This window comes from Pseudomonas sp. D1HM (assembly GCF_019266105.1).
GTDB lineage: Bacteria > Pseudomonadota > Gammaproteobacteria > Pseudomonadales > Pseudomonadaceae > Aquipseudomonas > Aquipseudomonas taetrolens.
On sequence record NZ_LRMN01000004.1, the window covers coordinates 1 to 115343 of the forward strand.

The window sequence follows — 115343 nt, forward strand, 5'->3', positions numbered from 1 at the left end:
CTGGCGGGCATGCGGGCGGCACTGGATGCGTTGAACGACAGCACTGCCCGTGAGGGCGATGCGGTGGCCTCGGATTTTCAGTTTCACCTGCAGATCGCGCTGTCGACCGGTAACCGCTACTTCACGGACATCATGACCCACCTGGGCACCAGCATCATTCCGCGTACCCGGCTCAATTCGGCGCGCCTGGCCCACGATGACCAACAGCAATACATGACGCGCCTGAACCGCGAGCATGAAGAAATCTACGAAGCCATTGCCCGCCAGGACGCCGACGCTGCGCGCGCGGCCATGCGCCTGCACCTGACCAACAGCCGTGAACGTCTGCGCCATGCCCATGAAGAGGCGCAAGCGCAACGGGGTTGAAGTCTCGCGGTAAGGGAACGGTTCAGGGGCCGAACCGAAAGAAGGCACCTGTTTGGGCATTTGCTGGCTAAACTGCGGCTAGCCCATATTGCGGCGCTTTTTTGACATGGACGGCCTATGAACGAGACAAGTCTTCAACGTAAAACCCTGCTCTTGTTGCTGGCCTTGGTCACCATTGCATTTATCTGGATCATGCTGCCGTTTTACGGTGCGATTTTCTGGGCTGTGGCGTTGGGCATTCTGTTCGCGCCCTTGCAGCGCAAATTCCTGCTCAAGTTCAGAGGCCGCCGAAACCTGGCGACGTTCGCGACGCTGGGCGTATGCACGGTGATTGCAATCTTGCCGGTGATCATCACCACGGGACTGCTCGTGCAAGAGGTGGCCACACTTTATAAAGATGTGGAGAGCGGCAAGATCAACGTCGCCAGTTACGTCATGAAATTCAAGGATATCCTGCCACCCACCGTCCAGGATTGGCTTGACCGTCTGGGGCTGGGCAACATTGCAGGCTTGAGCGAGAAGGTTTCCAAGGGCGCGCTGGAAGGCAGCCAGTTTTTTGCCACGCAGGTGTTCAGCTTCGGCCAGAGCACCTTTGAGCTGGTGGTGAGCTTTTTCATCATGCTCTACCTGTTGTATTTCTTTATTCGCGATGGCCAGCAGTTGGTGCGCACCGTCCGTAATGCAGTCCCGCTGGCTGAGCAACAAAAACGCTTGTTGCAGCTCAAATTGCGGCGTGTGGTGAGGGCCTCGGTCAAGGGTAACCTGGCGGTGGCCATCACCCAGGGGACGCTGGGGGGCCTGATCTTCTGGTACCTCGGCATTCAAAGCACGCTGTTCTGGGCGGTGCTGATGATGTTCCTGTCGTTGTTGCCGGCCGTTGGCGCAGGCATTGTCTGGGGGCCGGTGGCGGTCTACTTCCTGATCTCGGGCATGGTCTGGGAAGGCGTGGTGCTGGTGCTGTACGGCGTGTTCGTGATCGGCATGGTGGATAACGTGCTGCGTCCGATCATGGTCGGCAAAGACACCCAGATGCCGGACTTTCTGATTTTGATCTCAACCCTGGGCGGCATGGCGATCTTTGGCCTCAACGGCTTTGTGATCGGGCCGTTGATTGCTGCGCTGTTCCTGGCCAGTTGGGGCCTGTTCGGCGGCACCCGTCGCCGAGTGCGTCTGCCTGCCGATATCAACACCGGGCATTAACGAAAACTGTACGACACCCCGACGTAGGCGCCCATGCCTTCGCCCGGGGTGGAGCGTGCTGCGTCCAGGCCTTTGTCGTCGTAGCCTGGAGTGACCGTGGCGGCGTAGCGTTCGCCCGTCAGGTTGCGCAGGTCAAGCCAGGTTTGCCAGTCCTGCTTGGGTGAGGCGTAGCCTAGGGTTGCACCCAACAGCCTGTACGACGAAGCGTAATACGAGTTGGCGTAATCCACCGCCATGCGTGAGGCCACTTGGGTGTTAAGGCCCGCATAGAAGCCTTGAGGATGGTCGTAACGAACTTCTGCCTGGTAGTAATGCTGAGGAATGCCCGGCAGGCGGTTGTCACCGAAGCGTTCATCATCGCGGTAGCGGAAGTCGCTGAAGGTGTAGGCCTGGCGCAGCGACACCTTGCCTGCGGCCTGACCTTCCCAGAGCAGGCTGCTCAACCCGGCTTCGACCCCTTGGTGCACCGTAGGGCTGGCGTTGGCTTCGCCGACAATGGCCACTTGATCCGCGGTGGCAGCCTGGGTTTCGACACTGAGCAATTCATGGCGGATTGCCGAGTAGTACCAGGCCAGGTCCCATTGCCCGATCCAGGATTCGCCCCGGGTGCCCAGCTCGAGGGTGGTTGCGGTTTGATTGTGCAACGCCACGGGTGTGCTTTGCTGGCCGGTGGCCGGACCGCTGCCCACCGGGAAGCGCGTCGGCGACCCCCAGATCATCGACCACGGGTGCGGCGGCTCGACCGAGCGGCTGAGGTTGCCGAACACCTGCAGGTTCGGGTTGAATTCATAGCGCAGGCCAACACGGGGCGCGTAATCCCAATCGTGCTGGCTGACCTTGCCACCGCTGTCCGGGTAGCTCACGTCACTTTCGCGGCGGGTGTAGATCAACGCCATGCCGGTGGTCAGCCAGAGGTCGGGGATCAGTTCCAGGTCATTGCTGGCCTGCAACACCGTATCCGAACCCTGATAGCTGAAATCGCGGATTTTGCTGCCCGGTGCATAGCCTGCGGTGTTACCCCGAGGCAGACGTACGTATTCCGATGCGCCGCTGTTGGGCAGGTGCTTGGTCGAGCGCATGCCCAGCGTGGTTTTGCTTTCCAGGCCGAACAGGGTGTCGCGCCGCTTGTAGTTGAGGGTGCCGCTGACATCGGTGTAGGCGACTTTTAACCGGTTTGGGCCTTCGTGCAGGTCCATCGGGTAGTCGTGATACACCAGCCCGACTTCGAGCTGCGAGTCATCGTCCAGGTACATCGTGGTTTTGTTGCCCAGCCAGGTACTGCCGGGTTGAGGGCGGGTGTAGTCGCCCGTCACGTACACCGGGTTGGCTGAACGCGGGTGGTGTTTGATCTGGTCTTTGGTAACCCGGCCCGCCAGTTGGTTGTCGGTTTCGCGGTAGCGCATATAAAAACGGGTTTCCAGCTGGGGGCTGAAGCGATAACCGACGTTGGCTGCGAAGCCTTTGCTGCTGCCGCGTGTGTGATCCTGATAGCCATCGGTGTCCGAATCCGTCAGTGCCACGTAATAGTCGAGATCGCCCAGCACCTGCCCGGAGCTGATCTGGCGCTTCTGGTAACCGTAACTGCCGGCTTCGTATCGCACTTGCAACGCCGGGGCGTCGTACCCGGTGTGGGTTACGTAATTGATCGAACCGCCGAGGGCCAGCGATCCGCGCTCAAAACCATTGGCACCTCGCAGCACCTCGGCGCGGCTCAGCCACAGGGGCTCGAACAGCTCGTAGGGCGTTCCGCCGGGACCGGTCAGCGGCAAACCGTCGAACAGCACATACAGCCCGGAGCCATGTGCGCTGGGTGCCCGGTTAAGGCCCGAGCCGCGCACTGAAACCTTGGCCCCGTCGTTGCCCGCCGACTGCGCGTAAATCCCCGGCTGGTAGGCCAGCACATCGGTGTTGCTGGCAGCCCGCCCGTTTTCGACCCGGTTCAGGTCAATCAGGTTACTGGCCCCCGGCACCTCATCCAGCGCGGCGCGGGCCATGTCCAGCTCACTGCTCTGCTCAGTGCGCACCTGAACCTCCCCCAACTCCAACGGGCCGGCATAGGCCGGGGCAGTGCAGACAAAAGCCAAAGGCAACAGCGAAGAAAGGGCGGGGCGCATTAACGTCAGTTCCGGGTCGAGAGGCAGGCGGCGCGCCAGCCTATACAAGCCCGGAATGCGCTGCAACTGCCGCAGAGCCCGGCCATGGGCACGGTGCGCTGAAACAGTTGCAGCAAGACATGGTAGAAGAGCGGGTTACTTGTAGGTAACGGTGAATTGGGCGTTAGCGCGGGCGGCACCGTTGATGATTTGCGGGCCTACCTGAAAATAACGTGCTGCCAGGGGGATGGTGACGTTCGTGGCCCCACCCGTATCGCCAATTTTCATATCCTGATTAAAGGTGATAGGAATACCGGTGTTTTTGTCCAGCACCTGAATCCCTACGCCGGAGTTGGCTCGGCTCAGCGCCAGCACATCGGGCTGGGTATCGGTGGTGCCATCCAGGCGCAGGTTGATTTGCATGTTTTTCGAATCGCAGCCGGAGAGTTGGAGATCAAAAAGTGTCTCTTTCGGGTAGGGCATGCCCGGGCCAGGAAATTTCCGCTGGTCAACGGTGCCAAGGTCAACTGGCGCGGGCACAGCGACTGAACAGGACTGGCTTTTGATCGACCCGGGCCTTAAATAAATGCTTTTAAATACACCGATATTGCCGCCGCTGGGGTCTGGATTTGCCGCAGTGAGTTGACCGATCGTATTAAGAGGCCCATCGTTGATCACCCCGGCCGTTCTGACAATTTCGAATTTAATTTTACCCCACTCCATGGCTATCAGATCTAATGAGGTGCTTCCGCGGGTTCGACTTCTAGGAAATGCACCTGTCGAGAAGTCAGGCGTCAGCAGTATGCGTAAGCCAACACCTGGGCCACTATTCGGGTTGGTAGGTCTGAGGGAATAAAGTGTTTCGCCGTTGAACGTAAACGGGAAGTGAGAGCTGTTCCACCTAAGTGATGCAGGGACGGTTCCTGCACACGTTGCGACCTTTTGGTTGACCTCCATCACCGTTGATTCAAAGGTATAGAGCACGGTGCCCGGCGGCGTATCTCGCGCCACTACAAGGTCAGGAAGTTGCTCATACATGTCAGCACCATCTCCGTACCATCCACCCACGCAGAAGGCCAATGCATTTCCCGAATAGATGCCAAAGGCGGCGCATAACAGGGGAATCAAAAGTTGTTTATTCATGTTCATGGTTGTTCCAATCAATAAGGTCTTCGGTCCGTGCTTCAGGCGTTTGAGCCAGAAACCAAGCGTCACTGAATCTGCGGCAGGCATTGCCCTTCAACTACTTCCGAGTGCCTCAGATCCCTGGCCGGCGGAGCCAATGCATAGGTGATGCGGCATTGGCTGTCGGCGGCTTCGCCCCACTTGACCAGCAGGATGCCGCTGTCGGCGACGCCACGGACGAAGGCTTTACTGCCCTGACCGACTACCCCGATGGCCTGGCCGGCTTCGTCGAAGACCTGAGCGGCGAACGGCAGCGATTGGCCGTCCGGTTGCCGTGCCTTGAACACCACGGCACGGCCGCTCACGGTTTCGTAGTGCAGCAGGCTGACGGCCCCCAGTGTCGGCGCAACGCTTTGCGTGGTTTCCAGGAGCTCGACATTGTGCGAAGTGCCCTTGGGGTCGATGCCGACGCTGTTGTTCTGAAAGGGCGTCAGGTAAGGCACGACACCGTAGCCATTGCCGTCGAGCGTTACACCGGACGCATTGGTGATGCCCGCGCCTTCGGCATCCGGTGCATGCACCAGGCCCACGGTGTCGCCGAGGTTCTGCGCCAGGGTGACGCCACCGCCGTGCAGGACGATGCCGCCGTCGGCACCGAACGAAAGCTGGCTGCTGTCGCCGTACTGGCTGTAGCCCGTGCGCAAGGTGGCCTTGCTGCCTCGGTAACCGCCATTCAGGTTGTAATTGCTGCTGGCACGGCCATCGGCATTGCTGTGGGACGCCGAGGCGCCGTAAGTGATGTTGTGCTGTTGGCCCAGGCTGCCACTGATCCCGGTATTGAGGTTGCTGCCTTGGGTGTCGCCTGTGCTGCGTGAGTAGCTGGTGGTCATGTGCGGGGCATTCGACGTGCGTCCCAGCGGCATGCTCAGGGTCAGCATGAGGCGGTTGTCGATGCGGTCGCTGTTGTAGCCGGGACCGAAGAAAATATTGTCGCTTTGTTGCTGACGTTCCTGCTCAAGGCTCAAGGGCTCTGACTGGATGCGTGAGCGTTGCAGCGAAAGGTTCCAGTTGAGGTCTTTCCAGCGCGAGCCGTAGCCCACGGTCAGCGACGTCTGGCGCCCGAGGTTGCTGGCGTAGTAATCCACCGAACTGCCGAACAGGGTCAATGTGCCGTCACCGACCTTTTGATGGATGTTCAGGTCGAGGCGACTTTTTTGTCGGGCCAACTGGCCGTTGGTCTGGTCGACGCCCGTGCGATCACGCAGGTTCATGGCGTCGTTCAGCGTCAGGTAGTTTCGGGTGGAAAAGCGATAGGCCCCCAGCGCAAAGTTGGTGCCGGTTTCCGGGATGTTCTTGTTGTAGGCCATGCCGAAGCTCTGGCCTTGCAGGGTGCCCTGGCCCGGCAAACGCGTGCTGGAGTGGGTCGCGTCCAGCGAGATGGCCCCGATGGGCGTGGCAAATGCGGTTCCCAGTTTGGTCTGGGTGTAGCCGCTGCTCAGGGTAGTGCCGCCATACAGGCTGAGCGAATTGCTCAGGCCGTGCTGAAGGGTCGCCTGCAAAACCGTCGGCTGGCTGGCGGCGGTGCTGTATTGCTGCAACTGGCCCACGGCCAGGGCGTACTTGGTGGTGTCGGCGCGTAGCAATTCCGGCACCGCGGCATACGGCACGACATAGGTATTCCGGCGGTCGCCGGCTTCGGTCACGGTCACCGTCAGGTCACCGCCGTACCCGGTGGGGTACAGGTCATCAATCATGAACGGCCCGGGCGCCACCGTGGTTTCATAAATCTTGTAGCCGTTCTGGGTGATGCTCACCGTGGCGTTGCCTTCGGCGATCCCGCGAACCACCGGCGCATACCCTTGCTGCGATTGCGGCAGCATGCGGTCATCCGAAGCCAGGCTGACACCGCGCAAGCGCACGCTGTCGAGAATACTGCCGCTGCTGAAGCTGTCGCCGATGGTCAGCTGCGATTTCCAGGCGGCAATGCTGCGTTGCATGTAGCTGGCGGTGTTCTGGTAGGACGAACGGCCTTGCAACGAACTCCAGCCCTGGGCGCCCTGGTGCCGAAAACGCCAGTCGCCCAGGTTGAAGCCGCCGACCAGGCCCAGATAGCCCTGGCGGCCGCCGTCGCCCCGGGTGGCGGTCGAACTGCTGAAGTTATACGCCAGCAGCCCGGCATCGATGCCGCTGTCCCACTCTTTAGGGTCGACATACCCGCGGGCCGACAGGTTCATGAAAATCTGCGGCACGCTCAACGCCAGCCGTTGTTCACCGGCATCGTATACGGCACTGGCCCCCGGGATCCAGGTGCCCAGATCGCCGCACAACTGGCCGTCAGGGATCGGCGTACCGTCCGCGGTGTCAGCCCCCGGAGTGCCGCGCGCCACCTTGTCCGGATCAACCCCGAGCTCGGCCAGCATGCTGCGGCTGAAGCACACGCTGGCACTGTCCTGGCCATCGACTGCACTGAACCGGACGTCGCGCCGGGCCATGCGGTTTTCATTGACCATGATGTCCAGTCGGTAGGTGCCCGGCAAAATCACGTTGCCCTGGTTGAAGCGCGAATAATCGACATCCGCTCGGCTGCGACCGGCAAACATGCCGACGTCGAACGTCATGGCCGCCACATCGGGTGTGGCCGGTGCGGCGCTGACCCCGGGGCTTGCCAGGGCACCTGAAATCAGGCTGGCGATCATCAGGCTTAGCAGGTTCGGCTGCAGTCGCAGCACGGCAGCGTTGTGGCTGCGGTGCTGTGAGTAACGGATGGCTCTTGAGCGGATCATGGTTAGGCGTTCTTCAAAAAATACAACGGACGAAAGACAGCACCGACGCCTGCGGACAGACGACTTTCCAGTGGCTGGAGACGGAATCAGTGGGTGGCAGGTTGCAGAGGCGCTTGCACCTGTACGGAGGTGCCATAGTCATTGAGGAACGAAAACGCGACATGGGCGCCGGCTGGCAGGTTGCCAACGGTGTCCTTCAGCGGGTAACGCTCGCGGCCGCCGGGAGCGACCATGGTGTAGTGCGCGCTTTTGTTGCGTTTGGCATCCGGCGTGGCGCCCAACGCCAGGGCAACTTCCTGAAACGACACGTGATAAGCCGACGGGTTATGGACTTCCAGTTCGCTGCCCTTGGCGGTCTTGTGCAATGACCAGCGCAACTGTGATCCGGCGTCCTGTGGGGTGCCGGCCAGGCCTTGCGGGCGGAAAAACACCTTGCTGCGGATACGGAAGCTGAAGCGCAACTGGTCTTCGCTGCTGGCCACAACCGGCGGGACTTCCAGCACGTTGAGCCAGAACACGGACTCTTTGTCGGTCGGCAGTGGCTCCTGGGTGTAGGACAGACGCAAGGCCTGGCTTTTGCCACCTTCAATGCGGAATACGGGCGGAGTGATGGTGAAGGGCACATCACTTTGTTCCGGCGTCAGTTTTTCATTGCCAGCGTCGAGCCACACCTGCACCAGGCGCGGAAGTTTCTTGTCTTCATTGCTCAACTGAACGGTGATTTCGCGCTCTTGAGCCGGGTAGACCTGGCGTGAACCGCTGATGACGATCCCGGCCTGAGCCGGTGAGATGGATAACCACGTGGTGAGACACAAAGTGGCCACGGCGAAACAACGTGGCAGAACACGGGATGAATAGTGCATGTCAATTAAATCCAATTAGGCGGTAAGCCTCCACTCAGCCCCGGTGCAACACCGGAGCTGAGTGCCATAACTTCAATCGCCGCAACACGGCAATGCAAGTTCAGTGGGGGGCCAGCGATCAGTTGGTTTCAACAAGCACGCCAACCGAGGCTATGACCGGGCCGGCGACAACGGTGTCGGTCTTGGCTTTGTAGCGAGCGCGCAGCGGGATCTTGGCCGTGTTGTTGGTGATTGGCACGGCCCGAGTTTTGTAGGTGGCGTCAGCCAGGTTGATAGGGTCGGCGAAAGAATCCAGCAATTCCAGGGTGACGCTAGCGCCAGTTGTGGGGTCGGTATTCACCAGGGTGCCATCCGGGTCGATAGTGTTCGGATCTTGCTCAAACGAAAGTTGCACATTGGTACCGGTGCAATCGGCTCCTGACAGTTCAATGTTAAAACCGTATGAAGGCCCGGTTGAACCCGAACCACTCAGGTTATCTTTGGCGATAGCAGGCACGTTGATTGCCTGGGTGCCGCCGGTACCGACTTCACAGGTGGCGTTTTTGATTTCGCCGGTGAAGTTGATGACGCCATCTGCGGCGAAGGCGGAAGAGCTGATCATGCCGGCGGCGGCAGCGGCCAGGGTCATGGCGATAATCGATTTGTTTTTCACGGTCTTTAGTTCCTGATAGTGCGGTTGAGTAAAGTGAGGTGCGCACGATATAGATCACGTGAAGATGTAACGAGACGAAACCGCTTAAGGATTTGTAGGAAATATTCCCGAGCACTTAGTGCTGCTTTTAAATGAGTGTGTGTGGCGCAAGAGGGTGATAAAAGTTTGATGGGGTTTATTGTGGTGGGGGCGTTAAAACACTGTTTTTCAGGTGATGAAGTTGTTGTTGAACACGATGCGGCGGGCACAAAAAAAGGCGGCAATAGAGTCTCCGGGCAACAGGCGACTCTATTGCTAAGTGGGGGGGTAGAGGGGGAAGAGTGGGAGCGCTTAGATCAGTTCGTTACGTTTGGCCAGGTCGGCCAGGTGTACCAGTGAACTGACATTGAGCTTCTCGATCAGGCGCGCCTTGTAGGTGCTGATGGTTTTATTGCTCAGCAGCATTTCCTCGCCAATCTGCTTGTTGCTCATGCCTTTGGCGAGCTGTTGAAAAATGCTCAGTTCACGTTCGGAAAGCCGCTGGATCAACTCCAGCTCCGATGTCCAGCCATCGGATCGCCGCACAGAGTCAGCGGTGAGCAGCGGGAAGAAGGTATGGCCTGACATCACGGCATTGATGGCCCTGACCAGCTCATTGAGCCCGTGGGTTTTCGAGACATAAGCCACGGCCCCGGCCTTCATGCAGCGCATCGAATAAAAGGTGGGCGAGAGGGACGTCAACACGATGACCTTGACCGTTGGTCCCAGGTCGTAAAGGCGATTAAGAACTTCCAGGCCATCCAGCTTGGGCATCGAGATATCGAGCAGAACAAGATCCGGTTTATGTTCGCGAGCCAGTTGTACCGCATCCGAGCCATTATCGGCTTCTGCGACGACGTTGAAGTGCTGATCCTTGAGGATCATGTTAACGGTCGAGCGAATAAACGGATGGTCATCCACAATCAGGGCAGTGCGCATTTGAACCTCTGAATAAAGAGCGGGGAAATAATGACGGCTTATGGGAATCCATAGGCTCACTCCAGCCTCGCAAACGTCCTTATTTATAGTTTCAGAGATCATCTTCAATAACTGGAGTAGCACGACGGTTAAACGCCCTCATGTTATTTGGGTAAAGTGATAACGCCGAGGGCTGTCAATAAAACGCAAGGCGAACGGATATAAAGCACGACGTATCGAAGTGCGATTAAATATAAAGTAGTTTGAGGGGGGTAATGATTGAGTACGTTCGGTTGTCAGCCCGTGCATCAGGCCCGATTTCCGAGCCCCGGGGGCACACATGGTGTGCCCCCTGAAAAAGTGCCCTGTAAAGAAAGATGAAGAGATGACTCAGGGCGGGAAAGCGATTAATTGCTTACCTGTTGCATGCGGCACAGGATAGGGATCACGTGAACAGGTGGCGAGATGAAATCGCTCAAGATTTTGTAGGGTAATTCTTACGATTTAACCTGTGGTGTGGGCCGACGCCTCTGCAATCAGCCCGGCAGGCCCGCAAGGGGTCATGCAAGGGGCTAAAAAAAACCCCGTGAAGGCCAGGCCTTCACGGGGTTTAGGGGTGTGCAGTCAACGCTTAGCCAGCAAGGCCCAGGGTTGCGTGTTGCACCAGTTCCAGCATCGGCTGAGGGTAAACACCCAGGAAGAACGCCAGTACCGCGATGGCCAGCAGCATCACGCCGCCGGTCTTTTGCTCCCAGTTCAGCGGAGCATCGTGGCGATGCAGTTTTGGCTCGACCAGGTACAGGGTCACCATCACGCGCAGGTAGTAGAACACGCCAATGGCGCTGCCCAGGATCAGCGAACCGACCAGCCACCATTGGTGAGCCTCAACGCCGGTGGCAATGATGTAGAACTTGCCGATAAAGCCTGCAGTGAGCGGGATACCGGCCAGCGACAGCATCATCACGGTCAGTACAGCGGTCAGGTACGGACGACGCCAGAACAGGCCGCGGTACTCGTACAGGGCATCTGCGTCGCGGCCTTTGTACGGCGAAGACATCAGGGTGATCACGCCGAACGCACCGAGGCTGGTGAGCACGTAAGTGATCAGGTACACGCCGATCGCTTCCATCGCCATGCCTTTGCTCGCCACAAGGGCGATCAGCAGGTAGCCGAAGTGGGCGATGGACGAGTAACCCAGCAGACGCTTGAGGTTGTTCTGGGTCAGGGCCAGCAGGTTACCGAACAGGATCGAGGCAATCGCGATCACGGTCAGTACATCGCTCATCACGCCAGTAGTCGCCGACGGGGTGATCTGGAACAAACGCACCATCACGGCAAACACGGCCACTTTGGACGCGGTGGCGAGGAATGCAGCGACCGGAGCCGGGGCCCCTTCGTACACGTCCGGGGTCCAGAGGTGGAAAGGTACCAGCGACAGTTTGAACGCCAGACCCACCAGCATCATGCCCAGGCCCAGCTGGGCCAGCGGCGCAGGGACGCCAGTGGCTGCCAGGGCGTGACCGATACCGCTGAAGCTCAGGCTGCCGGCTTCGGCGTACAGCAAGGCCATACCGAACAACAGGAACGCAGAACCGGCGGCCGACAGCACCATGTACTTGATGCCGGCTTCCAGCGAACGCTTGTTGAAGAAGGCATAGGCCACCAGGCCGTAGACCGGCACCGAGAGCAGCTCCAGGCCGATAAACAAGCCGGCCAGGTGTTGCGCGCTGACCAGCACGATACCGCCGGTCGCAGCCAGCAGGATCAGCAGGTAAAGCTCTTCGCGGTTGCCCGGGTAGCCCGTGCCGCCATCGCCCAGATAGGCGTGGGCGAGGGTAACGCAAGCCAGGGTCGAGGCCAGGATCACCCCGATGTACAGGTAGGCGAAGTTGTCCATCATCAACAGCGGTGTGACAGCCAGTGGAGCAACTTTCAACGCCGGGAAAATCGACAACAGTGCCAGGTTAAGACCGGCCACCGAAAGCAGGAAGGTCTGTGAGTGGTTGCGGCGCCACGCGATTGCCAGCATCACCACAACAACGGTGAGGCTGGTAATCAGCAGTGGAGCAAGCGCGATAAAGTGTTGGATCGTAAATTCCATAGCGCTCTTACCGGGCCGAAGCGAGTTGAGTGAAGGCGGTGCCGAGCCATTGCTGCACGCCATGCATGGTCGCAGCGGAGGTATCGAGGAACGGTTGCGGATAGACGCCGATGAGCACCAGCAATACCGCCAGACCGAGCACCATGATCAGTTCACGTGCATCCATGCCGGCCAGGACAGCGTCCGACTTGGAAGGGCCGAAATAGGCGCGGTGAATCATGATCAGCGAATAGACCGAGCCGAATACCAGGCCGGTGGTGGCAATTGCCGTGATCCACGGGAAGCTGGCGAACGAGCCGATCAGGATCAGGAACTCGCCGACGAAGTTACCGGTCCCCGGCAAGCCCAGCGATGCGGCTGCAAAGAACAGGCTGATGGCCGGCAGGTAAGCGATCTTCGACCACAGGCCGCCCATCTCGCGCATGTCGCGGGTATGCAGACGCTCGTACAGCTGACCGCTGAGGATAAACAGCGCAGCAGCCGAAACACCGTGGGCCAGCATCTGGATCACGGCACCTTGCAGCGCCAGCTGGCTACCGGAGTAGATACCGATCAGTACGAAGCCCATGTGCGAAACGCTGGAGAACGCGATCAGGCGCTTGATGTCGGTTTGCGCGAAGGCCAGGAATGCACCGTAGAAAATCCCGATCAGACCCAGGGTCATGGCAATCGGCGCAAACTCGGCCGAAGCATTCGGGAACAGCGGCAAGGCGAAACGCAGCAGACCATACGCAGCGGTCTTCAACAGGATACCGGCCAGGTCGACGGAACCGGCGGTTGGCGCCTGTGCGTGGGCATCCGGCAACCAGGAGTGGAACGGCACCACCGGCAGCTTCACCGCAAACGCAATGAAGAAGCCGAGCATCAGGATGTACTCAGTGGTGAGCGACATCTTGGTTTTCAGCAACTCGGCGTAGCTGAAAGTCAGCACGCCGGTCTGGTTGAAGTTGACCAGCACCAGGCCCAGGATCGCCACCAGCATGATCAGGCCGGAAGCCTGAGTGAAGATGAAGAACTTGGTCGCAGCGTAGATGCGGGTTTTCTTGCCGTCCGAAGAACTGTGACCCCAGAGCGCGATGAGGAAGTACATCGGCACCAGCATCATTTCCCAGAAGAAGAAGAACATGAACAGGTCGATGGCGAGGAACACGCCCACCACACCGCCCAGGATCCACATCAGGTTCAGGTGGAAGAAGCCCACGTGACGCTGGATTTCTTTCCACGAACACAGTACCGAGAGCACACCGAGCAAACCGGTGAGCAGGATCATCAGCAGCGACAGGCCGTCCAGCGCCAGGTGCACGCTGATACCGAAGCGTGCGATCCAGGTGTGCTGGAACTCCAGCGCCCAGGCCGAATCGGCGCCCGGCGCAGGTGCCAGTGTGTAATTCCCCTGGGACCACAGCCAAAGGCCGAGGGCAAGCTCGAGGGACATGGTCAGCAACGCAATCCAGCGTGGCAGGGTAGGGCCGAAGCGCTCACCCAGCCAGCACAGCAGGCCGCCGATAAAGGGGATCAGGATTAGCCAAGGCAGAATCATGACGGGCTCAATTCCTTTCGCAAAGTCGAAGGTTCATATCAGACCGCTACCAGTACGATGGCGCCCATGACCAGTACAGCACCGGCGGCCATGGAAGCAGCGTACCAACGCAGTTGACCGGTTTCGCTGCGGCTCAGGGCGTTATGCCCGGCCTTGGCCATCTGCGGGATCAAACCAATGGTCTGGTCCAGCGGATCTTTGCGCAGCAAGCGGCAGATCAACAGGTACGGTTTGACGAACAGTTTGTCGTACAGCCAGTCGAAGCCCCACGCGGCGAACCACCAGGCCGAGAGGAAGCGACCCACGCCGCTGTTGGCAACAGCCGTCACAAAGCGGCGTTTGCCCAGATACAGCAGGGCTGCCAGCAGGATACCGGCCAGGGCAATGGCGCCCGAGGCGATTTCCAGGCTGTGTTTGGCTTCGCCGCCGGCATGACCCACGCTTTGTGGCAACACGCCCGCCAGCGGTGGGGTGATCATGGCGCCGATAAAGGTCGACAGCACGATCAGCACGCTCAGCGGCAGCCAGTAGGTCACACCGTGACCTGCATGGGCTTCGGTCTTGGCTTCACCGTGGAAGGTGATGAAGATCAGGCGGAAGGTGTACAGCGAGGTCATGAACGCACCCACCAGGCCGGCATACAACAGCTCGTTGTTACCGCTGGCGAACGCTTCCCAGAGGATTTCATCCTTGGAGTAGAAACCGGCGGTCAGCAGCGGCAGGGCAGCCAGTGCCGCGCCACCCACGATGAAGCTGGCGTAGGCCAGTGGCAGTTTTTTCCACAGGCCGCCCATCTTGAAGATGTTCTGCTCGTGGTGGCAGGCAACGATCACCGCACCGGAAGCAAGGAACAACAGGGCCTTGAAGAAGGCGTGGGTCATCAGGTGGAAGATCGCACCGTCCCATGCCCCGACGCCCAGTGCCAGGAACATGTAGCCGATCTGGCTCATGGTCGAGTAAGCGAGGATTCGCTTGATGTCGGTTTGCACCAGCGCAGCAAAACCGGCCAGCACCAGGGTCACACCGCCGACGATGCCGACCAGGTGCAGCACATCCGGCGCCAGGGCGAACAGGCCGTGGGTACGGGCAATCAGGTACACACCGGCAGTTACCATGGTCGCGGCGTGGATCAGTGCCGAAACCGGGGTAGGACCGGCCATGGCATCCGCCAGCCAGGTTTGCAGCGGCAGTTGTGCCGATTTACCGACAGCACCGCCCAGCAGCATCAAGGTGGCCAGCACAATCCAGAAATCACCGGCCTGGAACTTCTGAGGTGCCAGAACCAGCAGCTCCTGAATGTTCAGCGTGCCCAACTGCTGGAACAGGATGAACAGGCCGATGGCCATGAACACGTCGCCGACCCGGGTCACGATGAAGGCTTTGAGTGCCGCGTTACCGTTGTTGCGGTTGCTGTAGTAGAAACCGATCAACAGGTAGGAGCACAGGCCCACGCCTTCCCAGCCGAAGTACACGAACAACAGGTTATCGGCCAGGATCAGGAACAGCATGCTGGCGATAAACAGGTTGGTGTAGGCAAAGAAACGCGAGTAGCCGTCTTCGCCGCGCATGTACCAGGAGGCAAACACGTGGATCAGGAAGCCCACGCCGACCACCACGCCGAGCATGGTCACCGACAGGCCGTCGAGGTAGAGGGCGAAGTTGGGCTGGAAGCCCTCCACCGACATCCACTGCCACAGCACTTGCGTGTAGTGACCGCCTTCAGGCGGTGCGACGTTGAATTGCCAGATCACATACGCGGCAACGATGGCCGACAGGCCAATGGAGCCGACGCCGATCAGGGCCGAGAGGTTTTCGCTGAAGCGTCCACGGGAGAACGACAGCAGCAAAAAGCCGATCAGGGGGAATACGAAAGTCAGAAAGAGAAGGTTCATCCGCGCATCTCACTGGCAGCATCGATATCAAGCGTGTGGAAGCGGCGATACAGCTGCAGCAGGATTGCCAGGCCAATACTGGCCTCGGCAGCTGCCAGGGTGATCACCAGGATGAACATGACTTGTCCATCCGGCTGCGCCCAGCGTGCACCGGCCACGATGAATGCCAGTGCAGAGGCGTTCATCATGATTTCCAGACTCATCAACACGAAGAGAATATTGCGACGGACCATCAGGCCAACCAGACCGAGGCAGAACAGGATGCCCGCTACCGCGAGGCCATGTTCGAGAGGTATTCCTGGCATGTTATTGCTCCTTCGCCTCAGTACGGCCCAAGTGGAACGCCGTCACGGCTGCAGCAAGCAACAGCATCGAGGCGAGTTCGACCACCAGCAGATACGGGCCGAACAGGCTGATGCCCACGGCTTTTGCATCGATGGTGGTTTGACCGATTGCAGCACCGCTCGGTTGAACGAACAGCACGTACAGCAGTTCGGCCAGCAGCAGGGCGGACAGAATAGTCGGTCCGACCCAGATACCGGGCTTGAGCCAATGGCGTTCTTGCGTCACCGAGGCCGGGCCCTGGTTGAGCATCATCACCACAAACACGAACAGCACCATGATGGCGCCGGCGTAGGCGATGACTTCGAGTACACCGGCAAACGGCGCGCCCAGGCTAAAGAACGTCATCGCCACGGCAATCAGCGAAATAATCAGGTAGAGCAGGGCGTGCACAGGGTTGGTGTTGGTGATCACGCGTAGCGTGGACACAACAGCGACACCCGATGCGAAATAGAAAGCGAATTCCATCGTTCTTCCTTAAGGCAGCAAGCTCTTCACGTTGATCGGCTCGGCTTCGTTCTGGGCAGCGCCTTTCGGCTTGCCTTCAACGGCCATACCTGCAACACGATAGAAGTTGTAATCAGGGTTCTTACCGGGGCCGGAGATCAGCAGATCTTCTTTCTCGTACACCAGATCCTGACGTTTGAACTCGGCCATTTCGAAATCCGGGGTCAACTGGATCGCGGTGGTCGGGCAGGCTTCCTCACACAGGCCGCAAAAAATGCAGCGTGAGAAGTTGATGCGGAAAAACTCCGGGTACCAGCGGCCATCTTCGGTTTCGGCTTTTTGCAGCGAGATGCAGCCCACCGGGCACGCCACGGCGCACAGGTTGCAGGCTACACAGCGCTCTTCGCCGTCCGGGTCGCGGGTCAGGACAATACGGCCCCGGTAGCGCGGTGGCAGATACACCGGTTCTTCCGGGTATTGCAGCGTGTCACGCTTGCGGAAGGCATGGCCAAACACCATCACCAGGCTGCGAAGCTGGGTGTAGGTGCCATGCACGATGTCAAACAGATACTTGAACATGGGTTTCTATCCTCACTGAACCGCGCCGGCGGGCGTGTTCAACAACACGACTGCGGCGGTCACCAGCAAATTGATCAGGGTCAGCGGCAGGCAGAACTTCCAGCTGAAGTCCATCACTTGGTCATACCGTGGGCGCGGAATCGAAGCGCGCAGCAGGATGAAAATCATGATGAAAAACGCGGTCTTCAGGGCGAACCAGATAAACGGGATCTGCGGCAGGATGCCGAAAGGCCCGTGCCAGCCACCGAAGAACAAAGTCACCAGCAGTGCCGAGATCAACACGATCCCGATGTACTCACCAACGAAGAACATGCCCCATTTCATGCCGGCATATTCAATGTGGTAACCATCGGCCAGTTCCTGTTCTGCTTCCGGCTGGTCGAAAGGGTGACGGTGAGTCACGGCCACGCCAGCAATGAAGAAGGTCAGGAAACCGAAGATCTGCGGAATAATGAACCACAGGTTTTGTGCCTGGTATTCAACGATGTCGCGCATGTTGAACGAGCCAACCTGCACCACGATGCCCATCAGCGCCAGGCCCATGAACACTTCGTACGACACGGTCTGGGCCGAGGCACGCAAGGCGCCCAGCAGGGCGAACTTGTTATTGCTCGACCAGCCGGCGAACAGCACCGCATAGACCGACAGGCCGGCCATGGCGAAGAAGAACAGGATACCGACGTTCAGATCCGCCACACCCCAGGTCGGGGTGATCGGGATAATGGCAAAGGCGATCAGCAATGCACTCATGGCCACAACCGGCGCCAGGGTGAAGATCGCCTTGTCGGCAAACGGCGGCGTCCAGTCTTCCTTGAAGAACATCTTGATCATGTCGGCTGCGATCTGGAACGCGCCGAACGGGCCTACGCGGTTCGGACCGTAACGGTCCTGCCACAGGGCCAGCAGGCGACGTTCAACCCAGCTCAGCAGCGCGCCGCACACCACCACGGCGAGCAGGATTACCACGGCTTTGACCACCGAGATAATCACGTCGATCACTTCAGGCGTAAACCAGGTCATTGGGCTGCCTCCTGCAAACCGTCAACGGTAAGGCCAAAGATCGCAGGCGGAATGCCGGCAAGCCCTGCAGGCAATGCCACCAGACCCGCACCCAGCTCTTCATTGATGCGCAGCGGCAGACGCAGGGTCACGCCGGCAACGTTCAGGCTCAGCAGGGCGCCATCGTTGACGCCCAGGCGGTCGGCTTCGGACTTGGCCAGTGCGATATAAGCGGCCGGAATGCGTTCTTGAACCGGTGCGGCTTTCGAAGAGTTCTCTTCACTGCCGAGCAGGTGATAGAACGGCACCACTTGCCAGGTGCCACGCGCCGGGTTGAAAGCACCCGGAATGCTGGCGAACCAGGTCAGCGAATCGCCTGTGCTTTCGATCAGGCGTGTGCCCGGGTCGCCAGCGCGGATGTGACCACCGACTTCGTCCTGGAACTTGTTCCACGCTTGTGGCGAGTTCCAGCCCGGCGACCAGGCGAACGGTACTTGCTGGCGTGGTTCAACGGAGCCCGAGTAACCTTCCATCGAAAACGCGAACGCGGTGTCCGGGTCTTGCGGGGTACGCGGCTCGTGCACGCTGATATCGGCGCGCATCGCGGTACGGCCACTGTAACGCAGCGGTTCGCGAGCCAGTTTCATGCCCTTGATGCGGAACGCAGCAGATGGAGCAGCATCGACGATGCGGGCCAGGTCCGGTGTGCTTGCAGCAGTGGCTTGGGTGACGTGGTCGAGCAGGGTCCAGTCAACCGGCTTGTTCAGCAGGGTGCTGCGCAGGGCGTGCAACCAGCGCCAGCCTTCGTGGACCAGAATGCTGGCGTCCAGGTAAGTCGGGTCGAACACCTGGAAGAAGCGCTGGGCGCGGCCTTCCTGACTGATCAGGGTACCGTCGCCTTCAGCGAAGCTGGCCGCCGGCAGTACCAGATCGGCACGGTCGGTGGTGGCCGTCTTCTGATGGTCGGCCACGATCACCACTTTTGCGGCGTCCAGCGCGGCATTGACCTTGACGGCATCAACGCGGGTGAACAGATCGTTTTCGAGCACCACGATGGCGTCGGCTTTACCGTCGATCACGGCTTGCAGCGCAGCGTCTACCGATTCGCCGCCGAGCATGGCCAGGCCAAGGCTGTTGGCTTCCGGCACGACCAGACTGATGGAACCGGCTTTTTCGCGCAGGTGCAGGGCCTTGGCGATGTTGCCTGCGGCTTCGATCAGGGCCTTGGAGCCCAGGGAAGTACCGGCAATGATCAACGGACGCTTGGCTGCAAGCAGGGCGTCAGCGATACGCTGGGCCAGCGCCAGGGCTTCAGCGTCCAGACCGGCAACGGCAGGGGCGCTGGCGTCGAGGGCGTGGGCCACGGCGAAACCGATGCGCGCCAGGTCGTCGGGAGCGGCGTGGACACATTCTTCAGCCACGTCGTCGAGCTTGGTTTCAGCCAGGCTTGCGATGAACAGCGGGTTCAGCGCGTGCTGACCGATGTTTTTCACCGCAGCGTCGAGCCACGGCTGAACGCGCATGGCGTCGGCCATGTCTTCAGCCTTGCCCTTGACCGATTGACGCAGTGACAGCGCCATACGGGCGGCGGTCTGGGTCAGGTCTTCGCCGAGGACGAAAATGGCATCGTGATCTTCGATCTCGCGCATGTTCGGCACAGGCAGCGGGCTGTCTTTAAGCACTTGCAGCACCAGACGGATGCGCTCCAGCTCACCGGCCTCGATGCCCGAGTAGAAGTGCTCGGCACCCACCAGTTCGCGCAACGCGTAGTTGCTTTCGAGGCTGGCACGTGGCGAACCGATACCGACGATGTTGCGCCCGCGCAGCAGGTCAGCGGCCTTGTCCAGTGCAGCGTCGAGGCTCAGCTGGGTGCCGTCGGCCAGCAGCGGCTGACGTGGACGATCGGTGCGGTTGACGTAGCCATAGCCGAAACGGCCACGGTCACACAGGAAGTACTGGTTGACCGAACCGTTGAAGCGGTTTTCGATGCGGCGCAGCTCGCCATAACGTTCGCCCGGGCTGATGTTGCAGCCGCTGGAGCAACCGTGGCAGATGCTTGGCGCAAACTGCATGTCCCACTTGCGGTTGTAGCGCTCGGAGTGGGTTTTGTCGGTAAACACACCGGTCGGGCAGACTTCGGTGAGGTTGCCCGAGAACTCGCTTTCGAGCACGCCGTCTTCAACGCGACCGAAGTACACGTTGTCGTGGGCACCGAATACACCGAGGTCAGTACCGCCGGCGTAGTCTTTATAGAAACGCACGCAGCGATAGCAGGCAATGCAGCGGTTCATTTCGTGGGAAATGAACGGGCCGAGTTCCTGGTTCTGGTGGGTGCGCTTGGTGAAGCGATAACGGCGCTCGTTGTGGCCGGTCATCACCGTCATGTCTTGCAGGTGGCAATGACCACCTTCCTCGCACACGGGGCAGTCGTGCGGGTGGTTGGTCATCAGCCATTCAACGACGCTGGCGCGGAATACTTTCGCTTCTTCGTCGTCGATGGAAATCCAGCTACCGTCGGTGGCCGGAGTCATGCATGACATGACGATACGACCACGCTTGTCGTTCTCGTCGGTGTACTGCTTGACGGCGCATTGGCGGCAAGCGCCAACACTGCCCAGGGCTGGGTGCCAGCAGAAATACGGGATATCGAGGCCTAGCGACAGACATGCCTGTAACAGGTTGTCTGCCCCATCGACTTCGAGATCTTTGCCGTCTACGTGGATAGTGGCCATGGTTCAAAGGTCTTCGTTGGCCCGGTGTCAGCGGGCGTGGCTAATGGAATCTTGTTATGCGTTCGAAGCAACTCAGCCTTACGGCGTTATCGAACGATCAGAGGGCGGCACGGACCGCCCTCCGTCAAAGTGTTACGCGCCGATTACAATCGGGCGTGCCAGGGGAGGAACGCCAGGTTTCGCTTGCGCAATACCGGCTTCGAACTCTGGACGGAAATACTTGATCGCGCTGCCCAATGGCTCCACGGCACCCGGTGCGTGAGCACAGAACGTCTTGCCAGGGCCGAGGAAACCGACCAGACCCAGCAGGGTCTCGATATCGCCGGGCTGACCTTCGCCATGCTCGATTGCCATCAACAGCTTGACGCTCCAGGGCAGACCATCACGGCATGGGGTGCAGAAGCCGCACGATTCGCGAGCGAAGAACTGCTCCATGTTGCGCAGCAGCGAGACCATGTTGACGCTGTCGTCCACGGCCATCGCCAGGCCGGTACCCATACGGGTGCCGACTTTGGCGATACCGCCGGCGTACATTTGCGCGTCCAGGTGCTCGGGCAGCAGGAAGCCGGTACCGGCACCGCCTGGTTGCCAGCACTTGAGCTTGAAGCCGTCGCGCATGCCGCCAGCGTAGTCCTCGAACAGCTCGCGAGCGGTTACGCCGAACGGCAGTTCCCACAGGCCAGGGTTCTTCACTTTGCCGGAGAAGCCCATCAGCTTGGTGCCGTGGTCTTCGCTGCCTTCGCGAGCGAGGGATTTGTACCAGTCAACGCCGTTACCGATGATGGCCGGCACGTTGCACAGGGTTTCGACGTTGTTCACGCAGGTCGGCTTGCCCCACACGCCCACGGCTGCCGGGAACGGCGGCTTGGAACGCGGGTTGGCGCGACGGCCTTCGAGGGAGTTGATCAGTGCGGTTTCTTCACCGCAGATGTAACGCCCGGCACCGGTGTGAACGAACAGCTCGAAGTCGAAGCCGCTGCCCAGAATGTTCTTGCCCAGCAGACCGGCTGCCTTGGCTTCTTCCACTGCGCGACGCAGGTGCACGGCAGCGGTGGTGTATTCGCCACGCAGGAAGATATAGCCACGGTAGGTTTTCAGCGCACGGGCGCTGATCAGCATGCCTTCGATCAGCAGATGGGGCAGTTGCTCCATCAGCATGCGGTCTTTCCAGGTGTTGGGCTCCATTTCATCGGCGTTACACAGCAGGTAACGGATGTTCATGGATTCGTCTTTAGGCATCAGCCCCCACTTCACGCCCGTGGGAAAGCCTGCACCGCCTCGACCTTTAAGGCCGGCGTCCTTGACGGTCTGGACGATATCGTCCTGCGCCATATCGGCAAATGCCTTGCGCGCCGCCGCGTAACCGTCCTTGGCCTGGTACTCGTCGAGCCATACCGGCTCGCCGTCGTCACGCAGACGCCAGGTCAGGGGATGGGTCTCTGCCGAACGCTTGATCAGGTTGGCAGGACCGAAAGAAGTCAGGCTCATGGGTAGCCCTCCAACAACGTGGCGACGCCAGCAGGCTGCACGTCACCGAATGTGTCGTCGTCGATCATCAACGCCGGCGCCTTGTCGCAATTGCCCAGGCAGCACACCGGCAGCAGCGTGAAGCGGCCGTCTGCAGTGGTCTGACCCAGGCCGATGCCCAGCTTGGTCTGGATTTCGCTGACCACGGATTCGTGGCCACCGATGTAGCAGACCATGCTGTCGCACACGCGAATGATGTGACGGCCAACCGGCTGACGGAAGATCTGGCTGTAGAACGTGGCCACACCTTCAACGTCGCTGGCCGGGATGCCGAGCAGTTCGCCGATGGCGTATACCGCACCGTCCGGCACCCAGCCGCGTTCCTTCTGAACGATCTTCAGGGCTTCGATAGACGCCGCGCGCGGGTCTTCGTAGTGATGCATCTCGTGCTCGATGGCCGAGCGCTCGGTTTCGCTCAGGGCGAAACGGTCTGTCTGGATAAGCGTGCTGTTCATGCTTAGCGGTCCACGTCGGCCATAACGAAATCGATACTACCCAGGTACGCAATCAAGTCCGCGACCATTTCACCTTTGATCACCGAAGGGATCTGCTGCAGGTGCGGGAAGCTTGGAGTACGAATCCGGGTGCGGTAGCTCATGGTGCCGCCATCGCTCGTCAGGTAATAACTGTTGATGCCCTTGGTCGCTTCGATCATCTGGAAGGATTCGTTGGCCGGCATGACCGGGCCCCACGAAACTTGCAGGAAGTGCGTGATCAAGGTCTCGATGTGCTGCAACGTGCGCTCTTTTGGCGGCGGCGTGGTCAGCGGGTGATCCGCCTTGTACGGCCCGGCCGGCATGTTGCGCATGCACTGCTCGATGATTTTCAGGCTCTGGCGCATTTCTTCGACACGCACGATGCAACGATCGTAGGCGTCACCGTTGGCTGCCAGCGGGACTTCGAATTCGAAGTTCTCGTAGCCCGAGTACGGACGCGCCTTGCGCAGGTCGAAATCGCAACCGGTCGAACGCAGGCCGGCACCGGTGACGCCCCATTCCAGGGCCTCTTTGGTGTTGTAGGCGGCAACGCCGATGGTACGGCCACGCAGGATGCTGTTGTCCAGAGCGGCTTTCTGGTATTCGTCCAGACGCTTGGGCATCCAGTCGATGAATTCCTTGACCAGACGCTCCCAGCCGTTCGGCAGGTCGTGGGCAACGCCACCGATGCGGTACCAGGCCGGGTGCAGGCGGAAGCCGGTGATGGCTTCGATCACTTTGTAGGCACGCTGACGGTCGGTGAAGGTGAAGAACACCGGGGTCATGGCGCCCACGTCCTGGATATAGGTACCCAGGAACAGCAGGTGGCTGGTGATACGGAAGAACTCGGCCATCATGATGCGGATGGTGTCGACCCGATCCGGAACCTTGATGCCGGCCAGCTTCTCGACCGACAGCACGTACGGCAGGTTGTTCATCACGCCGCCGAGGTAGTCGATACGGTCGGTGTACGGGATGAAGCTGTGCCAGGACTGGCGCTCGGCCATTTTTTCGGCACCACGGTGGTGGTAGCCGACGTCTGGCACGCAGTCGACGATTTCTTCACCGTCCAGCTGCAGGATGATACGGAAGGCACCGTGAGCCGAAGGGTGGTTCGGGCCCAGGTTGAGGAACATGTAGTCCTCGTTTTCGCCGGAACGCTTCATGCCCCAGTCTTCCGGGCGGAAACGTGCGGCTTCTTCTTCCAGCTGCACCTTGGCCAGGGTCAGGCTGTACGGGTCGAACTCGGTGGCACGGGCCGGGAAGTCCTTGCGCAGCGGGTGACCTTCCCAGGTCGGCGGCATCATGATGCGCGACAGGTGCGGGTGACCTTTGAAGTCGATACCGAACATGTCCCAGACTTCACGCTCGTACCAGTTGGCGTTCGGCCAGATACCGGTCACGGTCGGTACGCTGAGGTCGCTCTCGGACAAGGCGACCTTGATCATTACGTCACTATTACGTTCAAGCGACATCAGGTGGTAGAAGACGGTGAAGTCTGCACCCGATGGCAGGCCCTGACGCTTGGTACGCAGACGTTCGTCCACACCATGCAAGTCATAGAGCATGACGTAAGGTTTTGGCAGGTTGCGCAGGAAAGTCAGTACTTCGACCAGTTTTGCGCGGGCAACCCAAAGCACCGGCATGCCGGTGCGCGTGGCCTGTGCGGTGAACGCATCAGGGCCAAAACGAGTGTTCAGTTCGACAACCACATCGTGGTCGTCAGCCTTATAAGGCGGGATGTACAGAGCGGAGCCTGTAGTCATGGTTTTTTATCGCTTTCGGTCAACGTAAAGAATGAAGCCAGGGTTTCGTTCTATGTAAGAAGCGGTCTGGATCAGACTTCGTCGGGGCTGCGCAGGTTAGTGACCTGAATACGCTGTTCACGGCGCTGTTCCTTTTGCGACGGCATCTCGGCGCGGTAAACGCCTTGTTCGCCGACAACCCAGGAAAGTGGGCGACGCTCCTGGCCAATCGACTCTTGCAAGAGCATCAAGCCTTGCAGGAAAGCCTCAGGGCGGGGTGGGCAGCCTGGCACGTAAACGTCCACGGGCAGGAACTTGTCGACCCCTTGAACCACGGAGTAGATGTCGTACATGCCGCCGGAGTTGGCGCAAGAACCCATGGAGATAACCCATTTAGGTTCGAGCATTTGCTCATAGAGGCGCTGGATGATGGGCGCCATCTTGATGAAGCAGGTACCGGCAATAACCATGAAATCCGCCTGGCGCGGCGATGCCCGGATAACTTCGGCGCCGAAGCGCGCGATGTCGTGGGGCGCCGTGAAGGCGGTGGTCATTTCCACGTAGCAGCACGACAAGCCGAAGTTGTACGGCCACAGGGAGTTTTTACGCCCCCAGTTGACCGTGCCGTTCAGCACGTCTTCAAGCTTGCCCATGAAGATGTTTTTGTGGACTTGATCTTCTAACGGATCGGCAACGGTTTCCCGTGTGCCGATCGGATACTGCTCGTTAGGAGCGTCCGGGTCGATCCTGGTAAGTTCGTATTGCATCGCCAAAGCCTCATTGTTTCAGCTTGGCCTGCCGCTTGCGACGAGCTTCCGGTGCCCAATCAAGAGCACCCACCCGAAATAGGTAGACAAGGCCTGCCAACAGAATTGCTATGAAAACGAGAGCTTCGACGAATCCGGTCCAGCCGCTTTCGCGTACAGACACAGACCAGGCAAAGAGAAAAAGGGCTTCGATATCGAAGATCACGAACAGCATCGCGACCAGATAGAATTTGGCTGAGAGCCGTAAGCGGGCGCCACCTGTAGGTAGCATGCCGGACTCGAACGGTTCGTTTTTGCTGCGACCCCAGGCTTTTGACCCAAGGAGGCTGGAGACGCCAAGCATGAAGGCGCAAAGGCCGACAACGCCGAGAAGGAAAATGGCAAAGCCCCAGTTATGGGCTATGAGTCCTGTCGCTTCGGGCATGCTGGTAATCCTTAACAGAGAGCAACGGTCTCTGAGCTTGAAAAGGTAATAAAGCAGTGACGATATGTCGCAGATCAATTGATGGGCGCGATTTTATGGCTAAACACCCAGCAAGTAAATTTTCTAAGATGAATTAATTCAATCCTTTAGTGGTATAGCCTTCCGTAAAGTCTGTGTAAGCCGTGCGGCACGGGCATTACAGCAAATTTCGATGATTGTGTTTTGTTGTCGGGATAATCAACAACAGCAACTCTAAATGATAATTGATATCGTTTAGGTGCTTGCCGGAAGTACCGATTACCGCTCAACCCACCCAAGTTGGCTTATATATGTATGGTTGGCAAGTTTGGAACTTGCCTTTCTAACCGGGTCTGAATGTTGGGGTATGGATCTGGGTCAAGGTTTTGCTGATCTGGTGTGATCGCTTCGTTCCTGTGGCAGCGGCGACGGGAAGCGGTCAGTCATCTTCTGGATAAAAAACGCCCCGAACCAGTCGGGGCGTAATGTTCAAGGCGTTGCGCTTGTTCTGTACATGTCAGGCAACGGCCATGGTTCTACTGTCAGTGGAACTGTTCTTCTTCGGTGGAGCCGGTCAGGGCGGTAACCGATGACGAGCCACCCTGGATCACGGTGGTCATGTCGTCGAAGTAGCCTGTGCCCACTTCCTGCTGGTGCGCCACAAAGGTGTAGCCTTTAGCAGCGTCAGCAAATTCCTGTTCTTGCAGTTTCACGTAGGCGGTCATGTCGTTGCGGGCGTAATCGTGCGCCAGGTTGAACATGCTGTGCCACATGTTGTGAATGCCGGCCAGGGTGATGAACTGGTGCTTGTAGCCCATGGCTGACAGTTCGCGCTGGAACTTGGCGATGGTCGCGTCGTCCAGGTTTTTCTTCCAGTTGAAGGAAGGCGAGCAGTTGTAGGACAGCAGTTGGTCCGGGTATTCCTTTTTGATCGCCTCAGCAAAGCGGCGCGCTTCTGCCAGATCCGGCTTGGCGGTTTCGCACCAGATCAGGTCGGCATACGGTGCGTAGGCCAGGCCACGGGCAATGGCTTGATCAAGACCGGCGCGGACTTTGTAGAAACCTTCCTTGGTGCGTTCACCTGTGACGAAGGGTTGGTCGTAAGGGTCGCAGTCCGAGGTCAGCAGGTCGGCGGCGTTGGCGTCGGTACGGGCCAGAATGATGGTCGGTGTACCGGCAACGTCAGCAGCCAGTCGGGCAGCTGTCAGCTTTTGTACGGCTTCCTGGGTAGGCACCAGCACCTTGCCGCCCATGTGGCCGCATTTTTTAACCGAGGCCAGCTGATCTTCGAAGTGAACGCCGGCGGCGCCTGCTTCGATCATGCTCTTCATCAGCTCGTAGGCGTTGAGTACGCCACCGAAACCGGCTTCGGCGTCGGCCACGATCGGTGCGAAGTAATCGATGTAACCCTGGTCGCCCGGGTTTTTGCCTGCTTTCCACTGGATCTGGTCGGCGCGGCGGAACGAGTTATTGATGCGCTTGACCACGGTAGGTACGGAGTCCACCGGGTACAGCGACTGGTCGGGGTACATGGATTCGGCAGAGTTGTTGTCTGCCGCCACTTGCCAGCCCGACAGGTAAATAGCCTGGATGCCGGCTTTAACCTGTTGTACTGCCTGGCCCCCGGTCAGGGCGCCCATGCAGTTGACGAAATCTTTCTCAGGACGGAAGGACGGGTGTGCGCCCTGTGTCACCAGTTTCCACAGCTTATCGGCGCCCATTTTCGCAAAGGTGTGCTCGGGTTGAACCGAGCCGCGCAGGCGGACCACGTCAGCAGCGGAATAATCGCGAGTCACGCCTTTCCAGCGCGGGTTTTCGGCCCAGTCTTTTTCAAGGGCTGCAATTTGCTGTTCGCGTGTCAGTGCCATGGAGATAAACCTCGTCGCATAGGTCTGGGTTGAAAATTCTGCTCCACCAGGCACACAAAATGTTGTTTGAGTGAGTGCGTGAATGGCAGCTCGCTAACGATCCGGGGCGCTTGGCAGGGCCTCTGATCAGCGGGAGCGGGGCCATCATGCCTCTGCTTTTTTGTGTCGTCAAACGTTTTGTAGTGCTTTTTTTATGGCACTACATATTTGGTCTGATTCGACTTGTCAGTCAGTTTTGGCCCTGTTAGTCGAGTGCATCGACCTTGACCCGCAAACTCAGACCTTTACGGCTTTGAGTAGAGTACGTAAGGGTTGAGCCTTGTTGTCCGGTCTGATTTTGAGCGTTGAAGCTGGCCAGGGTGATCCACTGTCCGAGTGGGCCGCTGACCTGTGTGTTGGCTCTTCGTATTTCTACTACATCACGACGTTCATCGCTCATTCGGTCCTGTTCGGTGCTGATGGCGAGATTTACGATGTCATTCTTCACATTGGCCGTGACATAGAAGCCTTGTGTGACGTCGCGATACTCCGTCTGCGCCATCGGGCGGCCATACGCATCGGTTCCCATACTGGTAAGGGGGACGCTTTGCCCGGTTTGAATGAAGGCGGGTACGCCTTCGGTGACCTGGATTTGTTGAGTGCCTCCTTCACGGCTGTCGGTGCTGATCGTGCGGGTCTGGCTGTTGTCGGCGGGCAAGTTGCCGTCACGGGTTTCAACGGTGATCAGTAGGCGTCGGGCAGGTGAAGGCTGGGTGTCGGCGACAGCGCTGATGCTTGAAAGCAGCAGCAGACTGACGATGAAGGGGCGTAGGGACATGTCCGTTATCTCCGCAATGCTCGAAAGGGCTTGAGGAGAGTGTGCCAGATAGCAAAACGCCCTGCGATCCGGGGAGGATGGCAGGGCGTTTAATACAGAGCCTGTAGCCGCTGCCGCAGGCTGCGATGGGTTGCGAAGTGACCCTGAAGGTCCTTCGGTTCTTTTCGCAGCCTTCGGCAGCGGCTACACCTGTACGATCTGTAGCGCCAGTCGCAAAGCTTGCTCAGCCCTCGCGCACCATATCAACGTGGGGAATACCTGCTTCCAGGAATTCCGCGCTGACGATTTTGAAGCCCAGGCGCTCGTAGAACGGGGTGGCATGCACTTGTGCGCTGAGCATCTGTTGCTTGAGCCCGCGTTTTTCAGCTTCGCTGATGGTCGCTTGCATCAGGGCGTCACCGACTTTAAGTCCGCGCCAGTCCTTGAGGACCGACACGCGGCCGATATGACCGTCCGGCAGCAGCCGGGCGGTACCGATCGGAAAGTCGCCTTCGTAGGCCAGAAAATGCACAGCGTCGGCATCGTCTGCATCCCACTCCAGTTCTGGAGGAACTGATTGTTCTGCAATAAACACCGCCTCACGGATGCGTCGAAGTTCGGCGTTGTCCTTTTGCCAGTCGGCGACACGTACGTGAATGCTATTCATCAGCGAACCCCAGGCTTCCTTGTTTGACCAGCTCACAGAGCAGGTTGCGTCCATCTTCATCGGCCAACCATTGACCGAGGTTGTCGCTGTGCAGCGCGTCGGCGGCACAGATCATTTTCAGCAAATCGCGCAGCTTGCCCGGCAGCAGGCGGCTTTGGCCGCTGGCGAACAGTAGCAGGTCTTCGTCCACTTCAGACCAGGCCAGGCGGGCGCTCGGGTTGCGGATCAGGACGGCGCCCTGTTCCAGGCTGCCCAGCAGGTCTTCTTCTTCGAGCTCGGGGCCCACCACGAGTTCCGGATAGCGCGGCTCGGTCATGAACTGGCCGAACCAGGTCAGCAGCATGCGCTCATCGCTCATGTGCTCGGTCAGCAGGCCTTTCAGGCGATCGAGGGCGTCGTGCTGGATCTGGTGCGGATCGCTGGCCGGCTGCGCGTCGGCATCGGTGTAGCGCTCTTCATCCGGCAGGTACTGGCTGAGGAAGTCGGTGAAATGAGTCAGCACTTCGGCGGCGCTTGGCGCACGGAAGCCAACCGAGTAGGTCAGGCAGTCATCCACGGCAACGCCGCAATGGGCCAGACGCGGTGGCAGGTACAGCATGTCGCCGGGTTCCAGGGTCCACTCGTCAGTCGCCTGGAAGTCGGCAAGGATGCGCAGGTCGGCATGCTCCAGCAATGGGCTGTCCGAATCGCACATTTGGCCGATCTGCCAGTGGCGCTTGCCGTGGCCTTGCAGCAGGAACACGTCGTAGTTGTCGAAGTGCGGGCCGACGCTGCCACCCGGGGCGGCGTAGCTGATCATCACGTCGTCGATGCGCCAGCTTGGCAGAAAGCGGAAGTTTTCCAGCAATTCGCCGACTTCCGGCACGAACTGGTCAACCGCTTGCACCAGCAAGGTCCACTCGCGCTCTGGCAATTTGCCGAATTCGTCTTCGCCGAACGGGCCGCGGCGCAATTCCCATGGGCGCTCGCCGTGTTCGATCACAAGGCGCGATTCGACTTCTTCTTCAAGTGCCAGACCGGCCAGTTCGTCGGCGTCGATCGGGCTTTCGAAGTCAGGAATGGCCTGGCGGATCAGCAGCGGTTTCTTCTGCCAGTAATCGCGCAGGAATTCGCGTGCAGTGATGCCGCCCAGAAGTTGAAGAGGAGTATCAGGATTCATGTGTAACCTATTGAAAAATTGCGCTTTGTATTCGGGAATAAAAACGCCCGGCACGGCCGGGCGTTAGTAGGTCGTTGCAGCAATCAGATGCGCTTGGCCTGCTCGACAGCGTTGCCAATGTAGTTGGCAGGTGTCAGCAGCTTCAGCTCGGCCTTGGCCGCTTCCGGCATTTCAAGGCCGTCGATGAACGTTTGCAGGGCTTCTGGGCTGATGCCTTTGCCGCGGGTCAGCTCTTTGAGCTTCTCGTACGGGTTTTCGATGTTGTAGCGGCGCATCACGGTCTGGATGGGCTCGGCGAGCACTTCCCAGCAGGCATCCAGATCGGCGGCGATCTTTTGAGCGTTCAGCTCGAGCTTGCTGATGCCTTTGAGGCTGGCTTCGTACGCGATCACGCTGTGAGCAAAGCCGACACCGAGGTTGCGCAGTACGGTGGAGTCCGTCAGGTCGCGCTGCCAGCGGGAAATTGGCAGCTTGCTGGCCAGGTGCTGGAACAGGGCGTTGGCGATACCCAGGTTGCCTTCGGAGTTTTCGAAGTCGATCGGGTTGACCTTGTGCGGCATCGTCGAGGAACCGATTTCGCCCGCGATGGTGCGCTGCTTGAAGTAGCCCAGGGAAATGTAGCCCCAGATATCGCGATCGAAGTCGATCAGGATGGTGTTGAAGCGCGCGATGGCATCGAACAGCTCGGCGATGTAATCGTGTGGTTCGATCTGAGTGGTGTACGGGTTGAAGCCCAGGCCCAGTTCGTCTTCGATGAAGGCGCGGGCGTTGGCTTCCCAGTCGATCTGCGGGTAGGCCGACAGGTGGGCGTTGTAGTTGCCTACGGCGCCATTGATCTTGCCCAGCAGCGGTACTGCAGCGACCTGAGCGATCTGACGCTCCAGGCGGTACACCACGTTGGCCAGTTCTTTGCCCAGGGTGGTCGGCGAAGCCGGTTGGCCGTGGGTGCGCGACAGCATCGGCACGTCGGCGAAACGGATGGCCAGCTCACGGATGGCTTCAGCGGTCTGGCGCATCAGCGGCAGCATCACGTCATCACGGCCTTCGCGCAGCATCAGGGCGTGGGACAGGTTGTTGATGTCCTCGCTGGTGCAGGCAAAGTGGATGAATTCGCTGACATTGGCCAGTTCAGGCAGCTTCGCGGCCTGTTCCTTGAGCAGGTACTCAATGGCTTTTACGTCGTGGTTGGTGGTGCGCTCGATCTCTTTCACGCGCTCGGCGTGCTCCAGAGAGAAGTTTTCGGCCAGTTCGTTCAGAACGGCGTTGGCTTCGGCGGAAAAGGCCGGGACTTCAGGGATGGCGGCGTGAGCGGCCAGGCGCTGGAGCCAGCGGACTTCAACCAGAACGCGGGCACGGATCAGGCCGTACTCGCTGAAAATTGGGCGCAGGGCCTGGGTTTTGCCGGCGTAGCGGCCGTCAACAGGGGAAACCGCAGTGAGCGAAGAAAGCTGCATGGGGTGTTCTCGGACAGTCGGGCAACGAAATGGGGCGCGTATCATACATGAAAAAAACGGCCGGCCCGTTGCCAACTGACCGGCGTCATACGCGTATCGACGTTACAAAGTGTGCCTGCTGGCGTGTTTCAGTTGCGCAGCATGGGATAAAGCTCTTTGAGCAGCTTGCGGCGGCTGATGACCAGCTGCCAGCGGTGACCACCCAGTTGACGCCAAAGCCGCGCCGAGCGGATACCGGCCAGCAGCAGGGCGCGAATTTTTGCAGCATTGTTCGGTTGTTGCAGGTTGCGCATGTCGCCATGCACCTGGATGCGTTGGCGCAAAGTGCTCAGGGTGTCCTGATACAGCGCGCCACACGCGGCCACTACGTTTTCGTGCGCCGGGCCGAAGTGCTCGACCTGCGACTGGATTTGCGGCAAGCGTTTGCCGATCAGCTCCAGCATGTCGTTGCGTTTGGCCAGTTGGCGCTCCAGGCCCAGCATCGACAGGGCGTAGCGCAAGGGTTCGCGCTGCAGGGTGTTGGGATCGCGCTCGAGGGCGCCGATCAGGGCGCGATAACCTTCGCGCAGGTTGATGTCGTCACCACCGTAGACTTCCAGCGTGTCCTTGGGGTCGCGAATCAGCAAGCTGCCGAGCATGCAGCTCAGGTCGGCTTCACCGATCTGGCCGGTCTTGGCGATCTTGTCCACCAGCACCGCGGCGAGAAACACGCCGCCCAGGGCGATCAGTTGCTCCTGAGTGGGATTCATGCGCGGCTGTCCCGGGTGCAGGGTTCTGCGACTTCGATCACGCCACCGCCCAAACAGATGTCGCCATCGTAAAACACCACGGACTGGCCGGGTGTCACGGCACGTTGCGGGTCATCGAACGTGGCGCGATAACCGCTGGCGGTCTTTTCCAGGGTGCAGGGCTGGTCGCTCTGGCGATACCGGACCTTGGCGGTCAGGCGCAGCGGGCTGCTCAGGTCGACCGGGTTGACCCAGTAGATTTCCGAGGCGAGCAGGGCGCGGGAGAACAACCAGGGGTGGTCATTGCCCTGGCCAACGATCAGCTCGTTGTGCTCAAGGTCCTTGACCAGCACGTACCACGGTTCGTCACCGGCGTCTTTCAGGCCGCCAATGCCCAGGCCCTGGCGCTGACCGATGGTGTGGTACATCAGGCCGTGGTGGCGGCCGATGACTTCACCTTCGGTGGTTTTGATCTCGCCCGGTTGCGCGGGCAGGTATTGCTTGAGGAAATCGCTGAAGCGGCGTTCGCCAATAAAGCAGATACCGGTGGAGTCTTTTTTCTTGGCGGTGGCCAGGTCATGCTTTTCAGCAATCTTGCGCACTTCCGGCTTTTCCAGTTCGCCCACCGGGAACAGGGTCTTGGCAATCTGTTCGCCGCCGACGGCGTGCAGGAAGTAGCTCTGGTCCTTGTTCGGGTCCAGCCCTTTGAGCAGCTCTGTACGGCCGTCGATGTCGCGGCGGCGCACATAGTGCCCGGTGGCGATCAGGTCGGCGCCAAGCATCAGGGCATAGTCAAGGAACGCCTTGAACTTGATTTCACGGTTGCACAGGATGTCCGGGTTCGGGGTGCGCCCGGCTTTGTATTCGGCCAGGAAGTGTTCGAACACGTTGTCCCAGTACTCGGCGGCAAAGTTGGCGGTGTGCAGCTTGATGCCAATTTTGTCGCACACGGCCTGGGCGTCCGCCAGGTCATCCATGGCGGTGCAGTAATCCGTTCCGTCGTCTTCCTCCCAGTTCTTCATGAACAGGCCTTCCACCTGGTAGCCCTGCTCCATGAGCAGAACGGCGGAAACGGAAGAATCTACACCGCCGGACATGCCGACGATGACACGCTGTTTTTCGGGGGCGACTAAGGCTGGATCACGCATAAGGTTTCAATGAGTGTCTTGAAAAAGGACGCGATTCTAACAGGCCCGAGCGCTCAAGGCTAAACCGAAGGGCGGATTAACGTGAGGTCGAACAGTTTGCCGTCCAGATAATCGTCGATGCACTTCAGACTCAGCTCGCTGCGCCAGCGGTGACGCTGCTCCAGCAGCTCGTCACGGGTCAGCCAGAGCGGGCCGATGATGCCGGTGTCCAGGGTGTGTTCGGGGTGGTGCTGAAGGGCTTTGCCGGCGAAGCAGACACGCTGATAGGTCACGCCATTGCTGGGGGCGGTGTAGAGGTAAATGCCGATGACGCCGGTCAGCTCGACGTCATAGCCGGTTTCTTCGAGGGTTTCGCGGATTGCGGCCTCGATCAGGCTTTCGTTCGGGTCAAGGTGGCCCGCCGGTTGGTTGAGCACGGCGCGTTCGCCCTTGAGCTCTTCGACCATCAGGAAGCGGCCATTGTCTTCGACAACGGTGGCGACGGTGATATGGGGTTTCCATTCCATGGGCAGGTCTCGTTGTATCGGATGATGAGTCGTAGCCGCTGCCAAAGGCTGCGTCGGTTGCGAAGCAATCGTAAACCCTGAGCGTCGGGTTGCACTGACGGGTCGCGGGATTGATTCTACGACGACTGTGTCGCCATACGCAGGCTTTGGCAGCGGCTAAAGCATTTCTGCCACTCAGAAAACACAAACCCCGGCGTCGTGGGCCGGGGTTTGTGGTGTTGCCTGTTGCTCTTACACCAGCGACGCGATGATCGCGTTGAAGGTTGCGCTTGGGCGCATGGCCTTGCTCACCAGTGCGGCATCAGCGTGGTAGTAACCACCGATGTCGACTGGCTTGCCCTGTACCGCGTTGAGTTCGGCAACGATGGTTGCTTCGTTCTCGGTCAAGGCTTTTGCCACAGGGGCGAATTGTGCTTGCAGCTCTTTGTCTTCGGTCTGGGCTGCCAGGGCTTGTGCCCAGTACAGCGTCAGGTAGAAGTGGCTGCCGCGGTTGTCGATGTTGCCGACTTTACGCGATGGCGATTTGTTGTTGTCGAGGAACTGGCCGGTAGCCTGGTCCAGGGTCTTGGCCAACACCAACGCTTTCGGGTTGTTGTAGGTCGTGCCCAGGTGTTCCAGGGAAGCGGCCAGTGCCAGGAACTCACCCAGCGAGTCCCAACGCAGGAAGTTTTCTTCCAGCAGTTGTTGCACGTGCTTGGGTGCCGAGCCGCCGGCGCCGGTTTCAAACAGACCGCCGCCATTCATCAGCGGTACGATCGAGAGCATTTTGGCGCTGGTGCCCAGTTCCATGATCGGGAACAGGTCAGTCAGGTAGTCGCGCAGTACGTTGCCGGTGACCGAGATGGTATCCAGACCGGCGCGGGTACGCTCCAGAGTGAGCTTCATGGCGTCTACCGGGGCCATGATGCGAATGTCCAGGCCGCTGGTGTCGTGATCTTTCAGGTAGGTTTCGACCTTTTTGATCATTTCTGCGTCATGGCTACGCTTTGGGTCCAGCCAGAATACGGCCGGTGTGTTGCTGGCGCGAGCGCGGTTGACGGCCAGCTTGACCCAGTCGCGGATCGGCGCGTCTTTGGCCTGGCACATGCGCCAGATATCGCCTTCCTCGACTTTCTGTTCCATCAGCACGTTGCCGTTGCTGTCAGTAACCCGCACAACGCCCGGGGTCTTGATCTGGAAGGTTTTGTCGTGGGAACCGTATTCTTCGGCTTTTTGCGCCATCAGGCCAACGTTTGGCACGCTGCCCATGGTGGTCGGATTGAAGGCGCCGTGCTTCTGGCAGTCTTCGATGGTCGCCTGATAAATAGTGGCGTAGCAGCGATCCGGGATCACGGCCTTGGTGTCTTGCAGCTGACCTTCGGTGTTCCACATTTTGCCGGAATCACGAATCATGGCCGGCATCGAGGCGTCGACGATAACGTCGCTAGGCACGTGCAGGTTGGTGATGCCCTTGTCGGAGTTGACCATGGCCAACGCAGGACGGGTGGCATACACAGCCTGGATATCTGCTTCGATTTCAGCTTGTTTCTCGGCTGGCAACGCCTTGATGCGAGCGTACAGGTCGCCGATACCGTTGTTCAGGTTGAAGCCGATTTCTTTCAGGACGTCAGCGTGTTTTTCCAGCGCATCCTTGTAGAACTCAGCGACGATCTGACCAAACATGATCGGGTCCGAGACCTTCATCATGGTGGCTTTCAAGTGCACGGAGAACAGCACGCCCTGTTTCTTGGCGTCTTCGATTTCGGCCGCTACGAACTGGCGCAGGGCTTTTTTGCTCATGGTGGAGCAATCGATGATCTCGCCGGCTTGTACGGCGGTTTTTTCCTTCAGGACGGTGGTGGTGCCGTCTTGAGCGATCAGTTCGATTTTAACGCTGCCCGGGGCTTCGATCAGGGCGGCTTTTTCGCTGCCGTAGAAATCGCCTTCGCTCATGTGAGCAACGTGGGACTTGGAGTCTGCGGTCCAGGCGCCCATTTTGTGCGGGTGCTTGCGAGCGTAGTTTTTAACCGACAGCGGAGCGCGGCGGTCAGAGTTGCCTTCACGCAGAACCGGGTTTACGGCGCTGCCCATGACCTTGCTGTAGCGCGCCTTGGTTTCTTTTTCGGCGTCAGTGGTCACGGTTTCCGGGTAGTCCGGAATGTCAAAGCCCTGGGCTTGCAGTTCTTTGATCGCGGCCTGCAATTGCGGGACCGAGGCGCTGATGTTAGGCAGCTTGATGATGTTGGCTTCAGGGGTAACGGCCAGGGCGCCAAGTTCGGCGAGGTGGTCTGCTACGGCCTTGGCACCCAATTGCTCGGGGAAGCTGGCGAGAATACGGCCTGCCAGAGAGATGTCGCGCGTCTCAACGGCGATATCAGCGCTTGCAGTAAAGGCTTCGATGATAGGCAGCAGTGAATAGGTGGCGAGCGCCGGAGCTTCGTCGGTGAAGGTGTAGATGATCTTCGAACGGTTGGGCATTTCGGATTAACTCTCTTCTTTGCTGAGCGTGCTCAGATTCTCGAGATGCGCAGGGTAGGCGCTTTCGTTCACAGTGAACAATGAGCCGAAAGTCGAGGTTCTTCGCGGTGATGTGAATGCATCAGTAGAGCGTCAAGCGGTCGAGCCGGGGTAACAGCTCAGCCTTTCTAGGCCTGAAAGACTCATTCCTGTAGGTATTTCGCTGTGACTCCGTGGTCACCGGCGCAGTATACATAGGTCACTAATGTTCCTGCGAGGGGTGCTGCCTATCACGAATCATCCATTGGTCTAAGGCCCTGCGTCAAAATGCCCTGTTTTTTGGCGTTTTACCCCCGGTTTACGGGGCTGTCAGGGTGGTTGGCTGACGCTGTGGCGGTGTGTGCGGAACATTAGGTTTGCCTGCCGATTTAACTGGGGTACGCTCGGGATCGGCATGATGTTCCACCCACAAATGGAGTTCAGCATGGGATACAACAAGATCAAGGTTCCAGCCGCAGGTGAGAAAATCACCGTCAACGCCGACCATTCGCTCAATGTTCCCGACAACCCCATCATTCCTTTCATTGAAGGGGATGGCATCGGTGTCGATATCAGCCCGGTGATGATCAAGGTTGTGGATGCGGCGGTGAACAAGGCCTACGCCGGCAAGCGCAAAATCTCCTGGATGGAGGTGTATGCGGGGGAGAAAGCTACCCAGGTCTATGACCAGGATACCTGGCTGCCCCAGGAAACCCTGGATGCGGTAAAGGATTACGTGGTGTCGATCAAGGGGCCGCTGACAACCCCGGTGGGGGGCGGTATTCGCTCCCTGAACGTTGCCCTGCGCCAACAGCTTGATCTGTATGTATGCCTGCGGCCTGTGCGCTGGTTTGAGGGTGTGCCCAGCCCGGTGAAAAAACCCGGCGACGTCGATATGACGATCTTTCGCGAAAACTCCGAAGACATCTATGCCGGGATTGAATGGAAGGCCGGCTCGCCTGAAGCAATCAAGGTGATCAAGTTCCTGAAAGAAGAAATGGGCGTGACCAAGATCCGTTTCGACCAGGATTGCGGGATCGGGGTCAAGCCGGTGTCAAAGGAAGGCACCCGGCGCCTGGCGCGTAAGGCCCTGCAATACGTGGTGGATAACGACCGCGAGTCGCTGACGATCGTCCACAAGGGCAACATCATGAAGTTCACCGAAGGGGCCTTCAAAGAGTGGGCCTATGAAGTGGCGGCCGAGGAGTTCGGTGCGACCTTGCTGGACGGTGGCCCGTGGATGCAGTTCAAGAACCCGAAAACCGGGCGCAACGTGATCGTCAAAGACGCCATCGCCGATGCCATGCTGCAGCAAATCCTGTTGCGTCCGGCAGAGTATGACGTGATTGCGACGCTCAACCTCAACGGTGACTACCTGTCTGACGCCCTGGCGGCCGAGGTGGGCGGTATCGGTATTGCGCCGGGGGCCAACCTGTCCGATACCATTGCCATGTTTGAGGCGACCCACGGCACCGCGCCCAAGTACGCAGGCAAGGATCAGGTCAACCCCGGGTCACTGATCCTGTCCGCTGAAATGATGTTGCGGCACATGGGCTGGACCGAGGCAGCCGACCTGATCATCAAGGGCACCAATGGTGCGATTTCGGCCAAAACCGTGACCTATGACTTCGAGAGGCTCATGGACGGTGCCCGGCTGGTGTCGTGCTCCGGTTTCGGTGATGCCCTGATCTCCCATATGTAAACGTGCGGCCAACAAAAAGGCCGGCTCATTGAATGAGTCGGCCTTTTTTGCAGATGACGGCGGTTCCGGCAGGTCAGACCGACAGCGTGAGTGCCTGTGTCACTGCTGTTTGAGGCAGCAGGATGGCATTGGCGTCGGTAATGTTGACGGCATGCAAACCCTTGGGGCCTTGGGTGATTTCAAAGCTTACGGGCTGGCCAGCCTTGAGCGTTTTGTAGCCGTCCATCTGGATAGCTGAAAAGTGGGCAAAAAAGTCGATCGGGTGTCCGTGTTCATCAATGCCTTCCTTGGCTTCCGTATTGATAAAGCCGAAGCCTTTGGCGTTGTTGAACCACTTGACTTTGCCTTGCATACTCATATCCCTCTGCTGCAAACGACTCCATCACTGGAGTATCATCCAGTTGACTCGCACATTGCCCACTAAAATGGTTGACTGTGCGGACCTTTATTCCACATTGTGGCTTCTAATGGTTGTAACACCGTTTTACCGATAGTCAAGGCCACGCGGCAGCGCTGTTGAAATTTGATACGTTTGCCTCCATCACTGTATTCGCTCAACGACGAACCTTTCTTTCCATGCATGCAATTAGCCAGACTCGACTAACATTCAATCAGGATCAGCCCGATTTTGATGGCGAAGATTCCGCTGGCTTGGCTGTGCAAGAGGCTAAGCCTGCGCTTCAGGCGCCACCGATGTACAAGGTGGTTTTGTTCAATGATGACTACACGCCCATGGACTTTGTTGTCGAAGTACTTGAGGTGTTTTTTAACTTGAATCGCGAATTGGCGACCAAGGTTATGCTGGCCGTTCATACAGAAGGACGGGCCGTGTGTGGCATTTTTACCCGCGATATAGCCGAGACCAAGGCGATGCAGGTAAACCAGTACGCACGCGAAAGCCAGCATCCGCTACTCTGTGAAATCGAGAAGGACGGTTAACGCCGACCACTTGGGTATGAGGTGAAGCCATGTTAAATCGCGAGCTCGAAGTCACCCTCAATCTTGCCTTCAAGGAAGCCCGCTCCAAGCGTCATGAGTTCATGACGGTTGAGCATCTCCTTCTTGCGCTTTTGGATAATGAGGCGGCCGCAACCGTTCTACGCGCCTGTGGCGCAAACCTCGACAAACTCAAGCATGACCTGCAAGAGTTTATTGATTCTACGACCCCGCTGATCCCCGCTCACGATGAAGATCGCGAAACCCAGCCAACCCTGGGTTTTCAGCGTGTCTTGCAACGTGCCGTCTTCCATGTGCAAAGCTCCGGCAAGCGCGAAGTGACGGGTGCCAACGTCCTGGTTGCGATTTTCAGCGAGCAGGAGAGCCAGGCGGTGTTCCTGCTCAAGCAGCAGAGCGTTGCCCGCATTGATGTGGTCAACTTTATTGCCCACGGGATCTCCAAGGTGCCCGGGCATGGGGACCACTCCGATGGCGATCACGACATGCAGGATGAAGAGGGCGGCGAGTCGTCCTCCTCCAGCAATCCGCTGGATGCCTACGCCAGCAACCTGAACGAGCTGGCTCGTCAGGGGCGTATTGATCCGCTGGTCGGGCGCGAAATGGAAGTTGAGCGTGTTGCTCAGATTCTGGCGCGTCGACGCAAGAACAACCCGCTGCTGGTCGGCGAGGCGGGTGTGGGTAAAACCGCCATCGCCGAAGGCCTGGCCAAGCGCATCGTGGATAACCAGGTGCCGGATCTGCTGGCTAACAGCATCGTCTACTCTCTGGACCTCGGGGCCTTGCTGGCCGGTACCAAATACCGCGGCGATTTTGAGAAACGCTTCAAGGCGCTGCTGGGAGAGTTGAAAAAACGCCCGCAGGCCATTCTGTTCATCGATGAAATTCACACCATCATCGGTGCCGGCGCTGCTTCCGGCGGCGTGATGGATGCATCCAACCTGCTCAAGCCGCTGCTGTCGTCGGGCGACATCCGTTGCATCGGGTCGACGACGTTCCAGGAGTTCCGCGGGATCTTCGAGAAAGACCGTGCCCTGGCGCGACGTTTCCAGAAAGTCGACGTCTCCGAACCTTCGGTTGAAGACACGATCGGTATTCTTCGGGGGCTGAAAGGGCGTTTCGAGCTGCATCACGGTATCGAGTACAGTGACGAAGCCTTGCGCGCGGCGGCTGAGCTGGCCTCGCGTTACATCAATGACCGGCACATGCCGGACAAGGCGATTGATGTGATCGACGAGGCGGGCGCCTACCAGCGTTTGCAGCCGGTTGAAAATCGCGTCAAGCGCATCGAAGTGGCACAAGTCGAAGACATCGTGGCGAAAATCGCCCGTATTCCTCCAAAACATGTTTCCAGCTCGGACAAAGAGCTGCTGCGTAACCTGGAGCGCGATCTGCGCCTGACCGTATTTGGTCAGGATGCCGCGATTGATTCGTTGTCGACCGCGATCAAGTTGTCGCGTGCCGGCCTCAAGTCGCCTGACAAACCAGTGGGTTCCTTCCTGTTCGCCGGGCCTACCGGTGTGGGCAAGACCGAAGCTGCCCGTCAGTTGGCCAAGGCGCTGGGGATCGAGCTGGTGCGTTTCGACATGTCCGAGTACATGGAGCGCCATACCGTTTCACGTTTGATCGGCGCACCTCCGGGTTACGTGGGCTTTGACCAGGGCGGCCTGCTGACTGAGGCCATCACCAAGCAACCGCACTGCGTGTTGCTGCTCGATGAGATCGAGAAGGCGCACCCCGAGGTCTTTAACCTGCTGCTGCAGGTCATGGATCACGGCACGCTGACCGATAACAACGGGCGCAAGGCCGACTTCCGCAATGTCATCGTGATCATGACCACTAACGCCGGTGCCGAAACGGCGGCGAGGGCTTCGATCGGTTTTACCGTTCAGGACCACGCGTCCGATGCTATGGAAGCGATCAAGAAGAGCTTCACTCCGGAGTTCCGCAACCGCCTGGACACCATCATTCAGTTTGGTCGCCTCAGCCACGAGGTCATCAAACATGTGGTGGACAAGTTCCTGACCGAGCTGCAGGCCCAGCTGGACGACAAGCACGTGCAGCTCGTGGTGTCAGATGCGGCCCGCGGCTGGCTGGCAGCCGGAGGCTACGATGTGCAAATGGGTGCGCGGCCAATGGCTCGCCTGATCCAGGACAAGATCAAGCGTCCTCTGGCCGAGGAAATCCTCTTTGGCGAGCTGGCGGATCACGGCGGTGTGGTTCACATCGATCTCAAGGACGGCGAGCTGGTCTTTGAGTTTGAAACGGCTGTCGAAATGGCTTGATGTTGATAGAGCCGTAAAAAAAGCGCCGAAAGGCGCTTTTTTTTTGGATTGAATCCGCTTGGGCGGCGGCCTGGGCAAATCCCGGGCAAACAAAAACGCCCGGCAGAGCCGGGCGTTTTGTATTGACTTGCTTAGCGAGCGCGGTAAGTAATACGCCCTTTGCTCAAGTCATAGGGCGTCAGCTCGACGCGCACTTTGTCACCGGTAAGAATACGAATGTAGTTCTTGCGCATCTTGCCGGAAATATGCGCGGTTACGACGTGCCCATTTTCCAACTCCACGCGAAACATGGTGTTGGGCAGGGTGTCGACGACAGTGCCTTCCATTTCGAAGCTGTCTTCTTTCGACATGCAGTAAAGCCCTCGGTGTCCAATGAATGGCCCGGTGCAACTGCGCCAGGCAAAAGCGGCGTGCATTGTGCCCGAAAAATGGGGTTTAAGCCAAGGGTTCAGTTAAGAGTGCTCCATCTCTGATTGATCAGCAGCTCAATGGGCCGATATTCGGTCTTGTAATTCATCTTTTTGCAGTTCTTGATCCAGTACCCCAGGTAGAGCGCGTCCAGCCCCAGTCGCCGGGCTTCGGCGATTTGCCAGAGAATCCCGTAGCGGCCCAGACTGCGGCGTTCTTCGGTGGGTTCGTAAAAGGTGTAGACGGCCGATAAACCATTGGGCAGCACATCGGTGACAGCAACGGCGAGCAAGCGTGTGCCAAGGCGGAACTCGTAAAAGGTCGAGAACGGCAGGTCGCGTACCAGGAAAGTCGAAAATTGATCGCGGCTCGGTGGAAACATGTCGCCATCGGCATGCCGCTGCTCGATATAGCGTTTGTACAGGTCAAAATGCTCTTCGCTGAAGCCGGGCTTTTTGGCTTGTACCTCCAAGTCGGCATTGCGCTTGAAAATACGTTTTTGCTGACGATTGGGGGTAAATAGCGCCACAGGAATGCGCGCAGGCGTGCAGGCGTCGCACTTCAGGCAATGCGGCCGATAGAGATGGTCGCCACTGCGCCGAAAGCCCATTTCGGACAAGTCGGCGTAGACCTGCACATCCATCGGCTGGCTGGGATCGAGGAACAGCGTGGTGGCCTGTTCGTCGGGCAGGTAGCTGCAAACGTGAGGTTGAGTGGCATAAAACTTCAAGCGCGCCAGCTCGGTCATGATTGGCCCTCGGAAAATCTTTGAATTAAGTGTAAGCCAGCGTACAGAACTCGCCTACAAAACCCATTGCGCAGTTGCAGGCTGATCCAGATGATTGCGCAGATACTCGGCGAACTGGCTGCGGGGAATAGAGCGGGCGCCCAGGCTTTGCAGGTGGTCGGTGGGCATTTGGCAGTCAATCAGGACGAATCCCCAGGCCTGGAGTTGCTTGACCAGCGTCGCAAACCCGAATTTCGAGGCGTTATCGGCGCGGCTGAACATGGATTCACCGAAAAACAGCTGGCCCATTGCCAGGCCATACAGGCCGCCCACCAGTTCGCCGTTGTCCCACACTTCAACCGAATGGGCGTGGCCCCGTGCATGAAGCTCGATGTAGGCCGCTTGCATGTCATCGGTGATCCATGTGCCGTCTGCATGGGCGCGGGGCGCTGCGCACGCTCGTATAACGGCCGCGAAGTCGCGGTCAAAACTGACGTCATAGCGCTGTTGGCGCAAGAGCTTGCCCAGGCTGCGCGAAACGTGAAGTTCTTCGGGGAACAGCACGGTACGCGGGTCCGGTGACCACCAGAGGATCGGCTGGCCTTCGGAAAACCACGGGAAGCAACCGTGACGATAGGCCTGGATCAGCCGGTCGGCCGACAGGTCGCCGCCTGCCGCCAACAGTCCATTGGGCTCGCGCATGGCCTTGTTCAAGGGCGGGAAGGTGAGGGTGTCGCGTTTTAACCAGGTCAGCATGGCAATCAGTCTTACTGAAGTAGGGGAGGGCGGCTGCAACTCTGTCGCACGGGTGTGGTCTCAGTCGATCTGCCAGTTAAATGCAACGTCGGTTTTGACAGTGGTATAAGTCTTTGTCACAAAAGGCAATGCATGCTCAAATTAGCGCCTCTCAGGCCTCTGGACGGTAAATGTCAGCGTCCCTGGTGGCGACGTGGCATCCACGGCTTAAACCCGTACAATGGCCCGCCTGTTTGAGCTGTTCTAAACTGCACAGAGTTCACTGGGTTGCATGGCGGGCTGGTCATGCAGTTGCAGGTAATCATACAAGGCCGTGTGCAAGGCTAGTCCAGTTTCATGTCTGAACTTGTCACCTGCTCGATGCGAGCAGTATTTTGCAGTCAATCAATAGTTGGGCGCGCCACAGGCGCAGGAAAAGACGCGTTTTGAAGAAATCCACAGCAGCACCCAAAGCAGTTCCTCTCTGGCGTCAGCAATTGCACTACCGGCTCAAGGAAGGTGCATTGATCGCTATTGGGGCCTTATGCCTGTTTCTGATGATGGCCCTGCTGACCTACGGCAAGGACGATCCCGGCTGGAGTCATAACAGCCGTGTCGTGGATGTACAGAACTTCGGCGGACCGGCAGGCTCCTACAGCGCTGACATCCTGTTCATGGTGCTGGGTTATTTCGCCTACATCTTCCCGTTGCTGCTGGCGGTCAAGGCTTACCAGATTTTCCGTGAGCGGCATCAGCCGTGGCAGTGGAGCGGCTGGCTGTTCTCGTGGCGCCTGGTCGGGCTGCTGTTCCTGGTGCTCTCGGGCGCGGCCCTGGCTCATCTGCACTTCCACTCGGCGGCGGGCCTGCCCGCAGGTGCCGGGGGGGCTTTGGGCGAGAGCCTGGGAGATCTGGCCAAGAACGCGTTGAACGTCCAGGGCAGCACTTTGCTGCTGATTGCGTTGTTCCTGTTTGGCCTGACGGTATTTACTGACCTGTCATGGTTCAAGGTCATGGACGTGACCGGCAAGATCACCCTCGACCTGTGCGAGCTGATCCAGGGGGCTGCCAATCGCTGGTGGGCGGACCGTAACGAGCGCAAGCAACTGGTGGCTCAACTGCGTGAAGCCGACAGCCGGGTCAATGAAGTGGTTGCGCCGAGCGTCTCCGACAAGCGTGAACAAGCCAAGGCCAAGGAGCGCTTGATCGAGCGCGAGCAGGCGCTGACCAAACATATGTCCGAGCGCGAAAAACACGTGCCGGCGGTGATTGCACCCGCACCTGCCAAAGCCCCCGAGCCAAGCAAGCGTGTGCAGAAAGAAAAGCAGGCCCCGTTGTTCGTCGACAGCGCGGTGGAAGGTACGCTGCCCCCGATCTCGATTCTTGACCCGGCCGAGAAGAAACAGCTCAACTATTCCCCGGAATCCCTGGCGGCCGTTGGCCACTTGCTTGAAATCAAGCTCAAGGAGTTTGGGGTCGAGGTGTCGGTCGACTCGATTCACCCGGGACCGGTGATCACCCGTTACGAGATTCAACCTGCAGCCGGGGTCAAGGTCAGCCGTATTGCCAACCTGGCCAAAGACCTGGCCCGTTCGCTGGCCGTGACCAGTGTGCGGGTGGTTGAGGTGATTCCGGGCAAGACCACGGTGGGGATCGAGATCCCTAACGAGGACCGTCAGATCGTACGGTTCTCCGAAGTCTTGTCGACCCCGGAGTTTGATGATGCCAAGTCCCCTGTGACCCTGGCGTTGGGACATGACATCGGTGGCAAACCGGTGATTACCGATCTGGCGAAAATGCCGCACTTGCTGGTGGCCGGTACCACCGGTTCCGGTAAGTCGGTGGGTGTGAACGCCATGATCCTGTCGATCCTGTTCAAGTCGGGCCCGGAAGACGCCAAGCTGATCATGATCGACCCGAAAATGCTTGAGCTGTCGATCTACGAAGGCATTCCGCACCTGCTGTGCCCGGTGGTAACGGACATGAAAGACGCCGCCAACGCCTTGCGCTGGAGCGTGGCCGAGATGGAGCGTCGCTACAAGTTGATGGCCAAGATGGGCGTGCGTAACCTCGCCGGCTTCAACCAGAAGATCAAAGAGGCTGAAGCGGCCGGCGAGCCGTTGACCGATCCGCTGTACAAGCGAGAAAGCATTCACGACGAAGCGCCGCTGTTGACCAAGTTGCCGACCATCGTAGTGGTGGTCGACGAATTTGCCGACATGATGATGATCGTTGGCAAGAAGGTTGAAGAACTGATCGCCCGTATTGCCCAGAAAGCCCGGGCCGCAGGCATTCACTTGATCCTGGCCACCCAGCGTCCGTCGGTGGATGTGATCACCGGCCTGATCAAGGCCAACATTCCGACCCGTATGGCGTTTCAGGTTTCGAGCAAGATCGACTCGCGTACCATCATCGACCAGGGTGGCGCTGAGCAATTGCTGGGGCATGGTGACATGCTCTACATGCCGCCAGGTACCAGCCTGCCGATTCGTGTTCACGGCGCGTTCGTTTCCGATGAAGAAGTTCACCGCGTCGTTGAAGCCTGGAAGCTGCGCGGCAGCCCGGATTACAACGATGACATCCTGGCGGGCGTCGAAGAGCCTGGCAGCGGGTTTGACGGTGGCAGCAGCGAAGGCGGCGATGACGCTGAAACCGATGCGCTCTATGACGAGGCCGTGCAGTTTGTCCTTGAGAGCCGCCGTGCTTCAATCTCTGCCGTACAGCGCAAACTGAAAATCGGCTACAACCGTGCGGCCCGTATGATCGAGTCCATGGAAATGGCCGGGGTTGTGACCTCGATGAACACCAATGGCTCCCGCGAAGTGCTGGCGCCAGCCCCTGTACGCGATTGACCGGCCTGCGGAAAATCCGCAGGCGGCCTTGCACTAATCAATGAGGAATTCCATGCGTTTTGCCAGCCTGCTTTTGCTACCGGTATTGGCTTTTTCTTCGCTTTCGGCCCACGCCGACGCTGACAGTGTGAAGCGTCTTGGCCAATTGCTCGGGCAGTCGGACACCATCACTGCGCGTTTCTCCCAGTTGACGCTGGATGGCAGCGGCACCCAGCTGCAGGAAACCGCCGGCGAGATGGCGGTCAAGCGTCCGGGCCTGTTCTACTGGCACACCGATGCTCCGCAAGAGCAGACGATGATCTCTGACGGCCAGAAAGTGACGCTTTGGGACCCGGACCTGGAACAGGCCACCATCAAGAAACTGGATCAGCGTCTGACCCAGACCCCAGCGTTGCTGTTGTCCGGTGATGTATCGAAGATCAGTGAAAGTTTTGACATCACCTCCAAACAGGCCGGTGACGTGATGGACTTCACCCTCAAACCGAAAACCAGGGACACCTTGTTCGACTCCCTGCGTCTGTCGTTTCGCGGCGGCAAGATCAACGACATGCAGCTGATCGACAGCGTAGGACAGCGCACCAACATTCTGTTCAACGGGGTTGAGGTCAACAAGCCGATCCCGGCCTCAAAATTCAAGTTCGAGATCCCGAAAGGGGCTGACGTCATCCAGGAGTAATCCTGGAACAAGAGGTTTGAAACGCTGCCCATGGATTTGTTTCGAAGTGCCCCGATCGCTCAACCGCTGGCGGCCCGTCTGCGCGCTGCCAACCTGGACGAGTATGTCGGTCAGGAACACCTGCTCGCTCGCGGTAAGCCTTTGCGTGAAGCGCTGGAGCAGGGTGCGCTGCATTCGATGATCTTCTGGGGCCCGCCGGGGGTGGGTAAAACCACCCTGGCGCGGTTGCTGGCTGAAGTTTCGGATGCGCACTTTGAAACGGTTTCGGCGGTATTGGCCGGGGTCAAGGAGATCCGTCAGGCCGTTGAGATCGCCAAGCAGCAGGCCGCGCAGTATGGCCGGCGCACCATCTTGTTCGTCGACGAAGTGCATCGCTTCAACAAGTCGCAGCAGGATGCGTTTTTGCCCTACGTTGAAGACGGCACTTTGATCTTCATCGGGGCCACCACTGAAAACCCCTCCTTTGAACTCAACAACGCGTTGTTGTCGAGGGCGCGGGTGTATGTGCTCAAAAGCCTCGATGAAGCGGCGCTGCACAAGTTGGTGCAGCGTGCGCTGACCGAAGACCGCGGCTTGGGCAAGCGTGGTCTGACCCTAAGCGATGAAGGCTTCCAGACGCTGCTGCGGGCGGCGGATGGTGACGGCCGGCGCTTGCTCAACCTGCTGGAGAACGCCTCGGACCTGGCTGAAGACCACAGCGAAATCGGCACTGGGCTGTTGCAAAGTCTGCTGGGCGATACCCAGCGTCGTTTCGACAAGGGCGGCGAAGCGTTCTATGACCAGATATCGGCCCTGCACAAGTCGGTGCGCGGTTCCAACCCGGATGGTGCCCTGTACTGGTTTGCCCGCATGATCGATGGCGGCTGCGACCCGTTGTATATCGCCCGGCGAGTGGTGCGCATGGCCAGTGAGGATATTGGCAACGCCGACCCCCGGGCCTTGAGCCTGTGCCTCTCGGCCTGGGACGTGCAAGAGCGGCTCGGCAGCCCGGAAGGGGAGCTGGCGGTGGCGCAGGCCATTACCTACCTGGCCTGCGCGCCAAAAAGCAACGCCGTATACATGGGCTTCAAGGCTGCACTGCGCAGCGCGTCCGAATATGGCTCGCTGGAAGTGCCGCTGCACTTGCGCAATGCGCCGACCAAGCTGATGAAGCAACTCGGCTACGGTGACGAATACCGCTACGCCCATGACGAACCCGAGGCTTATGCTGCGGGCGAAGACTATTTTCCGGACGAGCTGGAGCCCTTGGCGCTCTACCAACCGGTGCCCCGCGGGCTGGAACTCAAGATCGGCGAGAAGCTCAAGCACCTTGCCGCTCTCGACCGGGTCAGCCCGATACAGCGGAGAAAACCGTGATTGCTCTGGTACTTGCCGTCTCGGCCGGCGGTGTCGCGGGCACCTTGTTGCGCTTTGCCACGGGTAACTGGATCAATGCCAATTGGCCTCGGCACTTTTATACGGCGACATTGGCCGTTAATATCGTGGGCTGCCTGCTGATTGGCATCCTTTACGGCCTTTTTTTGATGCGCCCGGAAGTACCGATTGAAGTCCGAGCCGGGCTGATGATCGGTTTCCTGGGTGGCTTGACCACTTTTTCATCCTTTTCACTGGATACGGTGCGCCTGCTTGAAAGCGGGCAAGTGCCGCTGGCACTGGGCTATGCGGCCCTCAGCGTATTCGGCGGGCTGCTCGCAACCTGGGCTGGCCTGTCCCTGACCAAACTTTGATAAACGAGAAACCGACATGCTCGATTCCAAACTGTTACGTAGCAACCTGCAGGACGTAGCGGATCGCCTGGCATCCCGTGGCTTCAAGCTGGACGTGGCGCGCATCGACGCGCTGGAAGCCAAGCGTAAAGAAGTCCAGACCCTGACCGAGAAGCTGCAGGCCGAGCGTAATGCCATCTCCAAGAGCATCGGCCAGGCCAAGGCGCGCGGTGAAGACATCGCGCCATTGATGGCCAGTGTCGAAACCATGGGCAGCGATCTGGCCAACGGTAAAGTCGAGCTGGAAGCGATTCAGACTGAACTGGATTCGATCCTGCTGAGCCTGCCAAACCTGCCGCACGAATCGGTGCCGGTCGGTGCGGACGAAGACGGCAACGTCGAAATCCGTCGCTGGGGCACGCCCAAGGTCTTCGATTTTGAAATCAAGGACCACGTTGCGCTTGGCGAGCAGTACGGCTGGCTCGACTTCGAAACCGCCGCCAAGCTGTCCGGTGCGCGTTTCGCCTTGCTGCGCGGGCCAATCGCTCGCCTGCACCGTGCCCTTGCACAGTTCATGCTCAACCTGCATATCAATGAACACGGCTACGAAGAGGCTTACACGCCTTATCTGGTCCAGGCGCCTGCGTTGCAGGGCACCGGCCAGTTGCCGAAGTTCGAAGAAGATCTGTTCAAGATCAGCCGCGAAGGCGAAGCCGATCTGTACCTGATCCCGACCGCTGAAGTGTCGCTGACCAATATCGTGTCCGGCGAAATCGTCGATCACAAAACCCTGCCGATCAAGTTTGTGGCGCACACCCCGTGCTTCCGCAGTGAAGCCGGTGCATCAGGCCGTGATACCCGCGGCATGATTCGTCAGCACCAGTTCGACAAGGTTGAAATGGTGCAGATCGTCGAGCCCTCGACGTCGATGGACGCGCTGGAAGGCCTGGTCGGCAATGCCGAGAAAGTCTTGCAACTGCTGGAACTGCCATACCGTACCCTGGCGCTGTGCACCGGCGACATGGGCTTCAGCGCGGTCAAGACTTACGATCTGGAAGTATGGGTTCCGAGCCAGGACAAATACCGTGAGATTTCGTCGTGCTCCAACTGCGGTGATTTCCAGGCCCGTCGCATGCAGGCGCGTTTCCGTAACCCGGAAACCGGCAAGCCGGAACTGGTCCACACCCTGAACGGTTCCGGTTTGGCAGTAGGCCGTACCCTGGTAGCCGTGCTGGAAAACTACCAGCAGGCAGACGGTTCGATCCGCGTGCCTGAAGTACTCAAGCCTTACATGGGCGGCATCGAGGTCATCGGCTAAATGGAGTTTCTGCCACTGTTTCATAACCTGCGTGGCCGCCGTGTGCTGGTGGTCGGCGGCGGGGAGATTGCCTTGCGCAAATCCCGGCTGCTGGCCGATGCCGGCGCGGTGCTGCGGGTTGTCGCACCCGAAATAGAACCTCAGTTGTGCGAGTTGGTAAACAGCAGTGGCGGCGAGCAAGTGTTGCGCGGCTATGTTGAAGCGGATCTGGACGGCTGCGTCCTGATCATCGCCGCGACCGACGATGAGCCGCTCAATGCCCAAGTGTCCGCGGATGCCAATCGCCGTTGCGTACCGGTCAATGTGGTGGATGCCCCGGCCTTGTGCAGCGTGATCTTCCCGGCCATTGTGGACCGTTCGCCTCTGGTGATCGCGGTCTCCAGTGGCGGCGATGCGCCGGTGCTGGCGCGGTTGATTCGGGCCAAGCTTGAAACCTGGATACCTTCGACCTACGGGCAGCTTGCCGGTCTTGCTGCGCGTTTCCGGACTCAGGTCAAAGGCCTGTTTCCGGACGTGCAACAGCGTCGAGGTTTCTGGGAGGACGTGTTTCAGGGCCCGATCGCCGACCGTCAACTGGCCGGGCAGGGGGCTGAAGCCGAGCGCATGTTGCTGGCGAAAATCAAGGGTGAACCGGTCAAGACCACCGGTGAGGTTTATCTGGTGGGTGCAGGGCCGGGTGATCCCGATCTGCTGACCTTCCGCGCCTTGCGTCTGATGCAACAAGCGGATGTGGTGTTGTACGACCGCTTGGTGGCACCGGCGATTCTTGAGCTGTGCCGTCGTGATGCCGAGCGGGTGTATGTCGGCAAGCGTCGCGCTGACCACGCCGTGCCGCAAGATCAGATCAACCAGCAATTGGTGGACCTGGCCCGGCAAGGCAAGCGGGTGGTGCGGCTCAAGGGCGGCGACCCGTTCATCTTCGGCCGAGGTGGCGAAGAAATCGAAGAGCTGGCAGCCCATGGCATTGCCTTTCAGGTGGTGCCGGGGATTACAGCTGCCAGTGGTTGCTCGGCGTATGCCGGGATTCCACTGACCCATCGTGATTACGCGCAATCCGTGCGTTTTGTCACGGGGCATTTGAAGGACGGCACCAGCAATCTACCCTGGAGCGATCTGGTCGCACCGGCACAGACACTGGTGTTCTACATGGGCCTGGTGGGCTTGCCGGTCATCTGCGAACAACTGATCAAACATGGTCGTTCGGCGGATACCCCGGCAGCCTTGATTCAGCAAGGCACAACCGCGAACCAGCGGGTGTTCACCGGTACGCTGAAGGATTTGCCATCCTTGGTGGCAGAGCACGAAGTTCATGCGCCAACCCTGGTGATTGTGGGTGAAGTGGTGCTGTTGCGTGAAAAGCTTGCCTGGTTTGAAGGCGCGCAATCTCAGGTCTGAGGCCTCCGGCCTTTCCCGCAGGAGCAATCGGTTTTCCGCCGGTTGCTCCTGCAGGCTATGACTAACTCCGGTTATCCCCTACCAGACTGTCGACCGACGGCACCCGTGTGTCGCTTTCCATTTGTGCATCATGCTCAAGCTGATGGCTGAAGCGATCCAGTGATCCCTGTGCCGGTTGTGCATCGCTGGCAAACACCGGCGGGCTGAGCATATAGGCACCCAGCAAGCGACTCAGCGCTGCGAGGCTATCAATGTGGGTGCGCTCATAGCCGTGGGTGGCATCACAGCCGAAGGCCAGCAACGCGGTACGTATATCGTGCCCCGCGGTCACCGCTGAATGGGCATCGCTGAAGTAATAGCGGAACATGTCCCGGCGCACCGGCAGTTCATTTTCGCTGGCCAGTCGCAACAAGTGCCGTGACAAGTGGTAGTCGTATGGACCGCCTGAATCCTGCATGGCCACACTGACTGCATGTTCACTGGAGTGCTGCCCCGGTGCTACCGGCGCAATATCAATACCGACAAACTCACTCACATCCCACGGCAAGGCTGCGGCGGCACCGCTTCCGGTTTCTTCGGTAATGGTGAACAGCGGGTGGCAGTCGATCAAGGGTTGCTGACCGCTCTCGACAATCGCCTTCAGGGCAGCGAGCAGGGCCGCGACACCGGCTTTGTCATCCAGATGCCGAGCGCTGATATGGCCGCTTTCAGTGAACTCCGGCAGCGGGTCAAAGGCGACGAAATCGCCGACATTGATCCCCAGAGAATCACAGTCGGCACGGGTGACGCAGTACGCGTCCAGACGCAGCTCGATGTGATCCCAGCTGATCGGCAGCTCATCGACGCCGGTATTGAACGCATGACCTGAGGCCATTAACGGCAATACGCTGCCGCGAATCACGCCGTTGTCGGTAAACAGGCTGACGCGGCTACCTTCGGCAAAGCGACTGGACCAGCAGCCCACGGGGGCCAGGACCAGCCGGCCGTTGTCCTTGATTGCCCGCACGCTGGCGCCGATGGTGTCGAGGTGAGCGGAGACGGCGCGGTCCGGGCTGTTTTTCTGGCCCTTGAGCGTGGCGCGCAACGTGCCACGCCGGGTCAATTCAAACGGAATCCCCAGCTCTTCGAGGCGTTCGGCGACATAGCGCACGATGGTGTCGGTAAAACCGGTAGGGCTTGGAATGGCGAGCATTTCCAGCAATACCCGTTGCAGGTACTCGAGGTCGGGTTCAGGGATTGTGGGATTCATGAAAGCTCCAGAGGCGAGGCCCGCTGCGTCTTGTGAACGCAGCGTGGCTCGGGATGACGTTCAGCGACGCGGGTCAGGGCGCCGGCTGACTATGGGGGAACAACAAATCGATAAAGCGTTCGGCCGTCGGTTGCGGGTCATGGTTGGCCAGGCCGGCGCGTTCGTTTGCCTCGATAAACACATACTCGGGTTGATCGGCAGCCGGGACCAGCAGGTCCAGGCCTACCACCGGAATGTCCAGTGCCCGGGCCGCGCGAATCGCCGCGTCGGCCAGTGTCGGGTGCAGTATGTCGGTGACATCTTCCAGGCATCCGCCGGTGTGCAGATTGGCAGTGCGGCGTACGACAAGGGGTTCGCCTGCTGGCAGAATGCTTGTGTACTCGTAGCCCGCCGCCTGCACGGTGCGCAGGGTTTCGGCGTCTTGCGGAATGCGGCTTTCGCCTTCGGTGGCGGCCTGACGCCGACGGCTTTGGGCCTCGATCAATTGTGCAACGCTGTGCAGGCCATCGCCCGTCACTTGTGCGGGTCGGCGGATGGCGGCGGCGACGACTTCAAAGCCGATCACCACAATCCGCAGATCGAGCCCTTCATGGAAGCTTTCGAGGAGCACCCGGCTGTCGAACGTCCGCGCTGTTTCGATGGCCTGTTGCACCTGTTCGAGGGTGTCCAGATTCACGGCCACACCATTGCCTTGCTCGCCATCCACCGGCTTGACCACGATCCGCGCGTGCTCCTCCAGAAATGCCAGATGGTCATCGGCATTGCTGGCCAGTTGCTGGACCGGCAAATTCAGCCCGGCCTGGCTCAGCACTGTGTGGGTCAGCCTTTTGTCCTGGCACAGGTTCATGCTGATGGCGCTGGTCAGATCACTCAGCGATTCCCGGCAGCGGATCCGGCGCCCGCCATGGCTGAGGGTGAATAGTCCGGCTGCGGCGTCATCAATCTGCACGTCGATGCCGCGCCGGTAGGCCTCTTCAACCAGGATCCGCGCATAGGGATTGAGCCCGGCTTCAGGACCCGGGCCAAGGAAGAGCGGCTGGTTGATGCCGTTTCTGCGTTTGATGGCAAACGTCGACAGGTTGCGAAACCCCAGCTTGGTATAAAGATTCTTGGCCTGGGCGTTGTCGTGCAGCACCGACAAGTCCAGATAGCTCAGGCCGCGGCTCATGAAGTGTTCGATCAAGTGCCGTACCAGCACTTCACCGACCCCGGGCCGGGTACAGTGAGGATCAACCGCCAGGCACCACAGGCTGCTGCCGTTCTCCGGGTCATGAAACGCCGCATGGTGATTCAAGCCCATGACGCTGCCAATCACCGCGCCACTGTCTTCATCCTCGGCCATCCAGTACACCGGCCCGCCTTTATGCCGCGCGGTCAGCAGGGCAGGGTCGACGGGCAGCATATTGCGCGCCTGATACAAGCTGTTGATGGCTGCCCAGTCGGCCTCGCTTTGCACGCGCCGGATCCGGAAGCCGCGGTACACCCGGGTGGCCGGGCGATAGTCACTGAACCACAGACGCAAGGTGTCAGAGGGGTCGAGAAACAGCTGTTGCGGAGATTGCGCCAGCACCTGCTGGGGAGCGGCCACATAAAGCGCGATGTCACGCTCGCCGGGGCGTTCCTTGAGTAACTCGTTGGCCAGGCTCAGCGGGTCGGGGAAGGTATGCCCGATCAGTAGCCGGCCCCAGCCGCAATGCACGGCGACAGGTAAGGCGCCCAATTCACTGCCGTCTTCGGCGAAGCGAGCCTGGAGGCGCTCATAAGACGGTGTTTGCCCGCGTAACAAGCGCTGGCTGTAAGCCGTAGCGAGGGGTTTCATTGGTTAGATTCCTTGTTCGCTCAGCCACAGGTTCAAGGCTGCCAGTTGCCACAGCTTTGAACCGTTCAAGGGGGTCAACTGACCTTGGGGATTGGTCAGCAACTGGTCAAGCATGGCTGGCTTGAACAGCCCGCGGTCTTGACTCGGGTCCAGCAGCAGGTCCCGTACCCAATTCAAGGTGTCGCCTTGCAAATGCTTGAGCCCCGGAACCGGGAAATAACCCTTTTTACGGTCGATGACTTCGCTGGGAATCACCAGTCGCGCCGCTTCCTTGAGCACTTGCTTGCCGCCGTCCGGCAGTTTGAAGCGGGCCGGAATCCGGGCCGACAGTTCAGCCAGACGGTAATCGAGGAACGGAGTACGGGCTTCAAGGCCCCAGGCCATGGTCATGTTATCGACCCGTTTTACCGGGTCATCCACCAGCATCACCGTGCTGTCCAGACGCAGGGCCTTGTCCACTCCGGCGTCGGCACCCGGTTGGGCGAAATGCTCCCGGACAAAATCTCCCGCCGCATCATTGGCGGTCAACCACTGTGGCTGGACAGTGGCTGTGTACTCGTCATGGCTGCGGTCGAAAAATGCTTCGCGGTAGGCGGCGTAGGGATCGCGGGCGCCATCCACTTGCGGGTACCAGTGGTAACCGGCGAACAGTTCGTCCGCGCCCTGACCGCTCTGCACCACTTTGCAATGCTTGGCGACTTCGCGGGACAGCAAGTAAAACGCGATGCAGTCATGGCTGACCATCGGCTCGCTCATGGCACGGAAGGCCGCTGGCAACTGTTCGATGATTTCGTTTTCGCCAATCCGCAACTGGTGGTGCTGCGTGCCGTAGTGCCGGGCGATCAGGTCCGAGTACTGGAACTCGTCCCCGCGTTCGCCGCCCGCGTCCTGAAAACCGATCGAAAAAGTCGACAGGTCTTGTACGCCGACCTCGCGCAATAACCCCACCAGCAGGCTCGAATCGACCCCGCCCGACAGCAATACACCGACATCCACGGCTGCACGCTGGCGTATGGCGACGGCTTCGCGGGTGCTGTCCAGCACGCGGTCGCGCCAGTCTTCAAGGGTCAGGTGAGTTTCATCGGCATGGGGGCCGTAGGGCAGTGTCCACCAGGTTTTCTGTTCGGTATTGCCGTTGGCGTCGATGCGCATCCAGGTGGCCGGCGGCAGTTTCTCAATCCCGGCAATCAGCGTCCTGGGGGCGGGCACTACAGAGTGGAAGTTCAGGTAATGATTGAGCGCTACCGGGTCGAGCAAGGTGCTGATGTCGCCGCCCTTGAGCAGCGCCGGCAGGCTGGAAGCAAAGCGCAGGCGTTCACCGGTACGCGACAGGTACAGCGGTTTCACCCCGAGGCGGTCACGGGCGATGAACAGGCGCCGGGCGTCGCGTTCCCAAATGGCGAAGGCAAACATGCCATTGAGTTTGGGCAGTAAGGCTTCGCCCCAGGCGTGATAGCCCTTGAGCAGGACTTCGGTGTCGCCCTCGGAGTAAAAGGTGTATCCGAGGTCTTGCAGTTCAGCTCTTAATTCGGGGAAGTTATAGATCGCGCCATTGAAGGCCAGCGACAAGCCAAGCGAGTTGTCGACCATCGGTTGTGCCGAGCCGTCTGACAAATCCATGATCTTGAGGCGCCGATGCCCCAGGGCAACTGGCCCCTGACTGTAAAATCCCCAAGCGTCGGGTCCGCGTGGTGCAAGGTGATGGGTGATGCGTTCGATGGCTGCCAGGTTGGCAGGTTGGTGATCAAAACGTAACTCTCCAGCTAATCCGCACATGCTGCTTTAACCCTTTTGAATCCGGGCCTGCAGCGCTACTGCTGATTCCTGGGTACTTGATGCGTACCCTCTACAGCTTTTTCGGGTTCACCGGCTCGCTCCCGTCATTCGGCGAGCGGGTCCACCGTGCAAAGGCGCAAGCCGAAAAAATCCGGCAATGCTTGCACCCCGTAGCGCTCAGGTCCTGTTTTGGATCGGACACAGCGCTCTGACCTTTCTCCCGATCCTTGCGGCGCGAACACACCGTCAGAGCGCGCCGCCGCGAGTAATCGTTTTTTTCGAGTACCCGGGCGCCGCAATCGTTCAATAAAATTTCACGCCGGCTGGGTGAGTGGCACCCGGACGTCTACCTGAAGGGCGCCCCGAGCGCCCGTCCAGAGAGGGGTTACAACCCTTTGATCAACGCCCTGAGTGCAAAACGATTGGGGTGGCAGGCTTCGGCGATGCTGCGGGGGACGGGCAAGGGGGCGCCATCGATCCAGGCCGCCAGTAGCTCGCCGGAGATCGGTGCGGTGATCAGGCCGCGCGAACCATGACCGCTGTTGACGTACAGGCCGTGCAGCCACGGGCATTCGGTGTCGGGCACCTGGCGTGCGTCCTTGCGCAGCACGGCATAAGCCTCGGTGAAGGCCTCGGGGTCGGCCAGCGGCCCGACGATCGGCAGGTAGTCGGGGCTGGTACAACGGAAAGCTGCCCAGCCGCTGAGATGTTCGGGGTCCAGGTGATCGCCACCCAGGCGTTGCGCCATGTCCGGGGAAATTTCCTGGAGCAGGTCGAGATTGCCCTGATGACCGGCGGGCGTCGTGCTCAGGTCTTCATTATTGAAATCGAAACTGGCGCCCAGGGTGTGCTCGCCCAAGCGCCCGGGGGCAACGTAACCTTCCGCGCATACCACGGTGTTCAACGCGGCGCTGTCCTGGGTCTCGACCAGTTGGGTGATCTGGCCGCGAATGCGTTTGAGCGGCAAGCCGCTGCTGGCGGCAAAGCGCTTGACCTCGGCGGCCCCGGCCAGAATCACCACCGGCGCACTGGCCAGTACCTTATCGCCCTGGCAGGCCTGCCATTGACCGTCGACGTTGCGCAGTTGCACGACATCATGGTGGGTCAGGACTTGAATGCCCGGGTGATGCGCCTGGTAATGGCACAGTGCTGGTGGATGCACCCAGCCACCTTCCGGATAGAACAGGCCGCCATGGGCCAGTTCGATGCCGGCCACTGCCTGGGCCCGGGGCTGGTCGAGCATGTGCACCAGCGCCGCAGGAAAAGCACTCGCCAATTGCGCCTGACGTTCGGCCTCTTTGGCGTTGAAGCCCAATTGCAGCACCCCGCAGTCATCCCAGTCGCGTCCGCGCTGCAGTTGCTCCAGCAAGCGGCGGGTATAGCCAAAACCGCTGACAATCAGTTGCGACAGGGTTGTGCCGTGGGCGGAGAGCTTCAGATACAGCACCCCTTGCGGATTGCCCGAGGCTTCCTTGGCCAGTTTCTCATGGCGCTCCAGCAAGCTGACTTGCCAACCTCTTTTGGCCAGGCTGTTGGCACTGGCACAACCCGCCAGGCCCCCACCGATCACCAGGGCTTTGCGCTCGCCCCCGATCTGAGGCGGGCGGGCGTACCAGGGCTTGATGGTTGGGCTGGGGGTTGCTTGCTCCGGCAAACCGATAAAAGTGCCGCGCAGGATTTCCCACTTGTGGCCAATGCCTGGCGTACGGCGCATTTTGAAGCCGGCGTCGTTTAACGCCCGGCGCACCCAGCCCGTACTGGTAAAGGTGCTGATGGTGGAGTCGGGCGCCGCAAGGCGAGCCAGTTGCGCGAACAGCTCGGGGGACCACATGTCAGGATTTTTTGCCGGGGCGAAGCCGTCGAGAAACCAGGCGTCGATGCGTGCGTCGAGTTGCGGCAGTTGTTCCAGTACATCACCGATCAGCAGGGTGAGCGTCACTCGGCCGTTGTCCAGGCCCAGGCTCTGAAAACCGGGGTGAATCGCGAAATAGGCCGCCAGCAATTGCTCGCTGTAGTGTTTCAGCTCCGGCCACAGGGCGAGGGCCCGCTGCAAGTCGTCGCGGGTCAGCGGGTATTTTTCGACACTGATGAAGTGCAGGCGGGCATCGGGCCGTGCTGTCTGCTCAAACAGTTGCCAGGCGCACAAAAAATTGAGCCCGGTGCCGAATCCGGTTTCGCCGATCACCAGCTCGCCATGGGCGGGCAGGGCGCTGAAGCGCTCTTTGAGTGCGTTCTGCTCGATAAATACGTAACGGGTTTCTTCGAGACCGGACTTGTCCGAAAAATACACATCATCAAACGCCCGAGAGTGGGGGCGGCCTTGGTCATCCCAGTCAATCTGGGCATTGGGCGTTTCAATAGTCATGTGCGGCTCGGCAACGGCAAGGCGGCCATTCTAGCTGATCAGCCCCCAAGGTATTGCTCTGTGACAGGTTTGTGCGGATTGTTCCTACACCTTAGAGAGCACTCCGCTAGTCTTGTGACAACTTGCCAGGGAGCTCTCCATGTTCGAATCTGCGGAAATCGGTCATTTCATCGACAAAGAAACCTACGAAAGAGAGGCTCCTGCCTTACGTGAGGCGTTGCTTGAAGTTCAGTTTGAGCTTCACCAGCAGAAGAATGCGGCGGTGATTGTGCTGATCAACGGCATTGAAGGAGCCGGCAAGGGTGAAACGGTCAAGTTGCTCAATGAGTGGATGGACCCGCGCCTGATTGAGGTTCGCACCTTTGACCGCCAGACCGACGAAGAGCTGGCGCATCCACCGGCCTGGCGTTATTGGCGGTTGCTCCCGGCCAAGGGCCGTATGGGCGTGTTCTTTGGCAACTGGTACAGCCAGATGTTGCAAGGCCGGGTGCACGGCCTGTTCAACAACGCGGTGCTTGACCAAGCGATCAGTGGGGCCGAGCGTCTGGAAAAAATGCTCTGCGATGAAGGTGCGATCATTTTCAAGTTCTGGTTTCACTTGTCCAAAAAGCAAATGAAGGCGCGCCTGCACACACTCAAGGACGATCCGTTGCACAGCTGGCGCATCAGCCCGCTCGACTGGCAGCAGTCCAAGACGTATGAAAAATTTGTGCGCTATGGCGAGCGTGCCATTCGCCGCACCAGCCGTGACTATGCCCCGTGGAACATTGTCGAGGGTGTGGATCCGTACTATCGCAGCCTTACGGTGGGCAAAATCCTTTTGGAAGGGCTGCAGGCAGCGCTTAAAGCGCCCCCAGTCACTGCGCGCTCTACCCATGAAGCGCCTTTTATCGACGACTTCAGTGGCGTGAGCCTGCTTGATTGCCTGGACATGACCTTGCGCCTGGGCAAGAACGATTACGAGGAGCAACTGATTACCGAGCAGGCCCGCTTGTCGGGACTGATGCGTGACAAACGCATGCGTCGCCACGCACTCATTGCAGTATTTGAAGGCAACGACGCCGCCGGTAAAGGGGGCTCGATACGCCGGGTAGCGGCTGCCCTGGACCCGCGCCAATACGACATCGTGCCCATTGCCGCACCTTCGGAAGACGAGCGTGCGCAACCCTATCTCTGGCGTTTTTGGCGACAAATTCCGGCGCGGGGAAAATTCACCATCTTCGACCGCTCCTGGTATGGCCGGGTATTGGTTGAGCGGGTCGAGGGTTTTTGTACGCGGGTCGACTGGATGCGTGCTTACGGCGAGATCAACGACTTTGAAGAACAACTGACCAATGCGGGAGCGATCGTCGTCAAGTTCTGGTTGGCAATCGACAAGGACACGCAACTGGAGCGCTTCCAGGAGCGTGAACAAATCCCCTTCAAGCGCTTCAAAATTACCGAAGACGACTGGCGCAACCGGGAAAAGTGGGATCTGTATCGGCATGCAGTGTGCGACATGGTTGACCGTACCAGCACTGAAATCTCGCCCTGGACTCTGGTCGAAGCCAATGACAAGCGCTGGGCGCGGGTCAAGGTGTTACGCACGATCAACGAAGCCCTGGAAGCGGCCTTCGACAAGCGCGATAAACACGACAAAAAGCGTAAGAAGTAAGGTGTTTTGAACCCGCGCCTGGGCTTCTCCTGCCGGAGAAGCCCAGGCTAACGCGGCTTAATGCTTGCCAGGCCCCAGCATGTTTTCCGGGCGTACCCACTGATCGAACTCGGCATCCGTGAGATAGCCAAGCTCCAGTGCCGCTTCGCGCAAGGTTAAATCCTCGGCATAGGCTTTCTTGGCGATTTCGGCAGATTTGTCGTAGCCGATGTGAGGGTTGAGCGCCGTCACCAGCATCAGCCCCCGCTCCAGGTGCTCGGCCATTTTTGCGGCATCCGGTTCAAGACCCGTAACGCAATGTTTTTGGAAGTTACTGCAGCCGTCCCCAAGCAACTGGATGGACTGCAACAGGTTATGGATGATTACGGGTTTATACACGTTCAGTTGCAGGTGCCCCTGGCTGGCGGCAAAACCGATCGCCACGTCATTGCCCATGACCTGGCAGGCCAGCATGGACAGCGCCTCGCATTGGGTCGGGTTGACCTTGCCCGGCATGATGGAGCTGCCGGGCTCGTTGGCCGGCAGCTTGATTTCGGCCAGCCCGGCCCGTGGCCCGGAACCCAGCAGGCGAAAGTCATTGGCCAGCTTCATCAAGGTCACGGCGAGGGTCTTGAGCGCACCCGACAAGGTGGTCAGCGGTTCGTGCCCGGCCAGGGCGGCAAACTTGTTGGGTGCGGTGACAAACGGCAAGCCGGACAGGGCGGCGACTTCAGCGGCGATGGCTTCAGCAAAGCCGTGGGGGGCGTTAAGCCCGGTGCCGACGGCAGTGCCGCCCTGGGCCAGTTCGCAGACGGCCGGCAAGGCTGCACGGATGGCCCGCTCGGCGTAGTCCAGCTGTGCGACGTACGCTGACAGCTCTTGGCCAAAAGTAATCGGCGTGGCATCCATCATGTGGGTACGGCCGGTTTTAACCAGCTTCATGTGGCGCGCCGACAACTCGGCCAACCCCCCGGACAATTCATTGATGGCAGGCAGCAGATGCTCATTGACCGCTTTGGCGGCGGCAATGTGCATGGCGGTCGGGAAACAGTCATTCGAGCTTTGCGAGCGATTGACATGGTCATTGGGGTGGACCGGCGACTTGCCCCCCCGACCTTTGCCTGCCAGCTCATTGGCTCGTCCGGCAATCACTTCGTTGGCATTCATGTTGCTCTGGGTGCCGCTACCGGTTTGCCACACAACCAGCGGAAACTGGTCGTCGTGTTCGCCGTCGAGTATCTCGTCGGCGGCCTGTTCGATCAGGCGGGCGATATCGGCAGGCAAGTCACCGTTGCGGTCGTTGACCCGTGCGGCGGCTTTTTTGATCAGCACCAGGGCATGCAGCACGGCAAGCGGCATTTTTTCCTTGCCGATTGCAAAATTGATCAGCGACCGCTGGGTTTGGGCGCCCCAATAGGCCTCATCGGCGACGCTAACTTCACCCAGACTGTCGGTTTCGATACGGCTCATCGTCACTTTCTCCTTAAGGTCTGACCAGACAGCTTAGGCGTAGATTGCGGACAGGGGTTCAATCTTGTGTTTACAGGGCTTTTGGTCAGTTGATGAGAACGTCTATCAGTCTCGGGGTTGAGTGACACACTTTGTTAGGCGCAGAATGGGCGCCCTTGGGGTTCTGCCTCGCTTGCTAGAAAAGGAAACTCGATGACCCGTCTTCGCGCCATCTGTACTGCGGTTGCTCTGGTTTGCGCCAGCGGCCAGGTTTTCGCCGATACCGCCAGTCACGCTGCCAGTGCTGAAACGTTCCTGAAGCTGGCACATGCCGACAAGCTGGGTACCCCGGTGTACATGCAAGTGCAGCAAATGTTTGCTCAGCGTTTTGAGCAGACCAAGGCACCTGCTTCCAAGAAAGCCTTGCTGGAAACCTATCAGGCCAAAGCCAACACGGCTCTGGACCAGGCCATTGGCTGGGACAAGCTGAAACCGGACATGGTCAAGCTGTACACCACCAACTTCAGCGAATCCGAACTCAAGGATCTGGTTGCGTTCTATCAGTCGCCCCTGGGCAAAAAAGTCCTGGAAAAAATGCCGCAGCTGACCCAGCAATCGGCGCAAATGACCCAGGCCAAGCTGGAAGGCGCAGTGCCGGTCGTCAACAAGTTGCTTGAAGACATGACGACAGAACTGGTGCCAAAAGCGGCCCCGGCCAAAAAGAAGTAAGCGGAGCCTGAATGGACATGCAACATCGTATCGAATCGGCGCTTGGCGCATTGCAACCCGAGCATCTGAGCGTGCTGGATGAAAGCCACATGCACAGTCGCGGGCTACAGACCCACTTCAAGGCGGTGGTGGTCAGCGAGCAGTTCACAGGGCTCAACCGGGTCAAGCGTCACCAGAAGGTTTACGCCGCACTGGGTGACCTGATGGGCGAATTCCATGCGTTGGCCTTGCACACATACACGCCTGAGGAATGGGCAGAAATCGGCACAGCCCCGGCCTCGCCGACCTGTGCCGGCGGTGGGCACTGAGTTAGCGCAGTCAGCTGGCTTTTTGTTAGAATCCGCAACGCGCCGCTTAGTCGGCGCGTTTTTTTTGCATCCGGTTCACCCTTTACGAGGGTAGCCACCTGGAGAGAGACGCGATGACTTCGCCGATTGTAGTAGCTGCACTGTACAAATTCGTCACCCTTGAAGATTACGTCGAACTGCGAGAGCCCTTGCTCAAGGCCATGGTCGATAACGGCATCAAGGGGACATTGCTGATTGCCGAAGAAGGCATCAACGGCACTGTATCCGGTAGCCGTGAAGGAATTGACGGGCTGATGGACTGGTTGAAGTCCGACCCGCGCATGATCGACATCGATCACAAGGAATCCTACTGCGATGACCAGCCGTTCTACCGGACCAAGGTCAAGCTGAAGAAAGAAATCGTCACCCTCGGCGTAGAAGGCGTAGATCCGAACAAAAAAGTCGGAACCTATGTCGACCCCGAGAACTGGAACGCGCTGATCAGCGATCCAGAGGTGCTGCTGATCGATACCCGTAATGATTACGAAGTGTCCATCGGTACGTTTGAAGGGGCCATTGACCCCAAGACCACCAGCTTTCGCGAGTTTCCCGACTACATCAAGGCCAACTTCGACCCGGCCAGGCACAAGAAAGTCGCCATGTTCTGCACCGGTGGCATTCGTTGTGAAAAGGCTTCGAGCTACATGCTCAGCCAAGGGTTTGACGAGGTGTATCACCTTAAGGGCGGGATCCTGAAGTACCTCGAAGAAGTGCCGCAGGAAGAAACCAAATGGCAGGGCGACTGCTTCGTGTTTGATAATCGTGTCACCGTGCGTCACGATTTGAGCGAAGGCGAATACGACCAGTGCCACGCCTGCCGCACCCCGATCAGCGCGGCGGACCGCGAGTCCGAGCACTATCAGCCGGGTATCAGTTGCCCGTATTGCTGGGACAAACTGAGCGAGAAGACGCGGCGCAGTGCCATTGATCGCCAAAAGCAGATCGAACTGGCCAAGGCCCGCAATCAACCACATCCGATCGGTCATAACTACCGTAAACCTGCCGAGGCCTGATGATGTCAGCGCGCCTGCTCTATGTGATGGACCCGATGTGCTCGTGGTGCTGGGGTTTTTCACCCGTCGCTGAAGCCCTGGTAGAGCAGGCACAGGCCGCAGGTGTCGAGTTGCACCTGGTGGTGGGTGGTCTGCGCACCGGCAGCGGTGCGTCAATGGACGCCGCGAAGCGCCGCTATATCCTTGAGCATTGGCAGGCCGTCGCAGACGCCACCGGGCAACCGTTTACCTTTGAAGGTGCTTTGTCCGAGGGCTTTGTGTACGACACTGAGCCCGCTTGTCGGGCATTGGTGGCAGCCCGCAGCCTGGCCCCCGATTGCGCCTGGAAACTGGTGAAGCTGATCCAGCAGGCATTTTACGTGCAGGGGCGGGATGTCACTCAAGCCAGTGTGCTGGTTGAGCTGGCCGAGGCCGCAGGGTTGCCGCGTATCGAGTTTGCGGCAGCCTTCGATACTGCCGAACAACACGCCGCCACCGCTGCCGACTTCAGTTGGGTGCAAGACCTGGGCATTGCCGGGTTCCCGACCTTGCTGGCCGAGCGTGACGGGCAACTCGCGTTACTGACCAACGGTTATCAACCGCTTGGGCCTTTGTCGGACTTGCTCGGTCGCTGGCTAGAACGCGCCACGCGTGTTTGATCCTTCTGAGGTGCCGCCTTGCGGAAAAACCCCGGACCGCCTGACGTGGGGCGAGATCCGGCGCTTGGCCCTGCGCCATAAAAAAGCCTTGTGGATTGCCAACGGGGTCGCCGTACTGGCCACCTTGTGCAGTGTCCCCATCCCTTTGCTGCTGCCCTTGCTGGTCGATGAGGTGTTGTTGGGCAACGGCGATGCGGCCCTGAAAGTCATGAATCATGCGTTGCCGCAGGCCTGGCAAGCTGCGGCGGGCTACATCGGCCTGATGCTGGCGATTACCCTTGTGCTGCGTTGCGGGGCGTTGCTGTTCAACGTGCTTCAGGCCCGGCTGTTTTCGAGGCTGGCCAAAGATATTGTGTTCCGTATCCGCTTGCGTTTGATCGAGCGCCTCAAGCGTATTTCGCTGGCCGAGTACGAAAGCCTGGGCAGCGGCACCGTGACCACGCACCTGGTCACGGATCTGGACACGCTGGACAAGTTTGTCGGCGAGACGCTGAGCCGCTTTCTGGTGGCCATGCTCACGCTGGTGGGGACTTCGGCGATTTTGCTGTGGATGCACTGGCAACTGGCGCTGCTGATCCTGCTGTTTAACCCGTTGGTGATTTACGCCACGGTGCAATTGGGTAAGCGCGTCAAACACCTGAAAAAACTGGAAAACGACAGCACGGCACGCTTTACCCAGGCCCTGACCGAAACCCTGGATGCCATTCAGGAAGTACGCGCAGGCAATCGCCAGGGGTTTTTCCTGGGTCGCTTGGGACAACGTGCTCGTGAAGTGCGTGACTTTGCGGTGGCTTCGCAGTGGAAAAGCGACGCTTCGAACCGGGCCAGCGGTTTGTTGTTCCAGTTCGGGATCGACATTTTCCGTGCGGCGGCGATGTTGACTGTGCTGTTTTCGGATCTGTCGATCGGCCAGATGCTCGCCGTGTTCAGTTATCTGTGGTTCATGATTGGTCCGGTCGAGCAATTGCTTAACTTGCAATACGCTTTTTATGCGGCAGGCGGGGCGGTGACGCGGATCAACCAGCTGTTGGCCCGTGCCGATGAACCGCAATATCCCGGCGGCGTGAATCCCTTTGCAGGGCACCAGACCGTAGGCATAGAAGTGCGGGACCTGAGCTTCAGCTACGGTGAAGAAAAGGTGCTGGATCACCTGAACCTGAGCATTGCAGCAGGTGAGAAGGTGGCCATCGTGGGAACCAGTGGCGGTGGCAAGAGCACGCTGGTGCAGCTGCTATTGGGGCTTTACACCCCGCAATCGGGAGATATTTACTTTGCCGGCGCCAGTCAGTCGCAAATTGGCCTGCAAACCATTCGTGAACACGTTGCCGTGGTCCTGCAGCACCCGGCACTGTTCAACGACACGGTACGCGCCAACCTGACCATGGGCCGTGAGCGCTCTGACGAAGCCTGTTGGCGGGCGCTGGAAATCGCTCAGCTCGACGGCACCATTCTGAACCTGCCGCAAGGGCTGGACAGTATTGTCGGGCGTTCGGGTGTGCGCCTGTCGGGAGGTCAACGCCAGCGCCTGGCGATTGCCCGAATGGTCCTGGCCGAGCCTCGCGTGGTGATTCTCGATGAGGCCACCAGTGCCCTCGATGCAGCCACGGAATACAACCTGCATCACGCTTTGGGAAAATTCTTGAGTGGTCGCACCACATTAATCATCGCTCATCGCCTGTCTGCGGTAAAACAGGCAGATCGGGTGCTGGTGTTTGATGGCGGGCGCATTGCCGAAGAGGGTGATCACCAGCAGTTGATCGCCGATGGCGGCCTTTACGCAAGGCTGTACGGGCATCTGCAACAGAACTGATGCCGGGGGCTGATGTTTTTACGGGCCTCTACCCATGCGTGACAGGGCCTGGTTGCAGGCTCTTTGCTAGTACTCTTTCTGTCGTTGCTCTGTTTTTCGCAAATTAGCCTAGGCTGATGTGTTGTGGAGAGGTTGTTCTCTGGTTTTTGACCGGTTAGCTGACGCAAAGGGAGCTCATGAAGCAAGAACGTACCCTCGACGCGCCGCGATTGTTGGGCATTGTCTGGCCCTTTATCGCAGTCGTGCTGTTTCAGGCGTTATTGGGGTGTGTCAGCCTCTATATGCTCTCGGCCGTGAGAGGCTATGTCGCAGGCGAGAGCTTATGGTCCAAGGGGCAAAAAGACGCTATCTACTTCCTCACACTGTATGCCGACGGCCAGGATCCGGCCATTTTCGCCAAGTATGAACAAGCGATCAGGGTGCCTAAGGGCGGCAACATCCTGCGTAAGGCGCTGGATCAGTCGCCCCCGGATCTGGACGCTGCCCGTGAAGGTATTTTGCAGGGCGGCAACAGCCCGGAAGACGTCTCGAGCATCATCTGGTTCTACCGGTACTTTCGGAACTTCAGTTACCTGAATCGGGCTGTTGAGAAATGGGTCGTGGGTGACAGCTACCTGATTCAGCTCGATGCGCTGGCCCAGGAAATACACCGGGTCACATCTGCCCAGCAGGCGACCGCTGCTGATATCCAGCGCTGGAGGGCCGATATCTTCAGCATCAATGAAGGCGTCACGCCAGCGGCCAAAGCCTTTAGCGATGCTCTGGGCGAAGGGTCACGATTTATCCTGAACCTGTTGGTGTTGACCAATCTCGCCACTGCGCTTGGCCTGATTCTGCTGGCGCTGTTGCGCACACGCAAAATACTTGCCCAGCGCCGCGCATTTGCCGAAGCGTTGCAAATGGAAAGGGAGCGGGCGCAAATAACCCTAGAGTCCATTGGCGACGGGGTTATCAGTACGGACGTCAGTGGCGCAATTGCCTACATGAACCCTGCGGCGGAGCAACTCACCCGTTGGAGGTCCGAGCAAGCCCAGGGCATCCCCTTGGCCGCATTGTTCAAGTTGCTCGACGAAAATGCCCAGGATGATGGCTTCAAGTTGATCGACCGCATTCTCAGCGGCGAGCTGGGCAACCACAGTGAGCACGCCAAGCTGATTCAGCGCGCGGATGGCAGTACGGTTTCTGTCACGCTGGTGGGCGCCCCGATCCTTCACGCCGGACAAGTGAGCGGTGCTGTGCTGGTGCTGCACGACATGACCCGTGAACGGCAATACCTCGCCAATTTGTCCTGGCAGGCGACCCATGACTCGCTGACAGGGCTGACCAATCGCCGCGAGTTTGAATACCGGCTGGAGCTGGTGTTGCAAAACCTGGCTCGCCAGCAAGGCCGTCACGCCTTGCTGTACCTCGATCTGGACCAATTCAAACTGGTCAACGATACCTGCGGTCATGCAGCGGGCGATGAGCTTTTGCGTCATGTGTGTGCGTTGTTGCAGGCCGGTTTGCGTGAAGGCGATACGCTCGCGCGCCTCGGAGGAGATGAATTTGGCATCCTGCTGGAAAACTGCCCGCCCGACGCCGCAGAGAAAATCGCTGATGGCCTGCGCCAGACGGTACAGAGTTTGCATTTTGCCTGGAAGGGCCGGCCATTCCTGACCACCATCAGCATCGGGCTGGTGCATATTCACTCGGCCCCCGTGACACTTGAGGGGCTGTTGCAGGCAGCGGACATGGCGTGCTACATGGCCAAGGAGAAGGGCCGCAATCGGGTGCAGGTCTACCACGCCGATGACTCCGAGCTCTGTCTGCGTTTTGGCGAAATGGCATGGGTTCAGCGTTTGCATGTCGCCCTGGAAGACAACCGTTTTTGCCTGTATGCACAAGAGATTACCGAGCTGGGCGCCACTCGGGACGCTGCTGGCCACATCGAAATTTTATTGCGTTTGTATGATGAAAGCGGGCGAATGATCTTGCCTGACAGTTTTATTCCCGCCGCTGAGCGTTATGGCTTGATGTCTTCAATTGATCGCTGGGTGGTCGAAAACGTGTTCAGGGTCATTTCTGAATGCGCAGCCCAGTCTCCAGGCCGTCCGATGGCGGTATGCGCGATCAATCTTTCGGGTACCACCATTGGTGACGAAGACTTTTTAGCGTTCCTGCATGAGCAGTTCGAATGTTATGGCGTCGCCCCCGAGATGATCTGTTTTGAAATTACCGAAACCAGTGCTATTGCCAATTTGGGCAGCGCGATTCGTTTTATCAATGATTTGAAGGGGCTGGGTTGCCAGTTCTCCCTGGATGATTTTTGTGCCGGTATGTCCTCATTTGCCTACTTGAAGCATTTGCCGGTGGATTTTCTGAAAATTGATGGCAGCTTCGTCAGGGACATGCTCGATGACCCGATAAACCGGGCTATGGTTGAGGTCATCAATCACATTGGCCATGTGATGGGCAAGCGCACGATTGCCGAGTTCGTCGAGAGCCCGCAAATTGAGCAGGCATTGATCGAGATCGGTGTCGATTTTGCCCAAGGGTATACAATTGAGCGTCCAAAGTTATTCAACTGCGAAAGCTTGTTGTGTCGGCCCGAGCGACGCAAGCCTCAGGGTTTAAAGTCGCCAGGCACGTTGCGCTGACAGCGCGCAGGACAGTGAAACATCACCCATCAAAAGGAATTCGATAGTGATTGATGCATTCAACCGCACTGGGCCGCTCATGGAGGCAGCCAGTTATCCGGACTGGGCTCAGCAGTTGATCAGGGACTGCAGTGAGAGCAAGCGTCGAGTTGTCGAGCATGATTTTTATAGACGCATGCGCGATAACACGCTGAGCCCCAAAACCCTGCGCTTGTATCTGATTGGCGGCTGGCCTGTGGTTGAGCAGTTTTCGTTGTACATGGGGCGTAATCTGGGCAAAACCCGTTATGGGCGTCATCCCGGCGAAGACAAGGCGCGTCGCTGGCTGATTCGTAATATACGGGTTGAGCTCAACCATGCCGATTACTGGGTGAACTGGGCCGGGGCACACGGTATAGCCCTTGAAGACATGAGCGCGCAGGATATTCCGGTTGAGTTTCAGGCGCTCAATGATTGGTGCTGGCACACCTGCGTGAGCGATTCTCTGGCGGTGGCCATGGCCGCAACCAACTATGCCATTGAAGGGGCGGTGGGCGAGTGGTCCGCGATGGTGTGTTCCAGCGCTGTCTATGAGGAGTCATTCCCCCCCGAGGAGCGCAAGCGCGCAATGAAGTGGCTGAAAATGCACGCTCAGTATGATGATGAGCATCCGTGGGAGGCGCTGGACATCATTTGTACGTTGGCAGGCATGAACCCGAGTCGGGCGCTGCAGACGGAGCTTCGTAAGGCTATTTGCAAGAGTTATGACTACATGCACCTGTTTTTACAAAGCTGCCTGCAGTTCGAAAAGAACCTGATGGTGCGTGAGCGACGGGAACTGGCTGAAAGTTGACTGGGGCCGGATCCGGCATAAAAAAACCGCAGGTTGCGTTTGTCGCAACCTGCGGTTTTTTATGTGGTCATATTATTGCGCGTCGAATGCCTGGCCGTTGATTCCTGTGCTGTCAGGGCCCATCAGGTACAGGTAAACCGGCATGATCTCTTCCGGTTGCGGGTTGTTCTCAGGGTTTTCGCCCGGGTACGCCAGCGCACGCATGCTGGTGCGAGTCGCACCCGGGTTGATGCTGTTGGAACGCACGGCAGCCACGCCGTCGACTTCGTCTGCCAGGGTTTGCATCAGACCTTCGGTGGCAAACTTTGACACGCCATATGCCCCCCAGTAAGCGCGACCTTTGCGGCCGACGCTGCTGGAGGTGAATATCACCGAGGCGTCTTGCGACAGCTTGAGCAGAGGCAGCAGCGTGCTGGTGAGCATGAACATGGCGTTGACGTTCACCTGCATGACCCGCATGAAGTTTTCGCCTGACAGCTGCTCCAGGGGCGTGCGCGGGCCAATGATCGAGGCGTTGTGCAGCAGCCCGTCCAGGTGGCCGAATTCATTTTCTATCATCGCGGCCAGCTCATCGTATTGATGGGGCTGGGCCGTTTCGAGATTGAACGGGATGACCGCCGGCTGTGGATGCCCGGCGGCTTCGATTTCGTCGTAGACCTGGCTCAGGTTGGCCTCGGTTTTACCCAGCAGCAGCACGGTCGCACCGTGGCTGGCATAGATTTTGGCAGCCGCAGCGCCAATGCCGCGACCCGCACCGGTGACCAGAATCACCCGGCCCTGGAGCAGGTCGGGTCGGGCAGAGTAATCAAACATAAAAAACCTCAGCAGTATTCATCGATAGCCCGACGTGCATGTCAGCAGCTGCACATCGCGTTATCAAGGACTTTGCGCAATTCGCTCGGGTGATCGACCACGATGTCGGCCCCCCAGTGATCGGGGTTGTCGTTCGGGTGGATATAGCCAAAGCGTACGGCGGCCGTCTTGGTCCCGGCATCGCGTCCGGATTCGATATCGCGCAGGTCATCGCCCACGAACAGCACGCTGGCCGGATCAAGGTCGAGCAGCTTGCAGGCCAGTATCATTGGCTCGGGATCGGGCTTGCTGCGTGTCACGTGATCCGGGCAGATCAGCACCGCCGAGCGCTCGGCCAGGCCCAGTCGCTCCATGATGGGTTGAGCAAAGCGCACCGGTTTGTTGGTGACAACGCCCCAGACCAGATGCGCTTTTTCGATATCGCTCAGCAATTGGGCCATGCCGTCAAACAGCCGGGTGTGCACCGCGCAATCGCGCTGGTAGCGCTCAAGGAACTCCAGGCGCAGCGCCTCGAACCCCGGGGCTTGCGGGTCCATGTTGAAGGTAACGGCAACCATGGCGCGGGCGCCACCGGAGATTTCATCGCGGATCAGTTTGTCTGCAATAGGCGGCAGGTCGCGCTCGGCACGCATGGCCTGGCAGATGGCGATGAAATCCGGCGCGGTGTCGAGCAGGGTGCCGTCCATGTCAAAAAGAACTGCTCTTAAACGCATGTATTACTCCTCGCGAAGGGTCTGGATCATGTAGTTGACGTCAACATCGTCGGCCAGCTTGTAGTGCTTGGTCAGCGGGTTGTAGGTCAGGCCTATGATGTCTTTGACGCTCAGGCCGGCCTGACGGCTCCAGGCACCCAGTTCGGATGGGCGGATGAATTTTTTGAAGTCGTGTGTCCCGCGGGGGATCAGCTTCATGATGTATTCCGCGCCAATGATCGCGAACAGGTAGGATTTCGGGTTGCGGTTGATGGTCGAGAAGAAGACCTGGCCACCGGGCTTCACCATGCGATAGCACGCTTGAATCACTGAAGCAGGATCCGGAACGTGTTCCAGCATTTCAAGGCAGGTGACGACATCGAATTGCTCGGGCATTTCGACGGCCAGCTCCTCGGCGGTGATCTGCCGGTATTCAACACTCACTCCGGACTCGAGCTGATGCAGTTGCGCCACGGCCAGCGGGGCTTCGCCCATATCGATGCCCATTACGGTCGCACCGCGTTGAGCCATGGATTCGCTGAGAATGCCGCCGCCGCAACCGACGTCCAATACTTTTTTGCCTGCCAGTTGCACGCGCTCGTCAATCCAGTTGACGCGTAGCGGGTTGATGTCGTGCAGTGGCTTGAACTCGCTTTCGCGATCCCACCAGCGATGGGCAAGGGCTTCGAATTTAGCGATCTCGGCGTGGTCGACGTTGCTCATGGGTCATTCCTCTAAAGCTGAAAAATCCTGGTAATGCTTCGGGCGCAGGCCCCAAGCGTCTGAATCAGTGAGTATGGCTGCGGATGCGTTCGCCCCAGGCTTTGGCTGTTGCGCAGAGCTGTTGCTCGTCCATGCGGGTCAGGCGGCCATCGTCCAGCAATTGTTTGCCGGCAACCCAGACGTGTTTCACGCAATCGCGGCCGCAGGCATAGATCAATTGTGAAACAGGGTCGTAGACGGGTTGCTGAGCCAGCCCGGAGAGGTCGAACGCAACCAGGTCGGCCGCCTTGCCCTTCTCGATCGAGCCGATATCATTTTCAAGGCCCAGGGCGCGGGCGCCGTTCAGGGTTGCCATGCGCAGGGCGCGGTGCGCATCCAGTGCGGTGGCCGAACCTGCGACGGCTTTGGCCAGCAGGGCGGCAGTGCGGGTTTCGCCAAGCAGGTCGAGGTCATTGTTGCTGGCCGCACCGTCGGTGCCGACCGCGACATTGACTCCGGCTTGCCACAGGCGTTCTACAGGGCAGAAACCACTGGCCAGCTTGAGGTTGGACTCGGGGCAATGAATCACGCAAGCGTTGCTTTCAACCAGCATGGCCAGGTCGTCATCGCTGATCTGGGTCATATGCACGGCCTGGAAGCGGGGGCCCAGCATGCCCAGTCGTGCAAGACGGGCCAAGGGGCGCTCGCCATTGAGTTCGACAGCCTGTTGCACTTCGAAAGCGGTTTCATGCACATGCATCTGAATAGCTGCATCAAGCTCGTCGGCGATGAGCCGGACTTTTTCGAGATTTTCGTCGCTGACGGTGTAGGGCGCATGAGGTCCGAAAGCGATTTTTATCCGCGAATGGTGTTTCAGGTCGCCGAACAGTTCGATGGCCTGGCGCAGGGCCTCATCGGCCGAGCTTGCTCCGGGGATCGGAAAGTCGAGGATCGGAATCGCAATTTGTGCGCGGATGCCGCTGTTGTGCACGCGTTCGGTCGCGATCCCGGGGTAAAAATACATGTCGCTGAAACACGTGATTCCCCCCTTCAGTTGCTCGGCAATGGCCAGGTCGGTGCCATCGCGCACGAAGCTTTCATCGACCCATTTGGCCTCGGCCGGCCAGATATGCTGCTCCAGCCAGGTCATCAATGGCAGGTCGTCGGCCATGCCGCGGAACAGCGTCATCGCAGCATGGCCGTGGGCGTTGATCAGGCCCGGGCCGAGCAGCGTGTCGGGCAGCTCGCGGGTTTCGAGGGTGGTGTACTGCAAGGCTTCGTGGCGCGGACCGATGAACACGATCCGTCCGTCCCGGATGCCAACCCCGTGATCCTTGAGGACAACGCCGGCAGGTTCGACCGGCACGAGCCAGGTTGGCAAGAGTAGTAAGTCGAGGGGCGCGGTCGGTGTCGGCATCAAAAACGGCTTCCAGTGCTTTCTAAAAGGAGTCGAAGTATACCCGAGCGCCTTACAGGAGGGCTCGCTATAATCGGCGGCTTTGTTTCTGGGTTTGGGGGAAGGCATGCGCGATCGACTGTTGGCGGCGGAAAAGGTTAAGGCCATCGATTGGCGGGGTGAAGCCCTTTACCTGCTGGATCAGCGCAGTCTGCCCTTTGAGGAAAACTGGCTGGCATGCACGGGGGCACAAGGTGTCGCCGAGGCGATTCGCGACGCAGTGGTGCGCGGTGCGCCCGCGATTGGCATAGCCGCGGCCTATGGTGTGGTGCTGGCGGCGCGTGAGCGAAAGGCTGCCGGGGGTGACTGGGTGGCTGCACTGGAAGACGACTTCACGTTGCTGGCCGACTCTAGCCCGACGGCAGCGAACCTGACCTGGGCCTTGAGCCGGATGCGTGACCGGTTGCGGCGAACCCAGGCCAGTGCTGATGCGCTGCAGGTGCTTGAAGCTGAGGCTGTCTCGATCCATGAGAGTGACCGTGAGGCCAATCTGACGATGGCGCAACTGGGTGTCGAGCTGATTCGTCGGCACCAGGGGAATGCGCAGGCCGTGCTGACCCACTGCAACACCGGTGCGTTGGCAACCGGTGGTTTCGGGACGGCACTGGGAGTGATTCGGGCGGCCTGGCTGGACGGCATGATCGAGCAGGTGTACGCAGGTGAAACCCGGCCCTGGTTGCAAGGATCCCGCCTGACCGCGTGGGAGCTTGAGAGCGAAGGTATCCCGGTGGTGCTCAATGTCGACTCGGCGGCGGGGCATATCATGAAAACCAAGGGTGTGACCTGGGTGATTGTGGGGGCGGACCTCATTACCGCCAACGGTGATGTGGCGAACCGGATCGGCACGTACCAATTGGCGGTTAATGCCATGCACCACGGTGTGCGCTTCATGGTGGTTGCCCCCAGCGCCACGATCGACATGACGCTGGCCAGCGGTGATGACATTGTCCTTGAGGAGCGAGACGGCAGTGAGCTGCTGGATGTCGGTGGCGTGCGGGTAGGCGCCAATGTCCGGGGGTTCAACCCGGTGTTTGATGTGACGCCGGCCGATCTGATTGACGTCATCGTGACCGAGAAGGGCATTGTCGAACGTCCGGATGCGGCAAAAATGGCGCAGCTGATGTGTCGCAAGCGTTTGCATTGAGGTGCATCGCGGCCGCATGAAGCCGTCAATCATGAACCTGGCGGTACGGGTCATTTGCCGCTCTCGGCCCCTCTGAGCGCGCTCAGGCCGATAACCGGCTCGCTTACTGTGATCCATGCGCATCTGAGGGATAGGTGCGTGGCGGCGTTTGTGATAACATTCGGCGGTTTCCAGGGTGGCCCGTAATGGTTGCCCTTACTGCGCAAATCCGTAGCATAACTCGTTGATTTGTCGTAAGTCGTTGCATGGCACGTGGTCAGCAGCGGCGAGCTTCGTTCGTCCCGAATGGATGTGGCGAAGTTTCACCCGAAAAAGGAATCAGGCTTCTCATGGGCGAACTGGCCAAAGAAATCCTCCCGGTCAATATCGAAGACGAGCTGAAACAGTCCTACCTCGACTACGCGATGAGCGTAATTGTCGGGCGGGCGCTTCCTGATGCACGCGATGGCTTGAAGCCCGTGCACCGGCGCGTGCTGTTTGCGATGAGCGAACTGAATAACGACTGGAACAAGCCGTACAAGAAATCTGCCCGTGTGGTCGGTGACGTAATCGGTAAGTATCACCCGCATGGTGATACCGCGGTTTACGACACTATCGTTCGAATGGCTCAGCCATTCTCCCTGCGCTACCTGCTGGTAGACGGTCAGGGCAACTTCGGTTCGGTCGACGGCGACAACGCTGCGGCCATGCGATACACCGAAGTGCGCATGACCAAGTTGGCCCACGAGTTGCTGGCCGACTTGCACAAAGAGACCGTGGACTGGGTGCCGAACTACGACGGCACGGAAATGATCCCGGCGGTCATGCCGACGCGAATTCCCAACTTGCTGGTCAACGGTTCCAGCGGCATCGCCGTGGGCATGGCCACCAACATCCCGCCGCACAACCTTGGTGAAGTCATCGATGGTTGCCTGGCACTCATCGACAACCCTGAGTTGAGCATCGATGAGCTGATGCAGTACATCCCCGGGCCGGACTTCCCGACCGCTGCGATCATCAACGGTCGTGCCGGTATCATCGAAGCCTACCGCACCGGTCGTGGCCGTATTTACATGCGCGCCCGCTCGATCATCGAAGATATCGACAAGGTCGGTGGCCGTCAGCAGATCGTCATTACCGAACTCCCTTACCAGTTGAACAAGGCGCGATTGATCGAGAAGATCGCCGAGCTGGTTAAAGAGAAGAAGCTTGAAGGCATCACCGAGCTGCGTGACGAGTCCGACAAGGACGGCATGCGTGTCGTGATCGAACTGCGTCGCGGTGAAGTGCCTGAGGTGATCCTCAACAACCTCTACGCCCAGACCCAGCTGCAAGCGGTGTTCGGTATCAACATCGTCGCGCTGATCGATGGCCGGCCGCGCATCCTGAACCTCAAGGATCTGCTGGAAGCCTTCGTTCGTCACCGTCGCGAAGTGGTTACCCGCCGTACCGTATTCGAGCTGCGCAAGGCCCGTGAACGTGGCCATATCCTTGAAGGTCAGGCTGTAGCCTTGTCCAACATCGATCCGGTCATCGCGCTGATCAAGGCCTCGCCAACGCCATCGGAAGCCAAGGAAGCGCTGGTCAGCACGCCTTGGGAGTCGAGTGCAGTGGTTGCCATGGTCGAACGTGCCGGTGCCGATTCGTGCCGTCCGGACAACCTTGACCCGCAATACGGTCTGCGTGAAGGCAAGTACTTCCTGTCGCCGGAGCAGGCTCAGGCCATTCTGGAATTGCGTCTGCATCGCCTGACCGGTCTGGAGCACGAAAAGCTGCTGGCCGAGTATCAAGAGATCCTCAACCAGATCGGCGAACTGATCCGTATCCTCAATAGCTCCACGCGCTTGATGGAAGTGATCCGTGAAGAGCTGGAACTGATCCGTGCCGAATATGGCGATGTGCGTCGCACCGAGATTCTCGATGCCCGTCTCGACCTGACCCTGGGTGACATGATCCCGGAAGAAGAGCGCGTTGTGACCATCTCCCACGGTGGTTATGCCAAGACCCAGCCATTGGCTGCGTACCAGGCCCAGCGTCGTGGCGGTAAAGGCAAGTCGGCAACTGGCGTCAAGGATGAGGACTACATCGCTCACCTGCTGGTTGCCAACAGCCACACCACGCTGTTGCTGTTCTCCAGCAAAGGCAAGGTGTACTGGCTCAAAACCTATGAAATACCGGAAGCTTCCCGTGCTGCGCGGGGCCGTCCGCTGGTCAACCTGCTGCCGCTGGGCGAGGGTGAATACATCACCACCATGCTGCCGGTCGAGGAATACACCGAAGGTCACTTCATCTTCATGGCCACCGCTAACGGCACCGTGAAGAAGACCCCGCTGGAATCCTTCAGCCGTCAACGCAGCGTCGGTCTGATCGCGCTGGAGCTGGACGAAGGCGACGTGCTGATCAGTGCTGCCATCACCGATGGCGAGCGCGAAGTCATGCTGTTCTCCGACGGTGGCAAGGTGACACGCTTCAAGGAATCCGACGTGCGTGCCATGGGCCGTACGGCTCGCGGTGTACGCGGCATGCGTCTTCCGGAAGGGCAAAAGCTGATTTCGATGCTGATCCCTGAAGAAGGCAGCCAGATCCTCACCGCTTCGGCGCGTGGTTACGGCAAGCGCACGGCCATCAGCGAGTTCCCTGAATACAAGCGTGGCGGTCAGGGTGTTATTGCCATGGTCAGCAACGATCGTAATGGCCGTCTGGTCGGTGCGGTTCAGGTTCAGGACGGGGAAGAAATCATGCTGATTTCCGACCAGGGCACTCTGGTGCGTACGCGTGTCGACGAAGTGTCGAGCCTGGGACGTAACACTCAGGGCGTCACCCTGATCAAGCTGGCCAGTGATGAAACGCTGGTCGGGCTGGAGCGGGTTCAGGAGCCGTCGGAAGTCGAGGGTGAAGAACTCGAAGGTGAAGGCGAAGAGGGTGTCGAGCTTGAAGGCGAGCAGCCACTAGACGCTGGCGCTGACGAAGAAGCACCGCAGGTGTAAGCGGACACACAGGGGGGCGGATGAAGATTCGCCCCCTTGTTGTATGTCCCGTATGAAAGTATCGACCACCTGCAGGGGCGAGTTTGCTCGCGATAGCAGCAACGCGGTTTGCCATTCGGGCCGCAGTTCGCTCCCGCATCAGGTCAGTGTCGACTGATATCATGATTTATCGCGTGACCCACCAAATCAGAGTGAGAGTGGATGTGAGCAAACGAGCCTATAACTTCTGCGCAGGTCCTGCTGCGCTCCCTGAAGCCGTCCTGTTGCGTGCCCAGTCCGAGTTGCTCGACTGGCACGGCAAGGGCCTCTCCGTCATGGAGATGAGCCACCGCAGTGATGAGTTTGTATCCATTGCGACCAAGGCCGAGCAGGATCTGCGTGACCTGCTGTCTATTCCCTCGAACTATAAGGTCCTGTTTCTGCAGGGTGGCGCCAGCCAGCAATTTGCTCAAATTCCGTTGAATCTGCTGCCCGAGAATGGCAAGGCAGATTACATCGACACCGGCATCTGGTCGCAAAAGGCGATTGAAGAGGCTTCGCGCTTTGGTCACGTGAACGTGGCAGCAACGGCCAAGCCTTACGATTACTTCGCCATTCCAGGCCAGAACGAGTGGAAGCTGTCGAGTGATGCGGCTTACGTTCATTACGCGCCGAATGAAACCATTGGCGGCCTGGAGTTCGACTGGATCCCGCAAACCGGTGATGTACCGTTGGTCGCTGACATGTCCTCCGACATTTTGTCGCGTCCGGTAGATGTATCGCGCTTTGGCATGATTTACGCCGGTGCCCAGAAAAACATCGGTCCAAGCGGGATTGTGGTCAACATCATTCGCGAAGACCTGCTGGGGCGTGCGCGCTCAATCTGTCCGACGATGCTTGACTACAAGGTCGCAGCGGATAACGGTTCGATGTACAACACGCCGCCGACACTGGCCTGGTATTTGTCTGGCCTGGTGTTCGAGTGGCTCAAAGAGCAAGGCGGGGTTGAGGCGGTCGGCAAGCTCAACGAAGTCAAGAAGCGCACTCTGTATGACTTTATCGATGCCAGCGGCCTGTACAGCAACCCGATCAACAAGTCTGACCGGTCCTGGATGAACGTGCCGTTCCGTCTGGCGGATGACCGTCTCGACAAGCCATTCCTTGCGGGTGCCGAAGCGCGCGGCCTGCTGAACCTCAAGGGGCATCGTTCGGTAGGCGGCATGCGTGCATCGATCTATAACGCTGTAGACATCACCGCCGTTAATGCGTTGGTGGCGTACATGGCAGAGTTCGAAAAGGAACACGGCTAATGTCTGAGCAAGAACTCAAGGCGCTGCGCGTACGCATCGACAGCCTGGACGAAAAGGTTCTGGAGCTGATCAGCGAGCGCGCCCGCTGCGCTCAAGAAGTTGCGCGGGTCAAAATGGCTTCGCTGGCTGAGGGTGAAGTGCCGGTATTTTATCGGCCTGAACGTGAGGCGCAGGTGCTCAAGCGCGTCATGGAGCGCAACAAGGGGCCGTTGGGCAATGAAGAGATGGCGCGTCTGTTCCGCGAAATCATGTCTTCCTGCCTGGCGCTGGAGCAGCCGCTGAAAGTCGCGTACCTGGGGCCAGAAGGTACCTTCACCCAGGCGGCAGCGATGAAGCACTTCGGGCATGCCGTCATCAGCAAGCCAATGGCTGCAATCGATGAGGTTTTCCGTGAAGTGGCCGCGGGTGCTGTCAATTTCGGTGTGGTGCCGGTGGAAAACTCCACTGAAGGGGCTGTGAACCATACGCTGGACAGCTTCCTTGAGCACGACATGGTGATTTGCGGCGAAGTTGAGCTGCGCATTCACCACCATCTGCTGGTTGGCGAGAACACCAAGACCGACAGCATCAGTCGCATCTACTCCCATGCGCAGTCGCTGGCTCAATGCCGCAAATGGCTGGACGCGCATTACCCGAATGTCGAGCGCGTTGCTGTGTCGAGCAATGCCGAGGCAGCCAAGCGGGTCAAGGGCGAGTGGAACTCGGCGGCCATTGCAGGTGATATGGCCGCAGGCTTGTATGGGCTGACCCGTTTGGCTGAAAAGATCGAGGACCGTCCGGACAACTCCACGCGGTTCCTGATGATTGGTAATCAGGAAGTGCCGCCGACCGGTGACGACAAGACGTCGATCATCGTGTCGATGAGCAACCGTCCAGGTGCGCTGCATGAGCTATTGGTGCCGTTCCATGAGAACGGTATCGACCTGACGCGCATCGAGACACGTCCTTCGCGTAGCGGTAAATGGACCTATGTATTCTTCATCGATTTTGCTGGCCACCACCGCGACCCATTGGTCAAGAGTGTGCTGGAGCAAATCAGTCAAGAAGCGGTCGCACTTAAAGTGCTGGGTTCTTACCCTAAAGCGGTTCTCTGAGGCGGTCATACATGAGTGGTGATTTTCTCGCCCTGGCACAGCCGGGCGTGCAACAACTTTCGCCTTACGTCCCGGGCAAGCCCGTGGATGAACTGGCGCGTGAGCTGGATATCGATCCGGCCACCATCGTCAAGCTGGCGAGCAATGAAAACCCGTTGGGTGCAAGCCCTCGCGTGCTGGCGGCCATTGGTGAGGCGCTGGCCGAGCTGACGCGTTATCCGGACGGCAATGGTTTCGCGCTCAAGCAGCTGTTGGCTGGGCGTTGCGGTGTGCAGCTCGATCAGGTGACGCTGGGCAACGGCTCCAACGATATTCTGGAGCTGGTCGCAAGGGCTTATCTGGCGCCGGGTCTGAATGCAGTGTTCAGTGAGCACGCGTTTGCCGTGTATCCGATCGTCACTCAGGCGGTGGGCGCGCAGGCGCGTGTCGTGCCGGCCAAGGACTGGGGGCATGACCTGCCAGCCATGCTTGAGGCCATCGACAGCAATACCCGCGTGGTCTTCCTGGCGAACCCGAACAACCCCACCGGTACCTGGTTTGGTGCAGATGCGTTGAACGAGTTTTTGCAGGATGTGCCCGAGCGCGTTCTGGTCGTGCTGGATGAGGCTTACATCGAGTATGCAGAAGGTGGTGATCTGCCGGATGGCCTGGAATTCCTTTCGGCTTATCCAAACCTGCTGGTGTCGCGTACATTCTCCAAGGCTTATGGTCTGGCCGCCCTGCGAGTGGGCTACAGCCTGTCAACGGCGGTGGTTGCCGATGTACTGAACCGGGTTCGTCAGCCATTCAATGTCAACAGCCTGGCGCTGGCTGCGGCCTGTGCCGCGCTGCAGGATGTTGACTACCTTGCTGAAAGTCGCCGTCTTAATGAAGCGGGCATGCTGCAGTTGCAGGACGGCTTTCGTGAGCTGGGCCTGGGCTGGATTCCTTCGCGGGGCAATTTCATTGCGGTGGACCTTGGGCGAGAAGCAATGCCGGTTTATCAAGGCTTGCTGCGCGAAGGCGTGATCGTGCGTCCGGTGGCCAACTACGGCATGCCGAACCACTTGCGTATCACCATTGGCCTGCCGGCAGAAAACACGCGTGTGCTGGAAGCGTTAGGCAGGGTTCTTGCCCGTGGTTGATGTCATGTCGGTAAAGCCTGTCGTAGGTCGGCTGGTCGTTGTCGGGTTGGGCCTGATTGGTGGATCCTTCGCTAAAGGCATGCGCGAAAGCGGTTTGTGCACGGAGGTGGTGGGGGTCGATCTTGACCCGGAGTCCCGTGCGCTTGCCGTGGAACTGGGTGTTGTCGATCGCTGTGAGGCGGATTTGGCAACAGCGTGCCGTGGTGCAGATGTCATTCAGCTGGCCGTGCCGATCCTGGCCATGGAAAAAATGCTCGGGTTGCTGGCGGGCATTGATCTTGGCAAGGCCGTGTTGACCGATGTGGGCAGTGCCAAAGGCAATGTCGTGCGGGCTGCGGCGCAGGCATTCGGTGCGATGCCCGCACGCTTTGTTCCCGGGCATCCGATTGCCGGTTCCGAGCAAAGCGGCGTCGAGGCTTCCAATGCCAGCCTGTTCCAGCGGCACAAGGTAATTTTGACGCCTGTGGCTGAAACTGACGCGCAGGCGCTGGCGCTGGTCGATATGATGTGGCGAGCGCTGGGGGCGGACGTCGAGCACATGCAGGTCGAGCGTCACGATGAGGTGTTGGCTGCAACCAGCCATTTGCCTCATTTGTTGGCTTTCGGGCTGGTGGACTCTCTGGCCAAGCGTAATGAAAATCTGGATATCTTTCGTTATGCGGCGGGTGGTTTTCGCGATTTTACAAGAATCGCCGGAAGCGACCCGGTAATGTGGCATGACATTTTTCTCGCCAATCGCGAAGCAGTGTTACGCACATTAGATACGTTTCGCAGCGATCTCGACGCCTTGCGCGACGCGGTCGATGCTGGGGACGGGCATCAATTGCTGGGCGTTTTTACCCGCGCCCGGGTTGCTCGCGAACATTTCAGTAAAATCCTGGCCCGCCGGGCTTATGTGGACCCTATGAATTCAAAAGATCTGATTTTCCTGGCTGAACCTGGTGGCAATGTAACCGGGCAGATCCGTGTGCCGGGCGACAAGTCCATTTCGCACCGTTCGATCATGCTCGGCTCGCTGGCTGAAGGCACTACCGAAGTAGAAGGTTTCCTTGAGGGCGAAGATGCCCTGGCAACACTGCAGGCGTTTCGTGACATGGGTGTGGTGATTGAAGGCCCTCACCATGGTCGCGTGACTATTCACGGTGTTGGCCTGCATGGCTTGAAAGCGCCGCCAGGGCCCATCTATCTGGGTAACTCGGGGACTTCAATGCGCCTGCTGTCCGGCCTTTTGGCCGCGCAGAGCTTTGATACCACCCTGACGGGCGATGCCTCGCTGACCAAGCGTCCGATGAATCGCGTGGCTAATCCGCTGCGTGAAATGGGCGCGGTCATTGATACCGCTGCCGAAGGTCGTCCGCCAATGACCATTCGTGGCGGTCACGCGCTTAAAGGCATGGACTACACCCTGCCGATGGCCAGTGCCCAGGTGAAATCTTGCCTGCTGCTGGCCGGTTTGTACGCAGAGGGCAAAACCTCGGTGACGGAACCGGCGCCGACGCGTGATCATACCGAGCGCATGCTGCGCGGTTTCGGTTATCCGGTCAGTGTCGAGGGTGCTACCGCTTCCGTTGAGTCGGGACACAAGCTCACGGCGACCCACATTGAAGTGCCGGGTGACATCTCGTCCTCGGCCTTCTTCCTGGTGGCGGCTTCGATCGCTGAAGGCTCTGACCTGTTGCTTGAGCACGTAGGCATCAACCCGACACGTACCGGGGTTATCGACATATTGCGTTTGATGGGGGCGGATATCACCCTTCAAAACCAGCGCGAAGTGGGCGGTGAGCCGGTTGCTGATTTGCGTGTGCGATCGGCCCGCCTCAAAGGCATCGAAATTCCTGAGGAGCTTGTGCCCCTGGCAATCGATGAGTTCCCGGTATTGTTTGTTGCAGCTGCTGTTGCCGAGGGGCGTACGATTCTGCGCGGGGCAGAGGAGTTGCGTGTCAAGGAGTCAGACCGGATCCAGGTCATGGCTGACGGTCTGCTGACGCTGGGTGTCAAATGCGAGCCTACGCCGGACGGCATCATTATCGACGGCGGTCCGATCGGTGGTGGTGAAGTTCATGGTCATGGTGATCATCGTATTGCGATGGCGTTCAGCGTGGCGGCATTGCGGGCAACCGCTCCGATCCGTATCCACGATTGTGCCAACGTAGCCACTTCATTTCCGAACTTCCTTGCACTCTGCAAGCAAGTGGGCATGCGCGTTGCGCAAGAGGCGAACTCGTGATGGCTCTGGCTCCTGTAATTACTATTGATGGCCCAAGCGGTTCGGGCAAAGGCACTGTGGCCGGGATCCTGGCCAAGCGTTTGGGGTGGAATCTGCTGGATTCCGGTGCCCTGTACCGTTTGCTGGCATTCGCGGCGGGTAACCATGGCGTTGCCCTGGATAATGAAGCCTTGCTGGAGAAGCTGGCTGCACATCTTGATGTGCAGTTCGTCGGAGCGACGGAAGGTACATCTGCGCGCATTATTCTCGAAGGCGACGATGTAACCCACGCCATCCGCAGTGAGACTGTTGCCGCCGGTGCCTCGAAAGTCGCGGCCCTGCCTGCTGTGCGCGAGGCCTTGCTGTTGCGCCAGCGTGCTTTTCAGGAGGCGCCGGGTCTTGTCGCCGATGGTCGCGACATGGGTACCGTGGTGTTTCCTGATGCGCCGCTAAAGGTGTTTTTGACCGCTAGCGCCGAGGAACGGGCGCGTCGCCGTTACTTGCAGTTGAAGGCCAAGGGCGATGATGTTAGTCTCTCTGGTCTGCTAGATGAGATTCGTGCCCGCGATGAGCGTGACACGCAGCGAGCAATAGCCCCGCTCAAACCGGCGGCTGATGCGATACAGCTGGACTCTACGGAGTTATCCATCGAGCAGGTGCTTGAACGCATCATGAGTGAAATCGCACTTCGCGATATCACTGGATGACCAAGAAAGCGTGCAGGAGACCAGAAATAGTCCTGCATGCCTTCTTTTATATGAACGTAACCCACATTGTCTGGAATGTGGCTGATGGGCGTATTCCTTCGCCCTTGAACAACAGGAATTAAAATGAGCGAAAGCTTTGCAGAACTCTTTGAAGAAAGCCTAAAAACCCTGAATCTTCAGGCTGGCTCGATCATCACCGCTATCATCGTTGATATCGATTACCAAGCTGGTTGGGTAACCGTTCACGCTGGTTTGAAGTCTGAAGGCCTCATCCCGCTGGAGCAGTTCCACAACGACGCTGGCGAACTGAACATCAACATCGGTGATGAAGTTCACGTTGCGCTGGACGCGGTCGAAGACGGCTTTGGCGAAACCAAGCTGTCCCGTGAAAAAGCCAAGCGCGCTGAATGCTGGATCGTTCTGGAAGCAGCCTTCGCAGCAGAAGAAGTGGTCAAGGGCGTTATCAACGGTAAGGTTAAAGGCGGCTTCACTGTCGACGTTAACGGCATCCGTGCGTTCCTGCCAGGTTCTCTGGTTGACGTTCGTCCAGTGCGCGATACTACGCACCTGGAAGGCAAAGAGCTGGAATTCAAGGTCATCAAGCTTGACCAGAAGCGCAACAACGTTGTTGTTTCGCGTCGTAGCGTTCTTGAAGCAGAGAACTCCGCTGAGCGTGAAGCTCTGCTGGAATCCCTGCAAGAAGGCCAGCAAGTCAAAGGTATCGTCAAAAACCTCACCGATTACGGCGCATTCGTCGATCTGGGTGGCGTCGATGGCCTGCTGCACATTACCGACATGGCTTGGAAGCGTATCAAGCATCCTTCCGAAATCGTCAACGTTGGCGATGAGATCGATGTCAAGGTTCTGAAGTACGATCGCGAACGCAATCGTGTTTCCCTGGGCCTGAAGCAGCTGGGCGAAGATCCATGGGTTGCTATCAAAGCCCGTTACCCAGAAAGCACTCGCGTTACCGCGCGTGTAACCAACCTGACCGACTACGGCTGCTTCGCTGAGCTGGAAGAAGGCGTTGAAGGTCTGGTACACGTTTCTGAAATGGACTGGACCAACAAAAACATCCACCCTTCGAAAGTCGTACAAGTCGGCGACGAAGTGGAAGTTATGGTTCTGGACATCGACGAAGAGCGTCGTCGTATCTCCCTGGGCATCAAGCAGTGCAAATCTAACCCATGGGAAGATTTCTCTGGCCAGTTCAACAAGGGCGATAAAATCTCCGGCACCATCAAGTCGATCACCGATTTCGGTATCTTCATTGGTCTGGACGGCGGCATCGACGGCCTGGTTCACCTGTCCGACATCTCCTGGAACGAAGTGGGCGAAGAAGCCGTACGTCGTTTCAAGAAGGGCGACGAGCTTGACACCGTTATCCTGTCTGTTGATCCAGAGCGCGAGCGCATCTCCCTGGGTATCAAGCAGCTGGAAAGCGATCCGTTCTCCGAGTACGTACAAGAGAACGACAAAGGCGCAATCGTTAAGGGCATCGTGAAAGAAGTTGACGCTAAAGGCGCCATCATCACTCTGGCCAACGATATCGAAGCGACTCTGAAAGCCTCCGAAATCAGCCGTGACCGCGTTGAAGACGCGCGCAACGTTCTGAAAGAAGGCGAAGAAGTAGAAGCCAAGATCATCAGCGTTGATCGCAAGAGCCGCGTAATCCAACTCTCCATCAAGTCGAAAGATGATGCTGAAGAGAAAGAAGCAATTCAGAGCCTGCGCGACAAGCCAGCTACCTCTGACATTGCTGCTGGTCCGACCACTCTGGGCGACCTGCTGCGTGCACAAATGGAAAAGCAGAACTAAGTTCTGACTGACCATTAAAAAGGGCGACTTAGGTCGCCCTTTTTTGTGCCTGAAATTTGAGTTGGATACTGGAGTGGGGGTGAAAGTTGTTAAGGGTGTCTGCGCGGGGTCCTGGTGCAGCAGGCGCTTCAGAGCTGTGGTCGGGCATTGCGGTGTGTGAGGGTTCAAGGCTCTGCAGAAGGCGTAGGCTGGTCGGAGCGGGCTGATATCCATTGGCCATAGTTGTTTCATGTCCCTTGTTGGATGCCGGCTCTTGCCGTGATGTGTGAAAAGATAAGTCAAATCCTGGGCTGTTCAAAGTCATTCGATCATGCTAAAACCTTTGAAGCGCTGATCTAGCTGCTTGAAAAAGAAGGGAAAAATATGACGAAGTCGGAGTTGATCGAACGAATTGTCACCCATCAAGGGCTACTCTCATCCAAGGATGTTGAGCTGGCTATCAAGACCATGCTTGAGCAAATGTCACAGTGCCTGGCGACCGGAGATCGAATTGAGATCCGCGGCTTTGGCAGCTTCTCGCTGCACTACCGAGCACCTCGGGTAGGTCGGAATCCGAAAACCGGCCAGTCTGTAAGCCTCGATGGTAAATTTGTTCCTCATTTCAAGCCGGGCAAAGAGCTCCGCGATCGAGTGAATGAAGATGAGGAAGAAGACGTTTAACCCTTAAGGAATAAGGAGTTGTTGATGCGTAATTTTAAGCGAGCAATGCTGGTGGTATTTGCCCTTATCGTGCTTTTCGGGGTGGTGGTTTTTATCCTCGAGAACCAGCAGCCGACCTCCTTGATGTTTATGGGGTGGCGCTCAGCAGAATTGCCTGCATCGCTGTTCTTTATCGCTGCGCTCCTGATTGGCATGGTGATCGGGCCTGTCATGGGGTTCGTAGCCTACAGGCGAAAAGCGGCCAGATTAAAGCGTAACTTGCTTCAACCGTAGGGCGTCCTCCCGGGCTTGTGCCGACTGGCTAACAGGGGAGGGTGAATAAACGCTGGCGATGAATGACGTGGCTTGAAATGCTCATGCTGCGGGGTGCGCGTTCGGTAATTGACGGCAAGTTTGCTGCAGAAGCATTCTAGATGCGGTAAATTTTCCTACGCAAAGTGCGGCTTTGTATTGTCGGCCAGTACTGGCAAAATTCAGGCTGAATCCGGCTGCTAATTGTTCATATACTTCTTTAGGTGTGCATGGATGCATATGTCTATTGGTAAGTGGTTACCAGTATATGAAAATCCCTGCATTACAAGTCCGCAGCATATTCCCGTTAGCAGGTCTAGATGAGCAGTTTTTCTCGTATCCCCCACGGCGCAGCCTCTGACGGCGTTGATTTTGTTGCTCTGCTCCGGGCTGTCTGGCTGCAAAAAAAAATCATCATTACGGCGTCGATGCTGTGTGGCCTTGTTGTCTGGGGTTATGCATCGTTAGTGACGCCTGAATATCAGGTGAGCAGCGTTATCCGTCCGGCTGCGATCAACGAACTGGATGCGCTCAACCGTTCCGGCGTATATACCCTGCCGCCGAGTGAAGCCTTGTTGAAGGTAGGTGCTTCCCTTGAGTCCTACGACACGCGGCTGGGCTTTTTCAGGGCTAACCAGGCGCTGTTCAGCCAGTTCGAGCACCCGGGCCGAACGCTGGAGCAAAGCTTTGAGCACTTCAACCGCTCATCCTTGAAACTTATTCTTCCTGATCCCAATAAAGCCGATTCTCTCAGTGCTTTTATCGGCCTGGAGTTGAGCTATCCCGAGGGCGTTGATGGCGTTCAGATTCTCAACGGTTTTGTAGATTACGCTGTGGATGCTGAGCAAAAACAAATTGCCGCTGACCTTAAGGTTATTGTCAATAATCGTTTGACTGAGCTGAAGGGCAAAATTGACGCAGCGCGTTCAAATTACGAGTCAGAAAAAAGCGCGCAAATTGCGACCTTGCTCGAATCGGACAATATAAAACGTGCGCAACTGCAGGACGAGCTCAAGGCGTTACGTCAGCAGCTCAAGATCGGACGATTCGATCGCATAGCCGAGTTGAATGAGGCGATCGGTATTGCCAAATCCCTGGGCATTCAAAAACCGACCACACCTTTGGCCCTGCGTGGGACGCCTGACGCTGGCAACACTAATGTCATGCGTACGGAAATCAACAATCAGCAGACGCCCTTGTACTTCATGGGGGTTGATGCGCTGGAAGCAGAGCGCACTGCTTTGCAGAACCGTAAAACCGATGATTTCACTGAAGCCCGTATCGCCAAAATTGCCCACGAACTGCAGTTGTTGCAAAGCAATCGTGAGGTTGAAGTGCTCAAGCAGCGTCAGAATGAGGATCTTTTTCTAAGTGGCGTGCAACCCCTGCGTGCCGAGGTTGTGCGTTTGGGCAATGTGGGCAGTCTCGATACCAGCAACATCAAGTTGGTGGCGGTCGATCGCAGGGCGCTGGAGCCTATGGAACCGAGTAAGCCCAAAAAAGTCTTGATTGTCGTGCTGGGGTTGTTTCTGGGAATGTTTGCAGGTGTGTTGATCGCTTTGGTCAGGCACTTTATGGCCAGCCGTGCTGCCGGCCCTCAGCCCGTTGGCCCGGTTGTACTGTCGAAGGGTTCAGGCGAAAACTGAAATTCCTGCCAGCCAGATGTCGCCACACAAAAGCACGGGCGGGAGGAGGTTTTGTTGAATTGGAAGGCGAGGGCTGTATCATTCGAGCAGGCATTACCCCGTGAGTGGATATTGCGCTCATGCAGATCAACAGGATGTGATTGGCATTGTTTCGGGTGCAGCGAATACAGCAAATGAGCCTTTGCAAATGAACTGTGAGGGCGACATCGAACTCAAAATGACTTCGTCGGTCATTGCTTTCGGCGGGTTGAAAGCTCGCTTCGATTCAGTGTGACAGCCCTCCGAACGCACCCGCTGCCTGGCATGATGATAAAACACGGAAGAACCATTAATGAGCTGCCTATATACATGACAAGCTCCGAGCTCACCCAGGCGTCTGCCGCATCCGGATCTCGCGATTGGTATCTGGTGCAATGCAAGCCCAAACAGGACGAACGTGCCGAGGAGAACCTTGTGCGCCAAGGGTATGTCTGTTCACGTCCTGCCTGCCGCCGTGAGAAAACTTTGCGCGGACAGGTGCAATGTGTCCAGGAGTCCCTGTTCCCTGGCTACTTGTTTATTCATATGCCACACGGTGCAAATTGGGCCCCGTTGCGCTCAACCCGCGGTGTAGCCCGTGTGGTTGCTTTCGGTGGCCGTCCATTGGCTGTCAGTCACGAGTTGATTCACCAGTTGCAGGGGCGTGCACAATCACAGGTCATTTCTACGTTCAGTCCGGGTGACAAAGTCACGATCCTGGATCAAGGCTTCGCAGGCATTGAGTCGATATTCATGACAATGGAGGGTGAAGAGCGGGTCATTCTGCTTATCAATCTGATGAGCCGTCAGCAGCAGATCAGCTTGCCGCTAGCGAGGATTGCCTGTCGTTAACCGGTCACCTTGTCAGGGTAATCTGCACGGAACCGTTCTCAGGAAATCAACGATAAATCCTGGGGCGGTAGCGTGTTTTCCAGATGCCCCTCCCTCCAACCTGTTGTCTGTCGTAACAGGGTTTGTACCCGCTCAATTGAGGTAAAACACACACCATGGCTATATTAAACCGTAAAGGCATTATCCTCGCCGGCGGTTCAGGTACGCGTCTGTACCCGCTCACCATGGGTGTGTCCAAACAGATGCTGCCGATCTACGACAAGCCCATGATCTTCTACCCGCTCTCGGTACTGATGCTGGCAGGAATACGTCAAATCCTGATCATTTCAACGCCTGATGATTTGCCCAGCTTCAAAAAGTTGCTGGGTGATGGCAGTCAGTACGGTATTGAGCTGAGCTATGCTGAACAGCCGAGTCCCGATGGGTTGGCCCAGGCATTTATTATCGGGGAAGCGTTCATTGGTACCGATCCGGTCTGCTTGATCCTGGGTGACAATATTTTCTACGGTCATCATTTTTCGGACAATCTGCGGGCCGCCATGTCTCAAGCCGAAGGTGCGACGGTATTCGGTTACCACGTGTCTGAGCCTGAGCGTTTTGGGGTCGTTGAGTTCGACAGTTCAGGCCGTGTGTTGAGTATTGAAGAAAAGCCTGTCTCACCAAAATCGAATTTTGCCATTGTCGGTTTATATTTCTACGATAACAAAGTGGTCGACCTCGCCAAGCGTATAAAACCCTCTTTGCGTGGCGAGCTTGAAATCACAGACCTGAACTGTATTTACCTTCAGCGCGAGCAGTTGACCGTTGAAGTACTTGGGCGTGGATTTGCCTGGCTAGACACGGGCACACACGAATCATTACTGGAAGCGAGTTCTTTTGTGCGCACCATTGAGCAGCGTCAAGGCTTGAAAGTCGCCTGCCTCGAGGAAATAGCCTTCAATAACGGCTGGATCACACCCGAGCAACTGGCCGAGCAGGCTGAAAAGCTGAAGCAGACAGGGTATGGATGCTACTTGTCCCGGCTTTTGTCTGAGCGTGCCGGCTTGTGAAATTCTTGGCGACGAATCTTCCCGGCGTAGTTGTCATTGAGCCTCGTACTTTTGTCGATGAGCGGGGCTGGTTTATGGAGAGTTTCAACCAGCGCTGTTTTAGCAAGGGTTTGCAGGATTTGGGTATTCCGGCACCGGAATCGTTTGTTCAGGATAATCAATCCTGCTCAAGGAAAGGGGTGTTGCGCGGCTTGCATTATCAACGTGAACCTCATGCACAGGGAAAGCTGGTAAGTGTCACTCGAGGCGCTGCATTTGATGTGGCTGTGGACCTTCGCTCGAACTCAGACACCTATGGGAAATGGTTTGCACTTGAATTGAATGCCAGGAATAAAAAGATGCTGTGGATTCCTGAGGGGTTTGCCCATGGTTTTCTGGCCCTTGAGGATGAGACCTGTGTGAACTACAAGACCACCCGTTACTATAATAAAGAGGCTGAGTGCAGTGTGTTTTGGAAGGACCAGTTGTTGGGGATTAAATGGCCAAGGCTGGAACATTACCTGCTCAGTGATAAAGATAAAAATGCACCTTGTTTATCAAGCTAGAACGAACATTGTATATGCATTCAAGCGTTGTTCTGCCATTGTGCGGCCACCTTTTGATGCCGGATAGTTATGATGAGGCTAGTGGCTCGGGAGGGCGGGTTTGAAAAGTAATGCAACTTCGTACTGCGTTGTATTGTGCGCATGTATTCTTGTCGCGCTGGGGGACATACGTTCGCTGATCAGTCCTGCGGGATATTGGGCTATTTGGTGCCTGGTGGGAATTTTCGGGTATGCCTCCAAGGGGTGCGTATTCAGTTTTAGAGTCAGTCCCGAACTGTTTACCTATCTGGCAGGTTTCTTCATGGTGGTCATGTCATTTGTACTCAGTGCGATCATGAATAGCGATGTGGCGACGCTGTATCAGGGTGTGAAAATATGCTGTGTGGCCGCTATTTTTGTATGTATTTATATTCACGCCCAGCACCTGGAAGGAAGACAGTTTTATGCTATCAGTGTGACCGTTCTGTGTGTGGGGCTGCTGTTCTTTCTCATGTCAAAGTACGCGGTGCCAGCCTTTTATGTCGTACTGGGTGATGGAAGGCAGGGTAGCCTTTTTGCTTTTCCGGGTGTCCTGTGGAAAACCTGCGCCTTTTTTATCGGGTTTGTGATCGTAGGGATGCTGTTTGATGGGCGGGCTAAAAAAATAGCGGTCACCGCTTTTATAATCGGGTTTTATTTATTGATCGCAGACTCAAGTCGAACAGGCTTTATCATTTTTGCACTGGTCGTCTTTCTGATGGGGCTGTTGGGGCTCTACACCCGGCCCAAAACGGTTGTGGGTGCGTTTATCGTATGTGTCTGTGCCGGAATATTAGGCCTGCTGCTGTACAGTGGCGGTTTCACATCCATGAATCCTGATGACGCACCGCTGGTTCTGGATCGACTGGCTGCCGGAGATCCGGTGCGAATGCAAATGCTGGTTGATGGCGTTGCACATTCGTTGGAGTGCCTGCCGCTGGGATGTGGATTTGGTACAACAGTATCGGATGTGGAGGGGGGCGTGATGGTTGTCCATAACGCCTACCTGTCCTCAGTGGGCGATTTGGGTTTGGGGGGCTTGATGGGGTTGGCCATTCTGATGTTCTCCCCCGTGCTCTTCTTTTTCACCCGGCTGTATAAATACAGCGCGCTCAAGTACAAACCAGCGCGAGACCTCGCCTATGCAGTGGCTGCATTTGGAGGGGTGGCGGGGTACATCCTGTTACTCATGCTTCATCCCTTCAGCACAGAGCTTTCGGAATGGGGTATCTGGATTGTCATGGTTTCTGCACTGTCGGTGATGTCGCAACGCATGACGATCGACGATCCGGAATTAAAGTATCAGTTGGGTGCGTAATATGATTTTGCAGTTCAAAAATGTGAGCTTGCTGTTCATTGCTCAGTTGGTCAGCTACTTGATTCCCATACTGGAAATTCCAATATTGGCAAAAGCGCTGGGGGTTGAAAAGTATGGACAGATTTTACTGATTCAAACCACGGCGCTTTTGTGTTCGCTGGTGGTGGAATATGGTTTTTCGTTGAGTGGTGCAAGGCAGGTGGCATTATGTGCCAACGACAAGCCTCGACTCGCCCGTATTTACAGTGGTGTAATTTCTGCAAAGTTACTGCTGTCACTGACAATGGGCGCCGTTGCAGGTGTCGTGCTGGCACTTTTTCAGACCGGGCTCGATGCTCAGGCGATTGTTTGGGGCTACCTGTACTTTTTTGCGTTTGGTTTTAGTAATGTCTGGCTGTTTCAGGGGCTGGAAAGAATTTCATTTATCATCATATTTGAAGTGTGCTTGAGATTTGTCTGCCTCTTGGGGTTGTATCTGTTCATCTCTGGGCCTGCGGATGCGAACAGCGCACTCATGATCATGTCCAGCTTTGCATTGGTGAATACACTGGTCGGCTTCTACCTCGCCTATACAGTGGTGGGAGGCTTCAGGTTCAATGTCAGGGCCGGGGTCGAGCAGGTCAAAAGCGGGTTCCACAGTTTTATTTATAAAAGCTCGAATAACATTATGCTCAGTGCCGGGCCTGCCTTGGTAGGTGTCATGTGCGGGCAGGCCGCAGTGGCAAAGTTTGCACCCGCCGAAAAAATCATAAAGGCGTCTGTCGGGTTGGTGAGTCCCGTTTTGATTGGGTTATATCCCTACCTGAGCCGGAAGTTACTGCAGTCCACGTCGATGAACCTTAAGCTTTCCAGTGTGATCGTGGCGGTAATATTTATACTGGGTGTTATTGGGGCCGGTATTATCTACGCGTTAGGGGAATTTCTGATCCAGATGATGCTGGGGCCAGGGTTCGAGCAGGCGATCGGCATACTGCATTTATTTGTCTTGATCATTCCATTCCGAATGATGAATCAGGCGCTGGGTCTGACCGTGTTCATGCCCTTGGGTAAAGATAAAGTCCTCAGCGGGATGTTAATGCTGTTTTCAATGTTCTCCCTGTTGCTGGCAGCGCTCTTGTCTTACTGGTTTGCACTGGAGGGTATTGTGTACGGCTTTGTGATATCGGAAGTGCTGTTTTCTGTGTCGTTGATCATGTTGGCGATAAAAATAAAACAAGCGGGTGTGCGTGTATGATCACTGTCCTGACGGCGACTTATAATCGTGCTTATACCTTGGCCAGGTTATATGAAAGTTTAGAGCGTCAAACCAACAAGCAGTTCGAGTGGGTCGTGGTGGACGACGGCAGTACCGACAACAGCAAAGCCCTTCTGGATGATTTTCAACAGACCGCCACTTTCCCCGTGCGGGTTGTGGAACAGCGTAACTCGGGCAAGCACGTGGCCATCAATACCGGTGTTGGTCTGGCCGGGCGCGAGTGGATTTTTTTGGTCGACAGCGATGATGCGCTGCCACCTGACGCCATCGACATGTTCTTGAGCGATGTGAAAGACAGCACAAGAGAAAACAGCGTCGGCTATTGCTATCGGAAGGCTGACCTGGCAGGAAATATGGTAGGGCATGTGATCACTGCGCCGCGCCTTGCGGAGCCTGCGAGCCCGACAGAAGCGGCCGCCTTATACCAGGGGGACCTTGCCTATATATTCAGGCGCGAGGCAATGCTCAAGCATCCTTTTCCTACCTTCGAAGGCGAGAAGTTTGTACCGGAACTATTAATCTGGAACAGACTTTCGGACGAAGGTAGCATCCAGTATTTTGATCATAAGATCATTTATTTGTGTGAGTATCTGGAAGATGGATATTCCGCGAATTTTGCTCAGAATCTACGGCGTAACCCGCGTGGTTTTGGTGTGTATTATAAACACCAGATAGGGCGCGAAAAAAGTTTGACCAGGAAGGTCAAGTGCCTCGTTCGATATGTTCAATGTCGAGTGTTTGGCGTGTTGAAGGGAAGAAAGAGCTGACATGAAAATACTCTATATCATCACCGGACTCGGTGTCGGTGGCGCCGAAAGACAGGTACTCGACCTGGCTGATCAATTTGCCGGGCAGGGACACACCGTCAAAATTTGTTATCTGGTTGAACCGGTACTGTTACGACCTAAACATGACAGCGTTGAATTACTGGGAGTGGGACTTGAAAAGTCGGCTTCGGGGTTTGTGAAAGGGATCGTCAGGCTGCGAGCCATTATTAAAGCGTTTGCGCCTGATGTCGTTCACGCACACATGGTGCATGCCAATTTATTTTCGCGCATGGTACGACTTATTTGTCCGATCAATAAATTGATCAACACGGCACACAATACTAACGAGGGTGGTCAGGCTCGAATGCTGGCTTATCGATTGACGCACGGGCTGGCAGATGTGACGACCAACGTCACGCAGGAAGCCGTCAGGGTATTTGAGCAGAAAAAAGCCTGTCCGGTAGGGACAATGCGGGCTATATCGAACGGGATTGATACCGAGGTATACAAGCCTGATTCGCAGGCTCGTTTCGTGATCAGGGAGGAGAACGGCGTCTCTGAAGATGACCGCGTGATCCTGGCAGTCGGTCGCCTGATGCCCGCCAAAGATTATGAAAACCTTGTGCATGCCTTTAATGATGTAGCCAGGGAGTCTGACAATGTCAGGTTATGGATCGTTGGTGACGGAATCGAAAAGCAAAAAATCCTTGATCTTGTAGGCAGATTGAAACTCGCCAACAAAATCAGTTTTCTCGGCGTGAGATCGGACGTTGCGAAGATTTATAACGCGGCGGATATGTACGTTCTGTCTTCTGCCTGGGAAGGCTTTGGCCTGGTAGTGGCCGAAGCGATGGCTACGGAGAAGGTCGTGGTGGCCACGGACTGCGGCGGTGTGAAGGAGGTTGTCGGTGACTGTGGTTACTTGGTGCCGATCAAAGATCCTGTCGCTTTGGGGGTCGCCATGAAAAACGCATTGCTGCTTTCACCGGATGAAAAGATTAAATTGGGCGCGGCGGCGAGAGCTCGAATTATTCAAAACTACTCCCTCACAGAAATCGTCAACGTATGGCACGAAATTTATACATCCTGACGGAAAACCAATGGTTTACGGGGTGCTTCTGGATTGAATGATGAAAGATAAAACGTTGCTTATAGTGACCACCGTGCCTGAGACGTTGATGACCATCCTGGCCACTCAACCCGGCTTTTTGAACCAGTCATTTAAAGTGCACTTGGCCAGTTCCGGCGCAGGCGAGATGCAAAAACTGTCTGCCCGCGAAGGTGTCCCGGTTCATGAAGTAACGATGCAGCGTGGAATGAGTCCGTTTCGTGATTTGGTTTCAATTTTCGCCATGTGTCGTCTGCTGCGCAAACTCAAGCCTGACGTTGTACATTCCTATACGCCCAAGGCCGGCATGGTTGCGATGGTTGCCGGTTTTCTTTGCAGGGTACCTGTTCGGGTCCATACATTTACCGGTCTTATTTTTCCAACGCAAACGGGTGTTAAACAAAAGCTCCTTATTAATATTGACCGTTTAATATGCTTTTGTGCCACCCGGATTGTTCCGGAGGGCCAGGGGGTTAAAAAAGACCTGGTCGAGTACAGTATTACCCGCAAACCACTGGATGTTATCGGCCATGGGAATATTGCCGGTGTGGACTTGGATTATTTTCGACCTGGCATTGATGAGGTGGATGACAAATCCCGAGCGTTGGTGGCGGCGCTGAACATAGCGAGTACCGATTTTGTTTTTTGTTATGTCGGACGATTGAATAGAGATAAAGGCCTGAAGGAATTGGGGCTTGCATTTAAAGCGCTGCCTGATACGGCCCGCTTGATACTGGTCGGAGGCCTGGATTCAGCGGCTCCTGTGGATGATGCCACTCTCCAGTTGTTCAGGGACCATGACAGGATCCATGTGCTCGGTTTCCAGGCGGATATTCGTGTAGCACTGGCAACCTCGAATGTTCTTGTTCTGCCAAGTTACAGGGAAGGTTTTCCGAATGTGGTATTACAAGCCGGTGCGCTGGGCAAGCCGTCTGTCGTGACCAATATCAGTGGGAGTAACGAGATCATTGAGCCAGGATTGAACGGCTGGGTCGTTCCTTCCAAAGATGCCTATGCGCTTCAAGTGGCAATGGCGCAAGCGATGGTTACGCCTAAGGTAGAACTCGAGGCGTTGGGAGAATTTGCCCGCTCGCGAATTGCTGAGCGTTTTGATCAAGCCGCTCACCGTGTTCGAATGAAAGATTTTTATTTACAGGAGCTGGGTCTTGATTAAACGTTTATTTGATATGACGGCTTCTTTTTTCGGTCTGTTACTGCTGTCTCCGATCATTGCATTATTGGCGTGGGCCGTTCGCCGGAAATTAGGCAGTCCTGTTCTTTTCAGGCAAGTCCGACCCGGGCTGAAGGGTGTTCCCTTCGAAATGCTGAAGTTCAGAACCATGAGAGATGCTGTTGACAGTCAGGGTAATCCACTGCCTGACGCGGAGCGTTTAACTCCATTTGGTTCTTTTTTACGTTCAAGCAGCCTGGATGAGTTGCCTGGCCTTTGGAATGTTTTAAAGGGTGATATGAGTCTGGTCGGCCCTCGACCGCTACTTGTCGAGTACCTGCCACTTTACAGCGCTGAACAAGCACGACGTCATGACGTGAAGCCAGGCATAACTGGCTGGGCACAAGTCAACGGACGAAACGCAATTAGTTGGGAGCAAAAATTTCAGTACGATAATTGGTATGTCGATAACCAATCGTTCTGGCTGGATTTGAAAATTATTGCCCTCACGCTCAAAAAGGTATTTATACGTGAAGGCATAAATGCTGCTGGTGAAGCGACCATGACAAAGTTTACTGGGGGCGCCAAGACCCGAAAACTCGCCATTCTGGGAGCTGGAGGGCATTCCAGAGTGGTCGCTGACACTGCTGAGTGTTGCGGCTGGAGTGAAATTGAGTTTTTCGATGATGATTGGCCCTCCACACAGCAGGTCGGCATTTGGAATGTGACCGGTAATACGGCTGATTTGTTGGGACGTCTGCATGAGTTTGGTGGCGTGATTGTGGCCATTGGAAATAACGAAATTCGTTCTGCAAAAATGGGTGCTTTGAATGACGCAGGCGCTCCGTTGATTTCACTGATTCATCCGGCAGCAACAATCAGTCGCTACGCTAGTCTTGGCGAAGGCGTCGTGGCTTTTGGCGGAGTGGTTGTCAATACAGGTGCGATCGTCAGCGCTGGTACTATTCTCAACACCGGCTGCAGTGTTGATCATGACTGCTATCTGGGTGAGTGCGTACACCTCAGCCCGGGGGCCAGGCTGGCAGGCTCAGTGCGTGTCGGCCATCTCAGCTGGATCGGAATCGGAGCGAGTGTCAGGCAGTCGATCAACATAGGCTCTAAAGTCGTAGTCGGGGCAGGAGCGGCAGTGGTGAGTGACATTGCTGATGAATTGACGGTTGCGGGTGTCCCGGCCAAGGTTTTGGCAGACTAACAGCAGTAACTGGCGTTAGATAACGTCAGAGATATTGTTGATGGGTACGGGTAAGTTTTTATTCTAATTTTAATCAAGGGTACTCGATCGTGCTTAACACCCCGTTTTCTCCGTGGCCATCTTTCACTGAAGAAGAGGCAGACGCTGTTCGCGACGTGATTTTATCCAACAAGGTCAATTATTGGACAGGGCAGGAGGCACGCAGCTTTGAACGGGAGTTTGCCGCCTGGTCGGGTACGGAGCATGCGGTGGCCTTGGCCAACGGGACCGTTGCGCTGGACGTGGCGATTAAAGCGTTGGGCATAGGTGCGGGGGATGAGGTGATTGTGACCTCTCGAACGTTCCTGGCTTCGGTTTCGAGTATTGTCAACGCGGGTGCGATTCCTGTGTTTGCCGATGTGGATCTTGACTCGCAGAACTTCACCGCCGAAACCATTAGTGCGGTATTGACGCCTCGAACCAAAGCGCTGATCTGTGTACACCTGGCTGGCTGGCCATGTGACATGGACCCGATCATGGCGTTGGCCGACACTCACGGGCTGAAAGTCATCGAAGATTGCGCCCAGGCACATGGTGCTTATTACAAAGGCCGCCCGGTGGGTTCCATCGGTCATATCGGTGCGTGGTCATTCTGTCAGGACAAAATCATGACCACTGGGGGCGAAGGTGGAATGGTCACCACGAATGATCGTCAGCTCTGGGCTGATATGTGGGCTTATAAGGATCACGGTAAGAGCTGGGAGGCCGTTTATGAGCGTGAGCATGCCCCGGGTTTTCGCTGGCTGCATGAAAGCTTCGGCACGAATTGGAGGATGCTGGAAGTTCAAGCCGTCATTGGCCGCATTCAACTACGCCGGATGCAAGAGTGGCAGGCAACTCGCTTGAATAACGCCCAGCGTATCTGGAGTGCGGCATCGCAGTTACCCGCACTGCGTGTGCCTGTCATTCCGGCCAGCGATGTACATGCCGCTTATAAATGCTACGTCTTTGTTCGTCCTGAGTTGCTGAAAGCCGACTGGACCCGCGATCGCATTCTCAATGAAATGGTTTCACGTGGAGTGCCTGCCTTTTCAGGATCGTGCTCTGAAGTCTATCTTGAGAAGGCATTCGACAATACCGACTGGCGCCCTGCACAACGTCTCCAGCATGCCAAAGAGCTGGGCGAGACGAGTATGATGTTCTTGGTTCATCCTACGTTGACTGAGCAAGAGATGAATTTGACATGCAGCGTCTTGAGTCAAGTCGTTCAGGACGCAACATTGGCGTGAGGTGCCACCTTGCGATAATGAATTGGCCCTGAGGTGTGAGGGGTTGATGGTTTATAAGAGCGGTCTAGGTGTGATAAGGATTTATGGATAGGATTCGCGCATATTTACTCAGTCTCTCGCGGCAGCAAAAGCGGGTTATTCAGGTCGCAACAGACGTTGTATTGGTCTGGCTTGCACTGTGGTTTGCATTTGTCGTACGGCTGGGTGTTGACGATATGGTCAATCCACTCAAGTTGCACTTGTGGTTATTCATCTGTGCACCCGTTATCGCTATTCCGCTCTTTGTCCGTTTTGGCATGTACCGTGCCGTGATGCGCTACTTTGGCAACGACGCGCTGGTTGTGATCATCAAGGCCGTCAGCTTGTCTTCATTGATCCTGGCTGTTGTGATGTACTGGTACAGCACGCCTGATAACGTTGTCCCGCGCTCAATTATTTTTAACTACTGGTGGTTGAGCCTGATCATGCTCGGCGGCTTGCGTCTAGCCATGCGCCAGTATTTCCTGGGCGACTGGTTTGCAGCCGCTCAGCATGTGCCGTTCACCAGTCGCGATGACAGGCTGTCACGTGTTGCGATCTATGGTGCCGGCGCTGCGGGAAACCAGTTGGTCGCGGCATTGCGCATGGGGCGGCTGATGCGTCCTGTGGCCTTCATTGATGATGATGAAAGCATTGCGGATCGCGTCATTTCCGGCTTGCAGGTTTTCAAGCCTGAAGACATACAGAAAATGATCGACCGTACCGGAGCGCAAGAGCTTCTTTTGGCGATCCCTTCCTCATCTCGTGGTCGTCGCCGCGAGATTCTGGGTTTGCTTGAAGGTTTCCCGCTGCACGTTCGCAGTGTCCCCGGTTTTATGGATCTGGCCAGCGGCAGGGTCAAGGTCGACGATATTCAGGAAGTGGACATTGCCGACTTGCTGGGTCGTGATGCGGTTCCTGCGCAAGACGAATTGCTTGAACACTGCATCCAGGGCCAGTGTGTCCTGGTCACGGGTGCAGGTGGTTCCATCGGCTCTGAACTGTGTCGGCAGATTCTGGTGCTCAAACCCACCACGCTGCTGTTGTATGAGCACAGTGAGTTCAATCTTTACAGCATTCTTTCCGAGCTGGAGCAGCGTGTTAATCGTGAGTCGCTGTCAGTGAAAGTGCTGCCGATTTTGGGCTCGGTACGTAATGCGCACAAATTGCTGGATGTCATGAAGACCTGGCATGTAGACACCGTCTATCACGCCGCGGCCTACAAGCATGTGCCCATGGTTGAGCACAACATCGCCGAAGGCGTTCTGAATAATGTCATGGGTACGCTCAATACCGCTCAGGCCGCCTTGCAGTCGGGCGTGGCGAACTTTGTATTGATCTCTACCGACAAGGCTGTTCGGCCCACCAATGTGATGGGCAGCACCAAGCGTTTGGCCGAAATGACGCTTCAGGCACTGAGCTGCGAAGTGGCTCCGGTGTTGTTTGGCGACAAGGCGAATATCTCACGGGTCAATAAAACGCGGTTCACCATGGTGCGTTTCGGCAATGTGCTGGGGTCATCCGGTTCTGTGATTCCGCTGTTCCATAAGCAAATAAAGGCTGGTGGGCCGCTGACGGTTACGCATCCTAAAATTACACGTTACTTCATGACCATTCCCGAGGCGGCACAACTGGTCATTCAGGCAGGCTCCATGGGGCAGGGCGGTGACGTGTTTGTGCTGGACATGGGGGAGCCGGTGCGCATCGTCGAACTGGCAGAGAAGATGATTCACCTTTCAGGCCTGAGTGTTCGTTCAGATAAAAACCTGCACGGTGATATCGAGATCGAGTTTACCGGCTTGCGCCCCGGTGAAAAGCTTTACGAAGAGTTGCTGATTGGTGACAACGTAGTGGCCACCCGGCACCCGATGATCATGAGTGCCAATGAAGACATGTTGTCTTGGGAGGTCCTCAAGGAGCGCCTGGCCAGTTTGCTCGATGCGGTTGATGAGGATGACTATGCCCGGGTCAGACAACTGTTGCGGGACACGGTCAGTGGTTATGCACCAGAAGGTGAAATAGTCGACTGGATCTACCAGCAGCGTCGTTCTGAACCCTCTTGATTACACACCCTGCAATGCACTGATTTTTGACACGCTCCAGTCATCGCCTAGGTTTGAAATACAGCTCAGGAAAGCTGTTTCCACTTAACGATGTATTGGAGTGTCACTTATGCGTACTGCCTTTCTTTCTTCGATCTTTTTGGCTTTGATAGTCGGTATTTCCAGTGTGGTTCATGCTGCTTCACCGGCAGATCATGTTGAGTCCCTGGTGGCTGCACAACTCGCACCTGATGCTCAGGTAGTGACGATTAATCTCAATACAGCCGATGAGGCGACGCTACAGCGTGAGCTCACTGGCGTTGGGGCTGCCAAAGCCAGGGCGATAGTGGCTTACCGTGAGGCTAATGGTGACTTTGCTTCGGCAGATGAGTTGCTGGAGGTCAAAGGGGTAGGCAAAGCCATCTATGAGAAGAACCGCGATAAGGTGGCCGTGAACTGAAGTGTCACCATGCCAAAAAGGCCAGTCATTGATTTGACTGGCCTTTTTTTTTAAACGCCGTACTCGGCCTTGGTGGCAGAAGGTACCGAGGGGGCCGGTTTCTTCTGGCTCATGAAGCGTTTTTCAATATGAACATAAGTGAGCACTGAAACGAAGGTGATGAGAGGAATGGCAGCCAAGTTGATAGACCAGAATGTCAGTCTGGAGATATGGCTCAGATCAAAATACAGAGCGGCGGCCTTGAACGTTAAATACAGTACCGGCAAATGCATAAGGTAAATGCTGTAGCTAATGTCGCTCAGGCGGTTCAAGCACTGCGCATGGAGTATTTTAGGGTTTGCAATCGTTATGCATAAGAAGAATGCGGAGGTCAGTAAGAATCTGACGTAACCATATCCTTGGCTCTCGGTGATTCCGGATGTGAGCAGGAATATGCATAAGGCACTGATGGACAGTAGCCATGCTGGCGGGCGTTTGTAATGAGCGTTTTTGTGGAGGATGGCTGCGATGATACCTGTCAGGAAATAGGCCCAGCAGACGATCGCACTGGTACCCAGGTCAATGGCAGCCAATAGCATGGCGATCAGGAGAACCAGCTTGTTGTACCTGGACTTGTAAGTTAACGCGACGAGTGGCAACACGGCATAAAAACGCCATTCGTGAATGAGTGTCCAGGTAACAGAGTTTAAAGGCGTTAATGCGATGTCACCGATTTTGGACGGGTTATCCAGAAAGCTGAAGGTCAAGAGCCCTGCGACCGTCATTAACGTATCCTTGGTAAAGATGTCGGTGCTGGAGAAAAAACACGCTATCAAAAACACGATTAATGAGGCGAAGTAATAAAGAGGTGCGACGCGGCGGACGCGTGACTCAAAGAAGTGCTCCCACTTTATAGCGGGTGATTTCATTATTTTGTCGAAGAACAAGAACCCGGTGATGCAAAAAAAGATTTGCACGCCAAAAGAACCCAGGTTGGCATATATCCATCCCCATGAAGAAAATACTTCGTTCTTGATGCCCATGTTGGCAAGCATGAACGGTGCATGGTTAACGACGACAAAGATGGCCGCCAACCCGCGCATGCCATTAATGAATTTGTAGGCATGCTGAGTTTCTGCTTGTTCTATTTTGTGCTTGAAGAGCGTAGAAAATATCAAGAACAGGGCAATGATCAGGAGCGTGATCATTGCTGTTTCTATTGAGTACTCAGTCTTCATTTTTCTTGGCCGCCCGCTCAGCAGGATATTTTTTTGTTTTTGAGAACATACATGCCATGCGGGAGGCAATGGATTGCGCTCAACGTAGACGTAGGCCTTGTTATGGGCCGAATCGTGGTGGGATAGTAAAGTGGGCCGTCAAGGAAGACTAGCTGAATGCGACATGTCGAAAATACGGTGGTTGGGAACGGCCATTTCGACATTGCCGTACTGCGCAATGTATCGGCTGCCCCTATTCAAAGCCCGGGCGGGCAGATCAAGCGCTGCGGGTAAGCCCCGGGGTTGGCATGGAAGGCTGCAGGCTTGTGCGGGACAGGGTTTGCACGAAGTTGTGCGTAGAGACCATCCTCGGTAACCCGCCCGCCGGATGCTTTGATCAGCGGTGGGTATTACCGGTCATCCGAGTCCTTGGCGTCCATCTCAGCGTTCCGTTCAGCGACACGCTTGCGTTGCTCGTCAGTAAGTTCAACTTTGTTGGCAGTGTCACGCAGGGTCATCAGCCCGCCTACGATGCCACCGATCGCAACAATCAAAATTAACCAGGCATACCAGGGCATTATGTTCTCTCCTTGATGGGTAAACACTGAGCAAGGATTTTGCGCAGTGAGTCACGGTGTCTCTATACCTTCTTCGAACAAACAACAGTGTAGTGGTTCCAGCGGGGTGATGCTTGTCCAGTTGTGTCCGTGAAGCGTCACAAAGTGACTAAAATCTCTAAATTGCGATCATCGGGTGCCGGCAGGTAGCATGTTCCGCTACAATGCGCGCCGATTTCGACCAGCCTGAGAACCCGCTAATGTCCGACTGCCAGACTCCTATTATCGTCGCCCTGGATTTCCCGACGCGTGACGCCGCACTGAAGCTGGCTGATCAATTGGACCCAAAGCTGTGCCGCGTCAAAGTGGGTAAAGAATTGTTCACCAGTTGTGCATCGGAAATTGTCGGCACATTGCGCGACAAGGGTTTTGATGTGTTTCTGGATCTCAAGTTTCACGACATTCCCAATACCACGGCCATGGCTGTGAAAGCCGCTGCCGAAATGGGTGTGTGGATGGTTAACGTTCATTGCTCGGGCGGGTTGCGCATGATGGCTGCGTGCCGTGAAGTGCTCGACCAGCGTACCGGTCCTCAGCCGTTGCTGATCGGTGTGACCGTGCTGACCAGCATGGAGCGCGAAGACCTGGCGGGGATTGGCCTGGATATCGAACCCCAGGAGCAAGTGCTGCGTCTGGCTGCGCTGGCGCAGAAGGCCGGCATGGATGGACTGGTGTGCTCGGCCCTGGAAGCACAAGCGCTGAAAAGCGCACATCCGGGCCTGCAACTGGTGACCCCGGGGATTCGCCCGGCGGGCAGCTCCCTGGATGATCAGCGTCGCATACTGACTCCGCGTCAGGCGCTGGATGCCGGCTCTGACTACCTGGTGATCGGCCGTCCGATCAGTCAGGCGGCTGATCCGGCCAAGGCGCTGGCTGCTGTGGTCGCTGAGCTGGCGTAAACGCCTGGAGCTTGAGAGAGCAGCGCAATGCCGCTCTCTCATGTTGTCCAGGGGTTACACCTTCAGGATCAACTTCCCGAAGTTTTCCCCGTTGAACAGCTTCATCAGGGTTTCGGGGAAGGTTTCCAGCCCTTCGACAATATGCTCCTTGCTTTTCAATTGACCCTTGGCCAGCCAGCCCGCCATTTCTTGCCCGGCCTCGGCATACCGATCGGGGTAGTCCATCACCACAAAACCTTCCATGCGTGCGCGATTCACCAACAGCGACAGATAGTTGGCCGGGCCTTTTACGGCCTCCTTGTTGTTGTACTGGCTGATGGCACCACAAATCACCACACGCGCCTTGAAGTTCAGACGGCTGAGGACGGCATCAAGAATATCGCCTCCCACGTTGTCGAAGTACACGTCGACGCCTTCAGGGCATTCGCGCTTGAGGCCAGCAATCACGTCTTCGCTTTTGTAATCAATCACCCCGTCAAAGCCCAGTTCTTCTTTGAGCAGTGAGCACTTCTCTTTTCCGCCGGCGATACCCACCACGCGACAGCCTTTCAACTTGGCAATTTGTCCGGCAATGCTGCCAACAGCGCCGGCGGCACCGGAAATGACCACTGTTTCTCCAGCTTTGGGGGCGCCGACTTCCAGCAGTGCGAAATAGGCGGTCATGCCGGTCATGCCCAGGGCGGACAAATATACCGGGAGGGGGGCGAGTGTCGGGTCGACTTTGTAGAAGCCTCTAGGCTCGCCTACGAAATAATCCTGTACGCCCAGCGCGCCGTTTACGTAGTCGCCTGTCGCAAAGCCTGGGTGAGCGGATGCGATGACTTTCCCGACGCCCAAGGCTCGCATGACCTCGCCAAGACCGACGGGCGGAATGTAGGACTTGCCTTCATTCATCCAGCCGCGCATGGCCGGGTCGAGGGAGAGGAATTGGTTCTCGACCAGTATCTGGCCGTCTTTGGGCTGGACGACGGGAACTTGCTGGTAAGTGAACGTATCGCGGGTTGCTGCGCCGACTGGACGTTTGGCGAGCAGGAATTGGCGGTTTGTCTGGTCAGTCATTGCAATAACTCTTCAGGAAGTGATGCCTGTTGATAAACCCTCTTCAGGTTCAGGGCAAGTGAATGAGCCAACTGAAATGGATATTTATCAATATTAGTGATGTTGGTATGCATGCCTTTATCACTTCTATAGATAAGCACAAGGCTAAGCGCCATTACCTTCTGAGGATAAGAATAATGACTATGACGTTTGCAGGGCATGTGGCGGTGGTCACTGGCGCAGGAGCCGGTATCGGGCGCGCAGCAGCGTTGGCGTTTGCAGCGCAAGGGTTGAAGGTGGTTGTCGCTGACCTGGACGCAGCAGGTGGCGTGGGTACCGCAGAGCAGATCATGGCAGCAGGCGGCACGGCAGTTTTCATGCAGTGCGACGTGACCCTGGAGGCTGAGGTCAGGCGGTTAATGGCAGAAACCATCAACCTGTATGGTCGGCTCGATTATGCATTCAACAACGCAGGGATTGAGATTGAGCACGGCCGCTTGGCCGATGGAACTCAGGATGAATTTGACGCGATCATGGGCGTGAATGTGAAAGGCGTCTGGTTGTGCATGAAATATCAGCTACCGCTGATGCTGGCTCAGGGCGGTGGGGCGATCGTCAATACGGCGTCTGTGGCAGGGTTGGGAGCGGCGCCGAAAATGAGTATCTACTCGGCATCCAAGCATGCTGTGATTGGCCTGACCCGCTCGGCCGCCATCGAGTATGCGAAAAAGCGTATCCGGGTTAACGCCGTGTGCCCGGCAGTCATCGATACCGATATGTTCCGCCGTGCGTATGAACTGGATCCACGCAAGGCCGACTATGCCGCAGCAGTGCATCCGGTCGGGCGTATCGGCACGGTCGAGGAAGTGGCCAGTGCCGTACTGTATTTATGTTCCGATGGTGCTGCGTTCACCACCGGTCACGCCCTGGCGGTTGATGGCGGGGCGATGGCGATCTGAGCCTGCGGTTTGCTTAGCGTGTTTTCCAGTTCAGGATCATCAAGGTCAGCACGCCAGCGACAATCCCCCAGAACGCCGAGCCGACCGAGAACAGTGTCATGCCGGAAGCCGTGACCATGAAAGTAACCAGTGCGGCTTCACGCTCCCTGGCTTCACTCATGGCAATGCTCAGGCCGTTGATGATCGAGCCGAACAGGGCCAGTGCGGCGATCGACAGCACCAGTTCTTTGGGCAGCGCGGCGAACAACGCCGCCAGGGTGGCGCCAAAGATGCCGGCAAAGCCATAGAAAATGCCGCACCACATGGCCGCGGTGTAGCGCTTTTTAGGGTCTTCGTGGGCGTGTGGCCCCGTACAGATCGCCGCGCTGATGGCGGCCAGATTGATCCCGTGGGAGCCGAAAGGAGCGAGCAACAGCGAGGCCACGCCGGTGGTGGTGATCAATGGCGATGCCGGTACGTTATAGCCATCGGCCCTGAGAACGGCGATGCCCGGCATGTTTTGCGACGTCATGGCGACCACAAACAGCGGGATACCGATGCTGATGGTGGCTGCCAGCGAGAACGAAGGTGTGGTCCATACCGGAACAGCCACCTCCAGTGCGAAGCCACTGAAATCCAGCAGGCCCAGCAGGCCCGAGAGCAATGTACCGATCAGTAATGCCGCCAGCACCGCGTAGCGTGGCGACAGGCGCTTGACGATCAGATAAGTGAAAAACATCCCGATGACCAGCCCGGTGCGATGCTGGGCGGCGACGAAGATCTCGCTGCCGATCTTGAACAGGATGCCGGCCAGCAAGGCGGCAGCCAGAGAGGCCGGGATGCGCTTGACCAGACGCTCGAAACTACCGGTCATGCCGCAGATAATCACCAGTACGGCGCAGGTGATGTAGGCGCCGATCGCCTCGCCATAACTGACTCCGCCCAGGCTGGTGATCAGCAACGCTGCTCCCGGTGTCGACCAGGCAATGGTGATGGGAGTGCGATATCGCAATGACAGGCCTATGCTGCAAACAGCCATGCCGATGGACAACGCCCAGATCCACGATGAGATTTGACCGCTGGTGAGGCCTGCTGCCTGGCCGGCCTGGAACATCAGCACCAGTGAACTGGTGTAGCCGGTCATCATCGCAATGAAGCCTGCGACTACTGCCGAAGGCGAAGAGTCCGCCAACGGATGCAGGCGCGGTTGAGTCACGTCGGTCATGGAGCGGTCTTCCTTGTTCTAACTTGTTCTAAAAGGGTGTTCTTTGAAGATGCATGAACAGGGCGTCAGCCTAAACGCAAAGTTCATATTTCATTGCGATACAGCCGGGGTCGCAAATGACCGTACAGTCGTACTGGCACTCTGGCTTGTGTACAATGCGTCATGTTTTTTTGCATTAATTGTTTGCACGCGACGCCCGTTAACGTATTAACGTAACGCCTTATTCGCCGCAGCTTCCCCACACGAGTGACCATGAACGAACAGTTGCAGCCTCTCAAGAAACAATCCCGTGCCGGTAAGGCCGGCCGCAGTGGAACCCAGGACGATATCGTCTACGCACATATTTTCGAGGCGATTCTCGAACAGCGTCTGGCACCTGGCACAAAATTGAGCGAAGAAGCGCTGGGAGAAATCTTTGGAGTCAGTCGCACCATCATTCGTCGTGCCCTGTCGCGCCTGGCCCATGAAGGTGTTGTGCTGTTGCGCCCCAACCGCGGTGCGGTGGTAGCGAGCCCGAGCGTCGAAGAGGCGCGCCAGGTATTTTTGGCTAGACGCCTGGTTGAACGGGCCATCACCGAACTGTCCGTCGTGCATGCGACTGCCGAAGACCTCGCGGAACTGCGAAAAATGGTGCAGGAAGAGCGCGACAGCTTTTCGCGCGGCGACCGCGGGGCCGGGATCAGGCTCTCGGGCGAGTTCCACCTGAAGTTGGCGGAAGCGGCAAAAAATGCCCCTCTGATCAGCTTTCAGCGCAGCCTGGTGTCGCAAACGTCGTTGATCATTGCCCAGTATGAAAGTGGCAACCGCTCACATTGTTCTTACGACGAGCACATGCAACTGATCGATGCCATCGAAGCACGGGATGTCACCCTGGCAGTGAACCTGATGATGCACCATATGGATCACATCGACAGCAAGCTCAACCTTGACGAAGAAAGCGCATCTGATGACCTGCACGCGGTGTTTTCGCACTTGCTGCAAACCAAGGGCAAGCCAGCCCGGTCCTCGGTCAAGCTTTAACCGTTGCCTGCATTCCCTGTAGGCACTCTGTAGCCCGGCATCCATGCCGGGATGCCCTCTGCGTAAAATCTCCACTCGGCCTCCCGAAAGGGGCGGGCGGATCAAGATCAAAAGCCGACGTCGCCTCGTTGCACTCGTCAACTGCTACGGGGTGGGTGGCTTGTGAAATCATGAAGGCCCTTCGGGCCTTTTCGCAGGCAGCGGCAGCGGCTACAGGTTTTTTGCAATGATCAGCGCTGATGCACCAGATTGCCCGCGGCGTACGTCTGTTGAACGGTACGGTCGTCGCCCAGAGTCATCAATGCAAACAGGGTCTCGGCAATGTCGGTTGATTGCTTGAGGCGGTAGCTGAGCAGCGGTGTGGCGTTGTAATCGAGCACCACAAAGTCGGCATCGGTGCCCGGTTGCAGAGTGCCGATCCGCTCTTCCAGGCGCAGTGCGCGTGCGCCACCCAGCGTCGCCAGATATAACGATTTGAACGGATTCAGGCGTGCGCCTTGCAGCTGCATGACCTTATAGGCTTCGTTCAAGGTGTTAAGCAGCGAAAAGCTGGTGCCGGCGCCAACGTCTGTTCCCAATCCGACATTGAGTTTGTGTTTCTCTGCCATGGGCAGATTGAACAGACCGCTGCCCAGGAACAGGTTGGAGGTCGGGCAGAAGGCCACGGCCGAACCGGTTTCGGCCAGCCGCGCGCACTCTTCATCACAAAGATGCACGCCGTGGGCGAATACCGAACGCTCACCCAGCAATTGGTAATGGTCGTATACGTCCAGATAACCTTTGCGTTCCGGGTAGAGCGACTTGACCCACTCGATTTCCTGCAGGTTTTCGCTGATATGGGTGTGCAAATACAGATCCGGGTATTCGCCCAGCAGTTTACCGGCCAGGGTCAATTGCTCAGGGGTGCTGGTGGGAGCAAAACGCGGGGTGACCGCATAATGCAGGCGGCCTTTGCCATGCCAGCGTTCAATCAGTGCCTTGCTTTCGCTGTAGCCGGTTTCGGCCGTGTCGGTCAGGTACGCCGGTGCATTACGGTCCATCATCACTTTGCCAGCAATCAGGCGCAGATCCAGGCGCTGTGCGGCTTCGAACAAGGCGTCGACCGATTGCGGATGCACGCTGCCGAACACCAGCGCCGTGGTGGTGCCGTTGCGCAGCAGTTCCTTGAGGAAGATATCGGCCACTTCGTCGGCATGGGCCTTGTCGGCGAACTGTTTCTCGCAGGGGAACGTGTAGGTGTTGAGCCAGTCGAGCAATTGCTCGCCATAGGCGCCGATCATGCCTGTTTGCGGGAAGTGGATATGGGTATCGATAAACCCGGGGGTGATCAGTGCGTCGGTGTATTCAGTGATCGGTGTATCGGCGGCCAGCGACGCGAGTAACTCGGTGGCGTGGCCGACCGCTTTGATCTGACCGTTGTCGACCACCAGCAGGCCGTCTTCGAAATATTCATACGAAGCCTCGATCCCGACTTCGGCGGGGTCGGCGATGCTGTGCAGAATGGCGGCGCGATAGGCTTTACAGGTCATGACGTTTCTCAATTCGTGGCGTGGCTGCGTCGTGGGGACGGTAGCCATTTTTTAATGGGTTCAACGGCAGCGGATTCAGCGCAGGCAGTGTGCTGGCCGAAGTGGGTGTTGTAAGTGGCGATAATTTCGCCAGCGATGGAAATGGCGATTTCGATCGGCAGTTTGCCTTTGACTTCGCTCAGTCCCATGGGGCAGCGCATGCGCTGCACCTGTGATGCGCTGATGCCGCGCTCGCGCAGACGATGTTCAAACTTCATGCGTTTGGTTTTTGAGCCAATCAGACCGAAATAGGTGAAGTCGTTGCGTTTGAGCAGGGCGGTGCATATTTCAAGATCCAGGGCGTGATTATGCGTCATGACGATGCAGTAGCAACCGCTTGGTAGGTCAGACACTTCAAACACGGGCTCATCAGTCACAATTTTTCGTACGCCTTCAGGTACCGAAGCCGGGAATTCCTGCTCCCGGGAATCGATCCAGCGCACCCGGCAGGGCAGGCTGGCCAGCAACGGTACCAGGGCCCGTGCAACATGGCCGGCGCCAAACACGGCGATCTGCGCGTGCACCTGGCCTATCGGTTCAAACAGAAGTACCGCCACGCCTCCACAGCACTGGCCCAGGCTGGCGCCGAGGATGAAGCGCTGCAAATGGGTATCGTGCTTGCCATTGGCGAGCATGTCGCGGGCGATCTGCAGGGCTTTGTATTCCAGGTGGCCGCCGCCGATGGTGTCGAAGTTCTGCGTGGCGCTGATGACCATTTTCGAGCCGGCATTGCGCGGTGTCGAGCCTTGCTCCTCGATGATCGTCACCAGCACGCAGGGCTCGCCCTGTCGCTGCAGGTCGGCCAATGCGCTGATCCAGTCATTCATGGCGAGCCTCCCGTGGTTCGGTGGTCATTTGGGCTCACCCGAGCGGCTCGCGCGCATCTGCTCGCAGCCCCATAACACCCGTTCAGGGGTGGCCGGCGCGTCGATGTCAGGCTGTACACGATAGTCGGCCAGGCTGGCGACCGCATCCTTGATTGCGCACCAGGCGGCGATGCCGAGCATCAGTGGCGGCTCGCCCACGGCCTTGGAGTGGAACACTGTGTCTTCGGGGTTCTTGCGGTTTTCAACCAGGGTGACGCGCAGATCCAGCGGCATGTCCGCCACGGCCGGAATCTTGTAACTGGCCGGGCTGGCGGTGAGCAACTGGCCCTTGGGGCTCCAGATCAGTTCTTCTGTGGTCAGCCAGCCCGCGCCCTGCACATAGCCGCCTTCAATCTGGCCTATATCGATGGCCGGGTTTAGCGACGCGCCGACGTCATGCAGGATGTCGGTACGCAGCATTTTGTATTCGCCAGTCAACGTGTCAACGATCACTTCGGTGCAGGCGGCACCAAACGCATAGTAGTAAAACGGCCGTCCGCGGGCCTGGTTCCGGTCATAAAAGATCTTCGGCGTTTTGTAATAGCCGGTGCTCGACAGCGACACCTGGCCGAGATAAGCCTGCTGTATCAGGGTTTCAAAACTCAGGATCTGCTGGCCAACGCGCACCATCCCGTTGTGAAAGACCACCTCTTGCTCGCTGACCTGATACTTGCCGGCCGCAAACTCGACCAGGCGCTGCTTGATGATCTCAGCCGCGTTCTGCGCAGCCTTGCCATTGAGATCCGTACCACTGGAGGCGGCGGTGGGGGAGGTGTTGGGGACCTTGCCAGTGTGGGTGGCGGTAATTTGCACGCGGCTGATGTCGACCTGAAACACTTCGGCGACCACCTGCGCAACTTTGGTATTGAGCCCCTGACCCATTTCCGTACCGCCATGATTCAGGTGAATGCTGGCGTCGGTATAGATATGGATCAGCGCCCCGGCCTGATTGAGGAAGCTGGCGGTAAAGGAAATACCGAATTTGACCGGGGTCAGCGCCAGGCCTTTTTTCAGGATCGGGCTGCCGGCGTTAAAGGCCCGGATGGCTGCCCGGCGCTCGGCGTACTGGCTGCTGGCTTCAAGCTCGGCAGTCATTTCTTGCAGCAGGTTATGTTCCACGACCTGGTGATAGTGGGTCACATTGCGCTCGGTCTTGCCGTAGTAATTGGCTTTGCGCACGGCCAGTGGATCAAGGCCCAGATGGCGAGCGATACGGTCCATGATCTCCTCGATGGCGAGCATGCCTTGCGGGCCGCCGAAGCCACGAAACGCTGTATTCGAAGCGGTATTGGTTTTGCAGCGATGACCGTTGATCGTTGCATCGCCCAGGTAGTAGGCGTTGTCGGCATGAAACATGGCGCGGTCCACGATTGATCCGGACAAGTCAGGTGAATAGCCACAATTACCCGCCAGATCTATCTGAATGCCTTGTAGCCGACCGCAGGCATCGAACCCGACATCGTATTCGACGTAAAACGGATGGCGCTTGCCGGTCATCTGCATGTCTTCGGCCCGTGGCAGGCGCATTTTGGTCGGCTGGCCCGTGAGGTGAGCGACTACGGCACACAGGCAGGCCGGACTGGCGGCCTGGGTTTCCTTGCCGCCAAAACCGCCGCCCATACGGCGCATGTCGACCACCACCTTGTTCATGGACACGCCGAGTACTTCGGCCACCAGCTTCTGGATTTCGGTCGGATGCTGAGTGGAGCAGTACACGATCATCCCGCCATCTTCGGTCGGCATGACCGATGACACTTGGGTTTCCAGGTAAAAGTGTTCCTGCCCGCCGATGTGCAGCGTGCCGTGCAGGCGGTTTTCGGCGGTTGCCAGGGCGCTGGCCGAGTCGCCGCGCTGGTGAGTGTGGCTGTCGAGCACAAAGTGCCGGTTGCGCAGTGCCTGGACAACATCGAGCACCGGCTCCAGCTCTTCGTATTCGATGATCGCGGCCATCGCCGCCTGGCGAGCTGTGTTCAGGTCGCAGGCGGCCACGACCAGCACCGGCTGCCCGACGAACTCCACCTTGTCGATAGCCAGCAACGGATCGCCCGGCAACAGCGGGCCAATGTCCTTGAGGCCGGGAATGTCTTCATGCGTGATCACCCGGCGCACGCCAGCGAAGGCCAGGCACGGCGTGGTGTCGACCCGGATGATGCGGGCATGGGCGCGGTCCGAGAGTCGTGCGTAGAGGTGCAACTGGTTCGGGAACTCCAGCCGGTCATCGACGTACTGCGCTTCGCCCGATACGTGCTTTTCAGCGCTTTCATGGGGGAGGCTGCGGCCTACGCCGGTCTGCAAGTCCTGTTGAAACCGGGCGATCATCCCGGCCTGGGTCAGCCCGGTGCTGTGATGGTCAGACATAAGCTGTCACCCGCGTATCAAGGTGTGGATGTTGTCGCTCGATGTAGTATTTGCGCAGCAGATTTTGCCCGATCAGCAAGCGGTACTCTTTGCTGGCGCGAAAGTCCGACAACGGCGAGAAATCTTCGCTCAAGGCGTGGCAGGCGCGTTCAATGCTGGCAGCCGACCATTGCGCACCCCGCAGGACCGCCTCGCAGGCCCGGGCGCGTTTGGGAGTGGCAGCCATGCCGCCGAAGGCCACCCGGGCTTCACGGATCAAGCCGTTGTCGACACGCAGATTAAACGCTGCACACACTGCGCTGATGTCGTCATCCAGCCGTTTCGAAACTTTGTAGGCGCGCAATGCGTCCGCAGGCCCGGCCCGGGGAATGATGATCTTCTCGATGAACTCACCGGCCTCGCGTGCCGTGACCCGGTAATCGATGAAGTAATCCTCGAGTGCCAGCGTGCGGCGGCGCTCTCCTTTACGCAGAACGATGTGCGCGCCGACGGCGATCAGCAAGGGCGGCAAATCGCCAATCGGTGAGGCGTTGCCAATGTTGCCCCCCAGTGTGGCTTGATTGCGGATCTGCAATGAGGCAAACCGTTGCAACAGCGCACCGAAGTCCGGGTATTGGGCCGTGAGTACGTCACTGGCATCGGTCAGCGTCACCGCGGCGCCGATTTCAATACGGTCTTCAAAGTGTTCGATGCGCTTCATCTCGGCCACGTGGCCAACGTAAATCATCACCGGCAGCGAGCGATGCAGTTGCGTGACCTCCAGCGCGAGGTCGGTGCCGCCTGCCAGCAGGCGCGCCTGAGGGTGTGCGTCATACAGGTCGGCCAGGGCGCTGAGGGTCAAAGGCAGCAGGCAGCGTTTATCGCCATTGTTGAGCTCGCCAGTCTGTAGCGGGGTAATGGCTTTGAGCCGGGCCAGTGTCTCGGCCTGGTGCCGGTCGAACTGATCGCTCGCGGGCACCGCACAGGCGCGCTCTGCGGCGGCGAGGATAGGGCGATAACCGGTGCAGCGGCAGAGATTGCCTGCCAGGGCTTCGTGGGCTTGCTGAGGGTTGGCGCCGCTGCTGTTCTTTTGCAGCGCGAACAGCGACATGACAAAACCGGGTGTGCAAAAGCCGCATTGGGAGCCGTGGCAGTCGACCATTGCGCTTTGCACGCTGTGTAACTGGCCCTCGTGTTTCAAGTCTTCTACGCTGATCAATTGTTTGCCGTGCAACGCAGACACAAAGGTCAGGCATGAGTTGAGGCTGCGGTAACGCAAAGTCTCCTGGCCTTGTTGATCGGTGTGTATTTCGCCAATGACGACGGTGCAGGCTCCGCAATCGCCGCTGGCGCAGCCTTCTTTGGTGCCGGGTTTGTGCAGATGCTCGCGCAGGTAATTGAGTACGGTTAGATTCGGGTCCAGTGCGTGCTCGGTGCGTAGTGTCTGATTAAGTAGGAACTGGATCACGGAAGGCCTCGCATAATCGTCATTGTTCTCGAGCGGCTCAAGCTGAATTTAGTCATAACTGACTTTCGGGTCAATAAAATGAACAAAGCTTGGCCAATCGATGTTCTGTGGCAGTTATTGCCGATTTATTTGCTTGTTTCGTGCCAAATTCAGCACTTGGGGCACTCCGCGAGCGGGTATCAAGTGCGTTACACTGCGCCGCTTGCATTGATCAAAGATTTTGAAGGTAAACATGACGTTCAAGGCGCCGGATAGCCTCGCCGAGCAAATCGCTCATCACCTCGCCGAACGCATCATTCGCGGCGAGCTCAAGCCAGGGGAGCGCATTCAAGAACAGAAGGTGACGCTGGCGCTAAATGTCAGTCGTGGCTCTGTGCGCGAAGCGTTGCTGATTCTTGAGCGTCGACACCTCATCGCCATCCTTCCGCGGCGTGGCGCCCATGTGACCGAGCTGACGCCGCACAAGGTGCAGAGCCTGTGCACGCTGATGAGCGAGATGTACATCCTGCTGGGCAATGCCGTTGCCCAGCGCTGGGCTGTGCAAGCTGACCTTGGCCCGTTTTTGCAAATTCAGCAGCGGCTGATTGCCAGCTACGAGCGCCAGGACATCAGCGCGTTCGTTGACGACAGCTTCAATGTAATGCGTGCCGCTTACCCGTTTGCCGACAACCCGTACCTGCAAGAAACCGTCGAAAACCTGCACCCGGCCATGAGTCGCGCCTACTACCTGGCGCTGGAGCAGCGCAAGGCAGAGATGAGCGAGTTTCTGGCGCTGTTCGCGCAGTTGCTCGAGGCTGTGCTGGCGCGGGATCTGCCGCAGGTTCGCGTGGTGCTGAGCCGTTATGCCCAGCGCAGCTGTGATCTGGTGCTGTCTGCCTTGACGGTTGCCTGAGCGTGCGCCTTACCTGCATCAAGCTCGCAGGCTTCAAGTCTTTCGTTGACCCGACGACGGTAACCTTCCCGAGCAACATGGCTGCTGTCGTCGGGCCGAACGGTTGCGGC

At 57.8% G+C, this 115343-nt stretch carries 95 protein-coding genes and 2 pseudogenes (1 of these 97 running past the window's edge); 48 read left to right on the plus strand and 49 right to left on the minus strand.

Features of this window, described 5'->3' with window-relative positions:
* The coding region (locus AWM69_RS06370) for a FadR/GntR family transcriptional regulator (RefSeq protein WP_218726026.1) at nucleotides 1-366 on the plus strand (366 nt) is incomplete at its 5' end.
* 117 nt (nucleotides 367-483) lie between these two features.
* Nucleotides 484-1566, plus strand: a complete 1083-nt coding sequence (locus tag AWM69_RS06375) for an AI-2E family transporter (RefSeq protein ID WP_218726027.1) — start codon at nucleotides 484-486, stop codon at nucleotides 1564-1566.
* Here AWM69_RS06375 and AWM69_RS06380 read toward each other — a convergent pair.
* The 28 genes from AWM69_RS06380 to AWM69_RS06515 all read right to left on the minus strand — a co-directional run bounded on the left by AWM69_RS06380 (nucleotide 1563) and on the right by AWM69_RS06515 (nucleotide 36390).
* On the minus strand, nucleotides 1563-3680 hold the full coding sequence (locus AWM69_RS06380; RefSeq protein WP_218726028.1) for a TonB-dependent receptor domain-containing protein: 2118 nt from the start codon (nucleotides 3678-3680) through the stop codon (nucleotides 1563-1565). The genes AWM69_RS06375 and AWM69_RS06380 overlap by 4 nt on opposite strands.
* A gap of 135 nt (nucleotides 3681-3815) precedes the next feature.
* Entirely contained in the window at nucleotides 3816-4892 is a 1077-nt protein-coding gene (locus tag AWM69_RS06385; protein ID WP_218726029.1) for a fimbrial protein, read from the minus strand.
* Nucleotides 4871-7567 (minus strand): fimbria/pilus outer membrane usher protein, encoded by a 2697-nt coding sequence (locus AWM69_RS06390; RefSeq protein WP_218726030.1) that lies wholly within the window; start codon nucleotides 7565-7567, stop codon nucleotides 4871-4873. The genes AWM69_RS06385 and AWM69_RS06390 overlap by 22 nt, the downstream gene beginning before the upstream one ends.
* Nucleotides 7568-7653: 86 nt before the next feature.
* Entirely contained in the window at nucleotides 7654-8430 is a 777-nt protein-coding gene (locus tag AWM69_RS06395; RefSeq protein WP_218726031.1) for a molecular chaperone, read from the minus strand.
* Between the two features lie 118 nt (nucleotides 8431-8548).
* A complete protein-coding gene (locus tag AWM69_RS06400) occupies nucleotides 8549-9082 on the minus strand; it encodes a fimbrial protein (RefSeq protein WP_218726032.1) in 534 nt (177 codons plus the stop codon).
* Nucleotides 9083-9412: 330 nt separating this feature from the next.
* Nucleotides 9413-10039 (minus strand): response regulator transcription factor, encoded by a 627-nt coding sequence (locus tag AWM69_RS06405; protein WP_218726033.1) that lies wholly within the window; start codon nucleotides 10037-10039, stop codon nucleotides 9413-9415.
* 610 nt (nucleotides 10040-10649) lie between these two features.
* Entirely contained in the window at nucleotides 10650-12119 is a 1470-nt protein-coding gene (gene nuoN, locus AWM69_RS06410) for an NADH-quinone oxidoreductase subunit NuoN (RefSeq protein WP_218726034.1), read from the minus strand.
* 7 nt (nucleotides 12120-12126) lie between these two features.
* Nucleotides 12127-13659 (minus strand): NADH-quinone oxidoreductase subunit M, encoded by a 1533-nt coding sequence (gene nuoM / locus AWM69_RS06415; RefSeq protein ID WP_048382480.1) that lies wholly within the window; start codon nucleotides 13657-13659, stop codon nucleotides 12127-12129.
* Nucleotides 13660-13697: 38 nt separating this feature from the next.
* On the minus strand, nucleotides 13698-15551 hold the full coding sequence (gene nuoL, locus AWM69_RS06420) for an NADH-quinone oxidoreductase subunit L (protein WP_048382481.1): 1854 nt from the start codon (nucleotides 15549-15551) through the stop codon (nucleotides 13698-13700).
* On the minus strand, nucleotides 15548-15856 hold the full coding sequence (gene nuoK, locus AWM69_RS06425; RefSeq protein WP_048382482.1) for an NADH-quinone oxidoreductase subunit NuoK: 309 nt from the start codon (nucleotides 15854-15856) through the stop codon (nucleotides 15548-15550). The genes nuoL and nuoK overlap by 4 nt, the downstream gene beginning before the upstream one ends.
* A 1-nt stretch (nucleotide 15857) precedes the next feature.
* Nucleotides 15858-16361: an NADH-quinone oxidoreductase subunit J gene (gene nuoJ, locus AWM69_RS06430; RefSeq protein WP_048382483.1), complete on the minus strand. Its 504-nt coding sequence runs from the start codon at nucleotides 16359-16361 to the stop codon at nucleotides 15858-15860.
* Nucleotides 16362-16370: 9 nt separating this feature from the next.
* On the minus strand, nucleotides 16371-16919 hold the full coding sequence (gene nuoI / locus AWM69_RS06435) for an NADH-quinone oxidoreductase subunit NuoI (RefSeq protein ID WP_016780194.1): 549 nt from the start codon (nucleotides 16917-16919) through the stop codon (nucleotides 16371-16373).
* A 12-nt stretch (nucleotides 16920-16931) separates the two neighbouring features.
* Entirely contained in the window at nucleotides 16932-17939 is a 1008-nt protein-coding gene (nuoH, locus tag AWM69_RS06440) for an NADH-quinone oxidoreductase subunit NuoH (protein ID WP_048382484.1), read from the minus strand.
* Complete coding sequence (gene nuoG / locus AWM69_RS06445; protein WP_218726035.1) at nucleotides 17936-20650, minus strand: NADH-quinone oxidoreductase subunit NuoG; 2715 nt, start codon at nucleotides 20648-20650, stop codon at nucleotides 17936-17938. Before nuoG ends, nuoH begins: the two co-directional genes overlap by 4 nt.
* Nucleotides 20651-20782: 132 nt before the next feature.
* Nucleotides 20783-22138 carry an NADH-quinone oxidoreductase subunit NuoF gene (nuoF, locus tag AWM69_RS06450; RefSeq protein ID WP_086796175.1) on the minus strand — a complete coding sequence of 452 codons (1356 nt, stop codon included), beginning with the start codon at nucleotides 22136-22138 and terminating at the stop codon, nucleotides 20783-20785.
* On the minus strand, nucleotides 22135-22632 hold the full coding sequence (nuoE, locus tag AWM69_RS06455) for an NADH-quinone oxidoreductase subunit NuoE (protein WP_048382487.1): 498 nt from the start codon (nucleotides 22630-22632) through the stop codon (nucleotides 22135-22137). The genes nuoF and nuoE overlap by 4 nt, the downstream gene beginning before the upstream one ends.
* 2 nt (nucleotides 22633-22634) lie before the next feature.
* Nucleotides 22635-24419, minus strand: a complete 1785-nt coding sequence (gene nuoC / locus AWM69_RS06460; protein ID WP_131653144.1) for an NADH-quinone oxidoreductase subunit C/D — start codon at nucleotides 24417-24419, stop codon at nucleotides 22635-22637.
* Between the two features lie 71 nt (nucleotides 24420-24490).
* Nucleotides 24491-25165, minus strand: a complete 675-nt coding sequence (locus tag AWM69_RS06465) for an NADH-quinone oxidoreductase subunit B family protein (RefSeq protein ID WP_016780200.1) — start codon at nucleotides 25163-25165, stop codon at nucleotides 24491-24493.
* Between the two features lie 10 nt (nucleotides 25166-25175).
* The gene (locus AWM69_RS06470) at nucleotides 25176-25589 is read right to left on the minus strand and encodes an NADH-quinone oxidoreductase subunit A (RefSeq protein WP_003446990.1); all 414 of its coding nucleotides are present in this window, start codon (nucleotides 25587-25589) and stop codon (nucleotides 25176-25178) included.
* A 560-nt stretch (nucleotides 25590-26149) separates the two neighbouring features.
* The gene (gene aceA / locus AWM69_RS06475; protein ID WP_048382489.1) at nucleotides 26150-27475 is read right to left on the minus strand and encodes an isocitrate lyase; all 1326 of its coding nucleotides are present in this window, start codon (nucleotides 27473-27475) and stop codon (nucleotides 26150-26152) included.
* A 244-nt stretch (nucleotides 27476-27719) separates the two neighbouring features.
* Nucleotides 27720-28292, minus strand: coding sequence for a secretin (locus tag AWM69_RS06480; RefSeq protein ID WP_218726036.1), 573 nt, complete (start codon nucleotides 28290-28292; stop codon nucleotides 27720-27722).
* 223 nt (nucleotides 28293-28515) lie between these two features.
* Entirely contained in the window at nucleotides 28516-28938 is a 423-nt protein-coding gene (locus AWM69_RS06485) for a GNAT family N-acetyltransferase (protein ID WP_048382491.1), read from the minus strand.
* A complete protein-coding gene (locus tag AWM69_RS06490) occupies nucleotides 28931-30097 on the minus strand; it encodes a cupin domain-containing protein (protein WP_131653142.1) in 1167 nt (388 codons plus the stop codon). Before AWM69_RS06490 ends, AWM69_RS06485 begins: the two co-directional genes overlap by 8 nt.
* Before the next feature lie 83 nt (nucleotides 30098-30180).
* Nucleotides 30181-31551 (minus strand): adenylosuccinate lyase, encoded by a 1371-nt coding sequence (gene purB / locus AWM69_RS06495; protein WP_048382493.1) that lies wholly within the window; start codon nucleotides 31549-31551, stop codon nucleotides 30181-30183.
* Between the two features lie 128 nt (nucleotides 31552-31679).
* A complete protein-coding gene (hflD, locus tag AWM69_RS06500) occupies nucleotides 31680-32300 on the minus strand; it encodes a high frequency lysogenization protein HflD (protein ID WP_218726037.1) in 621 nt (206 codons plus the stop codon).
* Nucleotides 32297-33427, minus strand: a complete 1131-nt coding sequence (gene mnmA, locus AWM69_RS06505; RefSeq protein WP_131653140.1) for a tRNA 2-thiouridine(34) synthase MnmA — start codon at nucleotides 33425-33427, stop codon at nucleotides 32297-32299. Before mnmA ends, hflD begins: the two co-directional genes overlap by 4 nt.
* 59 nt (nucleotides 33428-33486) lie before the next feature.
* Nucleotides 33487-33933, minus strand: a complete 447-nt coding sequence (locus tag AWM69_RS06510) for an NUDIX hydrolase (protein ID WP_131653139.1) — start codon at nucleotides 33931-33933, stop codon at nucleotides 33487-33489.
* Between the two features lie 231 nt (nucleotides 33934-34164).
* Nucleotides 34165-36390 carry an NADP-dependent isocitrate dehydrogenase gene (locus tag AWM69_RS06515; protein ID WP_218726038.1) on the minus strand — a complete coding sequence of 742 codons (2226 nt, stop codon included), beginning with the start codon at nucleotides 36388-36390 and terminating at the stop codon, nucleotides 34165-34167.
* Nucleotides 36391-36853: 463 nt separating this feature from the next.
* Here AWM69_RS06515 and icd point away from each other — a divergent pair, with 463 nt between their 5' ends.
* Complete coding sequence (gene icd, locus AWM69_RS06520) at nucleotides 36854-38110, plus strand: NADP-dependent isocitrate dehydrogenase (protein ID WP_131653137.1); 1257 nt, start codon at nucleotides 36854-36856, stop codon at nucleotides 38108-38110.
* Between the two features lie 73 nt (nucleotides 38111-38183).
* Here the strand turns inward: icd and AWM69_RS06525 are convergent, their stop codons facing one another.
* The gene (locus AWM69_RS06525) at nucleotides 38184-38462 is read right to left on the minus strand and encodes a cold shock domain-containing protein (protein ID WP_131653293.1); all 279 of its coding nucleotides are present in this window, start codon (nucleotides 38460-38462) and stop codon (nucleotides 38184-38186) included.
* A 224-nt stretch (nucleotides 38463-38686) separates the two neighbouring features.
* Here AWM69_RS06525 and clpS point away from each other — a divergent pair, with 224 nt between their 5' ends.
* Both clpS and clpA read left to right on the plus strand, forming a co-directional pair.
* A complete protein-coding gene (gene clpS, locus AWM69_RS06530) occupies nucleotides 38687-39049 on the plus strand; it encodes an ATP-dependent Clp protease adapter ClpS (protein WP_048382500.1) in 363 nt (120 codons plus the stop codon).
* A gap of 29 nt (nucleotides 39050-39078) precedes the next feature.
* Entirely contained in the window at nucleotides 39079-41349 is a 2271-nt protein-coding gene (gene clpA / locus AWM69_RS06535; protein WP_218726039.1) for an ATP-dependent Clp protease ATP-binding subunit ClpA, read from the plus strand.
* Nucleotides 41350-41480: 131 nt separating this feature from the next.
* Here clpA and infA read toward each other — a convergent pair whose 3' ends face one another.
* The 3 genes from infA to aat all read right to left on the minus strand — a co-directional run bounded on the left by infA (nucleotide 41481) and on the right by aat (nucleotide 43240).
* Nucleotides 41481-41699, minus strand: coding sequence for a translation initiation factor IF-1 (infA, locus tag AWM69_RS06540; protein ID WP_002553999.1), 219 nt, complete (start codon nucleotides 41697-41699; stop codon nucleotides 41481-41483).
* Nucleotides 41700-41797: 98 nt separating this feature from the next.
* Nucleotides 41798-42505: an arginyltransferase gene (locus AWM69_RS06545; RefSeq protein WP_131653135.1), complete on the minus strand. Its 708-nt coding sequence runs from the start codon at nucleotides 42503-42505 to the stop codon at nucleotides 41798-41800.
* Between the two features lie 54 nt (nucleotides 42506-42559).
* Nucleotides 42560-43240 (minus strand): leucyl/phenylalanyl-tRNA--protein transferase, encoded by a 681-nt coding sequence (aat, locus tag AWM69_RS06550; RefSeq protein ID WP_131653134.1) that lies wholly within the window; start codon nucleotides 43238-43240, stop codon nucleotides 42560-42562.
* A gap of 425 nt (nucleotides 43241-43665) precedes the next feature.
* Between aat and AWM69_RS06555 the strand changes: the two genes are divergently transcribed.
* The 6 genes from AWM69_RS06555 to cysG are packed head-to-tail and all read left to right on the plus strand — an operon-like array spanning nucleotide 43666 to nucleotide 51163.
* Nucleotides 43666-46068 (plus strand): DNA translocase FtsK, encoded by a 2403-nt coding sequence (locus AWM69_RS06555; protein ID WP_218726040.1) that lies wholly within the window; start codon nucleotides 43666-43668, stop codon nucleotides 46066-46068.
* A 52-nt stretch (nucleotides 46069-46120) separates the two neighbouring features.
* Nucleotides 46121-46744 carry an outer membrane lipoprotein chaperone LolA gene (lolA, locus tag AWM69_RS06560; RefSeq protein ID WP_131653132.1) on the plus strand — a complete coding sequence of 208 codons (624 nt, stop codon included), beginning with the start codon at nucleotides 46121-46123 and terminating at the stop codon, nucleotides 46742-46744.
* Between the two features lie 30 nt (nucleotides 46745-46774).
* Nucleotides 46775-48100: a replication-associated recombination protein A gene (locus AWM69_RS06565; protein WP_131653131.1), complete on the plus strand. Its 1326-nt coding sequence runs from the start codon at nucleotides 46775-46777 to the stop codon at nucleotides 48098-48100.
* On the plus strand, nucleotides 48097-48471 hold the full coding sequence (crcB, locus tag AWM69_RS06570) for a fluoride efflux transporter CrcB (protein WP_218726041.1): 375 nt from the start codon (nucleotides 48097-48099) through the stop codon (nucleotides 48469-48471). Before AWM69_RS06565 ends, crcB begins: the two co-directional genes overlap by 4 nt.
* A 16-nt stretch (nucleotides 48472-48487) precedes the next feature.
* Nucleotides 48488-49768, plus strand: a complete 1281-nt coding sequence (gene serS, locus AWM69_RS06575) for a serine--tRNA ligase (RefSeq protein ID WP_048382510.1) — start codon at nucleotides 48488-48490, stop codon at nucleotides 49766-49768.
* The gene (gene cysG, locus AWM69_RS06580) at nucleotides 49769-51163 is read left to right on the plus strand and encodes a siroheme synthase CysG (RefSeq protein WP_048382511.1); all 1395 of its coding nucleotides are present in this window, start codon (nucleotides 49769-49771) and stop codon (nucleotides 51161-51163) included.
* A gap of 61 nt (nucleotides 51164-51224) precedes the next feature.
* Here the strand turns inward: cysG and AWM69_RS06585 are convergent, their stop codons facing one another.
* From AWM69_RS06585 to mnmC, 4 genes are all read right to left on the minus strand, one after another.
* The gene (locus tag AWM69_RS06585; RefSeq protein ID WP_048382512.1) at nucleotides 51225-52412 is read right to left on the minus strand and encodes an osmoprotectant NAGGN system M42 family peptidase; all 1188 of its coding nucleotides are present in this window, start codon (nucleotides 52410-52412) and stop codon (nucleotides 51225-51227) included.
* A 73-nt stretch (nucleotides 52413-52485) separates the two neighbouring features.
* The gene (gene ngg / locus AWM69_RS06590) at nucleotides 52486-54231 is read right to left on the minus strand and encodes an N-acetylglutaminylglutamine synthetase (RefSeq protein ID WP_218726042.1); all 1746 of its coding nucleotides are present in this window, start codon (nucleotides 54229-54231) and stop codon (nucleotides 52486-52488) included.
* A gap of 3 nt (nucleotides 54232-54234) precedes the next feature.
* On the minus strand, nucleotides 54235-56007 hold the full coding sequence (locus AWM69_RS06595) for an N-acetylglutaminylglutamine amidotransferase (protein ID WP_218726043.1): 1773 nt from the start codon (nucleotides 56005-56007) through the stop codon (nucleotides 54235-54237).
* A 385-nt stretch (nucleotides 56008-56392) separates the two neighbouring features.
* Entirely contained in the window at nucleotides 56393-58372 is a 1980-nt protein-coding gene (gene mnmC / locus AWM69_RS06600; RefSeq protein WP_218726044.1) for a bifunctional tRNA (5-methylaminomethyl-2-thiouridine)(34)-methyltransferase MnmD/FAD-dependent 5-carboxymethylaminomethyl-2-thiouridine(34) oxidoreductase MnmC, read from the minus strand.
* A 139-nt stretch (nucleotides 58373-58511) separates the two neighbouring features.
* On the opposite strand from mnmC, the gene pap reads away from it, so the two are divergent.
* Nucleotides 58512-60026: a polyphosphate:AMP phosphotransferase gene (pap, locus tag AWM69_RS06605; protein ID WP_218726045.1), complete on the plus strand. Its 1515-nt coding sequence runs from the start codon at nucleotides 58512-58514 to the stop codon at nucleotides 60024-60026.
* 57 nt (nucleotides 60027-60083) lie between these two features.
* Here the strand turns inward: pap and AWM69_RS06610 are convergent, their stop codons facing one another.
* Nucleotides 60084-61475, minus strand: coding sequence for a class II fumarate hydratase (locus AWM69_RS06610; protein WP_048382517.1), 1392 nt, complete (start codon nucleotides 61473-61475; stop codon nucleotides 60084-60086).
* A 192-nt stretch (nucleotides 61476-61667) separates the two neighbouring features.
* On the opposite strand from AWM69_RS06610, the gene AWM69_RS06615 reads away from it, so the two are divergent.
* From AWM69_RS06615 to AWM69_RS06645, 7 genes are all read left to right on the plus strand, one after another.
* Nucleotides 61668-62183 (plus strand): DUF2059 domain-containing protein, encoded by a 516-nt coding sequence (locus tag AWM69_RS06615; RefSeq protein WP_131653126.1) that lies wholly within the window; start codon nucleotides 61668-61670, stop codon nucleotides 62181-62183.
* Between the two features lie 11 nt (nucleotides 62184-62194).
* Complete coding sequence (locus tag AWM69_RS06620; protein WP_131653125.1) at nucleotides 62195-62491, plus strand: BolA family transcriptional regulator; 297 nt, start codon at nucleotides 62195-62197, stop codon at nucleotides 62489-62491.
* 113 nt (nucleotides 62492-62604) lie between these two features.
* Nucleotides 62605-63543, plus strand: a complete 939-nt coding sequence (locus AWM69_RS06625; RefSeq protein WP_048382520.1) for a rhodanese-related sulfurtransferase — start codon at nucleotides 62605-62607, stop codon at nucleotides 63541-63543.
* A gap of 2 nt (nucleotides 63544-63545) precedes the next feature.
* The gene (locus tag AWM69_RS06630; protein ID WP_131653292.1) at nucleotides 63546-64181 is read left to right on the plus strand and encodes a DsbA family protein; all 636 of its coding nucleotides are present in this window, start codon (nucleotides 63546-63548) and stop codon (nucleotides 64179-64181) included.
* Nucleotides 64182-64191: 10 nt separating this feature from the next.
* Nucleotides 64192-65991 (plus strand): ABC transporter ATP-binding protein, encoded by a 1800-nt coding sequence (locus AWM69_RS06635; protein ID WP_218726090.1) that lies wholly within the window; start codon nucleotides 64192-64194, stop codon nucleotides 65989-65991.
* 176 nt (nucleotides 65992-66167) lie between these two features.
* Nucleotides 66168-68627, plus strand: a complete 2460-nt coding sequence (locus tag AWM69_RS06640; RefSeq protein ID WP_218726046.1) for an EAL domain-containing protein — start codon at nucleotides 66168-66170, stop codon at nucleotides 68625-68627.
* Nucleotides 68628-68673: 46 nt separating this feature from the next.
* Nucleotides 68674-69459 (plus strand): iron-containing redox enzyme family protein, encoded by a 786-nt coding sequence (locus AWM69_RS06645; RefSeq protein ID WP_131653122.1) that lies wholly within the window; start codon nucleotides 68674-68676, stop codon nucleotides 69457-69459.
* A gap of 72 nt (nucleotides 69460-69531) precedes the next feature.
* Here AWM69_RS06645 and AWM69_RS06650 read toward each other — a convergent pair whose 3' ends face one another.
* The 4 genes from AWM69_RS06650 to AWM69_RS06665 form a co-directional block, all read right to left on the minus strand.
* Nucleotides 69532-70272, minus strand: coding sequence for a YciK family oxidoreductase (locus tag AWM69_RS06650; protein WP_218726047.1), 741 nt, complete (start codon nucleotides 70270-70272; stop codon nucleotides 69532-69534).
* Nucleotides 70273-70313: 41 nt separating this feature from the next.
* Nucleotides 70314-70985 (minus strand): N-acetylmuramic acid 6-phosphate phosphatase MupP, encoded by a 672-nt coding sequence (gene mupP, locus AWM69_RS06655; RefSeq protein WP_131653120.1) that lies wholly within the window; start codon nucleotides 70983-70985, stop codon nucleotides 70314-70316.
* Nucleotides 70986-70988: 3 nt separating this feature from the next.
* Nucleotides 70989-71687, minus strand: a complete 699-nt coding sequence (gene ubiG, locus AWM69_RS06660; RefSeq protein WP_048382527.1) for a bifunctional 2-polyprenyl-6-hydroxyphenol methylase/3-demethylubiquinol 3-O-methyltransferase UbiG — start codon at nucleotides 71685-71687, stop codon at nucleotides 70989-70991.
* 64 nt (nucleotides 71688-71751) lie between these two features.
* Nucleotides 71752-73083 carry a TRZ/ATZ family hydrolase gene (locus AWM69_RS06665; RefSeq protein WP_218726048.1) on the minus strand — a complete coding sequence of 444 codons (1332 nt, stop codon included), beginning with the start codon at nucleotides 73081-73083 and terminating at the stop codon, nucleotides 71752-71754.
* 106 nt (nucleotides 73084-73189) lie between these two features.
* Between AWM69_RS06665 and mtnA the strand changes: the two genes are divergently transcribed.
* From mtnA to AWM69_RS06780, 24 genes and pseudogenes are all read left to right on the plus strand, one after another.
* Nucleotides 73190-74266 carry an S-methyl-5-thioribose-1-phosphate isomerase gene (mtnA, locus tag AWM69_RS06670; RefSeq protein WP_131653119.1) on the plus strand — a complete coding sequence of 359 codons (1077 nt, stop codon included), beginning with the start codon at nucleotides 73190-73192 and terminating at the stop codon, nucleotides 74264-74266.
* 329 nt (nucleotides 74267-74595) lie between these two features.
* Nucleotides 74596-77232 carry a DNA gyrase subunit A gene (gene gyrA / locus AWM69_RS06675; RefSeq protein WP_131653118.1) on the plus strand — a complete coding sequence of 879 codons (2637 nt, stop codon included), beginning with the start codon at nucleotides 74596-74598 and terminating at the stop codon, nucleotides 77230-77232.
* Nucleotides 77233-77435: 203 nt separating this feature from the next.
* A complete protein-coding gene (serC, locus tag AWM69_RS06680; protein WP_218726049.1) occupies nucleotides 77436-78521 on the plus strand; it encodes a 3-phosphoserine/phosphohydroxythreonine transaminase in 1086 nt (361 codons plus the stop codon).
* Entirely contained in the window at nucleotides 78521-79615 is a 1095-nt protein-coding gene (pheA, locus tag AWM69_RS06685; RefSeq protein WP_048382531.1) for a prephenate dehydratase, read from the plus strand. The genes serC and pheA overlap by 1 nt, the downstream gene beginning before the upstream one ends.
* Nucleotides 79616-79626: 11 nt before the next feature.
* Nucleotides 79627-80739: a histidinol-phosphate transaminase gene (gene hisC, locus AWM69_RS06690; RefSeq protein WP_218726050.1), complete on the plus strand. Its 1113-nt coding sequence runs from the start codon at nucleotides 79627-79629 to the stop codon at nucleotides 80737-80739.
* A gap of 4 nt (nucleotides 80740-80743) precedes the next feature.
* Entirely contained in the window at nucleotides 80744-82966 is a 2223-nt protein-coding gene (locus AWM69_RS06695; protein ID WP_218726051.1) for a bifunctional prephenate dehydrogenase/3-phosphoshikimate 1-carboxyvinyltransferase, read from the plus strand.
* On the plus strand, nucleotides 82966-83652 hold the full coding sequence (gene cmk / locus AWM69_RS06700; RefSeq protein ID WP_048382533.1) for a (d)CMP kinase: 687 nt from the start codon (nucleotides 82966-82968) through the stop codon (nucleotides 83650-83652). The genes AWM69_RS06695 and cmk overlap by 1 nt, the downstream gene beginning before the upstream one ends.
* 123 nt (nucleotides 83653-83775) lie before the next feature.
* On the plus strand, nucleotides 83776-85470 hold the full coding sequence (rpsA, locus tag AWM69_RS06705) for a 30S ribosomal protein S1 (RefSeq protein WP_016780248.1): 1695 nt from the start codon (nucleotides 83776-83778) through the stop codon (nucleotides 85468-85470).
* Between the two features lie 363 nt (nucleotides 85471-85833).
* The gene (ihfB, locus tag AWM69_RS06710) at nucleotides 85834-86130 is read left to right on the plus strand and encodes an integration host factor subunit beta (RefSeq protein WP_048382534.1); all 297 of its coding nucleotides are present in this window, start codon (nucleotides 85834-85836) and stop codon (nucleotides 86128-86130) included.
* Nucleotides 86131-86154: 24 nt separating this feature from the next.
* A complete protein-coding gene (locus tag AWM69_RS06715; protein ID WP_131653114.1) occupies nucleotides 86155-86403 on the plus strand; it encodes a lipopolysaccharide assembly protein LapA domain-containing protein in 249 nt (82 codons plus the stop codon).
* 338 nt (nucleotides 86404-86741) lie between these two features.
* Nucleotides 86742-88067: a GNVR domain-containing protein gene (locus AWM69_RS06720; protein ID WP_218726052.1), complete on the plus strand. Its 1326-nt coding sequence runs from the start codon at nucleotides 86742-86744 to the stop codon at nucleotides 88065-88067.
* A 348-nt stretch (nucleotides 88068-88415) separates the two neighbouring features.
* Nucleotides 88416-88937 carry a transcription/translation regulatory transformer protein RfaH gene (rfaH, locus tag AWM69_RS06725; protein ID WP_218726053.1) on the plus strand — a complete coding sequence of 174 codons (522 nt, stop codon included), beginning with the start codon at nucleotides 88416-88418 and terminating at the stop codon, nucleotides 88935-88937.
* A 155-nt stretch (nucleotides 88938-89092) separates the two neighbouring features.
* Entirely contained in the window at nucleotides 89093-89986 is an 894-nt protein-coding gene (gene rfbA / locus AWM69_RS06730; RefSeq protein ID WP_218726054.1) for a glucose-1-phosphate thymidylyltransferase RfbA, read from the plus strand.
* Nucleotides 89983-90531: a dTDP-4-dehydrorhamnose 3,5-epimerase gene (gene rfbC / locus AWM69_RS06735; RefSeq protein WP_131653111.1), complete on the plus strand. Its 549-nt coding sequence runs from the start codon at nucleotides 89983-89985 to the stop codon at nucleotides 90529-90531. Before rfbA ends, rfbC begins: the two co-directional genes overlap by 4 nt.
* Nucleotides 90532-90631: 100 nt before the next feature.
* Nucleotides 90632-91867 carry a hypothetical protein gene (locus AWM69_RS06740; protein ID WP_218726055.1) on the plus strand — a complete coding sequence of 412 codons (1236 nt, stop codon included), beginning with the start codon at nucleotides 90632-90634 and terminating at the stop codon, nucleotides 91865-91867.
* A 1-nt stretch (nucleotide 91868) separates the two neighbouring features.
* Nucleotides 91869-93101: an oligosaccharide flippase family protein gene (locus AWM69_RS06745; RefSeq protein ID WP_218726056.1), complete on the plus strand. Its 1233-nt coding sequence runs from the start codon at nucleotides 91869-91871 to the stop codon at nucleotides 93099-93101.
* On the plus strand, nucleotides 93098-93889 hold the full coding sequence (locus AWM69_RS06750) for a glycosyltransferase family A protein (RefSeq protein WP_218726057.1): 792 nt from the start codon (nucleotides 93098-93100) through the stop codon (nucleotides 93887-93889). The genes AWM69_RS06745 and AWM69_RS06750 overlap by 4 nt, the downstream gene beginning before the upstream one ends.
* 1 nt (nucleotide 93890) lies before the next feature.
* A complete protein-coding gene (locus tag AWM69_RS06755; protein WP_218726058.1) occupies nucleotides 93891-94979 on the plus strand; it encodes a glycosyltransferase in 1089 nt (362 codons plus the stop codon).
* 40 nt (nucleotides 94980-95019) lie between these two features.
* Complete coding sequence (locus tag AWM69_RS06760) at nucleotides 95020-96171, plus strand: glycosyltransferase family 4 protein (protein ID WP_131653106.1); 1152 nt, start codon at nucleotides 95020-95022, stop codon at nucleotides 96169-96171.
* Nucleotides 96164-96751, plus strand: a pseudogene (locus AWM69_RS22795) (sugar transferase); the annotation flags it as partial. The gene AWM69_RS06760 and the pseudogene AWM69_RS22795, both read left to right, overlap by 8 nt.
* Before the next feature lie 24 nt (nucleotides 96752-96775).
* Nucleotides 96776-97381, plus strand: a pseudogene (locus AWM69_RS22800) (NeuD/PglB/VioB family sugar acetyltransferase); the annotation flags it as partial.
* 89 nt (nucleotides 97382-97470) lie between these two features.
* A complete protein-coding gene (locus AWM69_RS06770) occupies nucleotides 97471-98649 on the plus strand; it encodes a DegT/DnrJ/EryC1/StrS aminotransferase family protein (protein WP_048382546.1) in 1179 nt (392 codons plus the stop codon).
* A gap of 83 nt (nucleotides 98650-98732) precedes the next feature.
* Nucleotides 98733-100730 carry a nucleoside-diphosphate sugar epimerase/dehydratase gene (locus AWM69_RS06775; RefSeq protein WP_218726059.1) on the plus strand — a complete coding sequence of 666 codons (1998 nt, stop codon included), beginning with the start codon at nucleotides 98733-98735 and terminating at the stop codon, nucleotides 100728-100730.
* 109 nt (nucleotides 100731-100839) lie between these two features.
* Entirely contained in the window at nucleotides 100840-101169 is a 330-nt protein-coding gene (locus tag AWM69_RS06780; RefSeq protein WP_048382548.1) for a helix-hairpin-helix domain-containing protein, read from the plus strand.
* 50 nt (nucleotides 101170-101219) lie between these two features.
* Here AWM69_RS06780 and AWM69_RS06785 read toward each other — a convergent pair whose 3' ends face one another.
* Together AWM69_RS06785 and AWM69_RS06790 are read right to left on the minus strand one after the other, a co-directional pair.
* Nucleotides 101220-102356 carry an acyltransferase gene (locus AWM69_RS06785; protein WP_218726060.1) on the minus strand — a complete coding sequence of 379 codons (1137 nt, stop codon included), beginning with the start codon at nucleotides 102354-102356 and terminating at the stop codon, nucleotides 101220-101222.
* A gap of 419 nt (nucleotides 102357-102775) precedes the next feature.
* Complete coding sequence (locus tag AWM69_RS06790) at nucleotides 102776-102943, minus strand: DUF2897 family protein (RefSeq protein WP_074702889.1); 168 nt, start codon at nucleotides 102941-102943, stop codon at nucleotides 102776-102778.
* A 239-nt stretch (nucleotides 102944-103182) separates the two neighbouring features.
* On the opposite strand from AWM69_RS06790, the gene pyrF reads away from it, so the two are divergent.
* Nucleotides 103183-103881 carry an orotidine-5'-phosphate decarboxylase gene (gene pyrF, locus AWM69_RS06795; RefSeq protein ID WP_048382550.1) on the plus strand — a complete coding sequence of 233 codons (699 nt, stop codon included), beginning with the start codon at nucleotides 103183-103185 and terminating at the stop codon, nucleotides 103879-103881.
* A 54-nt stretch (nucleotides 103882-103935) separates the two neighbouring features.
* On the opposite strand, the gene AWM69_RS06800 is transcribed toward pyrF, so the two are convergent.
* Nucleotides 103936-104940 carry an NADP-dependent oxidoreductase gene (locus AWM69_RS06800; RefSeq protein WP_218726061.1) on the minus strand — a complete coding sequence of 335 codons (1005 nt, stop codon included), beginning with the start codon at nucleotides 104938-104940 and terminating at the stop codon, nucleotides 103936-103938.
* Between the two features lie 176 nt (nucleotides 104941-105116).
* Between AWM69_RS06800 and AWM69_RS06805 the strand changes: the two genes are divergently transcribed.
* Nucleotides 105117-105878 (plus strand): SDR family oxidoreductase, encoded by a 762-nt coding sequence (locus AWM69_RS06805; protein ID WP_218726062.1) that lies wholly within the window; start codon nucleotides 105117-105119, stop codon nucleotides 105876-105878.
* A gap of 13 nt (nucleotides 105879-105891) precedes the next feature.
* Here the strand turns inward: AWM69_RS06805 and AWM69_RS06810 are convergent, their stop codons facing one another.
* Entirely contained in the window at nucleotides 105892-107082 is a 1191-nt protein-coding gene (locus AWM69_RS06810) for a benzoate/H(+) symporter BenE family transporter (RefSeq protein WP_218726063.1), read from the minus strand.
* A 252-nt stretch (nucleotides 107083-107334) separates the two neighbouring features.
* Here AWM69_RS06810 and AWM69_RS06815 point away from each other — a divergent pair, with 252 nt between their 5' ends.
* Nucleotides 107335-108102 carry a GntR family transcriptional regulator gene (locus tag AWM69_RS06815; RefSeq protein ID WP_048382554.1) on the plus strand — a complete coding sequence of 256 codons (768 nt, stop codon included), beginning with the start codon at nucleotides 107335-107337 and terminating at the stop codon, nucleotides 108100-108102.
* A gap of 230 nt (nucleotides 108103-108332) precedes the next feature.
* Here AWM69_RS06815 and guaD read toward each other — a convergent pair whose 3' ends face one another.
* Genes guaD through xdhA form a run of 4 tightly spaced genes read right to left on the minus strand, consistent with a single transcriptional unit; the run spans nucleotide 108333 to nucleotide 114341 of the window.
* Entirely contained in the window at nucleotides 108333-109631 is a 1299-nt protein-coding gene (gene guaD / locus AWM69_RS06820; RefSeq protein WP_218726064.1) for a guanine deaminase, read from the minus strand.
* A gap of 8 nt (nucleotides 109632-109639) precedes the next feature.
* A complete protein-coding gene (xdhC, locus tag AWM69_RS06825) occupies nucleotides 109640-110497 on the minus strand; it encodes a xanthine dehydrogenase accessory protein XdhC (protein WP_218726065.1) in 858 nt (285 codons plus the stop codon).
* 24 nt (nucleotides 110498-110521) lie between these two features.
* Nucleotides 110522-112894, minus strand: a complete 2373-nt coding sequence (xdhB, locus tag AWM69_RS06830) for a xanthine dehydrogenase molybdopterin binding subunit (protein ID WP_218726066.1) — start codon at nucleotides 112892-112894, stop codon at nucleotides 110522-110524.
* Nucleotides 112887-114341 carry a xanthine dehydrogenase small subunit gene (gene xdhA, locus AWM69_RS06835; RefSeq protein ID WP_131653094.1) on the minus strand — a complete coding sequence of 485 codons (1455 nt, stop codon included), beginning with the start codon at nucleotides 114339-114341 and terminating at the stop codon, nucleotides 112887-112889. Before xdhA ends, xdhB begins: the two co-directional genes overlap by 8 nt.
* A gap of 232 nt (nucleotides 114342-114573) precedes the next feature.
* Between xdhA and AWM69_RS06840 the strand changes: the two genes are divergently transcribed.
* Nucleotides 114574-115233, plus strand: a complete 660-nt coding sequence (locus AWM69_RS06840) for a GntR family transcriptional regulator (protein WP_131653093.1) — start codon at nucleotides 114574-114576, stop codon at nucleotides 115231-115233.
* Between the two features lie 2 nt (nucleotides 115234-115235).
* Nucleotides 115236-115343 carry the 5' end (the start) of a chromosome segregation protein SMC gene (smc, locus tag AWM69_RS06845; protein ID WP_218726067.1) on the plus strand. 3381 nt of this gene lie beyond the right edge of the window, so only the first 108 of its 3489 coding nucleotides appear in the window; its start codon is at nucleotides 115236-115238; the stop codon falls past the right edge of the window.

Coding starts and splice junctions, on each gene's coding strand:
- AWM69_RS06375 (WP_218726027.1), top strand. CDS start 484: ATGAACGAGACAAGTCTTCAACGTAAAACCCTGCTCTTGTTGCTGGCC.
- AWM69_RS06380 (WP_218726028.1), bottom strand. CDS start 3,680: ATGCGCCCCGCCCTTTCTTCGCTGTTGCCTTTGGCTTTTGTCTGCACT.
- AWM69_RS06385 (WP_218726029.1), bottom strand. CDS start 4,892: ATGCCTGCCGCAGATTCAGTGACGCTTGGTTTCTGGCTCAAACGCCTG.
- AWM69_RS06390 (WP_218726030.1), bottom strand. CDS start 7,567: ATGATCCGCTCAAGAGCCATCCGTTACTCACAGCACCGCAGCCACAAC.
- AWM69_RS06395 (WP_218726031.1), bottom strand. CDS start 8,430: ATGCACTATTCATCCCGTGTTCTGCCACGTTGTTTCGCCGTGGCCACT.
- AWM69_RS06405 (WP_218726033.1), bottom strand. CDS start 10,039: ATGCGCACTGCCCTGATTGTGGATGACCATCCGTTTATTCGCTCGACC.
- nuoN (WP_218726034.1), bottom strand. CDS start 12,119: ATGGAATTTACGATCCAACACTTTATCGCGCTTGCTCCACTGCTGATT.
- nuoM (WP_048382480.1), bottom strand. CDS start 13,659: ATGATTCTGCCTTGGCTAATCCTGATCCCCTTTATCGGCGGCCTGCTG.
- nuoL (WP_048382481.1), bottom strand. CDS start 15,551: ATGAACCTTCTCTTTCTGACTTTCGTATTCCCCCTGATCGGCTTTTTG.
- nuoK (WP_048382482.1), bottom strand. CDS start 15,856: ATGCCAGGAATACCTCTCGAACATGGCCTCGCGGTAGCGGGCATCCTG.
- nuoJ (WP_048382483.1), bottom strand. CDS start 16,361: ATGGAATTCGCTTTCTATTTCGCATCGGGTGTCGCTGTTGTGTCCACG.
- nuoI (WP_016780194.1), bottom strand. CDS start 16,919: ATGTTCAAGTATCTGTTTGACATCGTGCATGGCACCTACACCCAGCTT.
- nuoH (WP_048382484.1), bottom strand. CDS start 17,939: ATGACCTGGTTTACGCCTGAAGTGATCGACGTGATTATCTCGGTGGTC.
- nuoG (WP_218726035.1), bottom strand. CDS start 20,650: ATGGCCACTATCCACGTAGACGGCAAAGATCTCGAAGTCGATGGGGCA.
- nuoF (WP_086796175.1), bottom strand. CDS start 22,138: ATGAGCCTGACTTCTTTCGGTCCTGCCAACCTGATCAAGCGTTCGGCA.
- nuoE (WP_048382487.1), bottom strand. CDS start 22,632: ATGAACAGCACGCTTATCCAGACAGACCGTTTCGCCCTGAGCGAAACC.
- nuoC (WP_131653144.1), bottom strand. CDS start 24,419: ATGACTACAGGCTCCGCTCTGTACATCCCGCCTTATAAGGCTGACGAC.
- AWM69_RS06465 (WP_016780200.1), bottom strand. CDS start 25,165: ATGCAATACGAACTTACCAGGATCGACCCGGACGCTCCTAACGAGCAG.
- AWM69_RS06470 (WP_003446990.1), bottom strand. CDS start 25,589: ATGCCCGAAGCGACAGGACTCATAGCCCATAACTGGGGCTTTGCCATT.
- aceA (WP_048382489.1), bottom strand. CDS start 27,475: ATGGCACTGACACGCGAACAGCAAATTGCAGCCCTTGAAAAAGACTGG.
- AWM69_RS06480 (WP_218726036.1), bottom strand. CDS start 28,292: ATGTCCCTACGCCCCTTCATCGTCAGTCTGCTGCTGCTTTCAAGCATC.
- AWM69_RS06485 (WP_048382491.1), bottom strand. CDS start 28,938: ATGAATAGCATTCACGTACGTGTCGCCGACTGGCAAAAGGACAACGCC.
- AWM69_RS06490 (WP_131653142.1), bottom strand. CDS start 30,097: ATGAATCCTGATACTCCTCTTCAACTTCTGGGCGGCATCACTGCACGC.
- purB (WP_048382493.1), bottom strand. CDS start 31,551: ATGCAGCTTTCTTCGCTCACTGCGGTTTCCCCTGTTGACGGCCGCTAC.
- hflD (WP_218726037.1), bottom strand. CDS start 32,300: ATGAATCCCACTCAGGAGCAACTGATCGCCCTGGGCGGCGTGTTTCTC.
- mnmA (WP_131653140.1), bottom strand. CDS start 33,427: ATGCGTGATCCAGCCTTAGTCGCCCCCGAAAAACAGCGTGTCATCGTC.
- AWM69_RS06510 (WP_131653139.1), bottom strand. CDS start 33,933: ATGGAATGGAAACCCCATATCACCGTCGCCACCGTTGTCGAAGACAAT.
- AWM69_RS06515 (WP_218726038.1), bottom strand. CDS start 36,390: ATGCCCAACCGTTCGAAGATCATCTACACCTTCACCGACGAAGCTCCG.
- icd (WP_131653137.1), top strand. CDS start 36,854: ATGGGATACAACAAGATCAAGGTTCCAGCCGCAGGTGAGAAAATCACC.
- AWM69_RS06525 (WP_131653293.1), bottom strand. CDS start 38,462: ATGCAAGGCAAAGTCAAGTGGTTCAACAACGCCAAAGGCTTCGGCTTT.
- clpS (WP_048382500.1), top strand. CDS start 38,687: ATGCATGCAATTAGCCAGACTCGACTAACATTCAATCAGGATCAGCCC.
- clpA (WP_218726039.1), top strand. CDS start 39,079: ATGTTAAATCGCGAGCTCGAAGTCACCCTCAATCTTGCCTTCAAGGAA.
- infA (WP_002553999.1), bottom strand. CDS start 41,699: ATGTCGAAAGAAGACAGCTTCGAAATGGAAGGCACTGTCGTCGACACC.
- AWM69_RS06545 (WP_131653135.1), bottom strand. CDS start 42,505: ATGACCGAGCTGGCGCGCTTGAAGTTTTATGCCACTCAACCTCACGTT.
- aat (WP_131653134.1), bottom strand. CDS start 43,240: ATGCTGACCTGGTTAAAACGCGACACCCTCACCTTCCCGCCCTTGAAC.
- lolA (WP_131653132.1), top strand. CDS start 46,121: ATGCGTTTTGCCAGCCTGCTTTTGCTACCGGTATTGGCTTTTTCTTCG.
- AWM69_RS06565 (WP_131653131.1), top strand. CDS start 46,775: ATGGATTTGTTTCGAAGTGCCCCGATCGCTCAACCGCTGGCGGCCCGT.
- serS (WP_048382510.1), top strand. CDS start 48,488: ATGCTCGATTCCAAACTGTTACGTAGCAACCTGCAGGACGTAGCGGAT.
- cysG (WP_048382511.1), top strand. CDS start 49,769: ATGGAGTTTCTGCCACTGTTTCATAACCTGCGTGGCCGCCGTGTGCTG.
- AWM69_RS06585 (WP_048382512.1), bottom strand. CDS start 52,412: ATGAATCCCACAATCCCTGAACCCGACCTCGAGTACCTGCAACGGGTA.
- ngg (WP_218726042.1), bottom strand. CDS start 54,231: ATGAAACCCCTCGCTACGGCTTACAGCCAGCGCTTGTTACGCGGGCAA.
- AWM69_RS06595 (WP_218726043.1), bottom strand. CDS start 56,007: ATGTGCGGATTAGCTGGAGAGTTACGTTTTGATCACCAACCTGCCAAC.
- mnmC (WP_218726044.1), bottom strand. CDS start 58,372: ATGACTATTGAAACGCCCAATGCCCAGATTGACTGGGATGACCAAGGC.
- pap (WP_218726045.1), top strand. CDS start 58,512: ATGTTCGAATCTGCGGAAATCGGTCATTTCATCGACAAAGAAACCTAC.
- AWM69_RS06610 (WP_048382517.1), bottom strand. CDS start 61,475: ATGAGCCGTATCGAAACCGACAGTCTGGGTGAAGTTAGCGTCGCCGAT.
- AWM69_RS06615 (WP_131653126.1), top strand. CDS start 61,668: ATGACCCGTCTTCGCGCCATCTGTACTGCGGTTGCTCTGGTTTGCGCC.
- AWM69_RS06620 (WP_131653125.1), top strand. CDS start 62,195: ATGGACATGCAACATCGTATCGAATCGGCGCTTGGCGCATTGCAACCC.
- AWM69_RS06625 (WP_048382520.1), top strand. CDS start 62,605: ATGACTTCGCCGATTGTAGTAGCTGCACTGTACAAATTCGTCACCCTT.
- AWM69_RS06630 (WP_131653292.1), top strand. CDS start 63,546: ATGTCAGCGCGCCTGCTCTATGTGATGGACCCGATGTGCTCGTGGTGC.
- AWM69_RS06640 (WP_218726046.1), top strand. CDS start 66,168: ATGAAGCAAGAACGTACCCTCGACGCGCCGCGATTGTTGGGCATTGTC.
- AWM69_RS06650 (WP_218726047.1), bottom strand. CDS start 70,272: ATGTTTGATTACTCTGCCCGACCCGACCTGCTCCAGGGCCGGGTGATT.
- mupP (WP_131653120.1), bottom strand. CDS start 70,985: ATGCGTTTAAGAGCAGTTCTTTTTGACATGGACGGCACCCTGCTCGAC.
- ubiG (WP_048382527.1), bottom strand. CDS start 71,687: ATGAGCAACGTCGACCACGCCGAGATCGCTAAATTCGAAGCCCTTGCC.
- AWM69_RS06665 (WP_218726048.1), bottom strand. CDS start 73,083: ATGCCGACACCGACCGCGCCCCTCGACTTACTACTCTTGCCAACCTGG.
- mtnA (WP_131653119.1), top strand. CDS start 73,190: ATGCGCGATCGACTGTTGGCGGCGGAAAAGGTTAAGGCCATCGATTGG.
- gyrA (WP_131653118.1), top strand. CDS start 74,596: ATGGGCGAACTGGCCAAAGAAATCCTCCCGGTCAATATCGAAGACGAG.
- pheA (WP_048382531.1), top strand. CDS start 78,521: ATGTCTGAGCAAGAACTCAAGGCGCTGCGCGTACGCATCGACAGCCTG.
- hisC (WP_218726050.1), top strand. CDS start 79,627: ATGAGTGGTGATTTTCTCGCCCTGGCACAGCCGGGCGTGCAACAACTT.
- AWM69_RS06695 (WP_218726051.1), top strand. CDS start 80,744: ATGTCGGTAAAGCCTGTCGTAGGTCGGCTGGTCGTTGTCGGGTTGGGC.
- cmk (WP_048382533.1), top strand. CDS start 82,966: ATGGCTCTGGCTCCTGTAATTACTATTGATGGCCCAAGCGGTTCGGGC.
- rpsA (WP_016780248.1), top strand. CDS start 83,776: ATGAGCGAAAGCTTTGCAGAACTCTTTGAAGAAAGCCTAAAAACCCTG.
- ihfB (WP_048382534.1), top strand. CDS start 85,834: ATGACGAAGTCGGAGTTGATCGAACGAATTGTCACCCATCAAGGGCTA.
- AWM69_RS06715 (WP_131653114.1), top strand. CDS start 86,155: ATGCGTAATTTTAAGCGAGCAATGCTGGTGGTATTTGCCCTTATCGTG.
- AWM69_RS06720 (WP_218726052.1), top strand. CDS start 86,742: ATGAGCAGTTTTTCTCGTATCCCCCACGGCGCAGCCTCTGACGGCGTT.
- rfaH (WP_218726053.1), top strand. CDS start 88,416: ATGACAAGCTCCGAGCTCACCCAGGCGTCTGCCGCATCCGGATCTCGC.
- rfbA (WP_218726054.1), top strand. CDS start 89,093: ATGGCTATATTAAACCGTAAAGGCATTATCCTCGCCGGCGGTTCAGGT.
- AWM69_RS06745 (WP_218726056.1), top strand. CDS start 91,869: ATGATTTTGCAGTTCAAAAATGTGAGCTTGCTGTTCATTGCTCAGTTG.
- AWM69_RS06750 (WP_218726057.1), top strand. CDS start 93,098: ATGATCACTGTCCTGACGGCGACTTATAATCGTGCTTATACCTTGGCC.
- AWM69_RS06755 (WP_218726058.1), top strand. CDS start 93,891: ATGAAAATACTCTATATCATCACCGGACTCGGTGTCGGTGGCGCCGAA.
- AWM69_RS06760 (WP_131653106.1), top strand. CDS start 95,020: ATGAAAGATAAAACGTTGCTTATAGTGACCACCGTGCCTGAGACGTTG.
- AWM69_RS06775 (WP_218726059.1), top strand. CDS start 98,733: ATGGATAGGATTCGCGCATATTTACTCAGTCTCTCGCGGCAGCAAAAG.
- AWM69_RS06780 (WP_048382548.1), top strand. CDS start 100,840: ATGCGTACTGCCTTTCTTTCTTCGATCTTTTTGGCTTTGATAGTCGGT.
- AWM69_RS06785 (WP_218726060.1), bottom strand. CDS start 102,356: ATGATCACGCTCCTGATCATTGCCCTGTTCTTGATATTTTCTACGCTC.
- AWM69_RS06790 (WP_074702889.1), bottom strand. CDS start 102,943: ATGCCCTGGTATGCCTGGTTAATTTTGATTGTTGCGATCGGTGGCATC.
- pyrF (WP_048382550.1), top strand. CDS start 103,183: ATGTCCGACTGCCAGACTCCTATTATCGTCGCCCTGGATTTCCCGACG.
- AWM69_RS06800 (WP_218726061.1), bottom strand. CDS start 104,940: ATGACTGACCAGACAAACCGCCAATTCCTGCTCGCCAAACGTCCAGTC.
- AWM69_RS06805 (WP_218726062.1), top strand. CDS start 105,117: ATGACTATGACGTTTGCAGGGCATGTGGCGGTGGTCACTGGCGCAGGA.
- AWM69_RS06810 (WP_218726063.1), bottom strand. CDS start 107,082: ATGACCGACGTGACTCAACCGCGCCTGCATCCGTTGGCGGACTCTTCG.
- AWM69_RS06815 (WP_048382554.1), top strand. CDS start 107,335: ATGAACGAACAGTTGCAGCCTCTCAAGAAACAATCCCGTGCCGGTAAG.
- guaD (WP_218726064.1), bottom strand. CDS start 109,631: ATGACCTGTAAAGCCTATCGCGCCGCCATTCTGCACAGCATCGCCGAC.
- xdhC (WP_218726065.1), bottom strand. CDS start 110,497: ATGAATGACTGGATCAGCGCATTGGCCGACCTGCAGCGACAGGGCGAG.
- xdhB (WP_218726066.1), bottom strand. CDS start 112,894: ATGTCTGACCATCACAGCACCGGGCTGACCCAGGCCGGGATGATCGCC.
- AWM69_RS06840 (WP_131653093.1), top strand. CDS start 114,574: ATGACGTTCAAGGCGCCGGATAGCCTCGCCGAGCAAATCGCTCATCAC.